102 protein-coding genes, 2 tRNA genes and 3 rRNA genes (2 of these 107 running past the window's edge) are annotated in these 114,022 nt (G+C 61.6%); 58 read left to right on the top strand and 49 right to left on the bottom strand.

The genetic code is table 11. The annotated features are described in order from the left end of the window. The 4 genes from ACWHVV_RS00255 to tkt all read right to left on the bottom strand — a co-directional run. A protein-coding gene (locus ACWHVV_RS00255; RefSeq protein ID WP_447927578.1) for a type I glyceraldehyde-3-phosphate dehydrogenase crosses the window boundary here: on the bottom strand, positions 1-299 show its start. It extends 748 nt beyond the left edge of the window; the window shows 299 of its 1,047 coding nt (coding positions 1-299); its start codon is at positions 297-299; its stop codon lies beyond the left edge, outside the window. Between the two features lie 67 nt (positions 300-366). Next, entirely contained in the window at positions 367-1,089 is a 723-nt protein-coding gene (locus ACWHVV_RS00260) for an LrgB family protein (protein ID WP_447927579.1), read from the bottom strand. After that, positions 1,079-1,432, bottom strand: coding sequence for a CidA/LrgA family protein (locus tag ACWHVV_RS00265; RefSeq protein ID WP_447927580.1), 354 nt, complete (start codon positions 1,430-1,432; stop codon positions 1,079-1,081). The genes ACWHVV_RS00260 and ACWHVV_RS00265 overlap by 11 nt, the downstream gene beginning before the upstream one ends. Before the next feature lie 27 nt (positions 1,433-1,459). Then, on the bottom strand, positions 1,460-3,448 hold the full coding sequence (gene tkt / locus ACWHVV_RS00270; RefSeq protein ID WP_447927581.1) for a transketolase: 1,989 nt from the start codon (positions 3,446-3,448) through the stop codon (positions 1,460-1,462). A gap of 221 nt (positions 3,449-3,669) precedes the next feature. Between tkt and metK the strand changes: the two genes are divergently transcribed. Both metK and ligB read left to right on the top strand, forming a co-directional pair. After that, positions 3,670-4,890, top strand: coding sequence for a methionine adenosyltransferase (gene metK / locus ACWHVV_RS00275; RefSeq protein ID WP_447894809.1), 1,221 nt, complete (start codon positions 3,670-3,672; stop codon positions 4,888-4,890). Positions 4,891-5,002: 112 nt separating this feature from the next. Then, positions 5,003-6,718, top strand: coding sequence for an NAD-dependent DNA ligase LigB (gene ligB, locus ACWHVV_RS00280; RefSeq protein WP_447927582.1), 1,716 nt, complete (start codon positions 5,003-5,005; stop codon positions 6,716-6,718). 7 nt (positions 6,719-6,725) lie between these two features. On the opposite strand, the gene ACWHVV_RS00285 is transcribed toward ligB, so the two are convergent. Beyond that, positions 6,726-7,661 carry an AEC family transporter gene (locus ACWHVV_RS00285; RefSeq protein WP_447927583.1) on the bottom strand — a complete coding sequence of 312 codons (936 nt, stop codon included), beginning with the start codon at positions 7,659-7,661 and terminating at the stop codon, positions 6,726-6,728. Between the two features lie 136 nt (positions 7,662-7,797). On the opposite strand from ACWHVV_RS00285, the gene metF reads away from it, so the two are divergent. Then, complete coding sequence (metF, locus tag ACWHVV_RS00290; RefSeq protein ID WP_447927584.1) at positions 7,798-8,640, top strand: methylenetetrahydrofolate reductase [NAD(P)H]; 843 nt, start codon at positions 7,798-7,800, stop codon at positions 8,638-8,640. Between the two features lie 244 nt (positions 8,641-8,884). Here the strand turns inward: metF and ACWHVV_RS00295 are convergent, their stop codons facing one another. The 4 genes from ACWHVV_RS00295 to prlC all read right to left on the bottom strand — a co-directional run bounded on the left by ACWHVV_RS00295 (position 8,885) and on the right by prlC (position 14,808). Continuing rightward, a complete protein-coding gene (locus ACWHVV_RS00295) occupies positions 8,885-11,083 on the bottom strand; it encodes a TRAP transporter permease (protein WP_447927585.1) in 2,199 nt (732 codons plus the stop codon). Between the two features lie 89 nt (positions 11,084-11,172). Further along, complete coding sequence (locus tag ACWHVV_RS00300; RefSeq protein WP_447927586.1) at positions 11,173-12,156, bottom strand: TAXI family TRAP transporter solute-binding subunit; 984 nt, start codon at positions 12,154-12,156, stop codon at positions 11,173-11,175. Positions 12,157-12,427: 271 nt separating this feature from the next. Then, on the bottom strand, positions 12,428-12,673 hold the full coding sequence (locus tag ACWHVV_RS00305) for a YheV family putative zinc ribbon protein (protein WP_447894814.1): 246 nt from the start codon (positions 12,671-12,673) through the stop codon (positions 12,428-12,430). Positions 12,674-12,759: 86 nt separating this feature from the next. Further along, positions 12,760-14,808 carry an oligopeptidase A gene (gene prlC / locus ACWHVV_RS00310; protein WP_447927587.1) on the bottom strand — a complete coding sequence of 683 codons (2,049 nt, stop codon included), beginning with the start codon at positions 14,806-14,808 and terminating at the stop codon, positions 12,760-12,762. Positions 14,809-15,042: 234 nt separating this feature from the next. On the opposite strand from prlC, the gene ACWHVV_RS00315 reads away from it, so the two are divergent. The 3 genes from ACWHVV_RS00315 (at position 15,043) to ACWHVV_RS00325 (ending at position 17,736) form a co-directional block, all read left to right on the top strand. Next, entirely contained in the window at positions 15,043-16,392 is a 1,350-nt protein-coding gene (locus ACWHVV_RS00315) for a sodium-dependent transporter (RefSeq protein WP_447927588.1), read from the top strand. Positions 16,393-16,419: 27 nt separating this feature from the next. Then, on the top strand, positions 16,420-16,968 hold the full coding sequence (locus ACWHVV_RS00320) for a gamma carbonic anhydrase family protein (protein WP_447927589.1): 549 nt from the start codon (positions 16,420-16,422) through the stop codon (positions 16,966-16,968). 96 nt (positions 16,969-17,064) lie between these two features. Continuing rightward, positions 17,065-17,736, top strand: a complete 672-nt coding sequence (locus ACWHVV_RS00325; RefSeq protein ID WP_447927590.1) for a metal-dependent hydrolase — start codon at positions 17,065-17,067, stop codon at positions 17,734-17,736. Here the strand turns inward: ACWHVV_RS00325 and ACWHVV_RS00330 are convergent. Together ACWHVV_RS00330 and ACWHVV_RS00335 are read right to left on the bottom strand one after the other, a co-directional pair. After that, positions 17,712-19,094: a sigma-54-dependent transcriptional regulator gene (locus tag ACWHVV_RS00330; RefSeq protein WP_447927591.1), complete on the bottom strand. Its 1,383-nt coding sequence runs from the start codon at positions 19,092-19,094 to the stop codon at positions 17,712-17,714. The two genes, ACWHVV_RS00325 and ACWHVV_RS00330, sit on opposite strands and share 25 nt — an antisense overlap. Beyond that, complete coding sequence (locus ACWHVV_RS00335) at positions 19,087-21,003, bottom strand: sensor histidine kinase (protein WP_447927592.1); 1,917 nt, start codon at positions 21,001-21,003, stop codon at positions 19,087-19,089. The genes ACWHVV_RS00330 and ACWHVV_RS00335 overlap by 8 nt, the downstream gene beginning before the upstream one ends. Before the next feature lie 697 nt (positions 21,004-21,700). On the opposite strand from ACWHVV_RS00335, the gene ACWHVV_RS00340 reads away from it, so the two are divergent. The 6 genes from ACWHVV_RS00340 (at position 21,701) to ACWHVV_RS00365 (ending at position 28,356) form a co-directional block, all read left to right on the top strand. Next, positions 21,701-23,233, top strand: a 16S ribosomal RNA gene (locus tag ACWHVV_RS00340). A gap of 86 nt (positions 23,234-23,319) precedes the next feature. Then, positions 23,320-23,396, top strand: a tRNA-Ile gene (locus ACWHVV_RS00345). A gap of 110 nt (positions 23,397-23,506) precedes the next feature. After that, positions 23,507-23,582, top strand: a tRNA-Ala gene (locus ACWHVV_RS00350). A 255-nt stretch (positions 23,583-23,837) separates the two neighbouring features. Beyond that, positions 23,838-26,729, top strand: a 23S ribosomal RNA gene (locus tag ACWHVV_RS00355). Between the two features lie 106 nt (positions 26,730-26,835). Continuing rightward, positions 26,836-26,951, top strand: a 5S ribosomal RNA gene (gene rrf / locus ACWHVV_RS00360). Together the 16S, 23S and 5S rRNA genes with 2 tRNA genes alongside form the textbook arrangement of a ribosomal RNA operon. A gap of 217 nt (positions 26,952-27,168) precedes the next feature. Then, positions 27,169-28,356 (top strand): IS110 family transposase, encoded by a 1,188-nt coding sequence (locus ACWHVV_RS00365; protein ID WP_447926971.1) that lies wholly within the window; start codon positions 27,169-27,171, stop codon positions 28,354-28,356. Positions 28,357-28,970: 614 nt separating this feature from the next. Here the strand turns inward: ACWHVV_RS00365 and ACWHVV_RS00370 are convergent. The 4 genes from ACWHVV_RS00370 to flgA form a co-directional block, all read right to left on the bottom strand. Beyond that, a complete protein-coding gene (locus ACWHVV_RS00370) occupies positions 28,971-29,711 on the bottom strand; it encodes an SDR family NAD(P)-dependent oxidoreductase (protein WP_447927593.1) in 741 nt (246 codons plus the stop codon). Positions 29,712-29,809: 98 nt separating this feature from the next. Next, positions 29,810-30,259 carry a flagella synthesis protein FlgN gene (locus ACWHVV_RS00375; protein WP_447894822.1) on the bottom strand — a complete coding sequence of 150 codons (450 nt, stop codon included), beginning with the start codon at positions 30,257-30,259 and terminating at the stop codon, positions 29,810-29,812. A 6-nt stretch (positions 30,260-30,265) separates the two neighbouring features. Next, positions 30,266-30,529 (bottom strand): flagellar biosynthesis anti-sigma factor FlgM, encoded by a 264-nt coding sequence (gene flgM, locus ACWHVV_RS00380; protein ID WP_447527327.1) that lies wholly within the window; start codon positions 30,527-30,529, stop codon positions 30,266-30,268. A gap of 100 nt (positions 30,530-30,629) precedes the next feature. Continuing rightward, the gene (gene flgA, locus ACWHVV_RS00385) at positions 30,630-31,346 is read right to left on the bottom strand and encodes a flagellar basal body P-ring formation chaperone FlgA (RefSeq protein WP_447927594.1); all 717 of its coding nucleotides are present in this window, start codon (positions 31,344-31,346) and stop codon (positions 30,630-30,632) included. Between the two features lie 203 nt (positions 31,347-31,549). Here flgA and flgB point away from each other — a divergent pair, with 203 nt between their 5' ends. The 11 genes from flgB to flgL all read left to right on the top strand — a co-directional run bounded on the left by flgB (position 31,550) and on the right by flgL (position 41,592). After that, positions 31,550-31,978 carry a flagellar basal body rod protein FlgB gene (gene flgB, locus ACWHVV_RS00390; protein WP_447527329.1) on the top strand — a complete coding sequence of 143 codons (429 nt, stop codon included), beginning with the start codon at positions 31,550-31,552 and terminating at the stop codon, positions 31,976-31,978. Between the two features lie 27 nt (positions 31,979-32,005). Further along, positions 32,006-32,416 (top strand): flagellar basal body rod protein FlgC, encoded by a 411-nt coding sequence (gene flgC / locus ACWHVV_RS00395; RefSeq protein ID WP_447927595.1) that lies wholly within the window; start codon positions 32,006-32,008, stop codon positions 32,414-32,416. A 2-nt stretch (positions 32,417-32,418) separates the two neighbouring features. After that, positions 32,419-33,111: a flagellar hook assembly protein FlgD gene (locus tag ACWHVV_RS00400; RefSeq protein WP_447927596.1), complete on the top strand. Its 693-nt coding sequence runs from the start codon at positions 32,419-32,421 to the stop codon at positions 33,109-33,111. 23 nt (positions 33,112-33,134) lie between these two features. Next, positions 33,135-34,397: a flagellar hook protein FlgE gene (flgE, locus tag ACWHVV_RS00405; protein ID WP_447927597.1), complete on the top strand. Its 1,263-nt coding sequence runs from the start codon at positions 33,135-33,137 to the stop codon at positions 34,395-34,397. 30 nt (positions 34,398-34,427) lie between these two features. Further along, complete coding sequence (locus tag ACWHVV_RS00410) at positions 34,428-35,186, top strand: flagellar basal body rod protein FlgF (protein ID WP_447927598.1); 759 nt, start codon at positions 34,428-34,430, stop codon at positions 35,184-35,186. A gap of 31 nt (positions 35,187-35,217) precedes the next feature. Further along, positions 35,218-36,000: a flagellar basal-body rod protein FlgG gene (flgG, locus tag ACWHVV_RS00415; RefSeq protein WP_447927599.1), complete on the top strand. Its 783-nt coding sequence runs from the start codon at positions 35,218-35,220 to the stop codon at positions 35,998-36,000. A gap of 89 nt (positions 36,001-36,089) precedes the next feature. Continuing rightward, the gene (locus ACWHVV_RS00420) at positions 36,090-36,731 is read left to right on the top strand and encodes a flagellar basal body L-ring protein FlgH (RefSeq protein ID WP_447894828.1); all 642 of its coding nucleotides are present in this window, start codon (positions 36,090-36,092) and stop codon (positions 36,729-36,731) included. Positions 36,732-36,791: 60 nt separating this feature from the next. Further along, a complete protein-coding gene (locus tag ACWHVV_RS00425) occupies positions 36,792-37,874 on the top strand; it encodes a flagellar basal body P-ring protein FlgI (protein WP_447530482.1) in 1,083 nt (360 codons plus the stop codon). Then, positions 37,874-38,923, top strand: a complete 1,050-nt coding sequence (flgJ, locus tag ACWHVV_RS00430; protein WP_447927600.1) for a flagellar assembly peptidoglycan hydrolase FlgJ — start codon at positions 37,874-37,876, stop codon at positions 38,921-38,923. Before ACWHVV_RS00425 ends, flgJ begins: the two co-directional genes overlap by 1 nt. 60 nt (positions 38,924-38,983) lie before the next feature. Further along, the gene (flgK, locus tag ACWHVV_RS00435; protein ID WP_447927601.1) at positions 38,984-40,645 is read left to right on the top strand and encodes a flagellar hook-associated protein FlgK; all 1,662 of its coding nucleotides are present in this window, start codon (positions 38,984-38,986) and stop codon (positions 40,643-40,645) included. 14 nt (positions 40,646-40,659) lie between these two features. After that, entirely contained in the window at positions 40,660-41,592 is a 933-nt protein-coding gene (gene flgL, locus ACWHVV_RS00440) for a flagellar hook-associated protein FlgL (RefSeq protein WP_447927602.1), read from the top strand. Positions 41,593-41,651: 59 nt separating this feature from the next. Here the strand turns inward: flgL and fliR are convergent, their stop codons facing one another. The 13 genes from fliR to fliF form a co-directional block, all read right to left on the bottom strand. Continuing rightward, entirely contained in the window at positions 41,652-42,440 is a 789-nt protein-coding gene (gene fliR / locus ACWHVV_RS00445) for a flagellar biosynthetic protein FliR (protein WP_447927603.1), read from the bottom strand. A 1-nt stretch (position 42,441) separates the two neighbouring features. After that, positions 42,442-42,711: a flagellar biosynthesis protein FliQ gene (gene fliQ, locus ACWHVV_RS00450; RefSeq protein WP_447527340.1), complete on the bottom strand. Its 270-nt coding sequence runs from the start codon at positions 42,709-42,711 to the stop codon at positions 42,442-42,444. Positions 42,712-42,744: 33 nt separating this feature from the next. After that, on the bottom strand, positions 42,745-43,542 hold the full coding sequence (gene fliP / locus ACWHVV_RS00455; protein ID WP_447927604.1) for a flagellar type III secretion system pore protein FliP: 798 nt from the start codon (positions 43,540-43,542) through the stop codon (positions 42,745-42,747). Positions 43,543-43,550: 8 nt separating this feature from the next. Continuing rightward, positions 43,551-43,985, bottom strand: coding sequence for a flagellar biosynthetic protein FliO (gene fliO / locus ACWHVV_RS00460; protein ID WP_447927605.1), 435 nt, complete (start codon positions 43,983-43,985; stop codon positions 43,551-43,553). Beyond that, positions 43,982-44,491 carry a flagellar motor switch protein FliN gene (gene fliN, locus ACWHVV_RS00465; protein WP_447927606.1) on the bottom strand — a complete coding sequence of 170 codons (510 nt, stop codon included), beginning with the start codon at positions 44,489-44,491 and terminating at the stop codon, positions 43,982-43,984. Before fliN ends, fliO begins: the two co-directional genes overlap by 4 nt. Continuing rightward, the gene (gene fliM, locus ACWHVV_RS00470; RefSeq protein WP_447927607.1) at positions 44,484-45,542 is read right to left on the bottom strand and encodes a flagellar motor switch protein FliM; all 1,059 of its coding nucleotides are present in this window, start codon (positions 45,540-45,542) and stop codon (positions 44,484-44,486) included. The genes fliN and fliM overlap by 8 nt, the downstream gene beginning before the upstream one ends. 21 nt (positions 45,543-45,563) lie before the next feature. Continuing rightward, on the bottom strand, positions 45,564-46,037 hold the full coding sequence (fliL, locus tag ACWHVV_RS00475) for a flagellar basal body-associated protein FliL (protein WP_447527345.1): 474 nt from the start codon (positions 46,035-46,037) through the stop codon (positions 45,564-45,566). A gap of 153 nt (positions 46,038-46,190) precedes the next feature. Next, positions 46,191-47,990 carry a flagellar hook-length control protein FliK gene (locus ACWHVV_RS00480; RefSeq protein WP_447927608.1) on the bottom strand — a complete coding sequence of 600 codons (1,800 nt, stop codon included), beginning with the start codon at positions 47,988-47,990 and terminating at the stop codon, positions 46,191-46,193. Positions 47,991-48,012: 22 nt separating this feature from the next. Beyond that, on the bottom strand, positions 48,013-48,465 hold the full coding sequence (gene fliJ / locus ACWHVV_RS00485; RefSeq protein WP_447927609.1) for a flagellar export protein FliJ: 453 nt from the start codon (positions 48,463-48,465) through the stop codon (positions 48,013-48,015). A gap of 1 nt (position 48,466) precedes the next feature. Next, a complete protein-coding gene (gene fliI, locus ACWHVV_RS00490) occupies positions 48,467-49,858 on the bottom strand; it encodes a flagellar protein export ATPase FliI (RefSeq protein WP_447927610.1) in 1,392 nt (463 codons plus the stop codon). Continuing rightward, positions 49,855-50,625, bottom strand: a complete 771-nt coding sequence (locus ACWHVV_RS00495) for a flagellar assembly protein FliH (protein WP_447927611.1) — start codon at positions 50,623-50,625, stop codon at positions 49,855-49,857. Before ACWHVV_RS00495 ends, fliI begins: the two co-directional genes overlap by 4 nt. Continuing rightward, positions 50,618-51,625, bottom strand: coding sequence for a flagellar motor switch protein FliG (gene fliG, locus ACWHVV_RS00500; RefSeq protein ID WP_447927612.1), 1,008 nt, complete (start codon positions 51,623-51,625; stop codon positions 50,618-50,620). Before fliG ends, ACWHVV_RS00495 begins: the two co-directional genes overlap by 8 nt. Further along, complete coding sequence (fliF, locus tag ACWHVV_RS00505) at positions 51,618-53,387, bottom strand: flagellar basal-body MS-ring/collar protein FliF (RefSeq protein WP_447927613.1); 1,770 nt, start codon at positions 53,385-53,387, stop codon at positions 51,618-51,620. Before fliF ends, fliG begins: the two co-directional genes overlap by 8 nt. Positions 53,388-53,660: 273 nt before the next feature. Between fliF and fliE the strand changes: the two genes are divergently transcribed. Continuing rightward, positions 53,661-53,981: a flagellar hook-basal body complex protein FliE gene (fliE, locus tag ACWHVV_RS00510; protein WP_447927614.1), complete on the top strand. Its 321-nt coding sequence runs from the start codon at positions 53,661-53,663 to the stop codon at positions 53,979-53,981. 81 nt (positions 53,982-54,062) lie between these two features. Here fliE and ACWHVV_RS00515 read toward each other — a convergent pair whose 3' ends face one another. Continuing rightward, positions 54,063-54,431 carry a flagellar protein FlaG gene (locus tag ACWHVV_RS00515; protein WP_447927615.1) on the bottom strand — a complete coding sequence of 123 codons (369 nt, stop codon included), beginning with the start codon at positions 54,429-54,431 and terminating at the stop codon, positions 54,063-54,065. Between the two features lie 270 nt (positions 54,432-54,701). On the opposite strand from ACWHVV_RS00515, the gene ACWHVV_RS00520 reads away from it, so the two are divergent. From ACWHVV_RS00520 to ACWHVV_RS00645, 26 genes are all read left to right on the top strand, one after another. Continuing rightward, complete coding sequence (locus tag ACWHVV_RS00520) at positions 54,702-56,396, top strand: HD domain-containing phosphohydrolase (protein ID WP_447929104.1); 1,695 nt, start codon at positions 54,702-54,704, stop codon at positions 56,394-56,396. A 159-nt stretch (positions 56,397-56,555) separates the two neighbouring features. After that, complete coding sequence (gene fliS / locus ACWHVV_RS00525; protein WP_447527355.1) at positions 56,556-56,972, top strand: flagellar export chaperone FliS; 417 nt, start codon at positions 56,556-56,558, stop codon at positions 56,970-56,972. Between the two features lie 8 nt (positions 56,973-56,980). Then, complete coding sequence (gene fliT / locus ACWHVV_RS00530; protein ID WP_447927616.1) at positions 56,981-57,367, top strand: flagellar protein FliT; 387 nt, start codon at positions 56,981-56,983, stop codon at positions 57,365-57,367. Continuing rightward, positions 57,364-58,956 (top strand): flagellar hook-length control protein FliK, encoded by a 1,593-nt coding sequence (locus tag ACWHVV_RS00535; RefSeq protein ID WP_447927617.1) that lies wholly within the window; start codon positions 57,364-57,366, stop codon positions 58,954-58,956. The genes fliT and ACWHVV_RS00535 overlap by 4 nt, the downstream gene beginning before the upstream one ends. Beyond that, the gene (locus ACWHVV_RS00540; RefSeq protein WP_447527358.1) at positions 58,956-59,249 is read left to right on the top strand and encodes an EscU/YscU/HrcU family type III secretion system export apparatus switch protein; all 294 of its coding nucleotides are present in this window, start codon (positions 58,956-58,958) and stop codon (positions 59,247-59,249) included. Before ACWHVV_RS00535 ends, ACWHVV_RS00540 begins: the two co-directional genes overlap by 1 nt. Before the next feature lie 99 nt (positions 59,250-59,348). Next, positions 59,349-59,681, top strand: a complete 333-nt coding sequence (gene flhD / locus ACWHVV_RS00545) for a flagellar transcriptional regulator FlhD (RefSeq protein WP_447927618.1) — start codon at positions 59,349-59,351, stop codon at positions 59,679-59,681. Further along, complete coding sequence (flhC, locus tag ACWHVV_RS00550; protein ID WP_447927619.1) at positions 59,678-60,202, top strand: flagellar transcriptional regulator FlhC; 525 nt, start codon at positions 59,678-59,680, stop codon at positions 60,200-60,202. Before flhD ends, flhC begins: the two co-directional genes overlap by 4 nt. 223 nt (positions 60,203-60,425) lie before the next feature. Then, positions 60,426-61,295, top strand: a complete 870-nt coding sequence (gene motA / locus ACWHVV_RS00555; protein WP_447927620.1) for a flagellar motor stator protein MotA — start codon at positions 60,426-60,428, stop codon at positions 61,293-61,295. Then, positions 61,292-62,209 carry a flagellar motor protein MotB gene (motB, locus tag ACWHVV_RS00560; RefSeq protein ID WP_447927621.1) on the top strand — a complete coding sequence of 306 codons (918 nt, stop codon included), beginning with the start codon at positions 61,292-61,294 and terminating at the stop codon, positions 62,207-62,209. Before motA ends, motB begins: the two co-directional genes overlap by 4 nt. Before the next feature lie 44 nt (positions 62,210-62,253). Then, positions 62,254-64,332 carry a chemotaxis protein CheA gene (gene cheA, locus ACWHVV_RS00565; protein WP_447927622.1) on the top strand — a complete coding sequence of 693 codons (2,079 nt, stop codon included), beginning with the start codon at positions 62,254-62,256 and terminating at the stop codon, positions 64,330-64,332. Next, positions 64,329-64,829: a chemotaxis protein CheW gene (gene cheW, locus ACWHVV_RS00570; RefSeq protein ID WP_447927623.1), complete on the top strand. Its 501-nt coding sequence runs from the start codon at positions 64,329-64,331 to the stop codon at positions 64,827-64,829. Before cheA ends, cheW begins: the two co-directional genes overlap by 4 nt. A gap of 130 nt (positions 64,830-64,959) precedes the next feature. After that, the gene (locus tag ACWHVV_RS00575) at positions 64,960-66,249 is read left to right on the top strand and encodes a methyl-accepting chemotaxis protein (protein ID WP_447927624.1); all 1,290 of its coding nucleotides are present in this window, start codon (positions 64,960-64,962) and stop codon (positions 66,247-66,249) included. A gap of 82 nt (positions 66,250-66,331) precedes the next feature. Continuing rightward, positions 66,332-68,524 carry a methyl-accepting chemotaxis protein gene (locus ACWHVV_RS00580; protein WP_447927625.1) on the top strand — a complete coding sequence of 731 codons (2,193 nt, stop codon included), beginning with the start codon at positions 66,332-66,334 and terminating at the stop codon, positions 68,522-68,524. Beyond that, positions 68,521-69,390: a CheR family methyltransferase gene (locus ACWHVV_RS00585; protein WP_447927626.1), complete on the top strand. Its 870-nt coding sequence runs from the start codon at positions 68,521-68,523 to the stop codon at positions 69,388-69,390. Before ACWHVV_RS00580 ends, ACWHVV_RS00585 begins: the two co-directional genes overlap by 4 nt. 64 nt (positions 69,391-69,454) lie before the next feature. Beyond that, positions 69,455-70,513, top strand: a complete 1,059-nt coding sequence (locus ACWHVV_RS00590) for a protein-glutamate methylesterase/protein-glutamine glutaminase (RefSeq protein ID WP_447927627.1) — start codon at positions 69,455-69,457, stop codon at positions 70,511-70,513. Between the two features lie 35 nt (positions 70,514-70,548). Then, positions 70,549-72,261, top strand: a complete 1,713-nt coding sequence (locus tag ACWHVV_RS00595; RefSeq protein ID WP_447927628.1) for a methyl-accepting chemotaxis protein — start codon at positions 70,549-70,551, stop codon at positions 72,259-72,261. Positions 72,262-72,321: 60 nt separating this feature from the next. Then, complete coding sequence (gene cheY, locus ACWHVV_RS00600; protein WP_447927629.1) at positions 72,322-72,711, top strand: chemotaxis response regulator CheY; 390 nt, start codon at positions 72,322-72,324, stop codon at positions 72,709-72,711. Positions 72,712-72,750: 39 nt separating this feature from the next. After that, entirely contained in the window at positions 72,751-73,446 is a 696-nt protein-coding gene (cheZ, locus tag ACWHVV_RS00605) for a protein phosphatase CheZ (protein WP_447927630.1), read from the top strand. Positions 73,447-73,561: 115 nt separating this feature from the next. After that, the gene (flhB, locus tag ACWHVV_RS00610) at positions 73,562-74,728 is read left to right on the top strand and encodes a flagellar biosynthesis protein FlhB (protein WP_447927631.1); all 1,167 of its coding nucleotides are present in this window, start codon (positions 73,562-73,564) and stop codon (positions 74,726-74,728) included. Next, complete coding sequence (gene flhA / locus ACWHVV_RS00615) at positions 74,725-76,803, top strand: flagellar biosynthesis protein FlhA (protein WP_447927632.1); 2,079 nt, start codon at positions 74,725-74,727, stop codon at positions 76,801-76,803. The genes flhB and flhA overlap by 4 nt, the downstream gene beginning before the upstream one ends. 58 nt (positions 76,804-76,861) lie before the next feature. After that, complete coding sequence (gene flhF / locus ACWHVV_RS00620; RefSeq protein ID WP_447927633.1) at positions 76,862-79,054, top strand: flagellar biosynthesis protein FlhF; 2,193 nt, start codon at positions 76,862-76,864, stop codon at positions 79,052-79,054. Beyond that, complete coding sequence (locus tag ACWHVV_RS00625) at positions 79,051-79,572, top strand: hypothetical protein (RefSeq protein ID WP_447927634.1); 522 nt, start codon at positions 79,051-79,053, stop codon at positions 79,570-79,572. Before flhF ends, ACWHVV_RS00625 begins: the two co-directional genes overlap by 4 nt. A 6-nt stretch (positions 79,573-79,578) precedes the next feature. Further along, entirely contained in the window at positions 79,579-80,001 is a 423-nt protein-coding gene (locus ACWHVV_RS00630; protein WP_447927635.1) for a flagellar protein FlhE, read from the top strand. Positions 80,002-80,027: 26 nt separating this feature from the next. Then, complete coding sequence (locus ACWHVV_RS00635) at positions 80,028-80,726, top strand: RNA polymerase sigma factor FliA (RefSeq protein ID WP_447927636.1); 699 nt, start codon at positions 80,028-80,030, stop codon at positions 80,724-80,726. 40 nt (positions 80,727-80,766) lie between these two features. After that, complete coding sequence (locus ACWHVV_RS00640; RefSeq protein ID WP_447527377.1) at positions 80,767-81,582, top strand: motility protein A; 816 nt, start codon at positions 80,767-80,769, stop codon at positions 81,580-81,582. Positions 81,583-81,586: 4 nt separating this feature from the next. Further along, a complete protein-coding gene (locus ACWHVV_RS00645; RefSeq protein WP_447927637.1) occupies positions 81,587-82,255 on the top strand; it encodes an OmpA/MotB family protein in 669 nt (222 codons plus the stop codon). On the opposite strand, the gene ACWHVV_RS00650 is transcribed toward ACWHVV_RS00645, so the two are convergent. From ACWHVV_RS00650 to uvrA, 3 genes are all read right to left on the bottom strand, one after another. Continuing rightward, a complete protein-coding gene (locus ACWHVV_RS00650; RefSeq protein ID WP_447927638.1) occupies positions 82,252-82,797 on the bottom strand; it encodes a hypothetical protein in 546 nt (181 codons plus the stop codon). The two genes, ACWHVV_RS00645 and ACWHVV_RS00650, sit on opposite strands and share 4 nt — an antisense overlap. Positions 82,798-82,843: 46 nt before the next feature. Next, positions 82,844-83,587, bottom strand: coding sequence for a Crp/Fnr family transcriptional regulator (locus ACWHVV_RS00655; protein WP_447927639.1), 744 nt, complete (start codon positions 83,585-83,587; stop codon positions 82,844-82,846). 114 nt (positions 83,588-83,701) lie between these two features. Further along, positions 83,702-86,530, bottom strand: coding sequence for an excinuclease ABC subunit UvrA (uvrA, locus tag ACWHVV_RS00660; RefSeq protein WP_447927640.1), 2,829 nt, complete (start codon positions 86,528-86,530; stop codon positions 83,702-83,704). 171 nt (positions 86,531-86,701) lie between these two features. Here uvrA and ACWHVV_RS00665 point away from each other — a divergent pair, with 171 nt between their 5' ends. From ACWHVV_RS00665 to ACWHVV_RS00680, 4 genes are all read left to right on the top strand, one after another. Then, positions 86,702-88,081 (top strand): MFS transporter, encoded by a 1,380-nt coding sequence (locus tag ACWHVV_RS00665; RefSeq protein WP_447927641.1) that lies wholly within the window; start codon positions 86,702-86,704, stop codon positions 88,079-88,081. 156 nt (positions 88,082-88,237) lie between these two features. After that, positions 88,238-88,864, top strand: coding sequence for a single-stranded DNA-binding protein (locus ACWHVV_RS00670; protein ID WP_447927642.1), 627 nt, complete (start codon positions 88,238-88,240; stop codon positions 88,862-88,864). A gap of 57 nt (positions 88,865-88,921) precedes the next feature. After that, positions 88,922-89,809: a sugar nucleotide-binding protein gene (locus tag ACWHVV_RS00675; RefSeq protein WP_447927643.1), complete on the top strand. Its 888-nt coding sequence runs from the start codon at positions 88,922-88,924 to the stop codon at positions 89,807-89,809. Further along, entirely contained in the window at positions 89,806-90,570 is a 765-nt protein-coding gene (locus tag ACWHVV_RS00680) for a lysophospholipid acyltransferase family protein (RefSeq protein WP_447927644.1), read from the top strand. The genes ACWHVV_RS00675 and ACWHVV_RS00680 overlap by 4 nt, the downstream gene beginning before the upstream one ends. An 85-nt stretch (positions 90,571-90,655) precedes the next feature. On the opposite strand, the gene fabB is transcribed toward ACWHVV_RS00680, so the two are convergent. From fabB to ACWHVV_RS00705, 5 genes are all read right to left on the bottom strand, one after another. Beyond that, on the bottom strand, positions 90,656-91,873 hold the full coding sequence (gene fabB / locus ACWHVV_RS00685; RefSeq protein WP_447927645.1) for a beta-ketoacyl-ACP synthase I: 1,218 nt from the start codon (positions 91,871-91,873) through the stop codon (positions 90,656-90,658). A gap of 12 nt (positions 91,874-91,885) precedes the next feature. Then, entirely contained in the window at positions 91,886-92,401 is a 516-nt protein-coding gene (fabA, locus tag ACWHVV_RS00690) for a 3-hydroxyacyl-[acyl-carrier-protein] dehydratase FabA (protein WP_447527387.1), read from the bottom strand. A 189-nt stretch (positions 92,402-92,590) separates the two neighbouring features. After that, entirely contained in the window at positions 92,591-93,997 is a 1,407-nt protein-coding gene (gene phrB, locus ACWHVV_RS00695) for a deoxyribodipyrimidine photo-lyase (protein ID WP_447927646.1), read from the bottom strand. A 78-nt stretch (positions 93,998-94,075) separates the two neighbouring features. Beyond that, a complete protein-coding gene (locus ACWHVV_RS00700; protein ID WP_447927647.1) occupies positions 94,076-94,996 on the bottom strand; it encodes a MerR family transcriptional regulator in 921 nt (306 codons plus the stop codon). A 173-nt stretch (positions 94,997-95,169) separates the two neighbouring features. Then, a complete protein-coding gene (locus tag ACWHVV_RS00705; protein ID WP_447927648.1) occupies positions 95,170-96,255 on the bottom strand; it encodes an NAD(P)/FAD-dependent oxidoreductase in 1,086 nt (361 codons plus the stop codon). A 114-nt stretch (positions 96,256-96,369) separates the two neighbouring features. On the opposite strand from ACWHVV_RS00705, the gene ACWHVV_RS00710 reads away from it, so the two are divergent. Then, positions 96,370-97,284: a TIGR01777 family oxidoreductase gene (locus ACWHVV_RS00710; protein ID WP_447927649.1), complete on the top strand. Its 915-nt coding sequence runs from the start codon at positions 96,370-96,372 to the stop codon at positions 97,282-97,284. Here ACWHVV_RS00710 and rapA read toward each other — a convergent pair. Both rapA and ACWHVV_RS00720 read right to left on the bottom strand, forming a co-directional pair. Further along, positions 97,281-100,220, bottom strand: a complete 2,940-nt coding sequence (rapA, locus tag ACWHVV_RS00715; protein WP_447927650.1) for an RNA polymerase-associated protein RapA — start codon at positions 100,218-100,220, stop codon at positions 97,281-97,283. The genes ACWHVV_RS00710 and rapA overlap by 4 nt on opposite strands. 106 nt (positions 100,221-100,326) lie before the next feature. Next, on the bottom strand, positions 100,327-101,130 hold the full coding sequence (locus tag ACWHVV_RS00720) for a prolipoprotein diacylglyceryl transferase family protein (protein ID WP_447927651.1): 804 nt from the start codon (positions 101,128-101,130) through the stop codon (positions 100,327-100,329). Positions 101,131-101,196: 66 nt separating this feature from the next. Between ACWHVV_RS00720 and ACWHVV_RS00725 the strand changes: the two genes are divergently transcribed. The 3 genes from ACWHVV_RS00725 to ACWHVV_RS00735 all read left to right on the top strand — a co-directional run bounded on the left by ACWHVV_RS00725 (position 101,197) and on the right by ACWHVV_RS00735 (position 104,327). Then, complete coding sequence (locus tag ACWHVV_RS00725; RefSeq protein ID WP_447927652.1) at positions 101,197-101,448, top strand: hypothetical protein; 252 nt, start codon at positions 101,197-101,199, stop codon at positions 101,446-101,448. After that, positions 101,441-102,994 (top strand): phospholipase D family protein, encoded by a 1,554-nt coding sequence (locus tag ACWHVV_RS00730; protein ID WP_447927653.1) that lies wholly within the window; start codon positions 101,441-101,443, stop codon positions 102,992-102,994. The genes ACWHVV_RS00725 and ACWHVV_RS00730 overlap by 8 nt, the downstream gene beginning before the upstream one ends. Positions 102,995-103,118: 124 nt before the next feature. Further along, positions 103,119-104,327 (top strand): ABC transporter substrate-binding protein, encoded by a 1,209-nt coding sequence (locus ACWHVV_RS00735; RefSeq protein ID WP_447927654.1) that lies wholly within the window; start codon positions 103,119-103,121, stop codon positions 104,325-104,327. A 45-nt stretch (positions 104,328-104,372) separates the two neighbouring features. On the opposite strand, the gene ACWHVV_RS00740 is transcribed toward ACWHVV_RS00735, so the two are convergent. The 10 genes from ACWHVV_RS00740 to typA form a co-directional block, all read right to left on the bottom strand. Then, a complete protein-coding gene (locus ACWHVV_RS00740; protein WP_447927655.1) occupies positions 104,373-105,131 on the bottom strand; it encodes an ATP-binding cassette domain-containing protein in 759 nt (252 codons plus the stop codon). Beyond that, complete coding sequence (locus tag ACWHVV_RS00745) at positions 105,131-106,156, bottom strand: FecCD family ABC transporter permease (RefSeq protein ID WP_447927656.1); 1,026 nt, start codon at positions 106,154-106,156, stop codon at positions 105,131-105,133. The genes ACWHVV_RS00740 and ACWHVV_RS00745 overlap by 1 nt, the downstream gene beginning before the upstream one ends. Then, positions 106,153-107,016 carry a heme/hemin ABC transporter substrate-binding protein gene (locus tag ACWHVV_RS00750; protein WP_447927657.1) on the bottom strand — a complete coding sequence of 288 codons (864 nt, stop codon included), beginning with the start codon at positions 107,014-107,016 and terminating at the stop codon, positions 106,153-106,155. Before ACWHVV_RS00750 ends, ACWHVV_RS00745 begins: the two co-directional genes overlap by 4 nt. Positions 107,017-107,113: 97 nt before the next feature. Next, a complete protein-coding gene (locus tag ACWHVV_RS00755) occupies positions 107,114-109,093 on the bottom strand; it encodes a TonB-dependent receptor domain-containing protein (protein ID WP_447927658.1) in 1,980 nt (659 codons plus the stop codon). An 85-nt stretch (positions 109,094-109,178) separates the two neighbouring features. Continuing rightward, positions 109,179-109,361, bottom strand: coding sequence for a hemin uptake protein HemP (gene hemP, locus ACWHVV_RS00760; protein WP_447927659.1), 183 nt, complete (start codon positions 109,359-109,361; stop codon positions 109,179-109,181). Positions 109,362-109,588: 227 nt separating this feature from the next. Further along, positions 109,589-110,899 (bottom strand): branched-chain amino acid ABC transporter permease, encoded by a 1,311-nt coding sequence (locus tag ACWHVV_RS00765; RefSeq protein WP_447927660.1) that lies wholly within the window; start codon positions 110,897-110,899, stop codon positions 109,589-109,591. Then, positions 110,899-111,903, bottom strand: coding sequence for a branched-chain amino acid ABC transporter permease (locus ACWHVV_RS00770; protein ID WP_447927661.1), 1,005 nt, complete (start codon positions 111,901-111,903; stop codon positions 110,899-110,901). Before ACWHVV_RS00770 ends, ACWHVV_RS00765 begins: the two co-directional genes overlap by 1 nt. A gap of 16 nt (positions 111,904-111,919) precedes the next feature. Next, a complete protein-coding gene (locus tag ACWHVV_RS00775) occupies positions 111,920-112,657 on the bottom strand; it encodes an ABC transporter ATP-binding protein (RefSeq protein WP_447927662.1) in 738 nt (245 codons plus the stop codon). A 47-nt stretch (positions 112,658-112,704) separates the two neighbouring features. After that, entirely contained in the window at positions 112,705-113,475 is a 771-nt protein-coding gene (locus ACWHVV_RS00780) for an ABC transporter ATP-binding protein (protein ID WP_447927663.1), read from the bottom strand. Positions 113,476-113,784: 309 nt separating this feature from the next. Further along, positions 113,785-114,022, bottom strand: partial view of a translational GTPase TypA gene (typA, locus tag ACWHVV_RS00785; RefSeq protein ID WP_447927664.1) — the 3' end only. Its footprint extends 1,589 nt past the window's final position; only the last 238 of its 1,827 coding nucleotides appear in the window; its start codon lies off the right edge, out of view — the gene reads right to left on this strand; its stop codon occupies positions 113,785-113,787.

Consider the following 114,022-nt stretch of genomic DNA (forward strand, 5'->3'; position numbering starts at 1 on the left):
AGCACCAGGTCGATGCCAAGCGAGCGCCAGGGCAGCTTCGCCGGGTCGGGCTCGTTGAGTATCTGGATGCGCTGGCCACCGACGATGAGCGCTTCGCCGTCGTTTTCCACCTCGCCTGGAAAGCGCCCGTGGGTGGTGTCGAACCGGGTGAGGTAGGTGATCGTTGCCAGGTCCGAGCGCTCGTTGATCGCCACGACCTCGAGCTCCGGGGGGCCGCGCTCGATCAGTGCACGCAAAACGCACTGACCGATACGGCCGTACCCGTTGATGGCGATGCGGTATGTCCTGGAATCGGCCATGGCGTGGCGGCTCTTCAAAAAACGGTGGGGCCGTAGCGGCCGTAAACGCTTGGGATAATAGCGTATTTTAAGCCCCGGCTCCTACCAGCTGCCAGGCAAACGGCAGTAAAAGCGCGGTAAAAATGCCCGTCAGGCTCATGCCTAGCGAGGCGAAGGCGCCGGCCGCCGGGCTTATGTCGAAGGCCCGTACGGTGCCGATGGCGTGACCGTTGAGCCCTAACGCAAAGCCGATCAGGCGGTCGTCGTCGATCTTCAAAAACCTTGCGGCGGCGGCGGTACAGGCCGCCGTGGTCACGCCGGTGACCAGCAGTGCCCCCAGCATCAGCGCGACCGACCCGCCGATCTCCTCGGTAATACCGATTGCGATGGGCGCGGTCACCGATTTGGCGGCCAACGACGACAAAAGCGCCGGCGGCACGCCCAGTAGCCAGGCGATCCCCAGCGCGTAGCAAACGGCCAGGCTAGCGGCCAGGGGTAAACAGACCAGAAGCGGGCGCCAAAGCGCGCGAATGTGGGGGAGCTGTTGGTGAAGCGGTAAGCCCAGCGCCACGGTGGCGGGGCCGAGCAAAAGCGTTAGCCACGTCGCCCCTTCCCGGTAAACCTCGTAGGGCAGGCCGATCAAGGCGAGGGTGGCCGCCAGTAAAAGCGCGGCGATCAGCACCGCCGGTAGCCAGGCGGGTCGCTTCAAGCGGATAAACAGGGCGTTGGCCAAAAGATACGCCGCCAGCGTCAACGCAACGGCAAAAAGCGGCGTGGCGGACAGCGTTTCGAGCAAACCGTTAGCGGGCACGGGGGGTGTCCATCAGGCGTTTGAGAAGCCAAAGTGTGGTGACGACGCTCAAAAGCGTGCCCACCACTAACGCAAACAAAATGGCCAGCCACTGACCGCCCAGCTCGTCGAGGATAAAAAACACCCCGACGACGCCGGGCATGATCAACATGGCCAACATCGCGATGAGCGGCTGGGCCGCGGCGGCAAGCGATGTGGGCACGCGGCGCAGCACGATCAGCGTGGCGGTCAGCGCAAGCATTCCCACCACGCCGGAAGAGACGGGGAGGCCGGTGAAATGAATCACCGCCTCCCCGATCAGGTAGTAGCCAATCAGCCACAAGAAACCGGTTAACGCAGGCATTGTGGCCTATGACCTATTCGTTTCGATTTAACCCAACAGCTCATTGGCTTGGGTGACGACGTTTTCGACGGTGAAGCCGAAGTGCTTGAACAGATCGCCTGCCGGCGCGGACTCACCGAAGGTGGTCATGCCGATTACCCGGCCATCCAGACCCACGTACTTGTACCAGTAATCGGCGTGGGCCGCCTCGATGGCGATACGCTTGGTTACCGCCTTGGGTAGCACGCTCTCCTTGTACTCGGCGTCCTGACCGTCGAAACGGTAGGTCGAAGGCATCGAGACCACGCGAACGGCGCGCCCCTGGCCTTCGAGCTCGGCGGCGGCGTCCATGGCCAGACCCACTTCCGAGCCGGTGGCGATCAAAATCAGCTCCGGGGTGGCCTCGGAGTCCTTCAGGACGTAGCCACCGCGCTGAATGGCGGCCAGCTGCGCTTTGGTGCGCGCCTGGTGGGGCAGGTTCTGGCGCGACAGCACCAGCGCCGTGGGCCCGGAGCGGCGTTTGAGCGCCGCATCCCAGGACGCCATGGTCTCGACGGCGTCACAGGGGCGCCAGGTCGAAAGGTTCGGCGTGGTGCGAAGGCTTGTGAGCTGCTCGACCGGCTGGTGGGTCGGGCCATCTTCGCCAAGGCCGATGGAGTCGTGGGTGAACACGTAGATCGCGTGATTACCGATGAGCGAGGCCATCCGCACGGCGTTGCGCATGTACTCCATGAAGATCAGGAAGGTCGCGCCGTAAGGCACGAAGCCGCCGTGCAGGGCAAGGCCGTTCATCACCGCGCCCATACCGAACTCGCGCACACCATAATGCAGGTAGCTGCCGTTCGGGTCTTCCGCGGTGATCGCTTTGGTGCCTTCCCAGAAGGTCAGGTTAGAAGGCGCCAGGTCGGCGCTGCCGCCCAGAAGCTCCGGCATCTGCGGGCCAATCGCGTTGAGCGCCAAAAGCGAGGCCTTGCGCGTCGGGATGCTTTCGCCTTTTTCCTGGGCCTTTTCGATCAGCGCCTCGGTGCCAAGCTCTGCAGGCAGCTCGCCCTTCATGCGACGCTTGAACTCGCGGGCGAGCTCCGGGTGGGCATCGGCGTAACGGGTAAAGCGCTCGTTCCAGGCCTCTTGCTGCTTTTTACCCTCTTGGCGGGCATCCCAGGCCGAGTAGATCGGCTCGGGCACATGAAACGGCGCGTGCGCCCAGTCAAGCTGTTTGCGCGCTGCGGCGATTTCTTCATCCCCCAGCGGGGCACCGTGGGCGTCTTCTTTACCCTGCTTGTTGGGCGCGCCGAAGCCGATAATGGTCTTGCAGATGATCAGGCTCGGCTTATCGCTTTGCTTGGCAAGCTCGATGGCCGCCTTGATCTCGTCTGGCTTGTGGCCGTCCACATTGGGCACCACGTGCCAGCCGTAGGCCTCGAAGCGCTTGGCGGTGTCGTCGGTGAACCAGCCCTCGACCTCGCCGTCGATGGAGATACCGTTGTCGTCATAAAGCGCGATCAGCTTGCCCAGCTGCTGGGTGCCGGCAAGCGATGCCGCCTCGTGGGAGATGCCTTCCATCAGACAGCCATCGCCCAAAAAGCACCAGGTGTGGTGATCGACCACGGTGTGGCCGGGGCGGTTGAACTGCGCGCCGAGCGTCTTTTCGGCAATCGCAAAGCCCACCGCGTTGGCAAAGCCCTGACCGAGCGGGCCGGTGGTGGTTTCGATACCCGGGGCGTAGCCGAACTCCGGATGGCCCGCGGTGGGCGAATGGAGCTGGCGAAACGCCTGCAGGTGCTCGAGGCTTACATCGTAGCCGGTGAGGTGTAAAAGCGAGTAGAGCAGCATCGAGCCGTGCCCGTTGGAGAGCACGAACCGGTCGCGGTCGGCCCATTTCGGGTCTTCGGGGTTGTGCTTGAGGTAGTCATTCCACAGCACCTCGGCGATGTCCGCCATTCCCATGGGGGCGCCAGGATGGCCGGACTTGGCCTTCTGGACGGCATCCATGGAAAGGGCGCGAATGGCGTTGGCCAGCTCAAAACGGGACGGCATGGGGGGCTCCTCGCCTAAACGAAAACGGTAAAAGCGTTATTGTCGCTGACTTCCCCGGCATCGGCAAATTAAAGGCGCGCGTTATGGGAAGACGGAGCCCTTGCGTGTAAACTTTACCGTTTAAGGCGGCACCGCCGCTTTATGACTCTGGCAGGGTGCCTCCTGCCATGATTTTCCTGATGCTGTCAGCTGGCAGCCGTCGTACGAGGGCCGAGCGCGTAATGAGCGAATATTCCCTGTTTACCTCCGAATCCGTTTCCGAGGGGCACCCCGATAAAATTGCCGACCAGATTTCCGACGCGGTGCTGGATGCGATCATCGCCCGGGACAAGCAGGCGCGCGTGGCCTGCGAAACCCTGGTGAAAACCGGCGTAGCGATCATCGCCGGCGAGATCACGACATCCGCCTGGGTCGATCTGGAAACCCTGGTGCGCGATGTGATCACCGAGATCGGCTATACCTCTTCACAAGTGGGCTTCGACGGTGCCACCTGCGGTGTGGTGAATCTGATCGGTAAGCAGAGTGTGGAGATCGCCCAAGGCGTGGATCGCACCAAGCCCGAAGATCAGGGCGCCGGCGACCAGGGCCTGATGTTTGGCTACGCCACCAACGAAACCGACTCCTACATGCCGGCGCCGATTCACTATTCGCACCGCCTTGTAGAGCGCCAGGCCGAGCTTCGTAAAAACGGCATGCTGCCCTGGCTTCGCCCGGACGCCAAAAGCCAGGTGACCTTCCGCTACGACGCCAAAGGCCAGCCCTGCGGCGTGGATGCCGTGGTGCTCTCGACCCAGCACGACCCGGAGATCGCCCAGGAAGACCTGCGCCGCATGGTTCAGCGCGAAATCATCGAAGAAGTGCTGCCCGCCGAATGGCTGGATGAGAACACTCAATACCACATCAACCCGACGGGCAAGTTCGTCATCGGTGGCCCGGTGGGCGACTGCGGCTTGACCGGGCGCAAGATCATCGTCGACACCTACGGCGGTATGGCCCGCCACGGCGGCGGCGCGTTCTCGGGCAAGGACCCGTCGAAAGTGGACCGCAGTGCCGCCTACGCCGGGCGCTACGTGGCCAAGAACGTGGTCGCCGCGGGCCTGGCGGACAAGTGTGAAATCCAGGTGTCCTACGCCATCGGTGTGGCCGAGCCGACCTCGGTCGCCATCGACACTTTCGGCACCGGTAAGCTCGACGACGCGCGCATCGTCGAGCTGGTGCGCGAGCACTTCGACCTGCGTCCCTACGCGATCACCAAAATGCTCGATCTGCTGCACCCGATGTATCAGCTCACCGCGGCCTACGGCCACTTCGGCCGCGCGCCCTTCGAGCACAGCTACCAGTGGGTCGACGACAAGGGCGAGACGCGCACTGAAACCTTCACGGCGTTCCCCTGGGAGAAGATCGACAAGGCCGACGCACTGCGCCGCGCCGCCGGGCTTTAAGTCGAACGCTTGCTAGACAACGCCCCCGGTTACCCCGGGGGCGTTTTTTTGTGGGCGAACGCGTCGTTTTAGCCTAGGCTTGGCTATGAATAGTTAGGCTCGGGGCAGAATAATGAACGTCAAACGACCCAGACACGCCCACGCGCGAACCGCGTATTATCTGATCGCCGCCCTCGGGATGGCGCTCTGGACGCTGCTTTGGCCGCTCGCGGCAAAAGCCGATGCCTGCCCCCCTTGGCCCGAGGCGCAGCTGGCGCTGGAAACCCAGGCGCTCGCCGAGCAAATCGCGCTGTGGGATTTGAGCTACCACGCCGAGGGCGTTGGCCTGGTGAGCGACACGCTTTACGACCAGGCCGTCGCGCGGTTGGGCGAGTGGCAGCGGTGTCTGGGGCAAACGCCGACGCATCGCCCGCTCGAAGGCGTAGTGCGCACCACCTCGACCCGGCATCACCCGGCGGCCCAGACCGGGCTTGAAAAAGCCGACGAAGACGGCGTGCGCCGGTTTACCACTCGGCGGGAAAACCTTTGGATTCAGCCCAAGGTGGACGGCGTGGCAGTGACGCTGCGCTACGCGCAGGGCACGCTGGTCGAGGCGGTGAGCCGCGGAGACGGCGAACGCGGCCAGGACTGGACCGCACGGGCGCAAAGAATCGACACCGTACCCAACGAACTCCCGCAAGCCATCGATGCCATCTTCCAGGGCGAGCTCTACTGGCGCCTGGAGGATCACGTTCAGTCCCAGGCGCCGGACAGCGGCGCGCGAGGCCTGGTGGCCGGCGCCATGGCCCAGCGCAGCCCAAACGTAGAGACGCTTACGCGCATTGGCCTGTTCGTCTGGGATTGGCCGGATGGGCCCACCGACATGGCCGCGCGGCTGGAAGCGCTTGCATCGCTTGGCTTCGATACCGGTGCCTACACCCATCATCTCGACGCCGAACACGACGCCGCCTACTGGCGCGATGTCTGGTTCAATGCGCCGCTGCCCTTTGCCACCGACGGCGTGGTGATCAAGCAGGCCGAGCGGCCCGGGGTGCAGAGCTGGTCCTCATCGCCCCCTGAGTGGGCCATTGCCTGGAAATACCCGCCGTCCCAGGCGTTGGCCATGGTGCGCGGGGTAGAGTTTCGCGTGGGCCGCACCGGGCGGGTCACGCCGCTTTTATGGCTCGACCCGGTCATGCTCGATGGCCGACGCATCAGCCGGGTGTCGCTTGGCTCGCTGGATCGCTGGGAACAATGGGACGTGCGCCCCGGCGATCAGGTGGCCGTCGAGCTTGCCGGGCTGACCATCCCCCAGGTGAGCGAGGTGGTCTGGCACACCCGCGAGCGCGGCGAGCTCACTCCACCCGCACCCGAGCAGTATCACCTTTTAAGCTGCTTTACGTTGACGCCGGATTGTCAGGATCAGTTGCTGGCGCGGCTGACCTATTTGGGCGAGCAACTGGGCATGAACGGCGTTGGCGAAGGTACCTGGCGCGCACTGCTGGACGCGGGCCAGGTGGACGGCCTTTTAGCCTGGCAGCGGCTAAGCCACGAGGAGTTAACCCGCGTTTCCGGCATTGGCACGGCCCGCGCCGAGGCGCTGATGGGAGCGTTCGGTCAGGCCCGGCGCGCCTCCTTCGAAGCCTGGCTGACCGCGTTGGGCATGCCGCCCGGCGGCGATGCGCGCCTGGGTGACTGGGAGGCGCTGCGCGCGCTAAGCGCGGATGAGTGGCAAGCACGGCCCGGGGTGGGCCCGGTGCGCGGCGAGGCGCTGGCCGCGTTTTTCAGCCACCCGGAGGTGACCCGCATGGCCACGCAGCTAAGAGCCTACCGGGTAGCGGGCTTCTAGGCTGACGCTAACCCAGGCCGGTGATCGAGAGCATCGCCCCCAGGTAAAGCGGGATCAAAAGCGGTGCCAGCAGCGTACTCACCAATACCGCCAATGCCCCTTTCTGGGGCTGAATCCCGAGCTCCATGGCGACCACCACGACGTTGGAGGCCATGGGGACTACGCTCAAGAGCAAAAGCGCCAAGCCAAGCTCCAAAGAAATCGGGGTGAGCGCGCCAAGCGCCAGCACGATGACGAGCATCAATACCGGCCAAAGCACATAGCGAAGCCCCAAACAGGCCAGGATGAAGCGCGTATCCCAGGCGGCAAGCTTTACCTGGCTTAGCGTCATGCCGATGATCATCATCCCTAGCAGCGTAAACGTGGCGGGAAACACCGCCAGTGACTCCATGACCGGCGCGGGGAGCGCCACCGACAGCGCGCTCAGCAAAAGCGCCGAGGCAAACGCGTAGAGTAGTGGCAGCCGGCTGATCTTGGTAAGGCTCTGGCGCACCGTGAACTGCCCCCGGGCGCTTAGATAAAAGCCCACGGTGAACTCGTAGAGATTGATTCCCAGCATGCAGAAAAGATAAAGCGTGACGCCTTCCGGGGGGAGCAGCACCAGGGCGATGGGCAGGCCGAAGTAGCCGGTGTTGCCGGTGCCCGAGGAGAACGCCAAAAGCGCGCCTTCGTGGGGGCCGAGGTAGCGCCGGCCGACGCGGTTGACCAGTAGCGCAATAGTGCTGGTCAGGATAAAAAGCGCAAGCGTCAGCCCCAGGTAATCGATAGTGGGCTCGCCGTTCATGAGCGCTCTAAAAATGGTCAGCGGCGCGATCACATAGACCAGCAGCGTGGCAATGGGCTGCGGGTTTACCTGCAAGCGCCGCGCGGCGATAAAGCCCAGCGCGACAAATCCCAACAGTGTGAGCAAGGGGCCCATCAGCGTGGCCGAGGATAAATCCATGGTGTCGTCCCAATGAAATCAGCGGTGAGTATGAATCAGATTAAAGTAAAACCGTGGAATCTTTCATTAGCCGCGGCCCGGCCAAGCGGCGACAATGGCTACACTATCACCTTTTAAGCCCACCGCGAGGCCCGCCATGAGCCGCCAGGAACATCCGTTAGGTATCAGTTTCGAGTTCTTTCCGCCCAGCACCGATGCCGGGCGCGAGAAGCTGATTCATGTGCGCGATGAGCTGGCCGCCATCAACCCACGCTTTTTCTCGGTGACCTACGGCGCCGGCGGTTCCACCCAGGCCCGCACCCGGGATATCGTTCGCCGAGTGAGCGAAACCGGCATCACCACCGCGCCGCACCTCTCATGTATCGGCAGCGAAAAGGCGCAGCTGCGCGATCTTCTCGCCCAGTACCAGGAAGAGGGCGTGAATAGCCTGGTGGCGCTGCGCGGCGATCTGCCCTCGGGCATGGCGAGCATCGGTGAGCTGCGCTACGCCAACGAGCTGGTCGAGTTCATCCGCGCGGAGACCGGCGATCATTTCGAAATCGCCGTGGCCGCCTATCCAGAATCTCATCCACAGGCCGTCAATCTGGAGCGGGATGTGGATAACTTTGCGCGCAAGATGCAGGCCGGCGCCAACATGGCGATCACCCAGTACTTCTTCACCGCGGACGCTTACTTCCACTTCGTCGAGCGCGTCCGGGCTCGCGACATCACGGCGCCGATCATTCCCGGCATCATGCCGATCACCAATTACACCAAGCTTGCGCGCTTTTCGGATGCCTGCGGCGCAGAGATCCCCCGCTGGATGCGCAAACAGCTCGAGTCTTACGGAGACGACAGCGACGCGATTGGCGAATTCGGTACCGAGGTGATCAGCCGGCTTTGCCAGCGCCTGCTCGAAGGCGGCGCCCCAGGCCTGCACTTCTACACGCTGAATCAGTCCGCGCCGGTATTGAAAGTCGTGGATAACCTGGTGGGCTGATGATGGCGGCTGGCGCTTTCACTCGACGCAGTCTCGCGTAACCCGTAGCGGGGGTCTTTCGCCAAGGCCGAAAATAGCTCCTGCATTTTCGGCATTCCCGCCATCCCTGGCGGTCAGATGGCGAAAGTAGCCTATAGGGAGGTATTCATGGCGCCCCCGCGTAGGGTTTCGAGGCTGCTTTCCAAAGCTAAAAAAACGCCCACTCAAGTGGTCTTGAGCGGGCGTTTTGGTTTCTAGCCAATCGCTAGGAAGTGCTGGGCGAGGGCGTGTTGGCGTACTGCTTGCGCTGCATCACAAACAGTGCCGCGCCGATGGCCAGGCCCGCCACGTCGGTGTAGATACCGCCGTAGATCATGAAGATCGCCCCCACCAGCATCACCACCCGCTGGAGGGTGTTCACCGGTCCGAAGAACCACTTCTGCACCATACCCGAAAGCAGCACGATGCCCAGCGTCGCGGTCACGCCCACGCGCAGAATCTGCATCGCGGAGCCTTCCATCAGCATTGCCGGGCTGTAGAAGAACATGAACGGCACGATGAACGCTGCAAGGCCGATCTTGAACGAGGCCACGGAGGTGCCCATCGGGTTATCCCCGGAGATCCCCGCCGCCGCATAAGAAGCCAAGGCCACCGGCGGGGTGATCGCCGAGACCACCGCGAAGTAGAACACGAAAAAGTGCGCCACCAGCGGCTGGATGCCGATGTTGATGAGCCCTGGGGCGACCACCGAGGCCGCGACCGCGTAGGCGGCGGTGGTCGGCATACCCATACCCAGCAAAATGCTGATCAGCATGGCGAACACCAGCGCCAGTAGCTGGCTCACACCGGCCAGGCCCAGCAGCAGCGAGGAGAAGCGTGCGCCGACGCCGGTCAGCGAGATCACGCCCACGATCAAACCGGCGCAGGCGCACACGGCGATGATCTGAATCGACATGGTGCCGGCCAGTTGAAGCGCTTTCAGAATGGCCCGGGGGCCCATCTTGTTCGGCGAGATCCAGCTCACCACCGCCGCCGAGGCGGTGGCCAGCGTGCCCGCGCGAATCACCGAGTAGCCCATGAAGAGTGCCACGATCAGGATAATGATCGGCGCAAAGAGATACACCTGCTTGACCAGCCGCGAGAACAGCGGAATCTCGTCCTTGCGCATACCGCGCATGCCCTTGCGCGCGGCCTCGAAGTCGACCATGAAGTAGATCGAGGCGAAGTAGAGCACCGCCGGAATGATCGCGGCAATGGCGATTTCGGTATAGGGAATACCGGTGACTTCCGCCATGATGAAGGCACCCGCGCCCATGATCGGCGGCATGATCTGCCCGCCAGTGGACGCCGCCGCCTCGATGGCGCCGGCGCTGCGCGCCGGGTAGCCGACCTTTTTCATCAGCGGAATGGTCAGCGAGCCCGTCGAGACCACGTTACCCGCCGACGTACCGTTGATCATGCCCATCAAGCCCGAGGCGAAGATCGACACCTTGGCGGGGCCGCCGCGGGCGCGCCCGGCGGCGGCGAAGGCGAAGTTCACGAAGTAGTCGCCGACCTTGGAAGCCTGCAAAAACGCCGCGAAGATGATGAACAAAATGATGTAGGTCGACGACACCGCGGTGGTCGGGCCAAGAATACCCGCGTCGGTATACACCTGGCTGAAAAAGCGCTGCACCGAGAGGCCCGGGTAGCCCAGAAAGCCCGGCAGATAAGGGCCGGCGAACACGTACCCCAAAAAGATCACCGAGATCACCACAAGCGCCAGCCCCGCCACGCGCCGGGTCAGCTCCAAAATCAACAGCGAGCCGGCAATCGCCGCCCAGGAAATACCGATGGGCGCGAAAGAGGTGCCGGTGGAGGCGCGCATGGGCGTGTTGTACATCAACAGCAGATAGCCCGCGCTTGCCAGCGCACACACCATCAATACCAGATCCGCTGGGCTAAAACGATGGCGGGCCTGACGGAAAAACCAGGAGAGCACGATGGCCGCAGCGGTGGTCGCCATGAGCGGGTAGCCGAAGTGCCAGTTCTCCACGGCTGGGTCGATGCGCATCGCGCCGCCGGCCAGGGTCTGTTGCATCAAAAACACCTGCACCAGGCTATAGGCCGCCGGGATCAATAGCGCAACGCTGACCGCTTTGAGCCAGGCGGGGGAGGCCTCGGCGTCGGTCTCGGCAAAGCGGGCGCCGGCAAACAGGGCGTAGCCCAAAATAAGAGCACCGGCGATGTGAATGATTCGAAACGACCAGGTTTCGATCGGGTACACGTTTAGCGAAAACAGATGAAAGCCCGAGTAGGCGATGGCGAGGCCGGCAAACAACAAAAACTGCCAGCCGGTGAATAGGCGCCGATTGGCTTCGACGGCCTCTTCATCCACGCCGTCGGCGATCGTGGCGGTCGAGGCAGACGTCGCATGACCTTCATCCGGGTCGTTTAGGGAAGTGGGGTCGGACTTGTGACTCATTAGAGGTCACCCTCACAGCAAGACAGAAAAGGGGAAAGAAAAACGGCCCCGCCCGGCGCAACCGGTCGGGGCCGTGGAGCCGTACTGGCTTACTTGATCATGTCTTCGTCGATCTCATGACCGTTCTCTTCGAACCAGCGCGCCGCACCCGGGTGGAAGGGCAACACGGTGTTGTGCACGATGTTTTCCGGGATGGTGGTTTCGGCGCTTCTATGGATCGAGCGCATGCGGTCATTGTTCTCCATGGTGACCTTGGTGACCTCATAGATGAAGTCTTCCGGCAGGTCGCAGGCCGCCATGGCGAAGTTCCACATCGACACTACGTGGGAGTCCTCGTCCAGGGTGGAGTAGGTGCTGGCGGGAATATCGAACTCCGCGACCGGGTAGTTTTCGAGCACGGTGGCGCGCTCTTCGTCGCTAAACGAGATGATGTTGACGTCGGTCTGCACCTCGAGCTGGCTCACCGCCGGAATCGGAATACCCGCGGCAAAGGCGATGACGTCCAAAAGGCCGTCCTGGAGCTGGCCGCCCAGGTCCGACCAGCCGCCGTTACGGCGATCAAAATTCACGCCCAGGGTTTCGAGCATCGCCGGAAAGTAGGTGTCCGAGGTCGAGGCGGCCGGGCCAAAGCCGATACGTGCGCCGTCGGGGATGTCCGAAATCGATTCGATACCGGAGCTTGAAAGCGCAGTGATGGAAAACGGCGTTTCATACATGGGGAACAGCGCGCAGACGTTGTCCATTTGTAGGCCCGGCGCCAGCGGGCTCTCGCCGTTCACCGCATCGGCGGCCGGCCCCATGGTGGTCAGGCCAAACGCCATGTCGCCGCTGTGTACCAGCGCCAGGTTCTGGGTCGGGCCGCCGGTCACCTCGCCCCCGCCGGAAAGCCCGAGCTCGTCGGCAATGAAGTTGGCCCAGCCGGAGCCGTAGACGAAGTAGGTGCCGCCCTGGCTTGCGGTGCCGACGGTAAAGTTCTCCGGCCATTCGCTGCGGTCAGCGTGGGCGCTACCGGCGGCCGCGACGAGGGCGCCGCTGGCGAGAAACAGGACGGTTTTAGGCATGAGTTGGCGCATGGCGATGTTTCCTAAGCTGTTATTGAAATGAGGAGCGGACAGCGGGGTCGCGCATCAGGTCAGACAGCTTATTTAGAGCGATTGCCGTGCCAATCCTGCTTTGCCGTATAACTATCAATTAGTTATGAAAAAGGCCTGCCACTTTGGTAGAAAACCGGCAGGCCTTATGTGGCTGGAAGTCCGCACACGGGTGCGGTTTTGGTGTGTGAAAAACCACACAGATTTCAGCGTCGAGCCGTCGAAAGCGCACGGCCATGGACGCGCGGGCCGGTCAGGGTTTGCCTTTGGGGTCGAGAATCCTCACTGGCTGTACGTCCTGGTTTTTCTGGTCGTCGCGCACCTGGTTGACCCGGGTGGTGAGCTCTGCGCCGTTCTCGTCCTCGATGGGTAGCTGTTCGAAAAAATCGCAGCTGACGCACTCCCGATAGCGAATGCCGTTCTGCTCCCAGGCGCGGATGCGATCCATGGCCGCGCAGCGCGGGCATATCACGCCGGCAATAAAGCGTTTTACACTCACTTGAAGGCTCCCGAGCGCAGCGGCCGCCGCGCTCTGTTCGTTGATAGGTGGCGCCGCCTGGTGACGCGGGCGGCGCTAAAAAAGGTTTAGGCGGCGCGGATGCCGCTATGGCGCAAAAGCGGCTCGACGCTTGGCTTGCGACCGCGAAACGCCTGGAACAGCTCGGCGGCATCCACCGCGCCGCCCTTCTCGAGAATCTCCTCGCGAAAGCGGGCGCCGGTGGCCGGGTCGAAAATACCCGCTTCCTCGAACGCGCTCCAGGCATCCGCCGAGAGTACTTCTGCCCACTTATAGCTGTAGTAGCCCGCCGCGTAGCCGCCGGCGAATATATGGCTAAAGCTATTCTGGAAGCGGTTGAAGTCCACCGTGGGCACCACCGAGGTTTGCTGACGCACCTCGTTTAGCAGCGCCTGAACGTCGCCGGCCCCGGGCGCTTCAAGCTCAAAGTGCAAGCGCAGATCAAAAAGCGAGAACTCGATCTGGCGCATCATGCCCATCGCGGACTGGAAATTTTTGGCCGCCAGCAGGCGCTCGAACAGCGCCTGGGGCAGGGGCTCGCCGGTGTCCACGTGGCGTGCGAGCAAATCGAGGCCTTCGCGCTCCCAGCAGTAGTTCTCCATGAACTGGCTGGGCAGCTCCACCGCGTCCCAGGCCACCCCATTGATGCCGGAGATATCGGCAATCGCTTGGCGCGTGAGCATGTGGTGAAGGCCGTGGCCGAACTCGTGAAACAGCGTGGTGACTTCGTCGTGGGTCAAAAGCGCGGGCTTGTCCCCCACCGGCGCCGTGAAGTTGCAGGTCAAAAACGCGATCGGCAGCTGCAGGCCGTTGACGGTTTCGCGACGAACGCTGCAGTCGGCCATCCAGGCACCGCCCCGTTTGCCTTCCCGGGCGTACAGGTCAAGATAGAAGCCGGCAATCGGCGCGCCGTTTTCCATCAGACGGTAAAACCGCACGTCCGGGTGGTAGCGGGGCGCATCCACGTCCTCTTCCACCTGAAGGTTATACAGGCGCTCCAGCACTTGAAACAGCCCGTTGACCACGTGGGGGGCGGGAAAATAGGGGCGCAACTGCTCCTGATTGATCGCGTAGCGCGCCTCGCGAAGTTTCTCGCTTGCGTAGGCCACATCCCAGGGCTTGAGCGTATCGATACCCAGCTCGTCGCGGGCGTAACGGCTCAGCTCGTCGAACTCTTCGTCGGCCTGGGGCTTGGCGCGGTTTGCCAGGTCGTTCAAAAACGCTTGCACCTGGCTGGGCGAGTCGGCCATTTTAGTGGCCAGCGACAAGTCGGCGTAGGTATCGAAGCCCAGCAGGTGGGCAAGTTCCTGGCGAAGGGCCAGAATCTCTTCGATCAGCGCGGCGTTGTCGAAGGTGCCCGCGTTGGGGCCCTGGTCGGAGGCGCGGGTCACGAAGGCGGTGTAGACCTCTTCTCTGAGCGCGCGGCTGTCGGCGTAGCTGATCACGGGGAAGAAGCTTGGAAAGTCGAGCGTGATCCGGTAACCCTCGACACCTTTCGCCTCGGCGGCGGCTTTTAGCGTTTCTCGAGCGCTTTCGGGCACACCGGCGAGCGCCTCAATGCTTTCGATGTCCTTATGCCAAGCCTGGGTGGCGTCCAGTACGTTGTTGGAGTACTGGTTGGAAAGGCTCGAGAGGCGCGCCTGGATCTCGCCGTAGCGGGCTTTTTGATCCGCGGGCAGGTCGACGCCGGCCAGGCGGAAATCGCGCAGGGCGTTATCCACGGTGCGCTGTTGCCCGCTATCGAGGTTCGACCAGACCGGCTCCTGTTTTAGCGCCTGCCAGGCGTGAAAAAGCCCTTCGTGCTGGCCGACCCAGGTACCGAAGGCAGAGAGTTTCTCGATACAGGCTTCATAGGCTTCGCGCAGTTCCGGCGAGTTCATGGTGGCGTTGAGCTGGCTCACCGGTGACCATGCTTTGGAGAGGCGGTCGTTGACCTCTTCGAGCGGTGCGGCAAAGTTGTCCCAGGTAGGCGCTTGAGTACCGGCCTGGGCGACGAGGCGGTCAATAGCTTCGCGGCTTTCGCTCAATAGCGCGTCGAGGGCCGGAACGACGTGCTCGGCACGGATATCGGCGAAAGGGGGAAGCTCGTGTGTCTCAAGCAGGGGATTGCGGGACATAGACACCTCGTTGAAGATTGAGTAGCGCGTGAGCGCAGCAATAAAAAACGCGCAGTAATAAAGACAGAGTGCGGGCGAAGCCCCGCGCTTTCAATGACAGCGGTGATATTTGGCCGGGCCGCCAATGGACGGCCAATGCATGCCACGGTCGAGCCAACGCCGGGATAATTGGTCTTTGGGTGGGCGCCTGCTAGGCTTGCCGGCTTTCAATACCGCCATGAGTAGGGAAAGGGAATGAACGAGACGTTAGAGCGCTGGGGGTCCAGGCGCGCCTTTATCCTCGCGATGACCGGGGCGGCCGTCGGGCTTGGCAATATATGGCGCTTTCCGTATATCGCCGGTGAAAACGGCGGCGCGGCGTTTTTACTGCTCTATATCGCCTTCGTGCTGCTTTTGGGCATTCCGGTGATGATGGCGGAAATTCTGATCGGCCGCGCCGGGCGGCAAAGCCCCATGCGCTCGCTGGGGGCGCTGGCCGCCGCCGCCGGGGCCAGCACGCGCTGGCGCTTTTTGGGGCTTTTCGGCGCGCTGACCGTGTTCTGCATCCTGTCGTTCTATTCGGTAGTCTCGGGGTGGTCCATCGAGTTTCTGGTCGCCTCGATCAACGGCAGCTTTTATCAGCAAAGCCCCCAGGCGATCGGGGAGAGATTCGACGCCTTTTTGGCCAATCCCGGGCTTTTGGTGTTCAACCATTCGCTGTTTTTGTTCATGACCATGACGGTTGCCGCCGCCGGGGTGGCCAAGGGGCTTGAGCGGCTCAATAACCTTTTGATGCCGATTCTCTACGTGCTGCTGCTGGTGCTGGCGGGCTACGGCGCGACCACCGATGGCTTCGATGAGGCGCTGGCGTGGCTCTTTTTGCCCTCTTTCGAGGCGCTCAACTGGACGGTGGTGTTTCACGCCATGGGCCACGCTTTCTTTACCCTGGCGGTGGGCGCCTGCGCGCTGATGGCCTACGGGGCCTACATGCCCGAGAAGCAGAGCCTGACGAAGGCGGCCTTTGCGGTGGCCGTGCTCGATATCAGCGTGGCGCTTTTGTCCGGTATCGCGATCTTCTCCGTCGTCTTCGCCCAGGGGCTCGACCCGGCCCAGGGTCCGGGGCTGATGTTCGTCACACTGCCCATCGCGTTCTCCGAGCTGCCCTTTGGCAGCATTTGGCTCAGCGGCTTTTTCCTGCTGCTGCTACTGGCGACCTGGACCTCGGCGATCAACCTGGCCGAGCCCATGATCGCCACGCTCACCGGTTTTGGCTGGCGGCGAAGCATAAGTACCGCCTTGGTCGCGGCAAGCGTGTGGCTTTTGGGCGTACTGGCGGCGCTGTCTTTCTCGACGCTTGGCGAATTCCGCCCGCTCTGGGGGCGCAACGTGTTCGAGCTTCTAAGCTCGATTCCACCGGATGTCTTTCTACCGTTGGGCGGTCTTTTGATCGCGACGTTTGCCGCTTGGGTGTTGCCCGAATCGCTGGGCAGCCAGGCGCTGGGCGCGGGCAGTCGTGGCTACCTGCTGTGGCGTGCTACGCTTCGCTTCGTATCGATTCCGTTAACGCTGGTGGTTTTGATCGGCGGCGTGCTGTCGTTGGCTTGAGCCCGCAGGACATGTAAAGGAGACAACATGAGCAAGGCGTTGAGAGCGTTCAAGGAGTATTTCCCAAAGCTTGGCGAGCGGGTGTTCATCGACCCGGCGAGTGTGGTGATCGGTGATGTCGTCCTGGGGGACGACTGTTCGGTCTGGCCGATGACGGTGATTCGCGGTGACATGCACCAGATTCGCCTTGGCGCCCGGGTCAGCGTTCAGGACGGAAGCGTCTTGCATATCACCCACTCAAGCGACTTCAACCCCGAGGGTTTTCCGCTCACCGTGGGCGACGACGTCACCATTGGCCACAAGGCGCTGCTGCACGGCGCAACGCTTGGCAATCGCATTCTGGTCGGTATGGGCGCGATCGTCATGGACGGCGTGGTGGTCGAAGATGAGGTGATCATCGCCGCGGGGGCTGTGGTCACGCCGGGCAAGGTGCTGAAAAGCGGCTACGTCTACGCGGGCAGCCCGGCGAGTGCGCTGCGTCCGCTCAAGGAGAAAGAGCGCGAGTTCTTTACCTATACCGCGGGCAACTACGTGAAGCTCAAGGATCAGTTTTTGGCCGAACCGAACCCTGATTAACGCTAAACGGTTGGCCTGACACTCTTTTTTCTATCCTGATCGTGTCGCGGCAGTCTATAATCTGTTAATTTATACAGTTTTATAGGGTGCCGCGTTATGGCTAATTTTCGCACGCACATCACCGTGGCAGCAGCGGGCGGCACGCTGTTGGCGTTTGCGGGCTATCACGCCCAGTGGTGGTCGCCCTCTCAGGCGCTTTTAATGGTCGTGCTGGTGGCCTTCGGCGGTATCTTGCCGGATATCGACGCCGACCGTTCGCACTCCATCCGTTTGATCTTCAACCTGCTTTCGGTGCCTTCGCTGGTGCTTGGCGTGCTGCTGCTGCAACCCTATCTGAGCCCTGGTGCGCTGCTCGTTGCCTGCGGCGGGATCTACTTCGGCGTGCGCTACCTGGCGAGTTTGCTGTTCTCCAGACTGACGGTGCATCGCGGTATCTGGCATTCGCTGATGGCGGCGGCGCTCTGCTCGTCAGCGACCGCGGCGCTGAGTTACCACGTACTGCTTCAGCCGCCCTGGAATGCCTGGTCCCACGGGGCGGGGGTGCTGCTCGGCTTTCTGATTCACCTGGGGCTCGACGAGCTTTTCAGCGTCGACCTGGAAGGCGCGCGGCTAAAGCGCTCCTTTGGTACGGCGTTGAAGCTGGGCGACAGCCGCCGCCCGGTGTCGAATCTGTTGATGCTGATTGCGCTCATGACGCTGATTCCCTGGGTGCCGCCCTGGAACGTGCTGGGCCAGCTTTTGCATCAGGGGTCGCTGCTGTGGCGATAGTCTTCGGCGCTCAGGCCGTGCTTTTTCAGCTTGTCGTAGAAGGTTTTGCGCGGCAGCCCCAGGTGGCTGCATACGTCGGTCACCCGGCCGTGGTGGCGGGCCAGCGACTGGCCGATCAGGCTTTTTTCGAAAAGCTCGACCTGACGGGAGAGCGTGGGCTCCTGGGGGCTGGCCGCTTCACCGGCAAGCAGTACGTCCAGCCGGTAGTCGAAGGCCGCCCCCAGCAGCACGTAGCGCTCGGCCAGGTTTCTAAGCTCGCGCACGTTGCCCGGCCAGTCGTGGGCCAGCAGCGTGGCCACGGCGTGATTGTCCAGCGTCGGCGCTTCCAGCCCGCTGCGGTTGGCGGCCACGACGGCAAAGTGCTGAAACAGTAGGGGAATGTCCTCGCGGCGCTCGCGCAAGGCGGGCAGCGGCAGGGTCACGACATTGAGCCGGTAGTAGAGGTCTTCGCGAAAGCGGCCTTCGTCGGCGGCGGCCTTGAGGTCCACCTTGGTCGCGGCGATCACGCGAATATCCAGCCCGACCGTCTCGTTGGCGCCCAGTCGCTCGACGCTGCGCTCCTGCAGCACGCGTAAAAGCTTCACCTGGAGCGCCGGCGGCATGGATTCGATCTCATCCAAAAACACCGTGCCGCCGTTGGCGTGCTCGAACTTGCCGATGCGCCGCTCTACCGCGCCGGTAAAGGCGCCTTTCTCGTGACCGAACAGTTCGGACTCGATGGTGTGCTCGGGCACCGCGCCGCAGTTGATCGCCATGAAGGGGTTGTTGCGCCGGGCGCTGCGCTCGTGGATCGCACGGGCGACCAGGTCCTTGCCCGTACCGGTTTCCCCGAACAGCAGTACGTCGGCTTCTACCTGGCTTATGCGCTGAATCATGGCGGCCAGGCGCGAAATCACCGGGGTGCGCCCGACGAGTCGCGGGCCGAGCGCGGCCTGCTGCGCCTCGAGCTCCGCCTTCAAGCGGGTGTTCTCGAGGCTGAGCTGGCGCTTTTCGGTCCCGCGGCGCACCACGTCGAGCAGCTGCTCGCCGGCAAAGGGTTTTTCCAGAAAGTCCCAGGCCCCGGCGCGCATCGCTTCCACGGCGGTCGAGATGTCCCCATGGCCGGTAATCAGAATGATCGGTAGCGTCGGGTCGCGCCGTTTGAGTTCGTGCAAAAGCGTCATGCCGTCCATGCCCGGCATGCGAATGTCGCTGACGATGACCCCGGGAAAGTGGTCGGGCAGGGTGGCCAGTGCCTGTTCGGCGGATTCGAAGCAGTGCGGCGTGTAGCCCGCCAGCTCCAGGGTTTGGCTGGCGGTAATGCGCAGGTGCGGCTCGTCGTCGATCACCATGACGGGCAGGGTTGTCGGCTCATGCATGATGGCTCTCCAGCGGCGGGGCGTCGTGGGAGGCGGGCGGCCCGCCAACGGCAAGTGTCACGGTAAATCGCGCGCCCTGGGGCGTGTTGGCCACGCCAAGCGTGCCGCCAAGATCCACCATGATGCGCGATGAAATCGAAAGCCCCAGGCCCAGGCCGTTGCCCGGCGCCTTGGTGGTGAAAAAGGGCTCGAAGATCTGAACCAGATGCGCCTCTTCGATGCCGGGGCCGTTATCTTCAACGTGGATATGCACGCGATCCTCTTCTCTCTGGGCACTCAGCGTTAACGTGGGCGCCGCATCGCTTCGTGAGGTGTGGGTCTTCATGGCTTGTAGGGCGTTACCGATCAGATTGACTAATACCTGCTCCAAACGCACCAGGTCGCCGGTCACCCATAGAGTGTCCTGGGGCATTCGCTCGATCACTTCGACGTTGCCTTCGCGCAGGCGGCTTTGAAACAGGCGCAAGGCGTAGTGAATACACGCCTGTACGGCAATGCTTTCGTGACGTTCGCTGCTCTTGCGTGAAAACTGGCGAAGCTGGGCGCTGATATCGGCCATGCGTTCGGTCAGCTCGACGATTTGGGCCAGGTTGGCGTCGGCCTGCTCGGTGCGGGCTAGTTCGATAAAGCGACGGGCGTTCTCGGCGTAGGCGCGAATCGCCGCCAGCGGCTGGTTGAGCTCGTGATTGATGCCCGCCGCCAGCTGGCCCAGCACGGCAAGCTTGGCGGCCTGCACCAGCTCGTCCTGAGTTTGGCGCAGGTTGGCTTCGGCGCGCAGGCGCTCGTCGATCTCGCTCGATAAACGCTGGTTGCTGGCGACCAGGTCGCGGGTTCGCCGGGCAACGCTGACTTCCAGCTCGTCACGTACTCGCGCCAGTGTCTGGCGCTCGCGCTCGGCAAACGCTTCCCGCTCCCGGCGCAGTCGGCGGCGCTGCCAGCCGATCCCGCCCCCTAGTATCAGCAGGCCATAAAGCCCGCCAGCCATTAAGGCGGCGACCCATTGGGCACTCACCACCGGCGTCAGCGGTTTGAGAATATGCATCTGCCAGCCAAACTCCACCACCGAGCGGGTCAGACTCAGGTAGCGCCCTTCGGCAAGCGGCCCGGACTCGAAGCTAACCAAACGGCTCTCGACGTCATCGCCGGCCTCCACCACGATGCCGGAATAACTCAAAGGCTCCATGGCGTAACGGCGGGTGCGCCTCAAGGTTTCGCGCTGTTCTGCGCTTAGCGGGTGCAGCGCGCTCATGCGAAGCTCGGGGCGGCTGGCCATGAAGATGATGTCGTCGCTGTCGGTTACCAGTAGTTCGGCGTCCTGCTCGGCCCAGCTCTGTTCGACTTCATCGAGCAGTACCTTGACGACCATCACGCCGTCCGGCGTGGCGTTTGGATCGGTCTCGTCCAGCCATACCGGGGCCGAGAAGAAGTAGCCACGCTCCTGGGACTGGGTGCCCAAACCGTAAAAGCGCCCCTGCTGGCCGGCAATGGCCTGGCGGTAGTAGCTTCTAAATGCGTAGTTGTGGCCAATAAACGTATTGGGGCGGTGCCAGTTGCTGGCCGCGATGGTCGTGCCTTCCCGGTCCAGCAGGTAGACATCCGAGACCCCGGTGGTGAAGCGAAACCGGTCCAGCAAAATATTGAGCGCCATGGCATTCTGGCTCTGCGGCGATGCCAGAAAGCGCCGCACGGCTTCGCGGGTGGCAAGCATCGGCGGCAGGTAGTCAAAGCGCAGTAAATAGCCGTTGAGGTTCGCCGCCGACAGGCGTAGCTCGTTTTCGGCATCCTCCGCGAGCTCGCCAAGCGCGCGTTCTCGAGCAAAACTGGCGGCCTGCCACATGCTGAAGGCAAGCCCCAGCGTAAGCGCAAGCCCCCATAGCAGGCGCCAGTAGCGTGGCCGCGGCGCACTCATGGCGAAACACTGCTTATATATAGCGCAGTGCTCGGGGCGCGATGCTCTACCGGCGGGATGCTCCCTTGAGCCATCATGGCTTCAAGGGGCGCGGGCGCACCGGCTAGACGCGGGTAATAAAGGGGCGGGTAGGTCATCGGGCTCGCCTGCGGTATCGATAGGCCAAGGGTATGGAGTTTGCCGGTGACGCTCAACAGTTTAACCCCGTCTACGGCTAAAGGGGGTGAAGGGCGCCCAACGCGGTCATGAGCGCGTTTTTGATACCATTTTAAAAAGCGCTTGCACTCGAGCCTTCGAGGCCGTAAAGTACGCATCCGCTGCCGGGGACGCAAGGCGTTGCCAGCGGTGAATGAGAGTGAAAACTCTCGGTTTGTCAGGAAGTTAGCGGTTTTTGTTCGCTCGCTTCACTCGCCAAAATCGGCGGTTGACAAATTCAAGGATGAGCGTAGAATACGCCTTCCTCGCTACGGCAACCGGCTCAGGTCATCGAGTCAAGTATTAGTCGAAGCGAAACCGCTCTTTAACAATTTGATCAGGTAATTCATGTGGGCGTTTGCCGATGAGGGTGACAAGTCACCTTATATCAAGGCAAGCGCACAAGAAGAATTTTCGAATTCTTCAAATTCGTTTGAACCTTGAGCCAGGATTGATTCGCCTCTGTTGCTTTCGAGCGGCAGGCAAGAATCACAATGATTTTAAACTGAAGAGTTTGATCATGGCTCAGATTGAACGCTGGCGGCAGGCTTAACACATGCAAGTCGAGCGGTAACAGGTCCAGCTTGCTGGACGCTGACGAGCGGCGGACGGGTGAGTAATGCATAGGAATCTACCCGGTAGTGGGGGATAACCTGGGGAAACCCAGGCTAATACCGCATACGTCCTACGGGAGAAAGGGGGCTTTGGCTCCCGCTATCGGATGAGCCTATGTCGGATTAGCTGGTTGGTGAGGTAACGGCTCACCAAGGCAACGATCCGTAGCTGGTCTGAGAGGATGATCAGCCACATCGGGACTGAGACACGGCCCGAACTCCTACGGGAGGCAGCAGTGGGGAATATTGGACAATGGGCGCAAGCCTGATCCAGCCATGCCGCGTGTGTGAAGAAGGCTTTCGGGTTGTAAAGCACTTTCAGCGAGGAAGAACGCCTGGCGGTTAATACCCGCCAGGAAAGACATCACTCGCAGAAGAAGCACCGGCTAACTCCGTGCCAGCAGCCGCGGTAATACGGAGGGTGCAAGCGTTAATCGGAATTACTGGGCGTAAAGCGCGCGTAGGTGGCATGACAAGCCGGTTGTGAAAGCCCCGGGCTCAACCTGGGAACGGCATCCGGAACTGTCACGCTAGAGTGCAGGAGAGGAAGGTGGAATTCCCGGTGTAGCGGTGAAATGCGTAGAGATCGGGAGGAATACCAGTGGCGAAGGCGGCCTTCTGGACTGACACTGACACTGAGGTGCGAAAGCGTGGGTAGCAAACAGGATTAGATACCCTGGTAGTCCACGCCGTAAACGATGTCGACCAGCCGTTGGGTGCCTTGTGCACTTTGTGGCGAAGTTAACGCGATAAGTCGACCGCCTGGGGAGTACGGCCGCAAGGTTAAAACTCAAATGAATTGACGGGGGCCCGCACAAGCGGTGGAGCATGTGGTTTAATTCGATGCAACGCGAAGAACCTTACCTACCCTTGACATCCTGCGAACCCGGAAGAGATTCCGGGGTGCCTTCGGGAACGCAGAGACAGGTGCTGCATGGCTGTCGTCAGCTCGTGTTGTGAAATGTTGGGTTAAGTCCCGTAACGAGCGCAACCCTTGTCCCTATTTGCCAGCACGTAATGGTGGGAACTCTAGGGAGACTGCCGGTGACAAACCGGAGGAAGGTGGGGACGACGTCAAGTCATCATGGCCCTTACGGGTAGGGCTACACACGTGCTACAATGGCCGGTACAAAGGGCTGCGAACTCGCGAGAGTAAGCGAATCCCAGAAAGCCGGTCTCAGTCCGGATCGGAGTCTGCAACTCGACTCCGTGAAGTCGGAATCGCTAGTAATCGTGGATCAGAATGCCACGGTGAATACGTTCCCGGGCCTTGTACACACCGCCCGTCACACCATGGGAGTGGACTGCACCAGAAGTGGTTAGCCTAACTTTGGAGGGCGATCACCACGGTGTGGTTCATGACTGGGGTGAAGTCGTAACAAGGTAGCCGTAGGGGAACCTGCGGCTGGATCACCTCCTTAAACGATGCGTCACTCTCCCGGCAAGCGCTCACAATGAATTACCTGATCAAGTGATAGAGCAAACGGTTGATGCACGATCCCCTCTTGGGTCTGTAGCTCAGTTGGTTAGAGCGCACCCCTGATAAGGGTGAGGTCGGCAGTTCGAGTCTGCCCAGACCCACCAAATTCCCGTGATACTGCGTTAAAATGCTCCTCGTATAGCAGGCTATACGTCGTCGCATTTTGCCTTGTCTCACAGAAATTTATAACAAGAGGTGAGGTTGTGAAAACGATGGGGCCATAGCTCAGCTGGGAGAGCGCCTGCCTTGCACGCAGGAGGTCAGCGGTTCGATCCCGCTTGGCTCCACCATTATCTCCGCTACCGTTTGTTTGTTTCGTGACCATTGATAAGTCGCACGTTGTACGTCGCCTTATCACTGTTCATTGAACAGTCGCTCTTTAACAATGTATATCATGCTGACAGTATCGAATGACGATACGAAGACAAGAGCCCCCGGGCTTGCGTGTTCGTGGCGTGATCTCGATACGCAATTGTTTTGTGATACGTTTCAAGCGTATCCGGCAATCGTTGTCATTGCGGGATCCAGACTCCTTCGGGTTATAGGGTCAAGCAATGAAGCGCACACGGTGGATGCCTAGGCAGTCAGAGGCGATGAAAGACGTTGTAGCCTGCGATAAGGTTCGGTGAGGTGGCAAACAACCTTCGACCCGGACATCTCTGAATGGGGAAACCCACTGACCACAAGGTCAGTATCGTATCCTGAATACATAGGGATACGAGGCGAACCGGGGGAACTGAAACATCTAAGTACCCCGAGGAAAAGAAATCAACCGAGATTCCCCCAGTAGCGGCGAGCGAACGGGGACCAGCCCTTAAGCATGTGAATGGCTAGACGAACGGATTGGGAAGTCCGGCCGTAGCGGGTGATAGCCCCGTAGTCGAAAGTCTGATCATGTGAAATCGAGTAGGTCGGGGCACGAGAAACCCTGATTGAAGACGGGGGGACCATCCTCCAAGGCTAAATACTCCTGACTGACCGATAGTGAACCAGTACCGTGAGGGAAAGGCGAAAAGAACCCCGGCGAGGGGAGTGAAATAGATCCTGAAACCGTGTGCGTACAAGCAGTAGGAGCCCACTTGTTGGGTGACTGCGTACCTTTTGTATAATGGGTCAGCGACTTATATTCAGTGGCGAGCTTAACCGATAGGGGAGGCGTAGCGAAAGCGAGTCTTAACTGGGCGACCAGTCGCTGGATATAGACCCGAAACCGGGCGATCTATCCATGAGCAGGGTGAAGGTTGAGTAACATCAACTGGAGGCCCGAACCAGGATCTGTTGAAAAAGATTTGGATGACTTGTGGATCGGAGTGAAAGGCTAATCAAGCCCGGAGATAGCTGGTTCTCCTCGAAAGCTATTTAGGTAGCGCCTCACGTATCACCACCGGGGGTAGAGCACTGTTTCGGCTAGGGGGCCATCCCGGCTTACCAACCCGAGGCAAACTCCGAATACCGGTGAGTGCAGCGTGGGAGACACACGGCGGGTGCTAACGTCCGTCGTGAAAAGGGCAACAACCCGGACCGTCAGCTAAGGTCCCCAAATCCTGGTTAAGTGGGAAACGATGTGGGAAGGCTCAGACAGCTAGGAGGTTGGCTTAGAAGCAGCCATCCTTTAAAGAAAGCGTAATAGCTCACTAGTCGAGTCGGCCTGCGCGGAAGATGTAACGGGGCTCAAACCAGGTACCGAAGCTACGGGTTCATCCTCTGGATGAGCGGTAGAGGAGCGTCGTGTAAGCCGATGAAGGTGGATCGAGAGGTCTGCTGGAGGTATCACGAGTGCGAATGCTGACATGAGTAACGATAAGGGGAGTGAAAAACTCCCCCGCCGGAAGACCAAGGTTTTCTGTTCGATGCTAATCAGAGCAGAGTGAGTCGGCCCCTAAGGCGAGGCCGAAAGGCGTAGTCGATGGGAAACGGGCTAATATTCCCGTACCGGATGTCATTGCGATGGGGGGACGGAGAAGGCTAGGTGAGCCAGGCGTTGGTTGTCCTGGTGAAAGCGAGTAGGCCTGGGTCTCAGGTAAATCCGGGACCCTTTAAAGCCGAGACGCGAGACGAACGGACCAAGGTCCGGAAGTCACTGATGCCACGCTTCCAGGAAAAGCCTCTAAGCTTCAGATGACATGCGACCGTACCCCAAACCGACACAGGTGGTCAGGGTGAGAATCCCAAGGCGCTTGAGAGAACTCGGGTGAAGGAACTAGGCAAAATGGTGCCGTAACTTCGGGAGAAGGCACGCCGGATTAGGGTGAGAGGACTTGCTCCTTTAGCCCGAACCGGTCGAAGATACCAGGTGGCTGCAACTGTTTAGTAAAAACACAGCACTCTGCTAACGCGCAAGCGGACGTATAGGGTGTGACGCCTGCCCGGTGCCGGAAGGTTAAGTGATGGTGTTAGCCCTCTGGGCGAAGCTCTTGATCGAAGCCCCGGTAAACGGCGGCCGTAACTATAACGGTCCTAAGGTAGCGAAATTCCTTGTCGGGTAAGTTCCGACCTGCACGAATGGCGTAATGATGGCCACGCTGTCTCCACCCGAGACTCAGTGAAATTGAAATCGCCGTGAAGATGCGGTGTACCCGCGGCTAGACGGAAAGACCCCGTGAACCTTTACTATAGCTTCACACTGGATACTGATGTTGCCTGTGTAGGATAGCTGGGAGGCTTTGAACTCCGGACGCCAGTTCGGAGGGAGCCAACCTTGAAATACCAGCCTGGCATCATTGGTGTTCTCACTCGGGTCCGTTATCCGGATCGAGGACAGTGTGTGGTGGGTAGTTTGACTGGGGCGGTCTCCTCCCAAAGAGTAACGGAGGAGCACGAAGGTACCCTCAGCACGGTCGGACATCGTGCAATGAGTGCAAGAGCATAAGGGTGCTTGACTGCGAGACAGACACGTCGAGCAGGTGCGAAAGCAGGTTCTAGTGATCCGGTGGTTCTGTATGGAAGGGCCATCGCTCAACGGATAAAAGGTACTCCGGGGATAACAGGCTGATACCGCCCAAGAGTTCACATCGACGGCGGTGTTTGGCACCTCGATGTCGGCTCATCACATCCTGGGGCTGAAGTCGGTCCCAAGGGTATGGCTGTTCGCCATTTAAAGTGGTACGCGAGCTGGGTTTAGAACGTCGTGAGACAGTTCGGTCCCTATCTGCCGTGGGCGTTGGATGTTTGAGAAGGGCTGCTCCTAGTACGAGAGGACCGGAGTGGACGCACCTCTGGTGTTCCGGTTGTCACGCCAGTGGCATTGCCGGGTAGCTATGTGCGGACGGGATAACCGCTGAAAGCATCTAAGCGGGAAGCCCCCTTCAAGATGAGACATCCCCGAGGCCTCGAGCCTCCTGAAGGGCCCAGCGAGACCAGCTGGTTGATAGGCACGGTGTGGACGCGCTGCAAGGCGTTGAGCTAACGTGTACTAATGGCCCGTGAGGCTTGACCCTATAACACCCAAGGGGTCTGGTCCTGCAGTGACAACGACGCTCGACAGAGCACCGGATACATTGAGACGATCACAAGACAGTCAGCCGATATACATTGAAAGTTACGCCTGACGACCATGGCTTGCGTGAACCACCCGATCCCTTGCCGAACTCGGAAGTGAAACCGCAACGCGCCGATGGTAGTGTGGGGTCTCCCCATGCGAGAGTAGGTTATCGTCAGGCACCTCTTCGAAAAAGCCCCGAGCACTCTGTGTTCGGGGCTTTTTTATGTGCGCAGGAAAAGGCCCGGGAGAAGACACGGGCACTTGGCAGGGGCGCAAAAAGTATCAGTGCCACTTAGCCCTTGTAGACATTATGGATTGACCTGCCCCTCATCAACGTCATGGGTTATGTTGAGGGCAAGACCACAACGCAGAGCCACTATTAATGGAGGCAGGTCATGACACAGTCTAGCGTAAATAAAACCACTTTTGAAAAGCACGCTGGCGGTGCCAGCGATCTCCACGCCGCGTATATAGGGCTGGACGTGCACAAGGCCACCATCGCGGTTTCCATCGCCGAAGCGGGGCGCCGCGAGCCCGAGTTTCGTGGCGAAATTCCCAACGAGCCCAGGGCCATTGACCGGATGATTCGTCAGCTCAGCCAGCGGTTTGAAGGCCAGCCGCTGTTGTTCAGTTACGAAGCCGGGCCGTGTGGCTACGGGGTCTATCACCAGGTGCAGGCCAGCGGCCATGATGGTGAGGTGGTCGCGCCGTCGCTGATTCCTCGTCGGGCGGGTGATCGTGTCAAGACAGACCGTCGCGACGCGCAGATGCTGGCTCGACTGTCGCGCTCGGGCGAGCTGACGCCCGTGTGGGTGCCCACTCCCGAGCAGGAAGCGATTCGTGATCTAACGCGCGCGCGTGAAGACATGAAAGCCATTGAGCTCAAGGCTCGTCAGCGTCTGAGCGCTTTTCTGCTACGCCACGGCAAGGTCTATTCGGGCAAGAGCAAGTGGGTACCCGGCCACTTCCGCTGGCTGGAAACGGTCCGTTTTGATCACCCCGTTCAGCACATCGTGCTGCAGGAATACATCGAGGCGGTACGAGAGGCCCAGCGGCGAGTGGCAGGTCTGGAGAAGCAGATGCAGGCGGCCCTGCCGGGCTGGTCACTGGCGCCGGTGGTCAAGGCGTTAATGGCGATGCGCGGCGTTAACCTGATTACCGCGATGACGGTGCTGGCGGAACTCGGTGATATTAGCCGCTTCGATTCACCGCGGCAGCTGATGGCCTACCTGGGGCTGGTGCCCAGCGAGCACTCCAGTGGCGGCAGCCGCCGCCAGGGCGGCATCACGAAAACGGGCAACGGACATGTGCGCCGCGTGCTGGTCGAGGCCGCCTGGAGTTACCGCTTCCCGGCACGCAAGACGCGCATTATCGAGCAGCGAGCCGAACAGACCACGCCCACAGTCCAGGCCATCGCCTGGGAAGCGCAGAAGCGCCTCTGCGGGCGATACCGCCGGCTGGCCGCTACCGGCAAGATCAAGCAACAGGTCGTCACGGCCGTGGCACGTGAGATGGCGGGCTTTTTATGGGCGGTTGCCTGTGAGGTGATGGGCAAACCGCACGGCAGTCGAGCGACGGCATGAGCCTGATCTCTCGGTGCCCATGGGTCAGGGAGTGTTGGGCCGGTGGGAGAACCCCTGAGGCTCCCATGAGGCCCCCACCCTCCGGGGTTGGGTGACCCTCGCTTGTAGAGCAGGGTAGCTCCGCGACGAAGTGATGACAGGTCGGTACCCAACCCACGAATACCAGAGAGATCCACCGTCGCTGATAGCCCTTCGCTCCCTGACCCATGGACACCGAGAGCAGCAGCATGAACGAAAGAAACAATCGAGCCCTTGACGGATCAATCCATACCAGGAGCCCAATTTCATTGGGCGATGGCGGCGACAGCCGCCCGGGGCTGGATTTGCCACCGTGCCGGCCATCCACCCCGGCGGCGCGTTGCGCCGCATCGCGGGCTGAAGCCTGCTCCTACAAAAACAGGGGCACAACAAGGCCCCGGTACCACCGCGCCCTGTAGGAGCCCAATTCATTGGTGGTCCGACACCTCGGCGATGGCGGCGTCAGCCGCCCGGGGCCGGATTCGCCAACGTGCCGGCCGCCCACCCCGGCGGCGCGTTGCGCCGCATCGCGGGCTAAAGCCTGCTCCTACCATTCACCATTCACCATTCACCATTCACCATTCACCATTCACCATTCACCACTCGATCGGCTCGCCCGCCCAATCCCAGAAACTGCCGGTGTCCGCGGGGGTGCGCTGATCGATGACCTCTAAAAGGCTCTTGGCCACAAACGCTGGCGAGAACAGTTTGTCCTCGGGTACGCGCGCTTGAAACGGCTCGGACAGCGAGGTGTCGGTAGTTCCCGGGTGCAGGCAGAGTACGATAGCCTGTTTATTGAGCCGGGCAAGCTCGATAGAGGCGGTTTTCATTAGCATGTTGTGGGCCGCTTTGCTGGCTCGGTAGGTGTACCAGCCGCCAAAGCCGTTATCACCGATCGAGCCGACCCGAGCCGATAGGCTGGCAATAATGCTCGGGTGATGGCCTTTTAGCGAGGCGTTGAGAGCGGACAACAGTCGTATCGGTGTCGCCGCGTTTACGTGCATCACATGGGCGAAGGCGTCGGCATCGAACTGCTCAAGACGTTTTTCCGGCTGCACGTTGTGTTGGTCGTCGTGTAGCGTGCCGATGGCATTGAACAGCAGGTGAAGAGGGCGGCCATCGAGCGTCTCCACCAGGGCGTCGATGCCTTCCTGGGTGGTGATATCGGCAGCGATGGAGATAATGCGAGCGTCTGCTAACGTCGTTTTGCGACGGCTAACGGCAATAATGGTGCCGACTTGGGTAGAGGCGAGTAGCGACTCGATGACGGCACGGCCAATACCGCCATTGGCGCCGGTGACGATCGCGGTAAACCCGTCGGGTAGGTAATCAAGCATTCAACGCTCCTTGTTTATAAAAACAAGCTTAGAACATACGTGTTCTTATTGAAGCGTTTCGCTATGAGATTCGACTATTTAATAGCAGAGTTGGCGGATCAAGCAGAGGTATTGAGACGGCTGGATTGCGCTTGGTTACGCCCGTTGGGCTGATAGAGCGTTTTTTCGGCGATCTGCTGAATGTAGCCCAGCATATCCTGATTGTGCTTCATACGTACCGACAGCATTTCGCCGGTCAGCGCGTTCATGCGTGCGGCGCGCTCGCTCTTATTCAAAAAGCTTTCCCAGCTGGATTGACAGCCTGCATCGACGGCGGCTTTAAAGGCACCGCTGGCATCATCGTCGTAACCCAGCCGCAGCTGCGTCGAACGGCGCAGCGTTTCCATCCGCTCGAGCGAACTCAAGAGGGTCTGCTTGGTTTCGGCCAGCGAGGCCAGTACTTCGCCGTCGATCGCACCCTGCATCAATTGAGCCTGCTCTTGGGTAAGCAGCTCGACGAGTTCGTCAAGGCGCTGATGCTGATCCAACAGCAACCGGGAAAGGCTCATAACAGGTTACTCCCCTAGCTGGGCAATCAAGCTGTCTGCGATACGGTCGGCGCGAACTTCGAGGCTGCCGTCACGAATGGCCTCGCGAAGCTCTTCCACTTTGGCCATATCGATATCCTGCGAATCGTCCATATGCATCTGACTAAGACGCGTGGATTCGCGAGTGGTACTGCCTTCGGGCGATGACTGAGCGCCGCCGACCTTTTGAGTGTCATCACGCTGCTGTGGCTGATTGGTGCGTAACAGCGGATTCAAATTATCAATTTTCACGTTGTGGGCCTCATCGTCAACGTTAAAGCGTTCTAAACGCGATGGCTCTGTGCCGTTATACAGAGTATCGGCACCGATACAGAGGACTTTAGACGTTAACTTAAAAATCTACCGTCAAAACACCCTGGCTGGAAACGCGGGCGGTCACCAGCTCGCGAGTGTCAAAACGTACGCGAATCCGTGCGCCCAAGGCACCGCTTTCGAGTGCTTCACCTTCCCGGGCCACACGAAAGCCCGAACCTTGTGCTATGACCGTCACGCGCTGCCCGCGTTCCACCAGATCCGGCGCCTGGAGCGAATGCGCCTGAAATACATCGCCGCTGCGAATGGGGCGCTGGGCAACCAACCCTATAATAGCATCTTCATCGGTCAAGGCATTGTTTGCAAGCTCGCCCAGGTTGCCCTGGCGCTGTGTCACCATCGACGCCGTGACGAGAGTGCCCCGCGCGATGTCCTGGGCGGCGACCAGGTAGCTTCCCATCACATCCACCTGGGCCTGGATGTAGCGCACCTGGCGGCGGCCCTCGCCGCAGCGCACCCCCACCGACACGCGCCCTAAAGGCGTTTGGTTGGCGTTAGGAAAAAAAGGTTCCGGCGCAATGCAGGCAGGCAAATGGGCCGATGGCGGCGAGACATCGATCACTACCTCCTCGCCCAGAGACTGGGTTTGCTGGTAAAGGAAGTTTTGTACGGTCTCGATGAGCGGCTGATCATCGGCGTAGGCCGGCAGGGTGGTCATCAGCCCTAGTGTGATCACCGCCAATAGTTTGATTACCAGTGATAGGTCGCGTAGCGCCTGAAAAGGCGAATGGGGCATGGGAGTCATCGCTTGATAGAAAGGAGGCCAAGCCAGCGAGCGCTAGCTGATAGGCAGAAGTTTAATGCAAACGTCGGCCCTACATCATGCGAAATACTGGGGTAAAAGGCATTTGTTCCATGCTTTAGTTTGAGTGCGCTTCCCTATTATGCACCCTCAGAAACGACCGAATTACCTTTGCCTCTCAGCAAACGAGGGACGGCATGATCGACCAACTCGAATCCGCATTCAATTTTCACCAGCGCGCCCTGAGCCTTCGCCAGTCGCGTCACGAAGTGCTGGCGGGCAACATCGCCAATGCCGATACGCCGAACTACAAGGCGCGCGATATCGACTTCGCCAGCGAGCTGAACAAGGCAGTAAAAGCCGGGCAGAGCGTTCAGCAAAACGGTGGCGTGGCGCTGGCCCGCACCTCGGAGCGTCATATCGAAGCCCAGGGCGCTACCTGGCGCGGGGCGGCCAGCACCGATCTGCTTTACCGGGTGCCCGACCAGCCAAGCCTGGACGGCAACACCGTGGATATGGACCGGGAGCGGTCGCAGTTTACCGATAACGCCCTTCGCTATCAGGCGGGCCTTACGATCATGAATCGCCGCATTCAAGGGCTGAAAAACGCGATGCAGCCGGAATAACCGATTCTCAGGAGAAGCGAATAAGCCATGTCGATGTTTTCAGCTTTTGATATTGCAGGCTCTGCCTTGAGCGCCCAGGCGCAGCGCATGAACGTAACCGCCAGCAATATGGCCAACGCCGATAGTATCGCCGGCCCCGACGGCGAGACCTACCGGGCGAAACAAGTGATGTTCGAAACCCAGGCGCAGAACAACCGCTATGGTGTAGGCGGCGTTCGGGTGACCGAGGTCGTGGAGGACGATTCGCCGCTGCGTCTTCAGTACATGCCCAGTCACCCGGCCGCCGATGAAGAAGGCTACGTTGCCAAACCCAACGTCGAGCCGGTGCACGAAATGGTCAACATGATTTCCGCCTCGCGCTCGTATCAGGCCAACGTGGAAGTCTTCAATACCACCAAACAGATGATGGTTCAGACACTCTCGCTCGGTGAGGGCTAAACATGAATATCGATTCAAGCGTGATTAACAGCATCAACGGCGGTGGCCGGGCGGCCAACCTGTCCGCCAGCCAGTCCCAGGAAATGCGCGACAGCTTCATGACGCTGCTGGTCACCCAGCTGCAAAACCAGGACCCGCTCAATCCGATGGAAAACGCGGAGATGACCTCGCAGCTGGCCCAAATCAACACCGTCAGCGGTATCGAAGAGCTGAACTCAACGCTCAAGGGCATTACCGCCCAGATGGATGCCAACCAGGCGCTACAAGCAAGTGGCCTGATTGGTAAGGGTGTCATGGTGCCTGGGCGGCAGGTTTTGTTAGAGCAAGCTAGCGACGGCAGCACCCATGCAACGCCCTTTGGTATCGAGCTGGACCGCCCGGCGTCGAATGTAAAAGCGACGATCGTTGGCGAAGGTGGCCAGGTGATCCGCCAATATGATCTGGGTGCGCTCAAGGCCGGTGTTCAATCATTTGATTGGAATGGTCTGAATGATCAAGGGGTCGCGGCAGCGAGTGGACGTTATACCGTGCAGTTAGAGGCGCTTGACTCACAAGGTGAGCCAATCGACTCCAGCACACTTAATTATGCGCTCGTCAATCGTGTTACACCGAACTCTGATAGTGGTGACGTTCGACTGGACCTTGGCGCCGTTTATGGCCAAGTAACGCTTGGGCAAGTTAAACAGATTCTTTAATCAAATTATTTTGAGGATTGACCATGTCATTCACGACAGCTGTCTCGGGTATCAACGCCCAATCAGAAAGGCTGAATTCTGCTGGTAACAACATCGCCAACTCACAAACCGTGGGCTACAAAAGCTCGAGCGTGCGTTTTGCCGATGTGTTCGCTAACTCTCAGGGAATAGGTGTCAGGGTATCTGATACACGCCAGAACTTTTCACAAGGCAGTATCGAAAGCACGAACCGTAATCTTGACTTGGCTATTTCCGGAAACGGCTTCTACCGCCTGCAACAGTCATCCGGTGAAGTGGGTTTTTCAAGAAATGGTGAGTTTAGCCTGGCGGCTAATGGCGATATCGTTAATGCCCAGGGCGCCCGACTGATGGGGTATGGTTTGGACCCCTCGGTGACAGAGGATACGGCCGAGCAATCAGCGTTTCCTTTTTCTGATGTCTTAGTGGGAAGTGATCCGATTCCATTAAACGTAACTCAAAATCGCATACCAGCGAGGGCTAGCACAGAAGCCAACATCCTTCTTAACTTAGATGCCACTAGTATCCAAGGTCAGGGTTTAAGCACTGTTGAACTAGATAATGGAACTGACTTGCCGTACCACTTTTCAAATAGTTTCACGGCTTATGATTCGTTAGGTAATGCGATAAATGTGTCGACTTATTTTGAGAGAAATGCCGGAAATCAGTGGACTGTTACAGCGGTTACCGATGGTGTGCAAAGAGATACCTTCACACTTAACTTTACTCCTAGCGGACGATTAGTAACAGATGCTAATGGTAACGTAACCGGAGTAAATGGAGGTGATAGCGCTACAATTACTTTCCCTGGCGGTACTGAGGCGAATGAGGTTTCATTTGATTTAAGTTTTGATGGAAGCACTCAGTTTGCAAGTGCCTCATCGAGGAGCCAGTTTAATCAGAATGGTTATACAGATGGCGCTTTAGTGGGTATCGAAGTGCTTGCGGATGGCACCGTAATGCGTAACTTTTCTAATGAGCAATCTCGTCCCGCAGGCCAGATCGCTTTAGATACTTTCACCAACGAAGAGGGGCTGAGACCTTTAGGTAACAACTTGTGGGCGGCTACGAATAGTTCGGGTGTCGCTAACACGGGAGCTCCGGGTTCTGGTCAGTATGGCCAAATTCAGGCAGGCGCTGTTGAAGCCTCTAACGTGGAACTCGCCCGTGAGCTGGTCGATATGATCGTCGCTCAACGCGCCTACCAGGCGAACTCCAATACCATCAGCACTCAGGATGAACTCCTGCAGACCATTATTAACCTTTAATAGCCGGTCACCTGTGTAAGGAGCAAGCACGTGGATAGAATGCTGTATACCGCCATGAGCGGAGCCAAGAACGCCATGGATCAGCAGTCGGTGGTGAGCCAGAACCTCTCCAACGTCTCCACGGCGGGGTTTCGTGCACAGTTGCAGGCGGCGCGCTCGGTGCCCGTCGAGGGCGCGGGTGCGCTGCACACGCGCGTCTCGGCAGTGACCACGACGCCGGGAACCGACTTTTCGCAAGGGCCGATCGAGCGTACCGGACGCGGTCTGGATGTCGCCATGCAGGACAACGCCTGGATGGCGGTACTGGCCGACGACGGCAGCGAAACCTATACCCGCCGCGGCGATTTGCAAATCGATAGCGACGGCGTGTTGCTTAGCGTCGGTCGTCCGGTGATGGGCGATGGCGGGCCGATTGCGCTTCCGCAAGGTGCGCAAATTTCGATCGGCGCCGACGGCACCATTAGCGCTATCCCCCAGGGCGAAGGGCCCGAAGCGCTCGTGGATGTCGGTCGTATCAAGCTGGTAACGCCGGATGAGCTCGCGCTTACCCGCGGCGAAGATGGCTTGTTTCGCGCGCCGCTCAATGAAGAAGGCGAGCCCGGTGTGCTGGCAGCCAACGAAGATGCGCGTTTGGTCAGCGGAGCGCTCGAAGGCAGCAACGTCAGTGCAGTCGACGCCATGGTGTCGATGATCGACGTTGCGCGCCGCTATGACATGCAGATGCGCATGCTCAGCAATGCCGACGAGAACGCCCAGCGCGCCAACAGCATGCTATCACTTCAAGGCTGATCCCAGCCGCCTGGTTTAGAGGGAAGACACCATGATTAAGTCGTTGTGGACGGCAAAAACGGGGCTCGAGTCGCAGCAGACCAAGCTCGACGTGATCTCCAACAACCTGGCCAACGTGAGCACCAACGGTTTCAAACGCTCGCGCCCGGTCTTTGAAGATCTTCTGTATCAAAACATGCGCCAGCCAGGCGCCCAGAACAACATTCAGGACCGTCTGCCTTCGGGCATGCAAGTGGGTACCGGTGTCCGTGCCGTGGCCACCGAGCGTCTGCATACTCAAGGCGGCCTGGAGCAAACCGGCAACTCCCGGGATCTTGCCATCAACGGCGATGGCTTTTTCCAGGTGCAGTTACCGGACGGCACAATTGGTTATACGCGTGACGGCGGCTTTCAGCTTAATGAGAACGGCCAGATGGTAACCGCAAACGGTTACCCTCTAGAGCCTGGTATTTTCATTGATGCGAACGCGCTTTCGGTATCGATCGGTGAAGATGGCGCGGTTAGCATTCGCCAACCAGGCCTTCCACAAGACACTCCTGCAGGGCAGATCAATATCGCGACCTTTATCAATCCTGCGGGTTTGGAAAGCATTGGCGGTAACCTCTATCTCGAAACCGGTGCATCGGGTGCTCCCCAGGATCTCACCCCCGGCAACAACGGTGCCGGGCGTCTGTTCCAGGGCTACGTGGAGACCTCCAACGTCAACGTGGTGGAAGAGATGGTCAACATGATCCAGACCCAGCGCGCCTATGAAATCAACAGCCGAGCGGTGTCTACCAGCGATGAGATGCTGGCCCGCCTGAGCCAGCTCTAATCCTGTATCAAGGAGCGCTTGATAGAGGCTTCCGAGGTCGTAAGATGCTTAAAAACACCGCTTTTCGCCGTTTAGCGCAGTTGGCTCTCATGCTATTGATTGTAACCGCCGCTGGGTGTGCACAGATTCCTCGTGCTTCGGTCGTCGGCGAGCAGGAACAGATCGATATTGTGGACCGGCCGCCGGCGGTGGCCAACGGTTCGATCTACCAGTCGCGCCGTGGCTATCAGCCGCTGTTCGAGGACCGCCGCCCTCGGGCGATCGGCGATATCCTGACCATCGTGCTCAACGAGCAGGTCAGCGCGAGTCAGACCTCGCAGTCGAGCGCTAACCGCAGCGGCTCGGCTTCGCTCGATTTGGCTCAGATTCCCGATATCATCGACTTTCTGGAAGATTACGGTTTCGATGTCGCCAGTGACAATATTTTCTCTGGCAGCGGCGCTACCCAAGCGAACAACACCATGACCGGCACGATCACCGTCTCGGTACTGGAAGTGCTCAATAACGGCAATTTGCGGGTGCGCGGTGAAAAGCAGATCGCGATCAATCAGGGGACCGAGTTCATCCGCTTCTCCGGGGTCGTCAACCCGCAAACGGTGACCGCGGCCAACACGGTGCCTTCCAACCAGGTGGCCGATGCGCGCATCGAGTACGTGGGCGATGGCTATATCAACGAGGCGCAGCACATGGGTTGGTTGCAGCGCTTCTTCCTTAACGTCTCGCCGTTCTAGGCGCTCGAGAAGAGAGTTGTGATGACTTCAAGGTTACACGTCAAGCGCTGGATTCAGGCGATGGCTCTGATAGCGCTATGTCTGGTCGCAAGCAACGCCTTTGCCGAACGCGTACGCGAGCTTGCCAATTTCGCCGGTGTGCGAGACAACCAGCTCGTCGGCTATGGCCTGGTCGTGGGTCTCGATAACACCGGTGACCAGACCACCCAGGCGCCGTTTACCAGCCAGAGTTTGACCAATATGCTCTCGCAGCTTGGCGTTAGCGTGCCACCGGGCACCAATTTGCAGCTGCGTAACGTAGCGGCGGTCATGGTCACCGCCGATCTGCCGCCGTTTGCTCGCCCGGGCCAGCGTTTGGACATCGTCGTCTCGTCGATTGCCAACGCCCGTAGCCTGCGCGGCGGCACGCTGTTGATGACGCCCCTGAAAGGCGCCGACGGCGATACCTACGCGATTGCCCAGGGCAATATGCTGGTCGGCGGGGCGGGCGCTCAGGCGGGCGGCAGCAGCGTGCAGATCAACCAGCAGGCGGCCGGGCGCATTCCCAATGGTGCCCTGGTCGAGCGCGAAGTAGCGCTCAATCTGGGCGGCAATGGCGGGCTTTTGGAGCTCCAGCTCAATGATTCCGACTTTGGCACCGTGCAGCGCATGGTGACGGCGATCAACAACGAATTCGGCCAGTCGGTGGCCTACGCGCGTAATGGACGCGTCATTGCTCTGGATGGCCCCATGGACGCCAACCTGCGGGTAAATTTCATGGCCCGGGTGGAAAACGTCGAGCTCACACCCATGGACGCCCCGGCGCGGGTGGTGCTTAACTCGCGTACCGGCTCGCTGGTCATGAACAGCGCCGTCACGCTGCGCCAGGCGGCGGTTGCCCACGGTAATCTCTCCATCATGATCGATTCGCAGTTCGGTGTTAGCCAGCCAGCGCCTTTTGGCCAGGGTGAAACCGTGGTGGTACCCAATGCGGATATCGATATCGAGCAGCAAGAGGCCTATCTGCAGATCGTCGAAGGCGCTCAGCTCAACGACGTGGTCAACGCCCTGAACGCGCTGGGCGCCACGCCCCAGGACTTGATGTCGATTCTGGAGGCGCTAAAAGCCTCCGGGTCGCTGCGCGCCGAGCTCGAGGTGATCTGATGAGTGTCAACAGCATGGCCAACCAGCTCGCCTTCGATATGAACGGCTTTCAGCGCATGCAGCACAACGCCCGGGTCGACCCGGAAGAGGGCGCCTACGGCGCTGCCCAGCAGTTCGAAGCGCTGTTCGTGCAGATGATGATGAAAAGCATGCGCGAAGCGATTCCCTCCTCCGGATTGATGAGCAGCAGTACGACCGACACCTATCAGCAAATGCTCGATCAACAGTGGTCCCAGGTCATTGCCGATAAAGGTATGGGCCTGGCCGACGTACTGTACGAGCAGCTCCAGCGCCAGGGCGCTATCAAGGGCAGTGCTCAAGGCGACGATGAGACTCAGGCGCTGATTGCCGGTATCCCGCGGGGTACGCCGCGCGTGCTGGATGACCCGCTACAGCCCCCAGGCCCGGGCGGCCAAGCGAGCGGGCGCTTCTTGAGCGAACTCGAAGCGATCCGCCAGGGCCAGGTTGCACCGCAAGCGAGCGCCGAGTCGCTTGGTAACGCGCCCGCCGCCGCGGCCAACGCGCCCATGACGGCACCGGTGATCAACCCCAACGCGCCGGATCACGTGAAGCGGTTCATGGCCACGCTTTCCGAGCCTGCCCAGGCCGCCAGCCGGGCGAGTGGCGTGCCCGCCGAGCTGATTCTGGCTCAGGCCGCGCTTGAGACCGGCTGGGGCCGACACGAAATCGCGACCCACGAAGGGCGCAACAGCCATAACCTGTTCGGCATCAAGGCAGGTAGCCACTGGAAAGGCAATACCACCGATATCACGACCCACGAATATCTCAACGGTCAGCGCACCCAGATGGTGGACACGTTTAGAGTCTATGACTCCTTCGAGCACGCCTTTACCGACTATGCCAACTTGATCGGTAAAAACCCGCGTTACGTTGGTGTCGTCGAGGCGCAAAATGCCGAGCAGGCCGCCCGTGAGCTACAGCGTGGCGGCTACGCCACCGACCCGCGCTACGCCGACAAACTCGTTGCCATCATGAACACCATGGGACCGCTGCCCACCGGGCCGGCGTTTTTGGCCGACGCACGTTAACGTCATTCAAGTTGTGCACCGCGCTGCCGATAAATGAGTATCAGCTTGAGGATTTGAACCATGAGCATGTTTTCAACGGGCTTAAGTGGCCTGAATACAGCGCAGAGAGCGCTCGGCGCGACCAGTAACAATATCAGCAACCTGTTCACGCCCGGCTATAATCGCGAGTTGCCCAAGCTCAGTGAAGGCAACGTGGGCGGCGGCGTGCGCGTGGACGCCATCGAGCGCCAGTTCAACACGTACGTGGCTAACCAGCTCAATAACGCCAAGACCCAGTCCAGCGCGCTTGAGACCTATGCGGGGCAAATATCGCAGATCGACAACCTGCTGGCCGACCGCGAAGCGGGCCTTTCGCCGCTGATACAGGATTTTTTCTCTTCCCTTGAAGATCTGGCCAGTGCGCCGTCAGACCCCGCTTCTCGTCAAGGCGTGATGGGGACGGCGGATACGTTGAGCGCCCAGTTCCGCTCCTTCGATGGCTATTTGCAGGATATGCAGGACAACATCAATAGCCAAATAAAGGATGAAGTTACCCAGATCAACAACACCGTCGAGCAAATTGCCAGTTTCAATAGGGAGATTTCCCTGGCGCGGGCACGCTCCGGTGAGGCTCCCAATAGTTTGCTCAACCAGCGTGACCAACTAATATCCGAGCTCAATGAGCGTATGGATCTGCGCCTGGATGTTCAAGACGGTAAAACCTATAACGTTAGCCTGCCCAATGGACAGCCGCTGGTGACCGGCACATCGAGCTTTAGGCTCGAAGCCGTTCAGGCCGACAATGATCCAGAACGTACGGTAGTGGGCTACCGTGACGGCGCGGGTAGCACCATTCAACTAAGTGAATCCTCCATCAAGGGGGGCTCGCTTGGTGGGCTGATGAGTTTCCGCGCCGAAACCCTGGACAAAACCCAAAATCAGATTGGTCAGCTGGCCGTATCGCTCTCGGTAGCATTCAATGAGCAGCACAAGGAGGGCGTAGATCTAAAGGGTGAACAGGGAGGCGACTTCTTCTCCCTACGCGAACCACAGGCCTATGCGAACCTGAAAAACAAGGGTGATGCTGAGGTGTCGTCGATAACGTTCGACGTTAGCAATATCGATCAGCTTAGGGCAACGGACTATACCGTGCGTTTCGACGATGGTCAGCCAAGTGTGACGCGTAAGGGTAGCGGTGTGAGGCTCGAAAACTCTCAAGCTGAAGTTGTCGGTGCCGGTGAGTTTACCTGGGATCCAGGTGAAAGCGGGGGCGTGCTTACGTTTGGTGGTGTGAAGCTCACCTTCGATTCCATCCCTAATGATGGTGATCGCTTCGAAATCCAGCCCGTACGCCGGGCGGGGGCGGGCATGGAGACAGCGTTTGATGACCCGAGTAAAATTGCGGCGGGCACCGAAGGCTCCGCTGGCGATAACCGCAATGCGCTGGCGCTGCAGGATCTGCAAAGTGACAGGAGTGTTGTAGGCGGTAGCGCCTCGCTCAGTGGCGCCTACGGTGCGATGGTATCTGATGTGGGTAATCGCACCAACATTACCCAGGTGAACCTGGATGCCCGCCAGGGGCTGACCGACCAGCTGCGCGCGGTGCAGCAGTCCGAATCCGGCGTCAACCTGAATGAAGAGGCGGCCAACTTGATTCGCTACCAGCAGTTCTACGCGGCTAACGCACGAGTGATCGATACCGCTGGCACCCTGTTGGATACCATTCTGAATCTGCGGAGCTAGGGGAGATACCTACTATGCGTATAAGCACCGTTACCATGTACGAACAAAGCTCGGCATCCATCAACCGCCAGCAAAGCGATTTTTTGAAGGTGAGCCAGCAGCTTGCCAGCGGTCGCCGGGTGGTCAACCCCTCCGACGACCCGCAGGCCGCCTCACGTTCGGTCGGCGTTGCCCAGTCCATGGCGATGACCGAGCAGTTCGCTGACTCGCGTGTATCGGCGCGCAACTCGCTGTCGCAAACCGAGAGTATCCTCAATAGCGTCAGCGATGCGATCACCAGCGCCAAAACGCTGGTGATCCAGGCCTCCAACGATACGCTGAGTGCTGCTGACCGCGAGTCCATTGCCAGTGAGCTGCGTGGCGTCTACGAAACCTTGATCGGTCAAGCCAACGCGACAGATGGCAACGGTCGCCATCTCTTTGGTGGCTACGCGGACGATAAGCCCCCCTTCGAGAAAAATGAAAATGGCGGCGTATCCTACGTCGGCGGTACTGAAAACCGTGAACAGCGCATCGATTCCTCGCGGCGTATGCCGGTCACCATGACCGGCGACGAGCTTTTTAAGCAAGTGTCTAACGGGGCAAAGGAGACGGGAGCACAACCTGATCTTTTTCGTACGATTGAGGACGTATTGAGCGTACTCGAGAGCCCGACATCCGGTGAGGAGTTGCATAATACGCTCAACACCTCGATGAATGAGCTCGACAATGCGCTGGATAATGTATTAACGAAGCGCGCCTCGGCCGGCGCTCGGCTAAACGAGCTGGACGTGGTCGATTCGGTTGCCAGTAACCGCATGTTGAACTACACGCAAGCGATGTCTGATTTGGTTGATCTGGATATGGTCGAGGCGATTTCCGAGTACAGCCTGCGCCAAGTCGGTATGCAGGCCGCCCAGCGTACCTTCGTGGATATGAGCAGCATGTCGCTATTCGACTACCTGTAAGCCGCAAACCGCTTTTTTGATGCAGGTTTTTAGCCGCCCTTTCCCTTGGGGCGGCTTTTTTACAGGCCCGCCATGGTCTCGATCAGCCCCTGCATGAAGTTGATGCCTTGGCTAAATAGCGGCTGCAAAAAGCGCCCGATATCGGTCATTAGCACCATCAATAGCACCAACCCCACCGTCAGCGAGGTAGGAAAGCCGATATTGAAGACGGTGAGCTGAGGGGCCGAGCGGTTGAGGATGCCCAGCGACAAGCTGATGATGAGCAGAGACGCCACCAATGGCAGCGCCAGCAGCATACCCGAGGCGAAAATCGTCCCGGCGTAGCGGGCCAGCAGCTCAAAAGCGTTGGGGTTTAGGCCACCCAGCCCGACGGGCAGGGTTTGAAAGCTCATGATCAGGGTTTCCAGCACCATGAGATGGGCGTTCAGCGCTAGAAACATGAGCAGCGTGATCATATAGAGAATGCGCGAAAGCACCATGATGTTGGTGCCGCTGGACGGGTCGAAAAAGCTGGCGAACGCCAGACCCATCTGCAAACCGATGAACTCTCCCGAGGCCTGTACCACGGCAAAGATGATGTGCATCACCAGCCCCATCGCCAGGCCCACCAGAAGCTGTTCGATCATGATCCCAAGGCTTGCCCAGGAAAAGATCGCCACCTCGGGCATGGGCGGAAGCACGGGGGCGATCACGATGGAGACCAGCGCGGCCAGGCCTACCTTGACCTGATTGGGAATACTCGAGTGCCCCCAGAGCGGGGCGATGGCCATAAAGCCGGTAATCCGCACGAAGGGCCAAAAAAAAGCCACAAGCCATGCTTGAAGCTGGGTAAAGGTGATGTCGACCACTCTACATCACCATATTGGGAATATTGGTAAATAGCCGGTGGGTGTAGTCGGTAATCAGGCCAATCAGCCAGGGGCCCGCCAGTACCAGCACGGTAAAGACCGCCAGAATTTTGGGGATGAACGTCAGGGTCATCTCGTTGATCTGGGTGGCGGCCTGAAAAAGGCTGATGATGAGGCCCGTAAACAGCGCCGCCAGCAGTACCGGTGCGCCCATGAACAGGGTAAGACGCATTCCCTGATAGGCCATGCTCATTACGATTTCGGGGGTCATGATCGCTCCTCTCGCTCGGGGGTCACCGAGGCGCTATAGCATGTAAAAGCTTTGCGCCAGTGAGCCAATCAACAGCTGCCAGCCGTCCACCAGCACGAACAGCATCAGTTTGAACGGCAGCGAAATCGTCACCGGCGGTACCATCATCATCCCGAGTGCCATCAGCGTGCTGGCCACGACCAGGTCGATGATCAAAAACGGGATGAAAATCGTAAAGCCGATTTGAAAGGCAGTTTTCAGTTCGCTGGTGACAAAGGCAGGCAGCAGCACCCGTATGGGCAGATCCTCGGGACCCTGCATGGGGCCGACATCGGCCAAACGCGCGAACAGCGCCAGGTCCGGTTCCCGGGTCTGCGCCAACATGAATTCGCGAAAGGGCACCTGAGCGCGCACCAAAAACTCTTCGAAATTGATCGTCTCGTTGCTGAGCGGCTGCCAGGCCGTATCGTACACCTCGGAGATCACCGGCGACATGATGAAAAAGGTCAAAAATAGCGCGATACCCAATAGTACCTGGTTGGGCGGCGTAGACTGAGTGCCCATCGCCGTTCGCAACAGACTCAAAACGATAATGATGCGCGTAAAGCTGGTCATCATTAACAGCATGGCGGGTAAAAACGCCAGCGAGCTCAAGAGTAGCAGCGTTTGTAACGAAAGTGACCACTGCTGGCCGCCATTCTCCAGCGGCTGTGAGATCAGCCCGGGCGGGAGCTGCTGGGCCTCGGCGGGCGAGACCAGGCTGGGGAGCAGCAAAATCAACAGCAAAAACGGCAGCGCACCGAACAGTGCATAAGCGAGCCGCTCGTGAAGAGGGTACCGATAACGGGGCATGACGTCTCTCATGGCGATGGAGGGGGGCTTGACTCGGAGGAGGCGGGATCAGAACGGCGGCCCGAAATCGCCTTCGCCAGACGCTGGGAGAACCCGGCGGACACCTCCGTTTCGGGCACCTGGCGGTCGGTGGGGGCAGGGCGCTCGTGCAACTTGGTGATTTGCCCACCCCCAACGCCCACGACCAGCCAGGTATCCTCCACCTCGACCACCACGATGCGCTCGCGGCTGCCCACCGCTGTCGTGCCGACCACGCGCAGCCGCGCACCGCTATCGAAACGCTTTTGCTGTATACGCTTCAAAAGTGCCGTACACAGCAAAATGATAACGACCACCAGCGCCAACGCTGCGGCGGTTTTACCCAGCGCTGCCATACCGACCAGCGCATCCGAGCCCAGCGCATCGACCGAGCCTGGCTGGCTTGTAGACGTCGCGACGCTCATCGGTTGAGTTTGTGAATACGCTCGGAGGGGGTAATGATTTCGGTGATGCGGATACCGTACTTGTCCTCCACCACCACGACCTCCCCCTGGGCGATTAGATAGCCATTGATCAGAATATCCATCGGCTCGCCGGCCAACCCCTCGAGCTCGATGACCGAGCCCTGGGCAAGCTCCAAAAGCTGCTTGATGGTCAGTTTGGTCCGGCCGAGCTCGACGGTGAGCTTAACCGGAATATCCATGATCATTTCCAGGTCCCGGGAGACACTGGAAGCGCCTTCGCCGCTTAGCGGGCGGAAAATGTCTTCGCTTGCCGCCCTGGCGGCGGGCTGCGGCTCGGCTTCCGGGGCTTGTTCAGCGCTTTCTTGCTCGGCGGATTCCTGTTCGGCCATGGCGGCCGCCCAGGGGTCTTCTTCGCCGGCGGCGTCCGACTCGGGGACTTGCTCAGACATGGCGTTCGCCCAATCATCGTCGGAAACAGGTTGATCGGGTTTGTTAGGATCAGTCATGCGTTTGTTCCTTGGATTGGCGTCGCGGGCTTTTAATGAAGTCCAGGGACGCGGCGTTATTCATGGCACCGTGGTCGATCACGCTGAGCACGCGCAGGGCGTGGTGCTGCTGCTGGCTTCCGTACTCGCACTCCATGACAGGCACGCCATCGACGCTGGCAGTAATGGTGCTGGGAATGTCCATGGGCAGTACATCGCCTTTTTTCAGCCCCATTACCTGGGAGATTCGGCTTGGGATCCGGGCAAACTCGGCAATCAGTTCGACTTCTGTCTGACGAAGTTCGCTGGCCATGCGCCGCGACCAGGTGCCGTCGTGGTCGTGGTTGCTGTCGTTGATCGGGTTGGCAAGAAGATCCCGCAGCGGTTCGATCATGGCGTAGGGCATACAGATCTGAAAACTGCTGGAGAGGTTGCCTACTTCGATATTGAACTTGGTATTCACCACGATCTCGTTAGGCGAGTTGGTGATGTTGGCGAATTTGGCCTGTACCTCGGAGCGTAAGAAGTTGACCTCCAGCGGATGGACGACCTTCCAGGCCTCCTGGTAGGCGTCGATGGCCAAATTGAGCAGGCGCTGAATGATGCGCTGCTCGGTATTGGTGAATTCGCGGCCGTCGGATTTGGTCACGAAGCGACCGTCACCGCCAAACAGGTTATCCACCACCATGAACACCAGGTTAGGCGGAAAGACGACCAGCGCCGAGCCGCGTAGCGGTTTCATGGAGACGATGTTGAGGTTGGTGGGCACCGGTACGTTGCGCGAAAAATCACTAAAACTTTGATAGCGAACCGATTCCACCGTGATATCGGCGCTTCTACGAATCAGATTGAACAGCCCGTTCCTAAAGTAGCGGGCAAAACGTTCGTTGATGAAATCCAGCGCGTGCAGACGCTCCCGGATGACCCGGTGCTGGGTCGCCGGATCGTAAGGACGAATGCGCTGATCATCTTTTGAAGGAGAGGAGGAGGTGCTTGCTGGCTCCTCATCTCCACTGACGCCTTTCAACAAGGCGTCGATTTCTTCCTGGGACAGTAGATCGTCCTGTGACATGAACGGCTCCCGCGCCCGAGGTTATTGCACGATAAAATCGGTAAACAGCACTTCCTGCAGATCAAGCGGCGGCTGGTTTTCCGTTAGTGGAACGGTGAGCCGGCTGATAATCGCTTGGGCAAGCGCCTCCTTACCTTCGATAGACGTTAATTCACTGGCCTGCTTGCCGGACAACAAAATCAGCAAGCGGCTGCGTACCTGGGGCATGTGCTCTTCGATGATCGCCTTGCTCTGCTCACCGCCGACGCGCAGCGTAATGCCGGTATACAGAAGGCGTGAACCGTAGTTGTCGTCCGCCAGGTTCACCGTAAAGGGCTCGATGCGTGTGAAAACCGGCGGTTCGGGTTCGGCGACCACTTCGGTCTGGCCCGCCTCATCGTCGCTTGAGCCGCCCAGCACCATGTAAACAGCGGCCGCGGCACCGAGCGCCGACAGGACGACCAGCACGATCATTATATAAAGCAGTTTCTTGGATCCACCGCTTGCTTCTGCCATTGACTGTTCCCATGATCCTTGCGTATGACGAATGCCATGCATTATGCCTAATGAGCCAGCCGCTTAGTAAATGAACAGACTCTCCAGGAGAGCCTATCTTTTGGCTTAGCTTTTTAAGGCGTTGAGATTGTGACTGCCCCGCCGGGGCCACCATCACGCGTAGAGGTCGACCCGCCCATCCAGCGTCAGCCGCACCGGTGTGGCCAGGCCGGCGTCGATGCCCTCCAGCCCACCCTCGGCGGCGTCGTCGCCGCCTCGAGCCGAAGCGCCATTCGCCTGGGCGAAGGCTTGCTCGTTAGGTTGACCGTGTTCACCGACCGAGGTCTCGCCCAGTGAGATTCCCTGGGCGGCCAGCGCTTCGCGCAGTTGAGGGATCGCCTGCTCGACGACCTGACGAACCTGGGCGTGCGCCGAGAAAAACTGTGCCTGGGTGCCGTGTTCGCTCACTTTCAGCGAGATCGAAAGCGGCCCCAATTCTGCCGGGTGTAGCTCGAGCTTGACGTGCTGCTCGCCGCCGCGCTGGGTTAGCTGAATCAGCTGTTGGCCCAGCTTTTCAGGAAACGCGGCACTTGTGACCGGTGCGTTGATGGCCGCGCTGGCACTGCCAGGTGTTGCGACCGGTGCGCCGCCAGGGGCCGCTCCCAGGCCTGCCTGCTCGGCGCCCGTCGAAGGGGCCGGCGCCGAAGCGGTTTGTAACAGGCTCGCCGTGGCTGCCGGCATCGCATCGCTGCGGGCTACCAATGGTGCCGGGGTAAGACCGGCATCAGGGGCGTCGGTCAGGGTCGTTGCGGCTGTGTAAAGCGAAGCCGGCCCCTGAGCGCTCCAGGTCGGCCGTGCTTCACCCGAGGCTGAGGTTGCCCATCTGGCGGTCGGATTGGCCTCGGCGCGCAAAGCGTTAACGGCGTTCAGCACCTGGCTTGCCGCCTCACTCAGTGCAAAGGTCGCCGGTGTTGCGCTATTGAGCTGCGCCGTTTCGGGCATGCCGGGCTCGGCGGCCTTCGCCGGTGTTTCGGCAAACGCCGCCATCAGCGCCAGGCGCGCCTGCACTTCATCCAGCGGGCCGTCGGCCCACTCCTGCTCTTCCACGCCGTCAGCCGGCCCGGACAAGGGCGTTGTCCCGGCCGTATTGAGGGTAAGCGGTGCCATCATCGGGTTTTCGTCAGCGGACGCGGAAGCGTTAAGTCTGGCGAACATGTTTTCCAGGGTCTCGAGACGCTGACCGCTGGGTACATCGGCCGCCAATGCTTGGCCGGTGGCGTTAAAAAGCGCGCTCAAGGAGGCGTCATCGAGCGTGCCGACGTCGATACCCAGTGCCGTCAGGGCTTCGCGAAAGGTGTCGAGCGCCGCCGGGTCCTGCGGCTGAGACTGGCCGGCTGAAGGCGTGGCTGCGAGCGTATCAAGCGCCTGACGTAGCGCCGTTTCATCGAGGGCCTCTGCGTCCATGCCCGGCGCGCTCAGCGCATCACGAAAGGCGTCGAGTGCCACTGTATCCTGGGGTTGAGACTGGGACTGAGCCTGGCCGGCTAAAGGCGCGGCTGCGCGCATGTCCAGCGCCTGGCGTAGCGCGGTTTCATCGAGTGCTTCCCCGTCCACGCCTAGCGCGCTCATCGCATCGCGAAAGTCCGCGAGCATGCCCTGTGGCAACGTTTTCGGCTGACCGGCCAGCGTGCTGATAGTGGTTTCATCCAGCGTATCGGGCTCGACGCCCAACGCTGCCAGCGCAGCGCGAAAGTGCTCCTGGGCTGGCGCTTGCGACGCTTGAAGCGGGTCGCTGGTTAGAGACGTACCCGCGCGGGTATCGAATGCCTGGCGCAGCGCCGTTTGAAAGCCTTCCGAGGCGCCGGGCGAGGGCGTCGCGCCGGACAAAGTAGTGAGCGCACCGCGCAGACCCTGGCTCGAGAGGCTCGAGCTAGAGAGGTCCTGGCTGGTGTATGGCAGTAGCGACATAGTCATAATGTTGAAATCCTCGCGCGCATTACTGCGAACTGTCCGGTGAACGGCGGGCGGTCTGGGACGTTACGAACTCGTCGTTGGCTTTCTGGTCGGCCCGCTCCTGGCGGCGGTGCTCTTCGAGAAGCCGCCGCGATGCCAGGGTGTCGTAGGAGGAGAGTTTACGCTGCTCCTGCTGCCAGTGCTGCTGACTTTGTTGAACGCGCTTTTGCTGGGCGGTCAGCGCTTGACGAGCGCGGCTGAGCGCGGCGTCGAGCGAGGCCAAAAACTGCTGATAGTTGAACATGGTCGCCGGGTCGATACCGTCGCGCATCGCCGTTTGCAGGCGCTCGGCGTACTCGGCGCGGTAGCGGCTGAGCGACTCGAGCTGCGCCTGGGTTTGGTGCTGGCTCTGGCGCTCTTCGGCCAACAGCTTACCCGCCTGGTCGCGCGCGTCCCGGGCCAGATTGGTTAAAATGTCGAGCTGTGAATGCTGCATATTAGCCTCCCACCACCTGCACTAGTGCCTGTCTTGACTCTTCAAGTGTGGCGCGCTCTTCGATACTTTGCTGCAAAAAGCGCTCGAGCTCTGGAAACAGGTTGACCGCCTCGTCCAGCCGAGGGTCGTGCCCGGGGCTGTACGCCCCCACGCTGATCAAATCGCGATTGCGCTGATAGCGTGAAAAAATCTGTTTAAAGGTCCGCGCCCGTTTGATCTGCTCGTCCGTCGCAACGGCGTTCATGGCCCGGCTGATCGACGCCTCGATATCGATGGCCGGGTAGTGCCCCGCCTCGGCCAGGCTGCGCGACAGCACGATATGGCCATCCAAAATCGCCCGGGCCGAGTCGGCGATGGGATCCTGCTGGTCATCGCCTTCGGTCAAAACGGTGTAGAACGCCGTGATCGAACCGCCGCCGCGTTCGGCGTTACCCGCGCGCTCGACCAGCCCCGGCAGTTTGGCGAACACCGAGGGTGGATAGCCCTTGGTCGCCGGCGGCTCGCCAATGGCCAGCGCGATCTCTCGCTGGGCCATGGCGTAACGGGTCAACGAGTCCATAATCAGCAACACGTTGCGCCCGCTGTCGCGAAAGCCTTCGGCAAGGCGTGTGGCGTAGGAGGCGCCCTGTAGGCGTTGAAGCGGCGAGGTGTCCGCCGGGGCGGCTACGACCACTGCGCGGCGGCGCCCCTCCGGGCCTAAAATATTGTCGATAAAATCCTGTACTTCGCGGCCACGCTCGCCGATCAGCCCGACCACGATAACATCGGCCTGGGTGTAGCGCGCCATCATGCCCAGCAGTACCGATTTACCCACGCCGGAGCCTGCGAAAAGGCCCATGCGCTGGCCCTTGCCAACGCTTAACAGCGCGTTGATGGCGCGAATGCCGACATCGATCGGGGTGTCGATCGGCGCGCGCGACAGCGGATTGAGCGGCGCGGTATGCAGCGTCGCCCGGGCGACCTCGTCGATGCCTTCGCGGTCATCCAGGGGGTTGCCGTTACCGTCGAGCACCCGGCCTAAAAGCTCATCGCCAATGGGAAAGCGCCGCGCGCTATGGCCGCTGCCATCGACCAGGGGTGAGACGCGGGCACCGGGCATGAGGCCGGAAATCTGCTCGAGCGGCATCAAAAAGAGCTTTTCGCCGGAAAACCCTACCACTTCGGCTTCCGCATGCGCCTCGCTGTCGTTGACCCGCCCGTCCATGCTGGGCAGTTCGATGCGGCACGCGCTGCCTACTGCCACGCGCAGACCCACGACCTCGATCACCATGCCGGTCGCGCGCACTACCCGGCCGCTACGCCGGTAGTGGGGCAACTGGCTTACCCGGCGCGAGGTCCGCGTGAGCGCCTTGCGCCAGTGCTGCGTGTGAGTATGGTGGGCGGCGCTGTTCATGCGTTGCCCCCGGCGGTATCCGCGGATTTATTGCGCCTGCGCATCTGGGAGGTGATGGCCTGCCAGCGACTCTCGAAGGTTGCATCGAGCTCCCCCTGGGCACTGGTCACCCGGCATCCGCCGCGGGCAAGCTGGTCGTCGGGCTGCAGCGCCCAGCCGGCGGCGCTTAGCTCGACGCCTAGCCGCTCTTCTACAAGCGCGTGGTCGTCCGGGTTGAGCCACAGGCGCTGCTGACCGGTGAGCGGCGGCTCGGTATGTAAAAGCTCGCGCACCAGTTGAAGAACCTGTTCGGGCTGTTCGGCCAGTGCGTCGAGGGCGAGCTGGCGCCCGGTCATCATGGCAAGCTCGACCAAATCGTCGGCGATGGTGTCGTCGATGCGCTCCAGGGCGTCAGCGAACTGTTTGGCCAGGATTTCGAGCGGCTTGATGGCATGATGAATCTGCTCGTCGAGGGTTTTTTGCGCCTCTTCGCGCCCCTCTTTCAGACCTTGCTCCAAACCCTCTTGATGGCCTTGGGCGAGACCGTCCTGATAGCCCTGCTGTTCGGCTTCGCGGCGCACGCGTTCGTAAACGGCTTCACGCTCTTGCTCCTCGCGAAGGCGTGCCTGCTCGGCGGCTTTTTGCGCGGCGGCGACTCGGCGCTGATAAGCGCTTGGCGAGGCGGCATGGTCATCACCGGCCTCGAACGCGTGGCTCTGGAGCTCGTCCATCTGCCAGCGTTGCCACTGGCCGTGGCGGTCGAACTCGCTCGTGCGGCCACTAGACATACTCGTCGTCTCCGCCGGCCAGCACTATCTCGCCGGAGTCGGCCAGGCGGCGGACCACCTGCAGAATGGCTTTCTGCTCGGTCTCGACCTGAGAGACACGAATGGGGCCACGGGCCTCCATGTCTTCGCGCACCAAATCCGCGGCGCGTTGCGACATGTTGCGCAAAAACTTGTCCACCAAAGCCTCCTGAGCGCCCTTGAGCGCGATAACCAGCGAGTTGGTTTCGACTTCCTGGAGTACCATCTGAACCGCCCGGCTGTCCAGGTCGAGAAGATTCTCGAACAGGAACATCTCGTCGATGATTTTCTGCGCCAGGTCTTCGTTGTGGGCACGCACGGTATCGATCGCGCCCTCTTCCTGGGACGAGTTCATCAGGTTGAGAATTTCCGCTGCGGTTCTTACGCCGCCCATCTTGCTGCGCTTGAGGTTCTGACCGTCCAGCATGCTGGTCAGCACTTCGGTCAACTCCTGGAGGGCGGCAGGCTGAACGCCGCTGAAGGTAGCAATCCGCAGCACGACGTCGTTACGCAGCTTTTCCTCGAAGAGCTCGAGAATGTCGGCGGCCTGATTGCGCTCCAGATGAATCAAGATCGTGGCGATGATTTGCGGATGCTCATCGCGGATCAGCTCGGACACCATCGAGGCTTCCATCAGGTTGAGCGCATCGATACCCGAATTGTTGCCGGTGCTCTCGAGAATGTCCTCGATCAGGCTCGAGGCGCGTTCGCTGCCCAGCGCCTTGGTCAATACCGAGCGAATATGATCGCTCGAGTTGAGATTCAGCGCCACGAACTCGTCGGTCTCGCGGTGGAAAGCCTCCAGCACGGCCTTCATGTCCTCGTGAGAAATCTGATCGAGTTTGGCCATCTCGAGGCTGATCGCCTGTACCTCAGAGGCGTTTAGAAACTTGAACACCTCTGCCGCGCTGTCTTCGTCCAGCGTGAGCAGGAGAATGGCGCTTTTACGGGCGCCGCCCATTTGTTCGATGGCGCTACTCATTGGCATTCATCCAGCTGCGAATAATCATGGCGACCATACGTGGGTCGTCCTTGGCCATATCCTGCAGGTCTTTAAGATTGTGCTCGTAAAGAGACGTTTTACGCCGGCGCTTGGGACGCGCCGCGTAGGTGTCGTCTTCTTCCGACTCCGAGCGCTCACCCTCTTCGCCAAGCTCGCCTTCACCTTCTTCTTCATCGCCAACGCTTGCGCGGAAAGTGCTACCCGGCGTCGCCGGTGCTGCAGCGGGAGGCGTCTGGGTATAGCGCTTGATCAACGGGCGCAGAATGAGCAGATAAAGCAGCAGCGCGACAAGGGCGACCATCAGGTAGCGTCCAAGGGTCGTGGCAAGCGAAAGCGTTGCCGGGCGCTGCCACCAGACGGTGTCGTCTTCGATGTCGCTGGCGCGGACGAAGGGCGTATTGACCACTTCGATTTGATCGCCGCGGACCTCGGAGAAGCCCATTGCCTGCTGTACCAGCCGCTCCAGCTGCCCCACCTCTTCCGGCGTCAGGGCGACCTGCTCGGCTTCACCTTCGCCGTTGATCACGGTTCTGAAATTGACGACCACCGCGGCGGACAAGCGTTGAACCTGGCCGAGGCGCTGCTGAACGTGCTCGATGCTACGATCCACTTCGTAATTGACGACATCGTCCTGGCGCAGGTTCGAAAGCGCATTTTCCGGCGCCTCTTCGCCATCCTCGCCTTCGCCCTCCTGGTTGATGAACGAAGGGGCCGTACCCGGGGGCGTATTGCTTAGCGCGCCAGGAATACCGGTCGCCAGCGGATCTTCGCCATCGAAGGAGAGGCTTAACTGACGGCTTCTCACCGCCGCTTCGTTCGGCGGCTGGTTGGGTCCGTAGCGCTCGGAGGTTTGTTCGCGCCGCGAGAAGTCGATCTGAGCGGCGACCTGAGCGCGCACGTTATCGCTTCCCAAAATCGGCGTCAGAATGTTTTCGATACGCTGCTGATAGGAGCGCTCCACCTCGGCAATGTACTCGAGCTGAGTGCCGTCCAGGTCGTTACCCTGGGAGGCCTTTGCCGAGAGCAGGCGACCGTTTTGATCCACGACGGTCACGTCTTCGGCGGCAAGCTCGGGTACGCTGCTCGATACCATGTGCACAATCGCGCTGACCTGGCCTTCCCCGAGTACGCGTCCGGACAAAAGCGTGAGTACGACAGACGCCTTGGCCGGCTCACGGTCGCGAATAAAGACCGAGGGCTTGGCCAAAGAGAGGTGAACACGCACTCGCTCTACCGGGCCCAGGGACTCGATCGAGCGGGCAAGCTCACCTTCGAGCCCGCGCTGAAAGTTGACCTGCTCGGCAAACTGGCTGATACCGAACGCCTGGTTGTCCATCAGCTCGAGGCCTTGATTGCCGCCCCGGGGAAGCCCCTGTTCGGCAAGCTGGAGCCTTAGCATATGGACCTGATCGCTGGGCACCATAAGCGCTTGTCCGCTATCGCTGAAACGATAGGGAATAGCGCGGCTATCGAGCTCGGTGATGATCCGGCCGCCGTCCGCTTCGTCCAGGTTGCTGTAAAGCACTCGGTATTCGGGACTGCCCGCCCACATGAAAAGCGCAGCCACCAACGCGATAGAGGCCGCGGCTGCCACGATTAAGACAACCAACGGGCTCGCGCGCATTTGCTGTTTCAAGCGCGTAAGCGTGGCGTTGTTTTTTAAACTCTCTGCCGTGTCGCCTCTGGAAGCGTTAGGGGTCGAGCTGGTTTGACGGCCTGCCGTAGCACCAGTCTCGCTCATGTATTCCTCCTGGAGGTTGAGCAAAGCTGGTCACGGCCCAAGCACATCATCAATGAAAGCATAGGCTATACTCGTCAATCCCGGTAAGTCGTGAACACAGACGTTTAATCGATAATTGATGCGGAACTTTGATGTGCGCCATTATGCTTAGGCGGGTCGAGCATGAACGAAGGAAAAGCTCAGCTTTTATGACTTATTTGTTCGTATGAGAGGAGTGCTGCCAGTGGTAGGGTAGCGACATTACTTCAACCGTATCGACGATGAGGCATACGTATGAGTTCACCCGCCATTCAGTCCGCGCTACAGCAGATGCAGGGTATGGCTTCTCAAGCAGGAGCGCCCCTGAAAAGCGAGCCGGCCGCCCTGGGGCAAAGTGGGTTTGGCGGCGAGCTGCAGGCCTCCATCCGGCGTATCAACCAGCTACAACAAACCGCTGACACCAAGGCGATGGAGTTCCAGGCCGGTGCGCCTAACGTGGAGCTCGGCGACGTCATGGTCGACATGCAAAAGGCCAGTGTGGCCTTTCAAATGGGCCTGCAGGTGCGTAACCGTTTGGTCAGCGCCTACCGCGACGTGATGAACATGCAGGTTTAAAACCTACGCTACGCTAAAAAGGCGTGGCGCAGCCGCAGCGTGTCCCTCTACCGGGTTGCTCGGCGGCAGGCTGCGCGGTTTTTAAGCCTCGAGTGAAATAATTCCCCCCTTCATCTCCTCTATCCGCTTGGCCACCTCGAGTACCTCTTCGCTTGGGATCTGACGAATGACGTCCCCCGTCTCCCGGTCGATCACACGGGCGATTATCCTGGAAGCCTCTTCGCTGACCTCGAACTCCACGCCACGATCACGCAGCGCTTCGTTGAGGCGGGCAATGGGCTCCTCAAGCTCCTCCCTGGAGACCTCGGTTGCCGGGGGCTGGCTTTGCGTTGGTGCTTGAAGCAGGCTTGCCATGCTTTCCTGGCGCAGGGGCTGCATCTGCCAGGCGGGTGGGGAGGAGGCGCTCGTGGAAGATGAAATGACGGAACTATCCAGCGGTAAAGAGTCCATACGTGTATTCCTTTTGAAATTTGCCAAGCGGCGGAAATCACTCATCGTGCCTTCGAAGCCCCGGCAAAAAACGTATGGGCCTCACGAAGAATCATCGGCTGCTATCGAGCGAACTTTACTGTGAGGGAAAATTAATCGTCGGTATTTCTTAAATGCCTAAAATAGCTGTCCACGTAGCGCCATATAGGCCAATAGCTTGCCTCGCGCTTTGGTATGCTCATGTAATAACAAGGACGCTAACGACTAGCGTCGATCGCGGAGAAGAAGGTGATGGAAGTGGAGCAGGACGGGTTTGAAAGCGTCAGTAACCCTTCAGTAATCGGCTCTTTGCTCGATACGATGATCGAAACGGGCGGGGTGTCGATTTGTCTGATGACGCCAGATGCAAGCCCCGAGCCCATCGTTCTCATGGAGCGACAGGAAGGTGAGGCGCTGGTAATGGATCTGTCATCGGTGAGCTATCTGCTTCCCCGGCTGCAAGCGGCAGAGCCTTTCTTCCTGCGTGGCCAGTCCCAGGGCAAGGTCATTCGCACGGCTCCGCTTTCGCTGATCGACGCAAGTCACTCCGGCGGGCGGCTTTTGTGCCGCAGCGATTACCCCGACGCGCTTTATGTGCTCCAGCGGCGCGAAACGTTTCGCACCCAGCTGCGCATGGGCATGACGGTGGCGGTATCGGTGACCGACGAGCAGGGCGAGAGTGTTGAGGGCGAGTTGCGCGACTTGTCTCAAAGTGGCTGTCAGGTGGAACTCCCGCTCAAGGCCAGCGGTTTACTTGCCAACGCCGGTTCGCCGCTAAGGCTTGGCTTTACCTTTCCCGACGGCACGCAGTTCGCGGTAGATGGCGAAGCGCGCCATCAATTGACCGATGCCGAGCACCACCTACTGCGCGTTGGGTTCGAGCTGGTGGATCATACCGCCGAGCAGTCGCGCAAGATCTGGTATTTCGTATGTGAAATCGAACGCGAAGCGACGCGCTACGACAAGGAAGCAAACCAAGGGGGGCGCCAGTCGTCGCCGCTATTCGCCGCTCAGGGAGCCGAAAAAGGCGAGCAGTACCAGGTCGGCCGTCGCGATCTCCAATACTACGCTACTCCGGCCGCGCGGCGTTTGGTAAAAGTGGCCGCCTACCTGGACGCCCAGCTTCTATTGTTGCAAGAGGGCAGCGATATCGACTCGCGCCAGCTCTCACTCAACGCCGACCGCATCATCAGTTTGCATGAGGAAGATCGCCAGGCGCTGCTCTTCGCTTCCCGCTGCCTGTCATTGGAGCCGCTGCTGGTACGCCATGGCATCGCGGTGGCGATTCACCTTCTGGACTGGCTCGGCCGCGACACGCCGGACGATGTCCGCAAGGCCATGGTGGCAAGCTCCCTCGTCCACGATTTGGGCAAGGCATTGATCCCCCAGGTCGTATTCACCGCGCCTCATCTGGACGCTAGCCATCTAAAAGCGATTGGCGAGCACCCGGGGCTTTTGCTCGATCGGTTGAAGAGCTGTCAGTGGCTTTCGAAAAACGTCGCTCAAGCGGTCATCAAGGGGATTAACGAGCGCATGGATGGCAGCGGCTATCCCGACCAGCTCGGCGGTGATGAGCTAAGCGAGCTCTCCAAGGCCTGCGCGATTATCGACGTGGTCGAGGCCATGCGCCGCGACCGCCCCGACCGCCCGGCCAAGACGACTCAGGAAATCTACCGCTACCTGCTGAGTCATCCGCAGCAGTTCGACCCGCGCTGGGTCAAGCGTTATATCGACCACTTCAAGTCGCTCCCCGTAGGGGCGCTGGCGCTTTTTTCGAGCGAACAGTTGGCCTGGGTGGTGCGTGTCGATGAGCAAGGGACGCCAACGGAGGTCATTTTGACCGAGGAGGCCGCGGCGCCGTTACGCAGTACGCTGAAATATAGCGTTGCCGGCGATGTCGCCGAGCGGTTGGGCACGCCGAAACGCGAGGTGGCGGTCTCCACCTAAACCGCTGCAATGACCGATCAAAAAGCCCGCGACTCGTTAAAGTCGCCCTGGGCTACGCCGATAAACCATACAGGCCGGTCCGTTTGAGCGAGATCGTTCGAGCAGCCCATCAGGCATTGCGACATCGGCGGCTATTTTATTCATTTAAGGAGTACCCTTATGACTTATTCTCGCAGCGGCGGCGCCTATGGACGGGGGGCTAATGCCTACGCCCGCGTCGGCGTGGAGAGTGGCGTCATGTCCGCAGACCCGCATCAACTGATCGTTATGCTGTTCGACGGTGCCAAGGCGTCGATTCGCGCGGCACGCATCCACATGCAGGCGGGTAATGTCAGCGAAAAGGGTCGCGCTATCTCCAAGGCGCTGGATATCGTCAATAACGGCCTAAACGCCGCGCTCGATCAGGAAAAAGGGGGCGCGGTTGCCGAGCGGCTCGGTTCACTTTACGACTACATCGCACGGCTTTTATTGGCCGCGAACCTGCGTAACGACGAAGAAAGCCTCGATCAGGCAGAACGCCTTTTAGAGGATATTGCCTCGGCCTGGCGTGAAATAGGCCATCCACAAAGTGCGTGAGGCTCATCATGTCTGCTTTTGACACGGCACATGCCGATACCCAGCAAGCCCTGCTCGATACCTACAGCGAGCTGTTATCGCGCGCAGCGCACATGCAGTCGTTGGCGAGCAACGAGCAGTGGGCGGAGCTTATCGAACAGCGTACCCACTACGTTGTGCTAGTCGATAAGCTTCGCGGGCTTGATGAGCGTGTCGCGCTCGATGCCTCGGGTCGGACGCTCAAAGCCGAGCTTTTAGAGCGCATCCTGGAGCACGATGTCGATATTCGCCGCCGCTTGGTCACCCGTCGCGATGAATTGGGCAAGCTGATCGGCGCTTCTCAAAAGCAGCGCGACCTGCACCGCGCCTACGCGCCTCAGCAGGGCGTAACCGGCCAGGATGACACCACGCTGTGAGCGGCATCACGCCGTTGATCGATACGCTGATGCACCAGGTGCTGGGGCGTCAGTCGGATTCGCTACAGCGCTCGATCAACGCCCCCGTCCAGCCGGTTACGCCCGGCGACGGCCCCCGCGCATTATCCCGCGACTCGAGCCTCGATGGTCGCCCCACAACCAATCTTCCTCTTGACGACTTGCGCCGCCTCCCTGCTTCGCCGGACCAGGGCGGGCGGGGCTTGCCCGCGTCCAAAGGCGAGGGAGCGCCGGGCTCGACGCAAACCCACTTTAGCCCTGCGGCGCGTAGTATCGCCGATGTTCTGCTGCGCTTTCCCGCGCCCCCCACGGCAGTGCGACTCGACGCCCCGCTGATGGGCCCCGACGAGCCCGCCAGTGCCGAGACGCTCTCCAACCGACTCAACGCCAGTATTCGCGATAGCGGCCTGTTTTACGAAGCCCACTTGAAGCGCTGGTTTCAAGGCGAGGTCCCCCGCCAGCAGCTGATGCGCGAGCCCCAGATGCAGCTTGCCAGGCCCCAGGTATCCGGCCCCTTGCCGGCTGGCCCGCAAACGCAACCCGGTACACTTCAGCCGTCCGGTCCCTTGTCGGCTGGGCAGCAAGTCCAACCCGGCGCCCTCCAGTCGCCTGGTCCTCTGCCCGCTGGCCCATCCATGCAGTCTGGCGCGCTTCAGCCGTCCGGCCCCCTGCCGGCTGGCCCGCAAATACAGCCTGGCGTGTATCAGTCGACAGGTCAGTTGTCCGCTGGACCACAGGCCCAGCCGGGGGCGTATCCGTCATCGGCTCAAACGTCTGCAGACCCCCAAACGTCGTTTGTCAGGCCCCTGGTCGCCAGCCAGGCGCCGAGCTGGGGGGCGTTTCCAGGCTCGGGCACGCCCGGCCCCATTTTGCCCAACACGGCGCTGGTATTCGTACAAGGCGCGGCGGGTGGCGTGGGCGTGCCGGGGCCGAGCACCGCTCCGGCGGCCCAGGCGGCGGCTAATCTTCCCGGGGCCAGCGCAGGGGCGGGTGGCGCGAACACCAGCGCGGGTGTTGCGCCGGGGCTTGCAAGCGAGCGCGCTGGGGTCGAGCGCTCCGTAGGTAGCCTGGCTACAACGCCTTCGCCACTGACCGAAAAGCCGGAGGCGCGCGCGCTCGCAGCGCGGGAAACCGCCGCGCTTCGTGAGTTCGAAGCTTTATCGTCTACCAAGCGCGAGGTCGTTCACGAAAGCCTACAGGGGCTGGTGCGCCAGCAGCTTGAAATGCTGGCTACCCCGGTGCTGCGTTGGGAAGGTGACGTCTGGGCGGGTATCTTCATGGCGCTAGTCATCAATCTACCCACCGGTCGGCAGCAGGGTGACGAGGGAGGCGAAGGCGCAGAGGCCGAGCAGGAGTGGCGCTCACAGATGCAGCTCGAAGTGCCCAACGTGGGCGCATTCAGCGTGACGCTTTCTCTTTTCCGGTCCGTGCTCGATGTGTCGGTGGATACTTTCGATGAAGAGACTTACGCGCACCTGGCACCCTCGATTGGTCGGCTGGAGGAGCGCCTTGGTGCGCTGGACTTTCAAAAAGTGCGCGTCAATCTAAAGCAACCCCAGGGTGAGACCTGATGGATTCCTCGACCGAGCGCCGCCGCCAGGCAGTGGCCCTTGCCTATCACGAAGGGGAGCAGGCGCCCCGGGTCGTGGCCAAGGGTTATGGCGAGCTTGCCGAGCGTATCATGGCGGAGGCGGAGCGCCAGGGTATCTATGTTCACGATGCGCCGGAACTCGTGGCACTTTTGATGCAGCTCAACCTGGATACGGAAATTCCTGCTAGCCTATACCAGGTAGTAGCGGAGCTTCTCGTATGGGTGTTCGAGCTCTCTGGAGAAGAAGAAACTCATGTTGAAAGGCGCAAGTAGCCAATACTGACGTTGTGTGCAACCATGATGGTAGGGAACAACAATCATTTTGGCGTCAGTGTAGTGGTTGATTAACGCCGCGACGTTCGATGGAACATTATGAGTCAAACAAGCTTCTTCGATGAAATCCAGGAAATTAACCTCGCGTATTTGCTGCTGGCCCAGCGTCTTTTAAGCGAAGACCGCAATGCGGCGATGCTGCGTTTGAAAGTGGACGGCGAGCTCGCTGACCTGCTGGTGTCCCTGAACGCCCGTCAGCTTTCCAGGCTGGCCCGCACCAATCAATTGGTGTGCCGGTTTAGCGACATAAGCGCCAAACAACTGCGTCAGGTGATGGAAAACCCCCGAGATCAGGGGCTTTCAGGGTTGCACGCTTCTCTGCTGATGGCCGGCGAACCGTTTGATTCGCTGCCCAAAGGGGAGGCCGAGTGACTCAAAAAAGCTTGGTCGATGAAATGCACCAGGTTCAGCTGGCGATTGAACTCATCGAGCTGGGTGCCCGATTGCAGGTATTGGAGACCGAAACCGAGCTTAGCCGTACCCGGCTCATCAAGCTCTATAAGGAGGTCCGCGGTGTTTCCCCGCCCAAGGGGATGTTGCCCTTTTCGACTGACTGGTTCGTGACCTGGTTACCCAACGTTCACTCGTCACTTTTTTATAATATCTATGGCAGCCTCAGAAAAAACACGCCCTGCGAGCGTATCGACGCCTTCGTCAAGGCGTACCGACTCTATGAAGAGCAGGTCACGCTTGAAAACGTCGACCCGGTGCTGGGCTTGACCCGCGCCTGGACGCTGGTGCGTTTTTTCGAGAGCGATCTTTTACAGCTTACCTCCTGCACCCGCTGCCTGGGCCGTTTCGTCGCGCACGCGCACAGCCCTACCCGCGACTACGTATGCGGCATCTGCCAGCCCCCTTCCCGCGCGGGTAAGACCCGCAAACCTCAGGCATAACATAGCCTCCCCTCGAAGCCTTTTATTACCTCCTAACTCACATTAAGTTCGTGTTTAATCCTGAGATAGGGGGGAAAGGTAGCGGTACTTTATCATTAAGAATTGCAAGTGCCCTGGTATGATAGGCCTAAGCGTCAAATAGGCGGGGAGTGTCCACGTTCATCACCACAACCGATGAAGCAGACTCCTCTGATGTCTCACTGTCATCGCAAGGAACGTACGTGTGCTGATTCTCTTAGGTTATTTGGTAGTACTGCTGTCGGTGTTTGGTGGGTATGTCTTGGCGGGGGGAAGCCTTGGACCAATTTATCAGCCCCTCGAGTTATTAATTATCGGGGGGGCTGGCGTGGGCGCGTTCATTGCGTCCAATAACGGTAAGGCCATCAAGGCGACTTTCAAGGTACTCCCTAAGCTTAAGCGTTCCAAAAAGTACAATAAAGCGCTCTATATGGAACTGATGGCGCTGCAGTTCAAAATCCTTTCCAAGGTTCGTCGTGAGGGCATGCTGGGTATCGAACGTGATATCGACAACCCCCAGGAGAGCGAGCTTTTCCAGGAGCACCCCACGGTGCTTTCCGACCCGCATATCATGAACTTCTTGACCGACTACCTGCGCCTGATGGTCAGCGGGGGCATGGAGCCCATGGAAATCGATGAGCTGATGCTCCACGAAATCGAGGTCTTTGAGCAGGAGCTTCATATACCGATCGATGCGATCAGCAAGGTGGGGGATGCCATGCCGGCGTTCGGTATCGTGGCGGCGGTCATGGGCGTAGTGAAAGCGCTGACCTATGCCGATGCCAGCCCCGACGAGATGGGTGAAATGATCGCCCACGCCCTGGTCGGCACCTTCCTGGGTATTTTGATGGGCTACGGCTTTATCAGCCCGATATCCAGCTACGCCGACCGCCAAGCAAAAGAGGCCGAGAAAATGCTTCAGTGCATTCGCGTGACGCTTTTGGCAAGCCTGCATGGGTACGCCCCGCAGCTGGCGGTGGAGTTTGGTCGTAAAGCGCTGCACACCGAGGAGCGGCCAACGTTTAGCGAACTCGAGGAGTACGTGCGCGATGCGAAAAAGGGCGGTAATGCATGAGTAAGGGGGCCGACAAGCGCCCGATCGTCATCCGGCGCAAAAAAGTGGTCCACGCCCATCATGGCGGCGCGTGGAAAATCGCGTTGGCAGACTTCATGACCGCGCTGATGGCACTTTTTCTCGTGCTTTGGATTTTGAGCGTGGCAAGTGACGAGCAGCGCCAGGGCGTGGCCGAGTACTTCAGTGCCCCGCTGGTCACTGCGGTGACCGGCGGTGACCGCTCGGGCAGCACTCGGGTGATTCCCGGCGGCGGCCCCGACCCGACGCATACCGACGGCGAGCGTGCGCGTATCGACGTCATGCAGCATACCCGGCCAAGCCTGGAGGAGCGGCGCTTTTTCAACGACCTTCAGGAGCGCATCGAGCGCGCGATCAATCAGGACCCGGAGCTTCGTCAGTTGCGCTCCCAAATGCGCTTTGACCTGACCCGGGAAGGCTTGCGCATTCAGCTTCTGGATACCGATCAGCGTCCGATGTTCGAGCTGGGTAGCGACCAGGTCGCCTCCTACATGCGCAGCCTTCTACGTACGATGGCGCCGCTTTTAAACGAGCTGCCCAACGACCTGAGCATTAGTGGGCATACCGATAGCGTGCCCTATGCCGGCGGCTACCGCGGCTACAGCAACTGGGAGCTTTCCAACGACCGGGCCAACGCCTCGCGCCGCGAGCTGGTGGCCGGCGGCCTCGACCCGGACCAGCTGCTTCGCGTGTCGGGCTTTGCCGACCGGGTGCTGCTACCCGAGACAACGGCGATAGATCCACGCAACCGGCGCATCGAGCTTGTCGTACTGCTTCCGGAGATCGCCGAAGCCATCCGCAACCCCGGTATTTTGGGCCCGGGAGATACGGTGTCGGATGAAAATAGTATGGAAGAAACTTTAGAAAACCTTCCGCAAGCCGATATAGCGCAGTAAGCGAGGCTTGTCATAACGACTATGACACTAATGTGGAGCAGTGCATGGATATAGCGGATTTTTTTGACACCTTTTTTGAAGAAGCCGAAGAACTGCTTGCGGATATGGAGCAGCACTTGCTGGAGCTGGATGTCGATAATCCGGATAGCGAGCAGCTGAACGCCATTTTTCGTGCCGCCCACTCCATCAAAGGCGGCGCGGGAACATTTGGGTTTAGCGTGTTGCAAAAAACCACGCATATCCTGGAAAACCTGTTGGATCACGCGCGAAAGGGAGAACTCGTTCTACGCCCCGACCTCGTTGATACGTTTTTAGAGGCCAAAGACATCATGCACGAACAGCTCGATGCTTATCGCAGCGAGGAAGAACCCGACCAGCAGGCGTTTGAGCGCATCTGCCATGTGCTTCAGCAAATCGCGCTGGAAGAGATGGGCGAGCCACTGGAAGTGGCCATAACGCCCAGCGAAACCGCGCCCAAGGAGCCGGCGCCGGCGTCCAGCGAAAGCGAAGCGGTGCCAGCGCAAGAAAGTCAGCTGATCGTGGCCCTTTTGAACGTAAGTGATAAAGACCGTGCGCTGCTGGTAGAGGAACTTGGACAGCTGGGCGACATCGTGCAGCAGTCCGGCGACGAAAAGCGCTTTGAAGTCGTGATGAGTGCAAGCACGAGTGCCGACGATATCGAAGCGGTGATGTGTTTTATCATCGAGCCCGACCAGATCGAAATAAGCGCCGTGGCGGCGCCCAGCGCGCCCGCCCAAGCCTCGCCCCCGGCCTCTGCTGCGCCAGCGCCCCAGGCAGAAAAACCTGCGCCGCCGCAAAAAAGTGCGAGCGCACCGGCCGCGGCCCCAAAAGCCGACAAGGCAGCGGCCAAGAAAGCCGTGCCGGAATCGAGCTCGATTCGCGTCTCCGTGGACAAGGTCGACCAAATCATCAACCTGGTGGGCGAGCTGATCATCACCCAGTCGATGCTCGATCAGACGGTGAGCGATTTAAACGATCAGTCGATAGGCAACGGGTCGCTACAAAACGGCATGAGCCTTCTTCAGCGCAACGCCCGGGATCTGCAGGAATCGGTCATGTCGATCCGCATGATTCCCATGGAGTTCGTGTTCAGCCGCTTCCCCCGCGTGGTGCGCGATACCGCCGGCAAGCTGGGTAAAGAGATCGAGCTGATTACCGAAGGCAAGTCCACCGAGCTCGACAAGAGCCTGGTGGAGAGGATCACCGATCCGCTGACCCACCTGGTGCGTAACAGTCTCGACCACGGCATCGAAATGCCCGAGGTGCGCGAGGCGCTGGGCAAGCCCCGCCAAGGCAAGCTAACCCTGGCCGCCCGCCATCAGGGCGGTAATATTCTCATCGAGGTCAAGGACGACGGCGCCGGCATGGACCGGGATCGCTTGCTCGCCAAGGCTCGCGAGAACGGGCTGAACGTCTCGGACACCATGACCGACGAAGAGGTCTTTCAGCTCATTTTCGCCCCCGGCTTCTCCACCGCCGCCGAGGTCACCGACGTCTCCGGGCGTGGTGTCGGCATGGACGTGGTCAAGCGGAACATCCAGAAAATGGGTGGGCGCGTCGAGATTCAATCCAAACTCGGCGAAGGCACCAACACGCGTATCGTGCTGCCGCTGACGCTGGCCATACTGGACGGTATGTCCATCAAGGTGGGTAGCGAAACCTTCATTCTACCGCTATCCACGGTGCTCGAATCGCTCCAGCCTTCCAGCGACGACATGTACGCCATGGCCGGCGACGACGTCGTGCTCAAGGTGCGCGACGAGTATCTGCCGGTGATCGCGATCCATGAAGCGCTGGACGTGACGGATGCCATTACCGACCCGACCAAGAGTATCGCTGTGATCGTACAGGGCGAAGGCCGGCGCTATGCGCTGCTGGTCGACGAGCTGGTGGGACAGCAGCAGGTGGTTGTCAAGAATCTGGAAGACAACTACCGCAAGGTGCCCGGTGTCTCCGCCGCCACGATCCTGGGCGATGGCAGCGTGGCGCTGATTCTGGATATTACCGGCCTACACCGCTTAAGCCGCCATAAAAAAGAAGCGGGCAAAAACGTTCACCACCACCCCCATTTCTCGTATGACAAGGAGACCGAGCTGTCATGAGTCATTCCAATAGTGACGCGGTGCTGGCCGCCGCGGAAGCGGACAACAGCGAATTTCTGGTGTTCTCACTGGGCGAAGAAGAGTACGCCATCGATATCCTCAAGGTTCAGGAAATTCGCGGCTACGAAAACGTGACCCGTATTGCCAACGCCCCTGAGTTCATCAAAGGGGTCACCAACCTGCGCGGCGTGATCGTGCCGATCGTCGATCTGCGCATCAAGTTCCATTTGGATAACGTCGAGTACGGCGGCCAGACCGTGGTGATCGTGGTCAACGTCGCCGAGCGCGTCGTCGGTATCGTGGTGGACGGCGTCTCGGACGTCATGACTCTGACGCCGGACCAGATCAAACCCGCGCCGGAGTTCGGCGTCACGCTCTCTTCGGATTTCTTGAGCGGACTGGGCAGCCTCGAGGACCGCATGCTGGTTCTGGTGGATATCGACAAGCTTTTAACCAGCGAAGAGATGGCGCTCGTGGACAGTACGCAGCAAGCGTAACCCCGAGCAGGCGTAACGCTTTTAAGAGGCCGGGCGCGAAGAGACCTTTTTAAAAGATCGAGTTAAAAGACTTTGGCATAAAGAGCACTGGCAGGACCAGAGCCGCAGGCGTAGAAAAGGGATATCGCTAATGCATCAGTTGATGAACAACATGACCGTCCGGCTTAGCTGGGCACTGGTTTTGGTTACCTTCTCCTTGCTTGTCGTCGCCGCCTGCGCGACGGGGCTTTACGCGCTTCAGGAGAGCGGTGCCATCCTAAGGTCAACGAGCGATATCGCGGTTCAACAGCAGCTCTTCGCTGACTTTGCCGGTATTGTCCGCTGGACGCTGATCGCGGTGCTGGTCGTGACCGCGCTCACCGTGGCGGTCGTGGTATGGGGCGTCACCGTCAACGTACTGCGCCCGCTCAGCCGTCTGGTGGGCTATTTCGAGCGCATGGCCGAAGGTGACTTGAACCAGCAGATCAGCGCGCCGGGAAATAACGAAATCGGCCGGCTCTATATTGCCATGGCGGACATGCAAACCTCGCTATCGGAAACCGTCGGGGTGGTTCGCCAAAGCGGCACGTCCATCTTCGAGCGCGCCCAGAGTATCGCTAGCAGCAATAACGACTTGTCATCGCGTACCGAGCAGCAGGCCTCGTCGCTCGAAGAGACCGCCTCCAGCATGGAGGAGCTCGCCTCGACGGTGAACCACAATGCAGACAACGCGCGTCAGGCAAGCACGCTGGCCGGCGACGCTACGCTCACCGCGCGCCAAAGCGGTGACGAAGTCAGTCGTATCGTCGAGACCATGCAGGAGATCAGCTCCAGCTCACACAAGGTGGCCGACATCATCACGGTAATCGACACCATCGCCTTTCAGACCAATATTCTGGCGCTCAACGCCTCGGTGGAAGCCGCGCGGGCCGGCGAGCACGGCCGTGGCTTTGCGGTGGTCGCGCAAGAGGTGCGTAATCTGGCCAGCCGCAGCGCCAACGCCTCTAAAGAGATCCGCGCGCTCATCGATGCCTCGCTCACCAAGGTGGACAGCGGCACCGACCGGGTCAATCAGGCCGGCGAGACCATGCAAGGCCTGGTCAGCGCGGTTCAGCGAGTCAGCGACATCATGGATGAAATCGCCTCGGCTTCGGAAGAACAGAGCAACGGTATCAGCCAGGTGAATCAGGCCGTTACCCAGATGGACGACGTCGTACAGCAGAACGCCCGATTGGTGCAACAGGCCGCCGGCCGTGCCAACGAACTCGAAAGCGACGCCGCGCGCTTGAGGGAGGCGGTCGAGCGTTTCAGGGTCGCCGAGCGGGCGCAACAAGCGCCGGCCCCGGCGCCCGCACCACTGGCGCGTCCGGCCCCGGCAAGCCTTGCAAGCCCGGCGCCCGCCCCGCGCGGTCAGGCCGTTGAAGAGTGGGAAGCCTTTTAGGCCTCCTGTCCCGGATAAGCAGGCTCTTGGCCCAGGCTTGAAAGAGCAACGACGTTATTAATACCAAAAATAAGGCAATGCCATGCGCAATAATCAGCCAGTTACCCAGCGGGAAGTAGAGCTCAAAGGGGACGACTTTCTTGTCTCGCGGACGGATCTTGACGGACGTATCACGTACGCCAACCCGGCCTTCATCGAGATTAGCGGCTTCAGCCGCGAAGAGCTGATCGGCGCGGCGCACAATATCATTCGCCACCCGGATATGCCGCCGGCGGCCTTCGAAAACCTGTGGCAGACCGCCCGCGCCTTGGAGACCTGGCGCGGGCTGGTTAAAAACCGCTGCAAAAGCGGCGATCACTACTGGGTAGAGGCGAGCGTTACGCCGATCATCGAAAATGATGAAGTGGTGGGCTATACCTCGGTACGCGTGCAAGCAAGTCGCGAGGCCATCGCCTACGCGGAAGGCGTTTACGCGGGCATACGCGAAGGGCGGGCCAAGGGCGTGTACCTCGATAAAGGGCGTATCCGCCGCCGGGGCGTGGTGGCACGTATCAAGCGGCTGCGCCCGGATACCATTCGCGCCAAGCTGGTGGGAATGATCGTGGTCGGCGGGGCGCTGCTGCTCGCCAGCGGCGGGATCGGGCTTTACGGCATCGACGCCTCCGGCGAGCGCCTCCAGCGGCTCAATCAGGATGGCTTGCGCGATGTCATTCGCCTTCAGCAGATCGACCAGGGCCTTGCCCAGGCCCGGCAGCAGTTGGTCGAACGTGGGCGTATGGAGCTCATCGACCAGCGTTTCGAGATCGGCGCGGAGATCGAGCAGGAGATCGAAGAAATCGGCGCCACCTGGCAGGCGTTTTACGCAAGCGAGACCAATGCCACCGAGCTTGCCGACGCCTTTGACGAGCGTCTTCAAGTGTTTTTTGCCGACAGCATGGGCGGCGCTGCCCGGCTGCTCCAGGCCGAAGATGCGTTGGACGTGCTGACCGGAATCGGCGATGTCACCAGCGCCATGAATAGCGACGGCCGCGCGCTATCGCTGATGGTCAACGAGCTGATCGCCCAGGAACAGCATGCCGCCGAGGCGATGGCCGCTGACGCGGAGCAGGCGCAAACGGCCATGCTGGCTACCCAGGCCGGCGTGCTCGGGGTTGGCCTGCTGGCGCTGATTCTGCTCGGCACGGTGCTTCTGCGCTCCATTTTGAGACCGCTAAAAGACGCCTCGCGGTTTACGCTGCAAATTGCCGGCGGCAACCTGGCGGCGCGGGTTCCCGAACGCCGCCAGGACGAGATCGGGCACCTAATGGGCTCGCTCAATACCATGCGTAAGAGCCTTGGCAGCATCATTGGCGATGTCAAAGAGGGGATCGGTGTCGTGACACCGGCGGCTCAGAACATTGCCAGCGGCAACGAAGAGCTCTCCGCGCGTACCGACCAGCAGGCGGCGTCGCTTCAGCAAACCGCCTCCAGCATGGAAGAGATGACCACGACCGTTCGCCAAAATAGTGAAAACGCTCAACAGGCGCGCCGTTTGGCCGATAACAATGCTGAGCGGGTGAGTGAAACCGGTGAATTGATGACCCAGCTGGTCAGCAACATGCAGCGGATTACGCAAAGTTCTCAGCAAATGGCCGATATCATCAACGCCATCGACTCGATTGCGTTTCAGACCAACATACTGGCGCTGAATGCATCGGTCGAGGCGGCGCGGGCCGGCGAGCATGGCCGCGGCTTTGCCGTCGTCGCCGAAGAAGTGCGCAACCTGGCCGGGCGTTCGGCCTCCGCCGCCCAGGAAATTCGCACGCTGATCGATGGTTCGCGTCAGGATGTCGCCGCCGGGGCCGGGCTTGTCGAGCGCGCCGAGACAGCGATCGGCGACGTGGCGGAAACCGCGCGCAGCGTCACGAACATCATGCACGAAATCTCTTCGGCGTCCGAAGAGCAGAGTGCCGGTATTAGCGAAGTGAACCAGTCGGTGGCCGAAATGGATCAGGCGACACAGCAAAACGCCGCGCGTGTGCAGGAAACGGCCCAGGCCGCGGTATCGCTCGAGCGTCAAACGACGCTGCTGGCGCTGTCGGTCGAGGCGTTCAGGCTGGAGAGTGAGGCGCCCAGGGCGGCCACCGCCAGCGGGTTTTCGCCACCCAGAACACCCCATAATGCCCTAAAAGATGCATCCGCGATGTCTTCAAGCGATACATCAACAACTACCCCGTCGGCTTCTGTGCCTATCAAACGGCAGACCGCGGTTGCAGAGGAGTGGCAAGCATTTTGAACGAACCACGTGATGGGTCGGCAGATACCGGTCAATGGACGACGGGAGGTCAGATCGAGCGCGATCTTGTACTGACCGACGCTGACTTCTTGCGTATCCGCGAGCTGATTTATCAGCGCGCCGGGATCGTGCTGGCCGAACACAAGCGAGAGATGGTCTATAGCCGTCTGGCAAGGCGGCTACGTCATCACGGCATGACCCGCTTTACCGACTATCTTTCGCGGCTAGAGCGCCAGCCCGATGCCAAAGAGTGGGAGGCGTTTACCAATGCGCTGACCACCAACCTGACCGCGTTTTTTCGCGAAGCACACCACTTTCCGCTGCTTGCCGAGCATATCAAGGACAAGGCCGGGCCGATCACGATCTGGTGTTCCGCGGCCTCGACGGGCGAAGAGCCCTATTCGCTTGCGATGACGCTTTTGGAAGTGCTGGGCGCCAAGGCGTCCAACGCCAAGGTCGTCGCCACGGATATCGATACCGATGCCTTGGCCCGGGCCCGAGCGGGGATCTACCCCCAGGAGCAGGTGCGCAAGCTCGACGAGGCGCGGGTCAAACGTTTCTTCCAGAAGGGCACGGGCAACCATATCGGTCTTGCCCGGATACGGCCGGAAGTATCGGCGCTGGTGGAGTTTTTGCCCCTGAATTTGCTGGCGCCCAAGTGGCCGGTGCAGGGCCCCTTTGATGCCATTTTCTGTCGCAACGTCATGATCTATTTCAACAAAGAAACCCAGGCAACCATTTTGCAACGCTTTGCCCCTTTGCTTAAAGAAGACGGGCTGCTGTTTGCCGGGCATTCGGAGAATTTTTCCTATATCAGCGACGCCTTCAAGCTGCGCGGGCAGACGGTCTACACCCGCGCAAAGTGACAGCGGCCGCGTGGCCACCCTTCAGGAGGTTTCTACCGGTGAGTTCAATAACAGGAGGCGGGCTTTGAGTACTGCCAAAATCAAAGTGCTATGCGTGGACGACTCGGCGCTGATTCGCGATTTGCTGACCACGATCATCAACGAGCAGCCGGATATGGAAGTGGTCGCCACCGCGCCCGACCCGCTGGTGGCCCGGGATTTGATCAAACAGTACAACCCGGATGTGCTGACGCTGGACGTCGAGATGCCGCGTATGGACGGTCTGGATTTTTTGGACCGGCTCATGCGCCTGCGTCCGATGCCGGTGCTGATGGTGTCGTCGCTGACCCAAAGCGGCTCGGAGATCACGCTGCGCGCGCTGGAACTCGGGGCGCTGGATTTCGTCGCCAAGCCAAGCCTTGGGGTACGCAGCGGCATGATGGAGTACGCCAACGAAATCGCCGAGAAAATTCGCGCCGCGGCCCGCTCACGCCCGCGCCAGGCGCGTAAGCCGGCGGCGGCGCCCACGGCGCTGAAAGCGCCACTGGTCACCAGCGAAAAGCTGATCATCATCGGCGCCTCGACCGGCGGTACCGAAGCGATTCGCAGCGTGCTCGAGCCGCTACCGGCCAATGCCCCCGCCATTTTGATTACCCAGCACATGCCCGGCGGCTTTACCCACTCCTTCGCCGAGCGCCTCGACCGGCTTTGCCGGATCACCGTCAAGGAGGCGTCGGAAGGCGAGCGGGTACTGCCCGGTCACGCTTATATCGCGCCTGGCGGTCAGCACCTGGAACTGGCGCGAAGCGGCGCCAACTACGTGGTTCGCCTGCACGACGGCGACCCGGTCAACCGCCACCGGCCGTCGGTGGACGTACTGTTTCACTCCGCGTCCAAACACGCCGGGAAAAACGCCATCGGCGTCATCCTGACGGGCATGGGCAAGGACGGCGCCGCCGGGCTCTTGGAGATGCGCCAGGCCGGCGCGCCGACGATTGCCCAAAACGAACAGACGTGCGTGGTCTTCGGTATGCCGCGGGAAGCCATTGCGGTAGGCGGCGCCGGGGAGACCCTGGCGCTAGACGATATTCCCGCGCGCTTGATGGCGCTCGTCGCCGCTTCGGGCCGCGCGCAGCGGGTTTAAACCAGAAAAAACGTTACATACCAAGGATCATTTAAATGGCGCGGTTCACACGAAACCTGAGTATTCACACGGCGGTCATTGCGGCACTGGGCTTTTTCAGCGTACTGATCTTGGCGCTGATCGCGCTCAACATAATGACGGATCGCTCCACCGAGAGAAACGTCAATCTATTGACGATGATCAGCCGCGACCAGCTCAACGAGCTCAATCGAGGCGATTCGCTGCTCAACCAGTCGATGCGGGTACTGGAGATGAGCTTGAGTTATTCCGTGGCCGGCCAGGACGAAAGAGTCGGCTCGGCGATGGCGGCAGCGGCGAGGCACATCGAGGGTACGGAGATGCGCTTCAACAATTTCATCGCCTCTCCCAAAACGCCTCTTGGCGAAGAGCTCGCACGCCCCGTGATCGAGAGCTATCAGCGGCTCATGCCCCTGGTCAAGGAGCAGTACGCAAGCCTTCAGGCGGGTAATATCGAACGATTCAACGAGCTGCGTCTGGAGCTAAGGGCTCCGCTTCTCGCGCTCGTGGACGGTATTAGCGAATTTTCCGATGGCGGGTTCGCGCGCGTGGACAAAATCCATGAGGATATTCAGGACCAGCGCCATCTGTTCAACGTGCTCTATATCGTTGCGGTACTCGTGACGCTGCTGATCGTCGTCGCGATCTATATCGGTTTGCGCCGTACCGTGACGACGCCGCTCAACGACGCCGTGCGCCGTCTCAACAAGATTGCCGACGCCGATTTGACCGAACCACTACCCAAGGCGGGTAATAACGAAATCGGCCAGCTGTTCGCGGCGATGGGAACCATGCAGGAGAGCCTCATCCGGCTGGTCGGCCGGGTACGCGAAGGCAGCGGCTCGATTCACCACGGCACGCGGGAAATCGCCCAGGGTAATACCGAGCTCTCCTCGCGGACCGAGCAGCAGGCTGCGTCCATCGAGGAAACAGCGGCGAGCATGGAGCAGATGACCGCGACCGTAAAACAGAACGCGGATAACGCCCGTCAGGCAAGTGGGCTCGCCGGTGAGGCATCGTCCACCGCCGAGCAAGGCGGCCAGGTCGTCGAGCAGGTCGTGCAAACCATGCACGGGATTTCGCAAAGCTCGCAAAAAGTGGCGGACATCACCAGCGTCATCGACTCGATCGCCTTTCAAACCAACATATTGGCGCTGAACGCCTCGGTCGAGGCCGCCAGGGCCGGTGAGCAGGGCCGCGGTTTCGCCGTCGTGGCCGGCGAGGTGCGCAACCTCGCCAGCCGTAGCGCCGATGCGGCCAAAGAGATCAAAACCCTGATCGATGACTCGGTCAAGCAGATCGCCAGCGGCTCGTCCCTGGTCGAACAGGCCGGCACCACCATGACCGACGTGGTCAGCGCCGTTCGCCGGGTCGCCGACATCATGGACGAAATCTCCGCGGCCTCCCAGGAGCAGAGCGACGGCATCGAACAGGTCAGCCACGCCGTGGGTCAGATGGACGAAGTCACCCAGCAAAACGCGGCCCTGGTCCAGCAGGCAGCGGCAGCGGCGGCATCGCTCGAGGACCAGGCCAGCCGGCTCGAGCAGGCGGTCGCGGTCTTTAAAGTGCTGGAAGGCCAGCAGAGTCGCGCGTCGGCTTCCGGCGCTCACACCGCGGGCCAGCAGGCCGCTCGTAAACCCGCTTTGGCGTCCCCGGCGAAGCAGAGTGCGCCGCGTTCGGAAAAGCCCGGCAAGCGTGAAAGCGCGGTCGAAGAGTGGGAATCCTTTTAATTCAACGCCCCTGCCACAGCGCAGGGGTACTTAACGCCATATACGTGGAGAGAAAGAGCAATGGCCGATAAAAACATGAGCTTTTTGGTCGTGGACGATTTTCCGACCATGCGCCGCATCGTACGCAGCCTGTTAAAAGAGCTTGGCTTTACCAACGTCGATGAGGCCGAGGACGGCCAGGACGCGCTCAACAAGCTTCGGGCAGGCAATTTCGAGTTTGTCGTGTCCGACTGGAACATGCCCAACCTGGACGGTCTCGAGATGCTCAAGGAGATTCGCCAGGACGATGCCCTGAAAGAGCTGCCGGTCCTGATGGTGACCGCCGAGGCGAAAAAGGAAAATATCATCGCCGCGGCTCAAGCCGGTGCTAATGGCTATGTGGTCAAGCCGTTTACCGCCGCCACCCTCGAAGAAAAGCTCAATAAAATCTTTGATAAAATGGGTAAATAAAGTGAGCCAGGCCCGCGCCTGGCTCGCGAGGAGAGCACCATGAGTCAGAATGAGGAGTCAGGCACTAACCAATTGCCCGACGAAGCCGCAGAAGAGTTGATACACCGGATCGGCAAGCTAACCCGCATGCTGCGCGACAACATGCGCGAGCTGGGTCTCGACAAGGAGATCGAAAAAGCGGCGGAAGCGATTCCCGATGCGCGCGACCGGCTGCACTACGTCGCCACCATGACCGAGCAGGCCGCGGATAAGGCGCTCAACGCGATCGACCGTGCGCAGCCGCTGCAGGATGATCTGGCCGACCGCGCCACCGCGCTCGACAAGCGCTGGGACGCCTGGTTCGAAGCGCCCCAGGAGCTTGATGAGGCGAAAGACCTGGTCAAAGAGACGCGCGCCTATCTTCACAACGTGCCCGAGGTCACCGCCGCGACCAATAAAGAGCTGATGGACATCATGATGGCGCAGGATTTCCAGGATCTCACCGGCCAGGTCATCAAGAAGATGATGGACGTGATCCGCGAAATCGAACACCAATTGGTGCAGGTGCTGATCGATAGCGTGCCCGGCGCCGAGGCGCGGGAAACCATGCAGCGCAAGGCTCAGGATCAGTGGGAAAACGACACTGCCCGGCGCAAGGAGGAGCTTCTCAACGGCCCGCAGATCAACGAATCCGCCCCGGATATCGTCACCGGCCAGGATCAGGTGGACGACTTATTGGACGAATTAGGCTTTTAATGCCGCGTTATTAAGACATTGTCCCGCGTCTCATCTGGCACACTAGGCATCTTGTTCAGCCGCCCTTCGGGGCGGCTGACTTTTGGTGCGCGGTTTTTGATGAGCCGGATGGTCGATGGCAGACAACGATAGCGATCAGGAAAAGACCGAAGAGGCCACGCCTCGACGAAAAGAGAAAGCCCGGGAGGAGGGCCAGGTCCCCCGCTCGCGCGAGCTCACGACCTTCCTGTTGCTCCTGGCCGGTGTCATAGGGCTCTGGAGCATGGGACAGATGCTTTACGATCAGCTCGGCATGGTCATGGAGCGGGCGTTTTTGTTCGACCGCCGACAGGCTTTCGATACCATGCCCATGCTGACCACCGCGCTCGATCTGGGCCGGCGGACGCTGATTTCGCTGATACCGCTTTTCGTACTGCTCGGCGTCGTCGCGATGGTCGCGCCGGCGCTGCTGGGCGGCTGGCTGGTATCCGCCAAAGCCATGAAGCCGAAATTCTCGAAACTCAATCCGATCAGCGGCGTCAAGCGCATCTTTTCGAGCCAGGCGCTCATCGAACTTGCCAAGGCGATCGCCAAATCGGTCCTGGTCGGCAGCATCTCCGGCGCGTTCATCTACGTCAATATCGACCGATTTTTGGGCCTGCCCGACCAGCCGATTCAACAGGCGCTGGCGGATGCCCTGAACATGGCGGCATTGGCGGCGGCGCTGGCGATCTTCTCGCTGGTCGTGGTGATTTTGATCGACGTGCCCTTTCAGCTCTGGAGTAACGCCAAAAAGCTGCGCATGAGCCAGGAAGAGATCAAGCGCGAGCACAAGGAATCCGAGGGCGACCCGCACGTCAAAGGGCGTATCCGTCAGCAGCAGCAGGCCATGGCCCGAGGGCGCATGATGAGTAAAGTGCCCGAGGCCGACGTGATCATCACCAACCCGACGCACTACGCGGTGGCGCTTTCTTACCAGGAAGGCAAGATGGGCGCGCCGCGCGTCGTGGCGAAAGGCGCCGACGCGGTGGCCGCGCGCATTCGCGAGCTGGCGTTTGAAGCGAAGGTGCCACGTCTTGAAGCCGCGCCGCTGGCCCGGGCGCTTTATCATCACGTGGATCTGGATGGCGAAGTACCGGCAGAACTCTACACCGCCGTGGCCGAGGTCATGGCCTGGGCGTACCGTTTGAAAAGCGTGGCGCAAGAAGGGGGCGAAACGCCCCCGACCCCTGAACATTTACCGGTTCCCGACGAAATGACGCATCCCAACCGTGGCCCCGGGGCTAGCGAGGCACGTTCATGAACATTGGCCAATTAATCAGCCAGCGCAACCCGTTTGGCAGTGTGCCCATGAAGCTGCTGGCCGGCCCGCTTCTGATCCTCATGATCCTTGGCATGATGATCCTGCCGCTGCCGCCGTTCGCGCTGGATATGCTGTTCACCTTCAACATCGCGCTGGCCATCATGGTGCTGCTGGTCAGCATGTTTGCCTCGAAGCCGCTGGACTTCGCCGCTTTCCCGGCGGTGCTTCTGTTCACCACGCTGTTGCGCCTGTCACTCAACGTCGCCTCGACCCGGGTGGTGCTCATGGAGGGCCACCAGGGCGGGGCCTCGGCGGGTAAGGTCATCGAAGCGTTCGGTACCTTTTTGGTCGGCGGTAATTTCGCGGTCGGTATGGTGGTGTTCTTGATTCTGGTCATCATCAACTTCATGGTCATCACCAAGGGTGCCGGGCGCATCGCCGAGGTCGGCGCGCGCTTCACCCTGGACGCCATGCCCGGCAAGCAGATGGCGATCGACGCCGATTTGAACGCCGGTTTGATCGGTGAAGAGGATGCCAAGAAACGCCGCTCGGAAGTCGCTCAGGAAGCCGACTTCTACGGCTCCATGGACGGCGCCAGCAAGTTCGTGCGCGGCGACGCCATGGCGGGGCTGGTCATCATGGTGGTCAACGTAATCGGCGGGCTGTTGATCGGTATGATGCAGCATGACATGGGCTTTGGCGACGCCGCGCGCACCTACACCTTGCTTACCATCGGCGACGGCCTGGTCGCCCAGATTCCGGCGCTGGTGATCTCCACCGCCGCCGGTGTCACCGTGTCTCGCGTCAACACCGATCAGGACGTGGGCCAGCAGATGATCAGCCAGCTTTTCGTCAACCCCCAGGTGATGATTCTGGCCGCGGCGGTGATGGGGCTTTTAGGCATGGTGCCGGGCATGCCCAACCTGGTCTTTCTGATCTTTACCGGGGTGCTCGGCGGTCTGGCCTGGCTTTTGACGCGCATGCAGGAGAAAGCGCTGGTCACCGAGGATCTCAAGGAAGCCCCGGCGGCGGTGCAGGAAACCCCGGAGGCGAGCTGGGAAGACGTCCAGCTGGTGGATACCCTGGGGCTCGAGGTGGGTCACCGGCTGATTCCGCTGGTGGACTCGCGCCAGAAAGGCGAGCTTTTGGCGCGTATTAAAAGCGTGCGCAAGAAGTTTGCCCAGGACGTCGGCTTTCTGCCGCCGGTGGTGCATATCCGCGACAACCTGGAGCTTTCATCGAACACCTACGTGCTCTCGCTAAAGGGCGCGGAGATCGGTCGGGCCGACGCCCAGCCGGGCAAATGGCTGGCGATCGACCCGGGTCAGGTCACCGGCGAGCTTTCCGGCACGCCCACCCAGGACCCGGCATTCGGCCTACCGGCGGTGTGGATCGATGCCAACCAGCGCGAGCACGCCCAGGTCTTTGGCTACACTGTAGTGGACGCCAGTACCGTGATCGCCACCCACTTAAACCACCTGCTGCACCGCCATTCGCCGGAGATGCTGGGCCGCCAGGAAGTGCAGAAGCTGCTCGACAAGGTGGGCGACGATCAGAAATCCCTGGTAGAAGAGGTCGTGCCCAAGGCGATTACGCTGACCGTGCTTCAGCGGATTTTACAAAATCTGCTCGAAGAGGACGTCTCGATTCGCGATATACGTACCATTTTGGATACGCTGGCCGAGCACGCCGGCCAGCAGAAAGACCCGGGCGAGTTGACGGCGCTGGTGCGCATCGGCCTTGGCCGGGCGATTACCCAGCAGTGGTTTGCAGGCCAGGAGACGCTGAACGTGATCGGCCTCGATGCCCAGCTCGAACAGGTCCTGATTCAAGCGATGAACGGCAACGGCGCGATGGAGCCCGGGCTTGCCGACACGCTGATGAACCAGGCGCAGCAGGCACTGGAGCGCCAAGAGGCCAGCGGCGAGCCGCCGGTACTGGTGGTGCAGCACTCGCTTCGCGCTATTGTGGCGCGCTTCTTGCGCCGCCGGCTGCGCCATTTGGTCGTCATGTCCCAAGCGGAAATTCCCGACGACCGTACGCTTAAAATCACCACGCTGGTAGGTGGCCGGTGATGCGTGGTGCGTTGGGCGCTTTGCAGACCCCCGCTTTGGAAAACCTGGAGGTTAACCCATGAGCGTAAAACGCTTTGTCGGCGCTAACAGCCGGGATGTCATGCGCCAGGTGCGCCAGGCGCTGGGCGACGAAGCGCTGATCGTCGCCAATCGGCGCACGGACACCGGCGTCGAGATTTTGGCCATGGCCGAAGAGGCCGCGCTCGAGCAGGCCACGCCGCTCGAAGCGGTGGGCATGGATGAAAGCGCGCCAACACTGCTGGCCGCCCAGCCCGCGCCGGCCCAGGCGAGCCCCGCGCACCCGTTCGAGGAAGTCAGCGAGCGGCTGCTGCGCGAAATGCAGGACATGCGTGCCCTGTTGGCTCGATCGCAAACCGGCGACGCCAAGGGTACGCCGCCCACCGGCGGTGCCACGGTGACCACGCTTTTGACCCGCGCGGGCTTTGGCAGTGAGCTTGCCGAAGAGATCGGCGCGGCACTGCCCGACTCCCTTGGCGCGCTGGAACTTCAGGACGAGCGGTTGCTCGGCTGGCTGCACCGCCAACTGATAGCGCGGCTTTCCGTGCTCCAGAGCGAGGCGGACTTTTTCGACCAAACCGGTATCGTGGCGCTGGTGGGGCCCACCGGGGTTGGCAAGACCACCACCACCGCCAAGCTTGCCGCGCGCTTTGTCATGCGCCACGGCACCCGCCCCGTCGCGCTGGTCACCACCGATAGCTTCCGCATCGGCGCCCACGAGCAGCTACGCATTTATGCGCGCCTGCTCGATACGCCGATGTACGCCCTCGATCACGAACAGCCCATCGATAACCTGCTGGGGCGGTTAGGCGGCAAGCAGTGGGTGATCATCGATACCGTGGGCATGAGCCAGCGCGATCAGCGTGTCATCGAGCAGATCGGCCAGCTCCAGGGCGGCGAATCCCGGGTGCGCCTGGTGCTGGTGCTCAACGCCGCCAGCCAACCCGAAACCCTGGAAGAGGTGGTGCTTCGCTACCGCCAGGCTGCGCGGGCGGCGGGCGCCGAGCTCGACGAGTGTATTATTACCAAACAGGACGAAGCGGGGCGTTTGGCGCCGCTTCTGGATATCGTCATGCGCTTTGGGCTGCGCGTGCTGTTCTCCTCCAACGGCCAGCAGGTGCCCGAGGATATGGCGCTGGCCGACCCGGCTGCGCTGGTCGAGCAGGCGCTGGCAGGCCATACCGACGCCGCGCCGGACCGCCCGCCGTGGCCGAACGCGCCGCTGGCACCGCGCTGGTCCCAGGACGTGCTGGGCCAGGGGCGTCGGTTGAGCCTGCTGCTCGCGCAGCTGCGTGAGCGGGTGGCCGGGTTCGCGCTGCTCGAAGCGGTATGGGATATCGGCGCGCTGCCGGGCGTACTGCACGACCAGCGCCTGGCGGCACTGGCCGACCAGGCGGGCGAGCAGAATGCGCTGGGCATCGTCTGGTCACCGCGGCGCAACGAGCGTGGCATGGAGTGGTCGATGCCGGATCTGAGCCTCGACGCCGACGGCCAGCTTTGTGCGCTAACGCTTTTACAGCACCGCCAGCCCGCCGGCTGGCAGGCTCGTATCGATGCCCAGCGCCAGGCGGCGGTCCATCTGCTGCCGACCCTTGCCGAGGGCGAGACCCTGGACGCGCTGGAAAGCGAGCGTTTGACCTGGGTCAGCCAGGCGACCGGCGCTCAGCGGATATACTGGCAGGGCGAGCGCTACGCGTTGACGACCCTGTTTGGCGAAAGCGAACTCTCGCATCGGGTCGACGTGCGCTTTCGCGGCCAGCCGCTACAGCTATGGAACGCCCACGCCGAGGTCACCGACCAGGCAGGGCGGCATTTTCTCGCCTGGTACGGCGAGCTGCGCGACCCGGAAAGCGCCAAGCGCGTGGCCAAACGCTACTGGCTCACCCCGGCGCGGCTGGGGGCCGAAGTGCTATCGCTGCTGGTCACTCAGCTGCAAAGCGAAGGCGCGGCTATATTGACCAAGCGAGCCTGGCGCGCGCTCAAGGAAGCCGATGGCGGCGAGGTCAGCGCCCAACTGCGCCTTTTGATGGCCAGCGGCGCCGCTGCGGCCGCCACGCACCTGGACAACGCCCAGGACGAGGCCGCGCAAACGCTGCGCCAGGACGTGATGCGCCTTTCCAAAACATCTCGCAAGCGCCGCGATACCGCGCTACTCGACGCGCTGATGCATATGTTGATGACCCGGGACGCCATCCGCCAACTGGGTAGCGTCAGCCGCGAGGCCCTGGCATGAGCGGCGGCGACCAGGCATCGGGGCTGCGCCAGTGGGCGAGCCTGCGCAACGAAGAGCGCGCGCAGCAGGCTGTGAGCGAGCCCGCCGAGCCCGAGGTGGACACCCAGGCAACCCCGCCGGCAAGCGACGCCGCCACGCCGGTGGTCAAGACGCCGCTGGCAGTGGTGGGGCTACCGACGAAAAGCGTCGCCCCGGTCAAAGAGCGCCTGGGCGAGTGGGCCGAACTTGGCCGGCGCTGGGCGGCGACCCCGGAAAGCTGGGAGGTCGTCCCGGTGGATGCCAGCGAGCCGATGGAGGCGCTTTGCGAGCGCTATTCACGCTGGGCGCTTTGGGTGCGCAGCGACGCGGACGCCTTCGCGAGCATGTATCGCACGCTGCGCCAGCTCAACGACAACCAGGGGCCCCGCCAGCTACTGGCGCTACACGAGCCCGGCTTGCCCCGCGAAGGGCTTTTAGACAATTTGCAGAAGGCGGCGGCGAATTATCTGAATATCGAACTGCTGCTACTAGCGCGGTAGGCCACAATGAAAAAGCGTTTTCTGAAAAAGAGTCTTCAAGGCGTCGCGCTACTAATGGCGATGGGGGCGAGCCTGACAGTGACCGCTCAGGCGGGCACAGGCAGCTGGAGTAAGGAGGTCACCGGTATGATGGTGGCCATGAGCGACCGGGCGGTCAGCAGCCAGGTTTTGGCGCCGCCGCCGGTAGCGGAGATCGCCCAGGGGCGCATCGAAGGCGTTCACTGGCGGTATGAGGCACCGTTCGACGCCGCGCTGCGGGCCTGGCTTTGCCACCCCGAGCGCTGCGTCGAGCTCAGCGGCCAGCGCGGAAGCGAAACCGGGTTTGCCGGGCTTTCCGCCGATGCGCCGCTGGCGTTTCGCTTCGCATTGGGGCGCGGGCAGCGGCCGATGCGGGTAAAAGGGCTTCACGTGATTGTGAACTACCAGTGACGAGTGTATAGCCACGAGGCACGAGGATGTATACAGCACAAGGCAGAATTCAACACAGCGAAATGGTCACTCAGCACATGCCGCTGGTGCGCCGCCAGGCGCTGGCGCTGCAGGTCCGCCTGCCGGCGAGCATCGAACTCGATGATCTGATTCAGGCCGGCATGGTCGGCCTATTGGAGGCGCTCGGGCGCTTTGACGCCTCCCAGGGGGCGAGCTTTGCCACCTTTGCCAGCCAGCGGATTCGCGGGGCAATGGTCGATGAGCTGCGCACCCGGGATTGGCTGCCGCGCAGCGTGCGGCGTTCGGCCCGGGCCATGGACGAGGCGGTCCGCCATCTCGAACAGAGCCTGGGCCGGGCGCCGGAGGAGGGCGAGATCGCCCGGCATCTGGACATGCCGCTCGGCGAGTATCACCAACTGCTCAACGACGCCAACAGCGGCCACCTGCTGCCCTTCGAGGAGCTTCTGGAAGAGGGCGGGGAACCCGCTCAGGAGGCGCTGAATGCGCCTTTTGAGGAGCTTTTGGGTGGTCAGCAGCGCGAAACCCTGATCGCGGCGATCGAAGCGCTGCCCGAGCGGGAAAAGCTTTTGATGGCGCTTTACTACCAGGAGGAGCTCAACCTGAAAGAGGTGGGCGCAGTACTGGGGGTGACCGAATCGCGTGTTTCACAGCTGCATAGCCAAGCCATTAGCCGTCTGCGCGCGCGGCTGCACGAGCCAGATTGACGCATTTTAACCGTTAAACCCAACCGGCGAGGAGCCGTCGATGAACCCCTCTACCTTGATCGGTATATTTGCCAGTATTTTGCTACTGGTTAGCGTGCTGTTTTTCACCGCGGAATCCCCGGAGAGCTTTCTCAACTTGCCCGGGCTTGCCATCGTGGTGACCGGCACCCTGGCGGCGACCTTCATTAGCTACCCGCTCAAGGAGGTACTGCGGGTGGTACGCCTGGTGGGGCTGGTATTTCGCCGCGAGAACACCTACGTGCGCGACGATATCAACGAGCTGGTGTCCATGTCGCGGCTCTGGTTCAAGGGCGACGTGCGGGCGGTGGAGCGCGAGCTCGAACACACGCGCAACCCTTTTCTGCGCACCGGCATTCAGCTGGTGATCGCCAACACCAAGGAAGATGAAATCTTCGACATGCTGCGCTGGCGTATCGCCCGGCTCAAGGCGCGCGAGCACGCCGAGGCGCAAATCTTTCGCACCATGGCGACCTACGCCCCGGCCTTCGGCATGATCGGCACCCTCGTGGGGCTGGTTAACATGCTGGAGGTCATGGACGCCGGTGACCTGGAGGTGATCGGCCCACGCATGGCGGTGGCGCTGCTCACGACCTTCTACGGTATCTTGCTTGCCAACCTGGTCTTCAAACCGGTGGCGGTGAAACTCGAGCGGCGCACCGAGGAGCGCTTGATCACCATGAACATGGTGCTCGAGGGCATCTCGCTGATCACCAAGCGCCGCTTGCCGTCGTTCATCGAAGAGACGTTGAACTCCTTCGTGGCCAACTACAACGACGAGATTCGTGATGCCAACGTGAAGCCGCGCGCCGAGAACGACGCGCCTGCCAAGGGGTAGGGCGATGAACCGCGAAGCCCGCCACGCACTGGAATCGCCATTCACCGGGGATGGCGACAGTGAAGATGGGTGGCTGACCAGCTACCTGGACGTGTTGACGTTGTTGATCACGCTGTTCGTGCTGCTGTTGGCGCTCACCCCGGCGGGCACCGGCGACGAAGCCGCCGGCACACCCACGACCTCGGGTATTCAGCCGCTCTCTTCGGGACTTCAACCGCTCCACAGTGGGCTGAGCCCGGCGATGGACGGCCTCGATATTCAAGGCGTGAGCGTATCCGAGGGCCGCGAAGGCATTACCCTGCGCATCGACGATAGCCTGCTGTTCGATAGCGGCGCGGCGCGGCTGACCGCTCAAGGCGAAGAGGTGCTGGAAAGCCTTGGCGAGGTCATCGACACCTTCGATGGAGAGATATCAGTGGAAGGGCACACAGACAACGTGCCGATCGCCACCGCCTCGTTTGCCTCCAACTGGGAGCTTTCGACGGGGCGGGCAATTGCCGTGGTGCGCCACCTGGAAGAGGAAGGCGTGGCGCGGGAACGCCTGCGCGCCGTTGGCTACGCCGATACGCGCCCGCTCGAGGCGAACGACTCCGTAAGCGGGCGCGCCGCCAACCGGCGCGTCGAGTTCGTGCTGCGCCGGCCGCCGAACGGCCAGGCGCCGGCCTCGCGTTAGGCGCTGGCGCAGCGGCGCTGCGTCTCGCGAATCGCCTCGCCGGCGCCCGCCAAACTGAACGTCATGGTCCAGGACGGTTCGTCGCCCTGCTCGAAACCGATATAAAGCTGCTCGCCGTCGCTCATCTGACCGAGCAGCGCATCGAGCTCGCCCAGGTAGAAGTGGCTATAGAAGCCGTCATCCCCCTCCTCGACGATAAACTCCGCCATGGTGTCGATCAGCGGCGCCTGGTCGACGCGCAGCCGGGCCGGTACCAGGTTCACCGCGCGGCTTTCGGTTTGCGTCTGTTCCAGGGTGACGCGCATCTCGAGCCAGGGCAGGTGGCAGATGCCTTCGGTGGCGTTCACGCTCAGCGTGGCGTCCGAGTAGCTTTGCGTCTCGACGGCGCGGAAATGGCGCTTGTCCTGGGCCTCGAGGGTCACGGCTTGCCAGGCGTCAAAAGCGGCGTCCTGGCTCACCGGGTAGCGCTCGGCCAGCGCCGCACTAAAAAACGAAAGCCCGGCCGCGCCCAGCGCGAAAGAAGCAAGTAAGCGAGTGGTCATGATGTAAAAGGCCAACCGTTGAGCAGGTTAAAAAGGCGTAGCCGGATCAATCGGACTGGCCGAGCAGGGGCCTTACGCTGTCGTTTAAGTAGCAATCGTCGAACTCGCCTTCCGCGGCCAGCGCCGCCATGTCGGGAATATTGACGTGGTGACGGTCACGATACACCAGGCCATCCTCGCTGAGCGCCGTGAAGGTTCGGCTGACGTGCACCGGGCTAAGGCCGAGTACGTCGGCCAACTGCTCCTGGGAGAGCGGCAGACGGAACTGGCCGGTAAGACCTGTGTTGGTCTGGCTCAGGCGAACGTACATTTCATGTAGAAAGTGAGCCATTTTCTGGCGCGCAGTGCGCCGTGCCAAATTGACCAGCCGCTCGGTCAAAAGCGCTTGCTGGCGGCTGCTGATGGCGAACATCACCGAGGTCAGTGGCAGCGAATCATTGAAAAGATCGATCATCCGCTTGTGGGGAAAGCGGCACACCACGCTGTCGGTGATAAAGCGCACGTTTTCCAGGCGCTTCGAGAAGGCGAACTCGCGCAGGCCGATGATATCGCCGGGCAGGAACACTTCCAAAATATGCCGGTCGCCGTTTTCCAGGTGGCGATAGGAGTACGCCCAGCCGCTACGCAGCGTGCAGAATTCGTTCGCCGGGTCTTTCATTTCCCATAGAAGCGAGCCCGCCTTTTGATCGACCGGGCTCTCTTCCAGCGAGTCGAGCAGCTTCTCTTCCTCTTCTGACAGCGAATAGAAGTGATTGAAATGGCGGACAATACAGCTTTTTTCCTGCCCCATGATCGGTTTCTCCTCTTTTGAGTAGCATACGCTCGACTAGCTGGTGGCCATGGGTTTAACCGACCCTCAAAGGCCAGCTTAACGCCGGCCTTTGACGTGCGAGTAGTACTCTGACTATTTCTTTTTTAAAAGCGGTCCCAAAAACTCGCCGGTATGGGAGCCTTTTTTCTTCACAAGCTGTTCCGGCGTGCCTTCGCCAATGATGCGCCCGCCGCCGGAGCCGCCTTCCGGGCCGAGATCGACGACCCAGTCCGCGGTTTTGATCACATCCAGGTTGTGCTCGATGACCACGATGGTATTGCCGTGGTCGCGCAGGCGATGAAGCACCGTCAGAAGCTGGCGAATATCCTCGAAGTGTAGCCCGGTGGTGGGCTCATCGAGAATATAGAGCGTCTGGCCGGTGTCGCGCTTGGCAAGCTCGCGGGCGAGCTTGACCCGCTGGGCCTCGCCGCCGGAGAGCGTGGTCGCGCTTTGCCCCAGGCGAATATAGGAGAGGCCGACGTCCAAAAGCGTCTGCAGGCGCCGCGCAATGGCCGGTACGGGGCTGAAAAACTCGAGCCCTTCTTCGACGGTCATCTCCAGCACGTCGTGAATGTTCTTGCCCTTGTAGTGAATATCCAGGGTTTCGCGATTGTAGCGCTTCCCCTTGCACACGTCGCAGGGTACGTAGATATCCGGCAGAAAGTGCATTTCTACCTTGATCATGCCCTCGCCCTGGCACGCCTCGCAGCGCCCGCCCTTGACGTTGAAGCTGAATCGGCCGGGCTTGTAGCCCCGCGAGCGCGCCTCCTGGGTGCCGGCGAACAATTCGCGAATCGGCGTAAAGATCCCGGTGTAGGTAGCCGGGTTGGAGCGCGGCGTGCGCCCGATCGGGCTCTGGTCGATATCGATGACCTTGTCGAGCTGATCGAGCCCTTCGATGGCTGCATAGGGCGCTGGGGTCAGCGTCGAGGCGCGGTTCAAATCCCGGGCGGCGATCGGCATCAGCGTGCCGTTGATCAACGTCGACTTGCCCGATCCGGACACCCCGGTAATGGCGATGAAAAGCCCCAGCGGCAGTGTCAGCGTCACGTTTTGCAGGTTGTTGCCGGTTGCCCCGCGTAGCACCAGCTGCTTTTCCGGGTTGCCGGGAATGCGGTAGGGCGGTATCGCGATTTCGCGGGTGCCGCACAGGTACTGGCCGGTCAGCGAGTCCTTGTTGTCCATGACGTCTTGCGGCGTGCCCTGGGCGACGATTTCGCCGCCGTGGACCCCGGCGCCGGGGCCGATGTCCAGCACGTGATCGGCGGCGCGAATGGCATCCTCGTCGTGCTCGACCACGATCACCGTGTTGCCTAAATCGCGCAGCCGCTCGAGGGTTTTCAGCAGCCGGTCGTTGTCGCGCTGATGAAGGCCGATGGAGGGTTCATCGAGAATGTACATCACGCCGACAAGCCCCGCGCCGATTTGGCTCGCCAGGCGAATCCGCTGGGCTTCACCGCCGGAAAGCGTGTCGGCGCTGCGCTCGAGATTCAGGTAATCGAGGCCGACGTTGACCAAAAACTCGAGCCGCGAGTGGATCTCGTTGACGATCTTCTCGGCGATTTCGCCCTTGCGCCCGGGCAGCGCCAGGTTGGCAAAATAATCCCAGGCCTCGCCGATCGGCGTGCGCACGATGTCGGCGATATTGTGATCATCGACGAAGACGTGGCGTGACTCGCGGCGCAGGCGCGTACCGTTGCACGAGGTACAGGGCTTCATGGCGATGTACTTGGCCAGGTCGTCGCGCACCATGTTGGACTCGGTTTCGCGGTAGCGGCGCTGCATGTTGGGCAGCACGCCCTCGAAGGCGTGTTCGCGAGTCACCTTGCGGCCGCGGTCGCTGACGTAGCTAAACGGCACGGACTCGTTGCCGCTACCGTTTAAAATCACGTCGCGCTGGCGCTTCGAGAGCGCGTTCCAAGGCGTTTCGAGCTCGAAATCATAGTGCTTGGCCAGCGCCTGGAGCTGGGTGAAGTAGTAGATGTTGCGACGGTCCCAGCCCTTGATCACCCCTTCGGCCAGGGACAGCTCGTCGTGGCTGATCAGTTTTTCCGGGTCGAAGTACTGCTGGATCCCCAGGCCGTCGCAGGTGGGGCAGGCGCCGGCGGGGTTGTTGAACGAGAACATCCGCGGCTCGAGCTCGGCGAGCGAGTAGCCGCACACCGGGCACGCAAAGCGCGAGGAGAACGCCATGTCCTCACGCTCGCTATCCATGAAATGGATCATTGCCGTGCCGTCGGCCAAATTCAGCGCCGTCTCAAAGGACTCCGCCAGCCGCTGGGCGATATCGTCGCGCACCTTGAAGCGGTCCACCACGACGCTGATGTCGTGCTTCTTGCGTTTGTCGAGTGGCGCTATGTCGTCAAGCTCCAGCACCTGGCCGTCGATCAACACGCGCACGAAGCCCTGGGCGCGAAGCTCGGCCAGAAGCTGCAGGTGCTCGCCCTTGCGGCCCTTGACCACCGGGGCGAGCAGCATCAGCCGGGTGCCTTCCTCCAGATTCATGGCCTGGTCGACCATCTGCGAGATGGTCTGGGCTTCCAAGTCTTCGCCGTGTTCCGGGCAGCGCGGCGTACCGGCGCGGGCGAACAGCAGGCGCAGGTAATCGTAGATCTCGGTAATCGTGCCGACCGTCGAGCGAGGGTTGTGGGAGGTCGATTTCTGCTCGATGGAGATCGCCGGCGAAAGCCCTTCGATATGATCCACATCGGGCTTTTCCATCATGGAAAGAAACTGACGCGCGTAGGTAGAGAGCGACTCCACGTAGCGACGCTGGCCTTCGGCGTACAGCGTGTCGAACGCCAGCGACGATTTGCCCGACCCCGAAAGGCCTGTAATCACAATCAGCTTATTGCGCGGCAGCTCCACATCGATCTGCTTGAGGTTGTGAGTGCGTGCACCTCTGACCAGAATGCTGTCCATCAACACCTCGAATCGCGTGGCAAAAGCGTGATTATACGTTTGCCGGTCCCATTACGGCAAAGCGGCAGAGACGCTTTGTCGCAAGGCGAGCGTTTCCAGCGCCTGGACAAAGCGCTAGAATGGACGGCTTTTCTGGGCTTTCACCCGCCTCCGACCGTTTAAAAGGGCACTATGCGCAACCTTTCCACACTGCTGCTGGCCTCTGAGCGCCGCGCAATCAGTGGGCTGGCGGGGCTTTATGCGTCCCGTATGCTGGGACTTTTCATGGTGCTGCCCGTGCTTGCGCTCTACGCCGACACGCTAAGCGGCGCCACGCCGCTATTGATCGGTGTCGCGCTGGGCGTTTACGGGCTGACCCAGGCCACGCTGCAGATTCCTTTCGGTTTGCTCTCGGACCGCTTCGGGCGCAAGCGTATCATCGCCCTGGGGCTTTTGATATTTGCCCTGGGCAGCGTCGTGGCGGCCATGGCCGACTCCATCGGTGGGATCATTGCCGGTCGCGCGCTGCAGGGCGCCGGCGCGGTGGCCGCCGCGATCATGGCGCTGCTGGCCGATCAAACCCGCGAGCAGGTACGTACCGCCGCCATGGCCACCATCGGGCTTTCCATTGGCGTCTCTTTCGCCGTCGCCATGGTGCTCGGCCCCTGGCTTGCCGGCTGGGCGGGGCTTTCGGGCATTTTCTGGGTCACTGCGCTGCTCACTTTCGTCGGGCTATTCGTTTTGTGGCGCTGGGTGCCGCCGGCCCCGCGCCGGGTGCGCCACAAGGATGTGGGCATGGACCGGGCGCAGTTCAAAAGCGTGGCGGCGCGGGCGGACCTGTGGCGTTTGAACGCCTCGATCTTCTCGCTGCACCTGATTTTGATGGCGATTTTCGTGGCGGTACCCTTTCGGCTGATCGGTGCCGGGGTGGCCATGGAGTACCACGGGGTGGTGTATCTTTCGATCATGGCGCTGTCTTTCGTGGCCATGGTGCCGCTGATGATCCTGGCGGAGAAGCGCCAGCGCATCAAAACGGTGTGTCTGCTTGCGATCACGGCCATCGCGCTGAGCCTGGCTGCGCTTGCCTTGCCGGCGTCTCACGGCAAGGGGCTTTTCGTCGGGCTGTTCGTCTTCTTTACCGGCTTCAACCTGTTGGAGGCCACGCTGCCCTCGATGTTGAGCAAGCTGGCCCCGGCGGGTGCCAAGGGCACCGCCATGGGCGTGTACTCCACCAGCCAGTTTTTGGGCGCTTTTTTGGGCGGCACCCTGGGCGGGGTGTTGTCGAGCGCCTGGGGGCTGGACGCGGTGTTCGTTGGCTGTGCGCTGCTCGGCCTTGGCTGGTGGCTGGTCATGTGGGGGCTGCCGACACCGCCGCCGCTTTCGAGCGAAATCGTCGCCCTCGACGACACGCATCCGGACACGCTGGATCTTTTGATGCAGCGCCTGGCGGAAGTGGTCGGTGTGGAAGACGTGATGGTGGTGCCCGAAGAGCGTTTGTTGTATTTGAAAGTGAACCGCAATGCGCTCGACCGGAGCGCATTGGAGAAGCTGATTCCGCCGGACAACCCCTGATCCGGCTGCTACAAACAGTGAATTCGTGTCGGCGCAATCGGTGATACCCTAACCGCTGGCGGCGACACAACCCTGACCGATTCGACAGTACGATTGAGCGGCCCTTATTTGAGAACGGCCTCTATTTGAACGGATCTTATTTAAAAGGAGCGAGCTATGGCGCGCGGTATTAACAAAGTCATCCTGATCGGCAACCTGGGTCAGGACCCGGAAGTCCGTTTTACCCCTTCGGGTACGGCGGTGGCGAACCTGAACCTGGCCACCTCGGACACCTGGACCGACCGCCAGAGCGGCCAGCGCCAGGAGCGCACCGAGTGGCACCGTATCGTGCTGTTCAACAAGACCGCCGAGATCGCCCAGCAGTACCTGAAAAAGGGCTCCAAGGTGTACATCGAAGGCCGCCTGCAGACGCGTAAATGGCAGGACCAGAACGGCCAGGACCGCTTCAGCACCGAAGTGGTCGCCAACGACATGCAGATGCTGGATAGCCGTGGCGGCGACTTCCAGGGCGGTGGCGGCGCGCCGCAGAGTTATCAAAACAACGCCCCGCAAAACGGCGCTCCGCAAAATAACGCGCCCCAGAACGCCCCGGCGCAAAATGCCGGTTATCAAAACAACCCGCCGCCGCAGAACAACCAGGCCCCGGGCAACCAGTACGGTAATGGCCAGAACAACCCGCCCAACCAGGGTGGCCAGGGCGCGCCCAATAACGACCAAAACAGCCGTTACGGCGCCCCGGACCCGGGCGATTTCGACGATTTCGACGACGAAATTCCGTTTTAATCACGCTTTTCGCCGGGGGTGTGTGAACCGGCATCGCGAGACAGGAGGTCGTCGGCCTTGAAGCTTTTGATACTGGATGCCGGGCACTGTTTGAGCCTGGCGCTGGCCCGGGAGGCCAGCCGCCGTGCAGACACCGAGCTGGTCATCGAGCAGGAAATGCGCATCGACGCGGCCGAGCTCGAAGCCATTGCGCCGCACGCGGTGATCATTCCGCCCCTGGCGCACCCTCAGGTCATGCCCCCCGCGGATGTGAAGGCCCACGCCGATGCGGTCGAGGCCTGCATGGAGGCGTGCAAGGCCAACGATATCGCGCTCGTATGGTGCGTGTCGGACCAGCTCTACGAAGAAGGCTTCGAGATTCCCATCGACGAGCACGTGGTGCCCGCCCCGCGGGATGAGAGCCTGCGCCGGCTGGTGGCCACCGGGGATCGGATTCGCGGCGAGTATCATCGTCATTTGATCGTGCGTCTGGGGCCGCTGTTCGCGCTCGACGGGGGCGATGCCTGGCTGAGCGATATCATCGAGCGCCTGGTGGCGGGTCAGAGCGTGCGCGCCGCCGAGGATGTGATTTGCTGTCCGACCTCGGCGGATGCGGCCGCCATGGCGCTGATCGGCATGCTCGCCCAGCAGAAGTGCGGCGCCGATGCCTGGGGCGCCTATCACCTGGCGGGGATCGAGCCGGTCAGCACCTTTACGTTTATCTCCACGGTGCGCACGCAGTTGGCGACCCACCTGGAAGGGCGCGGCGAAACGGTTGCGCTGGGCGCGGTCGAGGCGCTGAACCATCACCACGATGCCAAGCTTCGACGGGTGCTCAACTGCCGCCGCGTGCTGGACGTGTTTGGCGTTCATCAAAAGCCCTGGCGTCTGGAAGTAGGGCGTATGCTGGACGCATGGTGTTTGACCCGCGACCAGAACCGCCCGGAACAAGGAGAGTCGGCTTGATCAATGCCCTGCGCAGCCTGGTGTTCTACCTGGGCTATTTTTCGGCCATGCTGCTGTGCGGCGTACTGTTTCTGCCGCTGGCGCCTTTTCTGCCGCTGGCCGGGCGCTACCGGTTGTTGAATCTGTATAACTACTTTTTGATTTTCTGGTTCCGGCTGGCCTGCAACGTGCGCTACGACATTCAAGGCCGCGAGCAAATCCCCGACGGGCCCTGCGTGATTCAGGCCAACCACCAGTGCGAGTGGGAGACGGTTTTTTTGCAGGTGATGAAGCCGCCGGTTTGCACCGTGCTCAAGCAGGAGCTTCTGCGCATTCCGATTTTTGGCTGGGGACTTCGCCTTCTGCGCCCGATCGGCCTCGATCGCTCCCGGCCCGCCCGGGCGATGAAGCAAGTGCTGACCCAGGGCGTGGCGCGGCTGCAAACCGGGCTTTCGGTGCTGATCTTTCCCGAAGGCACCCGGGTCGACCCGGGAAGCCGCAAGCGCTACAACAAAAGCGGTACGGTCATTGCGTGCCGCGCTGGCGTACCGGTGCTGCCGGTGGCGCACAACGCCGGCGAGCGTTGGCCCGGGCGCCATTGGGTCAAGCAGCCCGGCGTATTGCGGGTGCGCATCGGCGCGCCGATCCCGACCGAGGGGCGCACGCCGGATGAAGTACTGGCCGAGGTCGAGCGCTGGATCGAAGCCACGCTCGTCGAGATTTCCGACGTGCCCCGAGGGGACGAGCCGGTGGTCATGAGCTCCGCGCCCCCGGCCAGGTAAGTAACGCTGCTAGGTAAGTAACGCTTTATACAGACAAAAACGGCGCCCTTGGGCGCCGTTTTTGTGATTGCCTGTCGTAGCCTGTCTAGTCAGCGTAGCGCTGGAAGACCAGGCAGGCGTTGGTGCCGCCAAAGCCGAAGCTATTGGAGAGCGCCCGCTCTATGGCGACGTCGTCGCGGCGGCTCGTCACGATGTCGAAGCCGTCGGCCTGCTCGTCGAGCTGGCTGACGTTGGCCGAGGCGGCCACGAAGCCGTGCTGCATCATCAACAGCGAGTAGATCGCTTCCTGCACGCCGGTGGCGCCCAGGGAGTGCCCGGTCAGCGACTTGGTCGAGCTCATCGCCGGGGTGGTATCGCCGAACACTTCGCGGATCGCTTTCAGCTCCGCGACATCGCCCACCGGCGTCGAGGTGCCGTGGGTGTTGATGTAGTCGATATCGCCCTCCACGGTCGCCATGGCCTGACGCATGCAGCGCGTGGCACCCTCGCCGGAGGGGGCGACCATGTCGTGGCCATCGGAGGTCGCGCCGTAACCCACGACTTCGCCGTAGATTTTCGCGCCGCGGGCCTTGGCGTGCTCGAGCTCTTCGAGCACGACCATACCGCCGCCGCCGGCGATGACGAAGCCGTCGCGGGTCTGGTCATAAGGCCGCGAGGCGGTTTCCGGCGAATCGTTGTAGTGGGTCGAGAGCGCGCCCATCGCGTCGAACAGACACGAAAGCGTCCAGTGCTCCTCTTCACCGCCGCCGGCGAAGACCACGTCCTGCTTACCCAGCTGGATCTGCTCCATGGCGCTGCCGATGCAGTGTGCCGAGGTCGCACAGGCCGAGGAGATCGAGTAGTTCACGCCCTTGATTTGAAAGGGCGTCGCCAGGCAGGCCGAGACGGTGCTGCCCATGGTCCGGGTCACCCGGTAGGGGCCCACACGGCGCAGGCCTTTTTCGCGCAGGACATCGGCGGCTTCGACCTGGTTGGCGCTGGAGGCGCCGCCGGAGCCGGCGATCAGGCCGGTACGCTCGTTGGACACCTGCGCCGGGGTTAGCCCCGCATCCTCGATGGCCTGGGCCATAGAGACGTAGGCGTAGGCCGCCGCATCGCCCATGAAGCGCAGAAGCTTACGATCGACCAGTGCTTCGAGGTCGATATGGATACTGCCGGCCACGTGGCTTCTAAAACCGCGCTCGGCATACTCCTCTTTAAAGCGAATGCCGCTACGCCCGTTTTTCAGCGCGTCCAGGACCTGGTGCTGGTCATTGCCCAGGCAAGATACGATGCCAAGGCCGGTGACTACCACTCGTCGCATGGAAGCCTCCTGTTAAAAATTCGCAGTGGAGGTAAATAGGCCAACGCGTAAGTCATTAGCCTGATAGATGTCGCGTCCGTCGACGGCCACCGTGCCATCGGCAATGCCGAGAATCAGCCGGCGCGTGATGACCCGCTTGATATTGATGCGGTAGGTGACCGTTTTGGCATCGGGCAGGATTTGGCCGCTGAATTTCACTTCGCCGCAGCCCAAAGCGCGCCCGCGCCCGGGGTGGCCAAGCCAGCCCAGGTGAAAGCCCACCAACTGCCACATGGCGTCCAGCCCCAGACAGCCCGGCATCACCGGGTCGCCCGGGAAGTGGCAGTCGAAAAACCACAAATCCGGCGTGATATCGAGCTCGGCGATCAGTTCGCCCTTGCCATGCTCACCGCCTTCTTCGTGGATGTGCGTGATGCGGTCCAGCATCAGCATGTTGGGCGCCGGAAGCTGGGCGTTACCGGGGCCGAAAAGCTCGCCGCGGGAGCAGGCCAGCAGTTCTTCGCGATCAAAGGAGTGTTGCTTGGTCACTGAATCGTTCCGAATATCAAGGTGGACGTTGGCCGCCTGTGGCGTTCGACCCCCGGCTAACGCTTGGGTCAAGTACGACAAACGGCTGGCAAGGCCACGCCTAGTCTACTTCCGGAAACCGCTGAATGCACGCCATCGTCGATCTATCGTTGATTTGGCTCACCTCAAGCGGCGCTTTTTTAAGCGCTTTCAAAGCGCCTTGAATGCCTCGAGCGCTCGTTGACGGGCTGCCTTATGGTCGACGATGGGTTCGGGATAATCGAGTTTCGTCAGCATGTCGCGGGGCGGGGCATGGCGCGCCTTGGCGGGCAGTTCGGCAAGCGCTGGCAGCCAGTGGGCGATGAAGTCGCCCTCGGGGTCGAAGCGCTCCGACTGGGTGGTGGGGTTGAAGATACGAAAGTAGGGCGCGGCGTCGGTGCCGGTGGACGCCGCCCACTGCCAGCCGCCGTTGTTGGAGCAGAATTCGCCGTCGATCAGGTGGGTGAGGAAAAAGTCCTCACCGCAGCGCCAATCGATCAGCAGGTGCTTGCTCAAAAACATGGCGGTGACCATACGCAGCCGGTTGTGCATCCAGCCGGTCGTCACCAGTTGGCGCATGGCGGCGTCCACCAGCGGGTAGCCGGTGCGCCCTTCACACCACGCCTGGAAGCCGTCGTCGTCACTGCGCCACTCAAGCTTTTTGGTGTGCTGCTGGAACGGCTCACGGCGGGCAACGTAGGGAAAGCCCACCACCACGTGCTGATAAAACTCGCGCCACACCAGCTCGTTGACCCAGGTCGTCAGGCCCTTGTCGCCGTCGCTTAGGTGGCCGCCGTTGTGGCTCATCACCGCCTGCATACACTGGCGGTACGACAGCACGCCTAGCGCGAGATAAGGGGAAAGTTCGCTGGTGCCCGCTACGGCGGGGAAGTCGCGCTGGTCGTTGTAGCGTTTGGCGCGCTTTTGCAGAAAGTGGGCCAAACGGTCGCCGGCGGCGTCTTCCCCGGCGGGCCAGGCGTCTTGATTGACCGGCGCTTGGGCAAGTTCGGGCAGCGCCGGGATGGCGCTATTGCCGATAGAGAGCGCCTGCTGCTTGGGGGGCGCGTCGAGAACGTGAAGCTGCGAATCCTTGAGGTTCTTGTGCCAGGCCTTGGCGAAGGGCGTGAATACGCTGTAGTACTCGTGCTTGCCGGTCAAAAGCGTGCCCGGCGCGAAGGCCACGGCGTCGTGATAGCCGTGAGCGGCAATGCCTGCGTCCTTGAACGCTTGGAGCACGTTTTCGTCGCGCTGGTACTCGTTGACCGGGTATTGATAGTTGAAGTGCAGCTGCTTTATATCGTGCTCGCGGGCGATCTCCAAAAGCGTGTCGGCGGCGGCCCCATAATGGCCGATATCCCGGTGCAGAAGGGGGATGTTGAGCTCGTTGAGCGACGCCTTCAGCGCCCGAACCGTGCGGTGCCAGAAATCGATCTTGTTGGCGCCGTGGCCATGGGATTGCCACTGCTCGACGCTGCGTAGAAACACCGCGACCACGGGGCCTTTCTCGGCGGCGGCGGCCAAAGCGGCGTGATCGAAGGTGCGAAGGTCGGTACGAAACCAGACAAGCTGAAGCGCCATGACGCCCTCCCTGGCGTATCAAAAGCGCCAAGGTAGCAACCCCTCGACGCTATGGATGACGGTGTGAAACGTGAGCTGTTAGAGGATGCCGGATTCGCGCAGCAGCGGGCGCAGCCGGGCAATGGCCTGGGGTAGATCATCACCGAGTACGTGGACATCGCTGTCGCGCAGGTCGGCGTCGCGCTGGCGGGCGACCTCCCCGCAGACGCCCAGGGGCACATTGAGCGCGGTGGCGGCTTCGGGCAGCGCCCGGCGGATGAAGTCGTCGCTTTCGCGCTGGCCGCTGGTCAGCAGCACCATGGAGCAGTGCAGTCGCGACACCGCCTGGGGCAGGTCGGCCAGCGCCAGAGAATGGTCGAGCAGCTGTACGCGGTAGCCCTGCTCGCTTGCCATCAGCGCGGTCAACAGCACCCAGAGCGGGCCCGGATCGTCAGGCATGGCGTTGAGCAAAATCAGCGGGCCGCGGGTCGCCTGATTGGCGTAGTGCAGGCGAATACCCACCTGGCTTCTCAAGAAGGCTTCCAGCGAGCGGCGCACCAGGTCGTCGGGCTCGATCGCCCACTTGGCTTCGAGGGTGGAGATCGCCGGCTGCCACAGCTCGTTGACCGCCGTGCTCAAAGGGTAAAGCGCCAGGCTCTGCTGGTAGAGCGACTCGAGCTTGGGCAAGTCGATCGCTTCGATGGTCGCCAAAAGCTGCTGGCGCTGACTGGCCCAGTCGCCCGCGTCCGGAACCGGCGCTTCGACGGTTTCCGGCTGATCGAGCAGATCCGCCACCTGGCTGACCGGTACGCCGCGGTTGAGCCACTGCAAAATCCGCTCGATGCGGATGATGTCGTCCTGGGCATACAGGCGATGACCCTTGGGCGTGCGCTGAGGGCAGATAAGACCGTAACGACGCTCCCAGGCGCGCAGGGTGACCGAGTTGACACCCGTTAACCGGGAAACCTCCCGAATGGGGTAGAGCGGGGTATCGGGTGGATGGGTCGCCTTGGTGTTCATGGGCGCCTTGCCTCTTGGTTGCCTGCCGCGCTTGCCACAGGGATCTTTCGTAAATGGCGGCGGCGCACAGCGCAATAGCGTCTGTTGGCCGTCTGGTGAAACTCTAAAGCCTTTTTAGGTAGCTTAATTTGTACAACTTTTTGGCGCCGGGTACAACCTTGGCGATCTTTTTCTTACACAGTCGTTTGATTTGGGTAACTGTTTGGTAGCGCTAACAAAGCGTTTGCAAGCTCAAATCCGGACAGCCAGGCATCCTCGACGCGGCTGCCACGAAAGCTTTCGCCGCACAGGGCAAGACCCTGGCGGCTGTATAAGTATGAAACGTTCGAGGGCGCTGCTGCCTGAGCGTAGCGCCAGCGGTGCGCGCAAAGCTCCCGAATCGGCGGCAGCGTCATGTCCTGGGGCAGCAGCGAGCGAAACGCGGCGTATAGCGCGCAGGCGGCTTGCCTGGGTGAAAGCTCGAGGTTGTCATCGCTCCAGTCGAGCTGGGCGAGCAGGCTAAGGCTTTCGGGCTGGCTTTCTCGACCGGGCCTGGTGTGATGACGCGAGGCCAGGCGTAGCACCGGGTGGCGGGCGTGAAGGCTGTCCCAGTCATCGATGCCTTCCAGGGCGGGCAGCGTGGTTTCGAACACCACGTAACCCGCCCAGCAGCCGCGCTGGGGGCGCGCCTGGCAAGCGCTGGTAAGCGCTGCATCCCACTCGCCGAGCAGCGCCGCAGCCTGGGGAGGAGGGGCGGTGATGACCACCGTGTCGAAGGGACCCAACAGGTTGTCATCATGATCGCGTAGCTGCCAGCCAGCGGTGGCGCCCGGGCCCTTCTCCAGCGCGGTAATGCGCGTCTCGAAGTGGGTGTGAACGTGAGCGAACGCCGCCAGCCGGTGGTGAAGCTCGCGGGTCATCGCGCTCATGCGTGGCGCGCCGATATAACGCGGCTGATCATCGACGAGCGCCTGCCAGCCGCTTTCATCCACGCGGTAGTGGGCGGCCGGCCACGGGGCAACGGCGCCGTTTTCGACGAGGTTATTGATGAGCCGTGAAAAGCGCGGGTCGCGCACGGTGAAGCTTTGCGCGCCCAGGTCGAGGGTGGCGGTGGGGCGGCGTGTGCTGGCCATGCGCCCGCCGGGGCCGCGGGCCTTATCGAACAGGGTGGCGCCAATACCCTGCTCCGCCAGTGCCTGGGCACAGGCAAGTCCGGCGATACCGGCACCGATAACGGCGACACTCTCGGGGCGTGAGCCCGCAAGAGGGTTTTCAGGCATAAATCCTCGCGAGAATACGTTAAAGTTAATATACTTATCGTAGCACTATCGTATAGCATTTGTGTAATTATAGCGCGGTGCCACGCCACGTTTACAACGTAGAGGAGGTTCTCGATGCGGATTCTTGTTACCGGCGGTACCGGCTTTGTCGGCAAGCGGCTTTGTGAAAAGCTGATCGGCGGCGGTCATCAGGTCGATGTGGTATCGCGCTCACCCTCCAAGGCGGCTCGCGTACTGCCGCGGGAATGCACGACCGGCGAAAGCGCCATGGCGTTCATCGATACGCCGCCGGAAGCGATCGTGAACCTGGCCGGCGAATCCATTGCCGGTAAGCGCTGGAGCGATACCCAGAAAAAGCGCCTGATTAGCTCCCGGGTCGAGACCACCACGGCGCTGGTCGAGTTCTGCAAGGCACTGGAGAAGGCGGGTAAACCCCTGCCCGCGGTCATGGTCAGCGGCTCGGCCATGGGCTATTACGGCGACCAGGGCCAGAAGAAAGTGGATGAGCAAACCCCGCCCCACGAAGAGTTTGCCCACCGGCTTTGCGTGCAGTGGGAAGCCGCCGCCGAACCGGTCAAGGCGCTCGGCGTGCGTCTGGCCATCGTACGCATCGGGCTGGTGCTGGAAGCCGGCGGCGGTACCCTGGCCAAGATGCTTCCCCCCTTTAAAATGGGCCTGGGCGGGCGCTTTGGCGACGGCCAGCAGTTCATGCCCTGGGTGCACCGCGAGGATCTGGTCGAGGCGATCATCTACCTGATCAACAAGCCCGGCCTCGAAGGCCCGTTCAATGGTGGCGCGCCGCACCCGGTGACCAACGAAGCCTTTACCAAGACCCTGGCGCGCCACCTCCATCGTCCGGCGATGTTCCCGGTACCCGCTTTCGTCTTGAAAGCGGGGCTGGGGGAGATGTCGCGGCTACTGTTGACCGGCGCGGATATGCGCCCCGAGCGTCTGCACGAGGCCGGGTTCAATTTCGGCTACCCGACCCTCGATAAAGCCCTGGACGATATCCTGGCCAAAACGCGTTAGGCGTTAGGGTCGACGGTGATCACCACTCGCACGGCGTCCAGGCGCAGGCGGGTGGCGTCGATCGCCTCTTCCAGCGCCTGACGCTCAGCCTTGATAGCCTCGAGTTCCTCATCGCGCACCGCCGGATTATTGCTGGCCAGCGCGCTCAAGCGGTTCAGCTCGCCGTCGAGCTGTTCGCGCATGCGCTCCCGCGCCGTCTCCAAAAGCGCCGGCAGCGACTTCTCGGCTTCGCTTTCCCCTTGAGTGACCAGCGCGCGCAGTTCGTCGTGGCGGCTTTTGATCAAATCCCGCGCCATCGACTTGTTCACTTTCTGAACGTTTTTGGAAAGGCCGGTAAACGAGATGCTGGCAGTCAGGTTGGCGCCGGACTCGTCCATCAGCACGCGCACCGCCGTGGGGGGTAAAAAGCGGTTCAGGTGCAGCGACCTGGGCGCCGGGCAGTGGGTGCAGAACACCAGCTCCGCCATCAGCCGACCGCTGGGAATCGCCGGGTGGCGCAGAAGCGCCAGCGCCGTGTTGCCCATGGTGCCATCCAGCACCCGGCCCATCATCTCGCGCACCAACGGGTGCTCCCAGGAGAGGCGATGCACGTCGTCCCGGGCCAGCGCCAGGTCCCGCCGGTAGGTGGCCGAAAAGCCCTCTTCGCCCTTCACCAGCCCCGGCAGGCCGTCGATCATGTGCGAGCCGGGTTTCAAGTAGAGCAGGCCCTTGCCGATTTCCTGACTGTCGACGCCGAACACGTCCAGCGCCCGCTCGACGTAGCGGGGCAGGGCGGTGTCGTCATCCAGCTCGCGCACCGCTTCGATGACTTGCTCGGCCCGGGCGGGGCGGCAGGCGTTGAGCTCCAGCAGCCGGTTGCGCCCGGCTTCGCGCTCGGCCAGTTTCTCGTTAAACAGCGTGCGGGTCTCGCCGATGATCTCCGTCAGCGCCTCGTCGTCGAGTAGCGCATCCGCCAGGGCGTCGCCAAAGGCGTCGAAGAGCTCGCTGCCCACCCCGTGGGGCGCGCTAAAGGCGCTCATGCCCTCGTGGTACCAGCGTACCAGCCGCTCACCGGGCGAGGTGCTAAAGGTCGGCACGTGCAGCTCGATGGCGTGCTGCTGGCCGATCCGGTCGAGGCGGCCGATACGCTGCTCCAGCTGGTCCGGATGCTGGGGCATGTCGAACATGACGAGATGCCGGCAGAACTGGAAATTGCGCCCTTCCGAGCCGATCTCCGAACAGACCAGCACCTGGCAGCCTTCCTCTTCGTCGGCAAACGCCGCCGCGGCGCGGTCGCGCTCGATCAACGAAAGGTCTTCGTGGAACACCGGCGCCTGGTAGCCGCCCAGCACGCGCAGCGCCTCGGAAAGGCCTTCTGCGGTTTCCCGGTGGTGGGCGATCACCAGTACCTTGTCGCCGGCCAGGCCTTCTTCGTCGGTATCGGCGAGCTTTTCCAGCAGCCAGTTCACCCGCGGGTCGATCTGCCACCAGGGTTCGCTGTTCAGCGGGTCCTCGGAGAGCGCGCGGTACGTGGCGTCCGGGTAGATCACCACGTCCGGATGATCCATGCCGGTTTCGATCAGTAGCTCGTCGAAGTAGTCTTCGTCGCGCTCGATGCGGCGCAGCGTACGCCGATACGCCGAGGGCAGCTCCAGCGTGCTCTGGTGCAGGCGGCGCTCGGGGAAGCCCCCCACGTGGCGGCGGCTGTTGCGAAACATCACCCGGCCGGTGCCGTGGCGGTCGAGCAGGGCATTGGTCAACTGCGCTTTGGCGCTCGCCTTCGCTTCATCGCTTGCGCCCGCTTCACAAAGGGTTGCCAGCAGCGCCTGGCTGTCCGGGTCGCTTGCCACGCGGGCCACCTGTTCGCGGCTTTCGGGCAGGTTGTCGAGGGCTTCGATGGCGCCTGCCACCTCAGCGTAGTGGCCCTCTTCCTCCTTGAAGCGCTCGATCTCCTGGTAGCGCTCCGGGTCCAAAAGGCGCAGGCGGGCGAAGTGGCTTTCCAGCCCCATCTGCTCCGGCGTGGCGGTCAGCAGCAACAGTCCGGCGATTTGACCGGCGAGCTGCTCGACGCACTGGTAGCCCGGGCCGCTTTCACCGTCGGCGTGCCACTCCAGGTGGTGGGCCTCGTCGACGATGAGCAGGTCGAACTGGCTCGCCAATGCCTGGGTCTGGCGCTCGCGGTTGGCGAACAGCCACCCCTGGCTTGCCAGAATCAGCTGAGCGCTATCGAAGGGGTTTTCGTCGCCGTGGGCCAGGCTTTGGCCCTCGTCGAGCAGCGAAACGTTTAACGAGAAGCGGCGCAGCAGTTCGACCAGCCACTGGTGGGTGAGGCTGTCGGGCACCAGGATCAGCGCGCGCGCCACCCGGCCGTTCATCAACAGGCGGTGCAGAATCAGCCCGGCCTCGATGGTTTTCCCCAGGCCTACTTCGTCGGCGAGCATGACGCGCGGGGCGTGACGCCGCGCCACTTCATCGGCAATAAACAGCTGGTGAGGGATCAAGTCGATGCGCGGGCCGCTAAAGCCCAGGGCCTCGTGCTGCTCGATACGCTGGTAGTGGTGCAGCGTGCGAAAGCGCAGATCGAACCAGTCGTTGCGGTCCACCTGGCCGGTCAGCAGACGATCCCGGGCCTGGTTGAACTGCATGGTGTCGGCAAGCTTGGTCTCGGGAAGCGACTGGGGCGTACCGTCCTTGTCCAGGCCGTGGTAGGTGATCAGACCCTGGTGGAGGGTGCTTTCATCCACCGTGATCTGCCAGCCGTCGGCGGCGATCACGCTGTCGCCGCTGCCGAACACCACGCGGGTCAAGGGGGCCTGGCGGGTGTTGTAGGTGCGGGTTTCCTGACTGGCACTGAACAAAATGGTAACGCTGCGGGCGTCGCAGTTTAGTACGGTGCCTAGCCCAAGCTCGGCTTCTCCGTCGCTAATAAAGCGCTGGCCGGGTGTAAAATCGCTCATGGTGCCTCAAGAAGTTCATAAAACGGGGCGTGCCGCCTGGCGGGCAGGCGGCGACAGGGCGAGGGATTCTAACGCAAAGGCCGGGAAGGATTAAGCGGTGCGTCGTTTAATTATCCAGCCACTGCTCGAGCTGGGCGCGGGTCAGTTCGCCGACGTGGATATCCTCGGTGCGCCCGTTCGAGTCGAACAGTAAGGTGGTCGGAAGTCCTGGGGCTTCAAAGCGCGCCATCAGCGTCTGGCTCGGGTCGCGCAGCGCATGGCGAAACGTCAGGTCCTGCTCGTCGAGGTAGCGCACCACGGGCAGCAGGTCTTCGCCCTGGTTGACGATCACCACGCTGATCCCTTCCCGCGCATCGGCTTGTTGCAAAAGCGGCATTTCACGCAGGCACGGCGGGCACCAGGTCGCCCAGAGGTTGACGATGATTCGGTCGCCGCTATCAATAAGGTCGGGCAGGTAGCGCGGGTTGCCGTCGATATCCTCGAGAGTCACCTCGGGCAGTTCAGCGACGGCGAAGCTACCTTGCGGGGCGGATACCATTATCACCACCAGCCAGATGGCCGAGGCCAGGGCGAACAAAATCATGGTCTTGGCCATTGCCTTGAGATTGTCGCGCAGATACCAGCCGCACCACAAAAGCCCGGCCATGAAGCCGCCCAGCGGATGATAGCCTGGCTGCCAGACCTTGAGGGCTTCCAGCGGCTCGCCGGCGAAGCTCGAAAAGTTGAGCGCCACGTAGCTCAGGCGCGCGCCCACCAGCCAGGCAAGCACCAGGCCGTTGAACCAGCGGCTTTTATCGCGGGCCGGCAGTGACAGCAAAAAGCGGCTGGCCAGCAGCAGCGCCAGCGCGCAGCCCAGCGCGTAAAGCCGCGGCAGCGAAATTAGTAGCGGTCCAAGGGCAATCGCGTTCATCGTTTTCTCGTTAAGCAGTTACACTGGTCCACCATATCATGCACGTTGGTTTTTACGGAGATGTCTATGTACCAGTCCCGCGTTGATGTGCTTCGCGCGCTGGCGATTGGGTCCCAGGCGCTGGGCCTTACCCTGATCATTGGTTTGGAAACCGTGATGGGAAACGCCGCCCGCCCCTGGCAGGGCGTGGTGCTGGGCGTGATGCTGGCCGCGGCTTTGTCGATTGCGCTGGCCAGGCTCTACCGAGGTAATCGTCAGCGTAAACAGGCGGATGCGCGCCGGGCGCAGCTGAGTGAGGCCGGATTCGACGATGAATAGCCCTCGGCGGGGGCTCGCCGCGCTTTTTTTCGTGGCCCTGGTCGCGCTTGCCGGCTGTGTCGATAGCGACGTACCGCGGGAGACGCGCACCGCCTTGGCGCTGGACCAGGCGCGTGGGACCTGGCTTGGCGAGCAAGCCGCCGAGGCCCTGGCGGGCCAGGGCGAGCCGGACGGCTTTTCGCTGCTTGCCAACGGCCAGGAGGCGTTTGAAGTGCGCGTGGAACTCATCCACCAGGCCGAGCGCTCGCTCGATATACAGACCTATCTGTTCGGCGATGGCCAGACGACGCGACTGGTGATGGATGAGCTGCTGGCCGCCGCCGAGCGCGGTGTCCGCGTGCGTTTGATCCTCGATGATATGGGGGCGATTGGCCAAGGCGACCGGCTCTCGGCGCTTTCGAGCCATCCCAATATCGAGGTGCGCGTGTTCAACCCGGTGGCGTTTGGCCGCGGCCACCTGGCCACCCGGGTGCTGGCCTCGTTCACCAACCCGACCCAACAGCACCGGCGCATGCACAACAAGCTCTGGATCGCCGATAACAGCGTGGCGATCGCGGGCGGGCGCAACCTGGGCGACGAGTATTTCGATGCCAACGATGCGCTCAACTTTGCCGATCTGGACCTGGTCACCATCGGCCAGGTCGTACCGGCACTCTCGCAAAGTTTCGACGATTACTGGAACTACGCACTCACCCAGCCGATCGCGCGCTACCACTCGGCAAAGGAGGGCGCCTGGCAGGCGCTGGCCCAGCAGCTCAAGGCCTGGCTGGATGAAAACGCCGATGCCGACTACATCGCCGACCTGCGCGCCCTGCCAGGCGAATCGCCGCCCTGGCAGACCCTCTACTGGGGCGTGGGGCGGGCGATGTGGGATGCGCCGGCCAAAGTCGAGCACGACGGCGCGCCGCCCTGGCGCCAAACGCTTTTGGGCGAGCTTTTACAGCACACCCAGGCCCGCGAACGGCTGGTGCTGGTGTCGGCCTACTTCGTTCCCACCGAGGCGAGCGTCGAGCGGCTCGTGGCGCTGGCCGGCGAGGGCGTGGAGGTCGATATCATCACCAATTCCCTGGAGTCCACCGATGCGGCGGTGGTCCACGGCGCCTATACGCCCTGGCGGCCGGCCCTGCTGGAAAGCGGCATTCGCCTATACGAGCTGCGCCCGGAGCAAGAGACCAGCGCCGACGAGGAGGTCGAGGACATGCGCGTGCCCGGCGCCTCGGCCTCGGCGCTGCATATCAAGGCGCTGCGTTTTGACGACCAGGTGTTTATCGGCTCGTTCAACGTCGACCCGCGTTCGGTGCTTTGGAATACCGAGGTAGGCGTTTTGGCGCAGAGCGAGGCGCTTTTGACCGCCTTCGAAGAGCTGATCGACGTCGGCCGCGAGCCCGCCATTAGCTACCGCGTCACCCTCGACGACCAGGGCGCGCCGGGCTGGGAGTACGAGCACGAAAGCGAGATGCGCCGCGTAGACGAAGAGCCCGGCAGCCACTGGCGCCACCTGAACGCCTGGTTTAGCCAGACCTTCAACCTGGCCCCTTTGCTATAAGTCGGCCCCGGCTGCGTTAAGGAGCGTTGGATAAAGCCACTTGTGTTTTCCCGGCTTCGGTTTCAGATTAAGAGAAGCGCTGGCGTAAGCCGGGGCGTCTCACACACCGGGAGCGACGAATAATATGATCAATAAACGCACACTCGTGGCCGCTATCGCGGCGTCTTCTTTGGCCCTGACCGCCACGGCCCAGGCCGAGGTCAAAATTGGCTTTCTGGGGGGCTTTACCGGCGGCATCGAAAGTCTGACACCGCCCATCTTCGAAGGCGCAAAGCTGGCCGTGGCCCAGGTCAACGAGCAGGGCGGCATCCTGGGCGGTGAAACCCTTTCCATGCCGTCCGGCGATACCACCTGTTCTGACGCCTCGGCGGCCTCCAACGCCGCCGACCGTATGGTGAACTCCGAAAACGTCACCGCTATCGTCGGCGCGCTGTGTACCGGCGCCACCATCGCCGCGGCCAACAACGCCGCCATTCCCGGGGGTGTGGTGATGGTCTCCCCGGCCTCGACCGCCCCGGCGGTCACCGAGCTCGACGACAATGGCCTGGTGTTTCGCACCGTGCCCTCGGACGCCTTCCAGGGCGAAATGCTCGCCAAGCTGCTTTTGGACAAGGGCCTCGACTACGTGGCCGTCACCTTCGTGAACAACGACTACGGCCAGGGGCTGGCGGATGCCTTCACCACGGCCTTCGAAGACGGCGGCGGCGAAATCGCCGAAAGCCTGGCCCACGAAGACAACCGCGCCGACTACCGCTCGGAGCTTGGTTCGCTCTCTGCCGGCGGCGCCGACACCCTGGTGGTGCTCGCCTACGCTGACACCTCGGGCCAGACCGTGCTGCGCCAGGCTTATGAGAGCGGCATGTTCACCCAGTACGTGGGCGCCGACGGCATGGTGGGCGATAGCCTGGTCAACGCCATTGGCGCCGACGTGCTCGACGGCATGATCGCCACCCGCCCGGGCAGCCCGGATCTGCCCGGTACCGAGCTTTTCAATAGCGCCGCTGATGAGGCCGGTTTCGACCCCAGCGCCGTGTTCGCAGCCCAAGCGTATGACGCCGCCTTCCTGCTGGCGCTGGCCATCGAGCAAAACGGCAGCGCCGAGCGCGAAGGCCTGGCGGATGCACTGCGCAGCGTGGCAAGCGAACCCGGCGAGGTCATTCTGCCCGGCGAGTGGGAGAAGGCGGTCGAGCTGATCGCCGCCGGTACCGAGATCAACTACGAAGGCGCCTCCGGCTCCCACGAGTTCGATGACAATGGCGACGTACCCGGCGTGGTGGTCGAAATGGCCGTCGAAGACGGCCGCTTCGTCACCAAGGGCCAGCTCGATTTGTAAACCGCTGAACCGCGTATCCAAAAACCTGCCTGGCGTGCTTTTTCACTAGCGCGCCAGGCTCCAGGAAGGCGCCGCCCCCGGGCGGCGCTCGACGTTTAAATCCGCTTCGTACACCCTCGCGACCGTTTCGGGGTCGAGCACGTCCTGCGGGCTTCCCGAGGCGATCCGCCTTCCTTCGTGCATGAGCCATACCCGGTCGGCAAAGATCGTGGCCAGCTTCAGATCGTGGAGCACGCACACCACCGCCAAATGATAGTCCGCTGCCCAGCTACGTAGCCTGCGCATCAGCCGCTGTTGATGGCCGATATCCAGCGCGCTGGTGGGTTCGTCCAGCAGTAAAACCGCCCCGGTCGAGGCGTCCGTGGGGGGCTTTGATAGCAGTTGGCATGCGCCCCGGGCGATCATCACCCGCTGGCGCTCGCCGCCGGAAAGCGACAGCACGCTGCGCCTGGCAAGTGGTGATAGATCCATATCCTCCAGCAGGGTGGCTAAAAGCGCCGAAGAGGGGGTGCTGCCCAGGGCGACGAGCTCCGCCACGGGCCAGTCGAACGCCGGGTGTTCTTGTTGTGCCACCAGGGCGCGTCGACGGGCCAACCGGGTGATCGACCAGCGCTCGAGCGCGATACCGTCCAGCGTGACCGACCCTTGCTCGCAGAGGCGAAACCCGGACAAAAGCTTCAAAAGCGTACTCTTGCCCGCGCCGTTCGGGCCGACCACGGCCACCAGTTCACCGGGGACGAGGGTATCGGTGAGCGGCGCAAGGGCCGGGGTCGTGGTCAACCCGGCCTGATGGAGCGTGAGCATCAGTGGCCTCGGCGCAGCAGCAGAAAGAGAAAGTAGGGCCCGCCCAAAAGGCTCGTTAAAAGCCCGACGGGGATCTCCGCCGGCGGGGCCAGCGTTCGCGCCAGCGTATCGGCCACGACCAGCAGCAGCGCGCCGCCCAGCATCGAGGCGGGCAGCAGCAGGCGGTGGTTGGGGCCAAGCCCCAGGCGCAGGCAGTGGGGCACCAGTAGCCCCAAAAAGCCGATCACGCCGGTTAGCGCCACGCAGAGCCCGACGCCGAGCGAGGTAGCCACGATAATGTGGCGTTTCAAGCGCGCCCCGTCGAGGCCGGCGGCGTGAGCGGTGGTTTCGCCGAGCTGAAGAAGATCCAGCGCCGGCGCGCTTCGCAGCAGCATGAAAAGGGCCATGCTCACCACGACCAGGGCCAGCACGGTGGTGCGCCAAAGCGCGTTGGTCAGCGTCCCCATGCCCCAAAGGCTTAGCTGGCGAAGCTGCTCGTCGCTTGCGATAAACGCCAGAATGCCGCCGCCGGCCCCGGCCAGGGTGTTGATCGCAAGCCCCGCCAGCAGCAGGGTCATGACCGCGGCGCTGCCCCCGCCCTGGCGTTTGGCGATCGCGAAGACCAGCAGGCAGACGCAGAGCGCCCCGAGAAAGCCGGCCAGAAACTGGCCATACAGGCTAACGCCGCCGCTGCCCTGGAACAGCACGATCCAAAGCGCCACGAAAAGCCCCGCGCCGCTGGCAAGCCCCAAAAGCGTCGGGTCGGCCAAAGGGTTGCGAAAAAGCCCCTGCATGGCGGCGCCGCTGCCGGCGAGCATGGCCCCGACCGCTACGCCCAATAAAAGGCGCGGCAAGCGAAGCTGCCACCATACGTGGGTATCGAAGGCGTCCGCCTGGCCGGTTAAAAGCCGCCAAGGCGAAATGCCCAGCGCCCCGGAGGCCCCCGCCCAGCCAAGCGCGACTAAAAGCGCCAGGCCAAGGCCCCAAAGCACCCGCCCGCGGCGCTCGAGCAGCGGGCGGTGAAACGAGCGTAAAGAGTGGATCATGGCGCTGCTTGCGCGGCCTCGCGGTTCATGGCCTCGGCAACGGCCTGGTGAAGCGCCAGCAGATGGGCCGGCGTGCGCGGGCCAAAGCCAAGTAGCGCCTGGTCGTCGATCACCACCAGCCGCTCGGCCTCGCCTGCCGGGGTCAGCGCCATGCCGGGAAGCTGCCAAAGCGCGGCTTCGCCGCCCAGCGCTTCGAGGCCGCGGGCGGACATGACGACGATATCCGGTGCTTCACGCACCAGCGCCTCGGCCCCGACACTTTGATAGCCCTGCATGGTGGCAAACGCGTTGTCGGCGCCAATGGCTTCAAGGGCGGTATGCGCGGCGGTGGCGTTGCCTGCCGCTCGGGGTGTCATGCCGCTGTGGTGCAAAATGAACATCGCCCGGGTAGCGGGCAGGGCGGGTTGCTCGGCCAGCCGGTTAAGCTCTTCATCGATTTGGTCGGCAAGCGCTTGCCCGGCCTCCACCTGGCCTGTGTGGCGGGCTATGTCGCGCACCTTGTTTTCGATCGAGGCCAGGGTGTCCGGGGCGTCGATCAGCATGATCTCGACCCCGGCCTGAGTGAGCTGCTCGAGCGTCTGTTGGGGCCCGGCATGTTCGTTGGCGATCACGTGGGTCGGTTTGACCGAAAGCAGACTCTCGGCGGAGAGCCTACGCAGATAACCCACCGAGGGAAGGGCTGCCATCGACGCCGGGTAGACGACGGTGTCGTCCCGGGCCACCACGTCGAGGGCGGGCGCTACCTGTGCCAGGGTTTCGGCAACGTCGCCCCCGAGTACTACCCAGCGCTCATCCGCGGCGGCGGTCAGGCTAAACAGCGCCGTCAACGCACCCAGCATCCATGTGGCCACTCTCTTCATAACACTACCTTCATTCAAAGGCTCCTTGTGGGTCGGTAAGCGCCGTGAAAAGCTCACGCCACTCGAGGCGCTCGCGTGCGCGGGTCGTCTTTAAACGTTACCACTGCCAGTTGAGGGTAGCCAGTAAGCTGCGGCCATCGCCGAGGCTTCCGTCCGGGCGGTACCACACCTTGTCGCCCAGATTCGCCAGGCGAAGCGATGTGTCCACCTTCGGGGTGAGCTGCCAGGCCAGGTGCGCATCGAAAAGGGCGTAGCCGGGCAGGCGCGCAGCGGCGTCCTGTTTATCGAAGGCGCGGGCGAAGCGGCCCTGAGCGCCCAGACGCAGGGCCGGGTCGAAAAGTGCCACTTCGCCGCCCAGGCTCGCCTCCAGCGGTGTCTGGCTGCCGAGGGCTTCGCCGCTATCGCGATCCTTACCAGAGACTTCGGAAAGCCCGGCAAAGCCGGTAACGCCGGGCAGGGCGCTGGGCTGCCAGGCAATGCGCGTATCGAAGCCCCAAAGCGCTGCACGCTGCACGTTCACCGCCTGGGTGGTGCCGGCCATGATGTCGACCTGGGTGTCGATAAAGTCGTCGGCGCGGGTGTCGAAGTAGCTGGCGCGAAGCTGCCAGTCGCCCCGGTGCCAGACGAGCCCGCTCTCCCAGGTGTGGCTGGTTTCCGGTGACAGCGACGGGTTGGGCATCCAGTAGTTGTCCGGGGTGCAAAAGGCCGGCCCGGCGCAGAAGCCGGCGAAGTGGCGCTCGTCGGCGTAAAGCTCGGAAAGGCTGGGCGCCCTAAACGCCTCGGCGTAGCCCGAGAAGAACATCAGGCCATCCACCGGGCGCCAGGCCACTCTAAGTCGCGGTGAAACCCGGTCGTGAACGCTATCCTCTCCGTTTTGCCCGCTGGCATCATAGCGGTCGAAACGTGCCCCAAGGCCCAAATCGAACGCGCCGGCACCCCCTTCGTCGACGTACGCCCCCGCGCTCAGCGTGGTATCGAGATAGGCGGCCTGGGTTTCGATATCCGCGCGGGGAAAGCCGTTGGCGTGCTGGGAGGGGCGTTGGCGCGTCTTCTCCAGTTCCCCACCGAAGGCGAGGGTTTGCGAAAGCCAGCCGGGCTCCATTTGATGGTAGCCATCGCTTTGCAGCCCGACCCGGTCGAGCCGGCGAGTGGCCCGGTCGTCCTCGATATCCTGCTGACTGAACGTGAGCCGGGACGTAACGTCGGTCCCCGGTCCTGGCTGCCAGCGGTGGCCAAGCTGCACGTTATCGCTTGTTACGTCGCGCTCGCGAAGCGCGTTGCTTGGGCTCACCGCCCGCTGCTGCGGGTTGGCCGGCTGGGTGGCGCGCTCGTCGTAGTGCTGCCAGCTAACGAAGAGACGCTGTTCGCGGCTCGGCTCCCAGCCGCCCTTGAGCAGCAGGCTGTTGAGCGCGGCGTCGTCTGGGGCCTCGTCCCCGCCGGCGCGGCGGATATCGCCGGATTCGCTGCGACCAAAGGAGATGAGCCCGTCGAGGGCGCCTCGGTCGGTGTCGCGCCGGCCAAAGGCGGCCACGTTGGTACGCCACTCGTTGCTGGCGCTGGCGCCACCCACGGAGAGGCGCGCGCCGCTATTTTCGCCGGGGCGCAGCAGGTCGTCGGCATCGACGCTATCAAAGCTTACGACGCCGCCCATGGCGTTGCTGCCGTAAAGACTCGACAGCGCGCCGCGGGCGATCTGCACTTCTTTGATCAGCGCCGGGTCGAGAAAGAAATTGCCCACGTGGCCGGTCGCGATATCCTGGCGCACGCCGTCCAGGCGCACCAGCACGCCCTGGCGGTCGAACCCTCGCATGCTCAGGGTTTGGCCGTTACGCCGCCCCTGCCCGCCCACGTGAAGGCCCGGCTGACGGCTCAATACGTCCTCCACCCGGGCTGCCGTGGCAAGCACCGCATCGTCGCGGTCGATGATGTTGACGATCAGCGGCGCGCGGGAAAGATCGACCGGCGTGCGAGTGCCGGTCACGGTCATCGGTTCGAGGACCTCGTTGGCCAACGCGGCAGGGGCGAGCAGTGGTAGCAGGGCAAGACAAAATGGACGAAGAGAGACGTGATGAGTCATGAGCCGGGTAGTTCCAACCAGTTAAGAGAAGAGGTGGGCTGGCTGGGTACGCCGCGGCGTTACCTGGCTTGCGTTTAAAAAGCGGTCAGGCGGTGAGAATGAGCTTGCCGCTTTTGGTGCGCCGGAGCACGTAGCGACGATTCTCATGCACGATCACGAGCTCACCGGCGCTGCCCAATAACGTGCGGCTATCCACCTGGCGAGAGGCGTTGTCTTGGAAAACGTTGTCCTGGGAGTCGGTAACGGTCGACGACGGCAGAGAAGACATGAGAGCTTATTACCTGTGCTAATGATAACTATTAGCATTAAATTAACAAAACCCTATTCAGGACTCAAGCTTGGCCGGACGCAACGCCGCGTTGTGGCCGCCGCACCGGGTGAAAAAGTAGCGCAGTGAAAAGTAACGGGGTGGAAATATCCTGGGGGCAAGCACTAGGCGGCGGGTATAAAAAAACGCCCCGGGCCAGGCCCAGGGGCGTTTTCCAAAAGCGCAGGCTAGCCGTGGGTCTTGATGCTCTCCGGCAACAGCCCCTTGGGCGCGAAGCGCAGGACCAGGGTGATCAACATACCGATCACTAGCACCCTGGCTTGTAGCGCGCGGCTATCCATATTGCTGGGTAGCTCCCAGCCTGCGCCTTCGCCAAGGCTTACCACCAGCTGCATGATGAAAAGCGCCAGCGGCTCGGACATGATCCAGATGATGTATACCGCCACGGCGCCGAAGATCGTGCCCAGGTTGTTGCCCGGCCCGCCGAGGATCACCATCACCAGCACCAAAAAGGTGTGATTGAGCGGCAGATACCCCTGGGGGTCGAAGAGGCTGTTGAAGGTGCCCAGCACGCCGCCGCCCAGGCCCATCAGGATGCAACCCAGTACGAAAATCTCCAGCCGGCGCTTGTTAATATCCTTGCCCATCGCCGCCGAGGAGACTTCGTTGTCGCGAATCGCGCGGATCATTCGCCCCCAGGGGGCGTGGTAGGCGCGGTGCAGCAAAAAGAAGATCGCCGCGATGATCACCGCGGTCAGCGACAGATAGATCGCCCGGGATAAGGTAAAGCCGAGCTCTGCCGGGCCCGGGGTGGGCCAGGGCAGCGGCGACACCGTGGCGGTGCCGCGGGTCAGCCAGTCGGAGTTTTTCAAAAACGCCTTGATGATCTCGGCGATGCCAAGTGTGGCGATCGCCAGGTAGTCGCTTCTAAGCCCCAGGCAGATATGGCCGATGAAGTAGCCCACGCCACCCGCAAGTAAGCCGCCGACGATCCAGCCGACCCAGGGCGGCAGACCAAAGCCGCCGACGAAGCCCGCGCGATTTTGAATCTCGCCGGTCACCTCGCGTAGTAGACTGATCACCGCCAGGTAGAGCACCACCGCCAGCACCACGGTGATAATCGTACGCAAGAGCTTGGGCACGCCGACGCGGTCGAGTTTGCTCGCGCCGACCACCACCAGCACCGCAGCCACCCCGTAAAGCAGCACCCGGCCCAGTTCCCCGGGCAGCTCGGTGCCCCAAAAGGCGTCGTTGACCGGCACGCTGAAGAGCATCGCGCAGAAGCCGCCGAGGGCCACGAAGCCCATGACGCCGGCGTTGAACTGCCCGGCGTAGCCCCACTGGATGGTCAGGCCCAGCGCCAGAATGGCGTAGCAGGCCGCCTCGACCAGCATGCGCGTGCTGTAGGCCGCGCCCATCATGGCGTAAACGCCCAGCACGGCAACGAGCAGCCCGGCGAAGAGCACCAGCTCGCGCACCGGGAAGCGGCGCGTCACGGTGGCGTCTTTGGGCGTGTAGGATGCGTTTCGTTCGTTCATCAGATCACCTTACCCTTGAACAGCCCCGTTGGGCGCCATACCAGAATGGCCAGCAGAATGAAAAACGGCACCACGATCTTGTACTCGGTGCCCACGAACGCCAGGTTCGAGGGAAGCTCGAGCCAGTCCGGCAAACTGTCCCGGAACGGGCGCAGCAGCACGTTCCAGTTGAACACCGCCAGGGTTTCGGCAAAGCCGACCACGAAGCCGCCGGCGATCGCCCCGTAGGGGTGACCCACCCCGCCCACGATCGCCGCGGCGAAAATCGGCAGCAGCAAAAAGAAGCTCAAGTCCGGTTTGAAGGTGACGTCCAGCGATAAAAGCGTACCGGCAATCGCCGCCAGGCCCCCGGCAATCACCCAGGTGACCGCCACGATGGTATTGGTGTTGATGCCCGAGGCCTGGGCGAGCTCCGGGTTATCCGACATGGCGCGCATCGCCTTGCCAAGGCGCGAGCGGTTCAGAAACACCGCCAGCGCGACTACCGCGACGATCGTAATCACGAACAGATAGAGCTGTGGCTCGGTGACCACGATCGGCGCGCGGGCGCCCTCGAAGGGCAGGGCGAGGCGGAAGATCTCCTTGCGGTCGTCGACGTAAAGGCTCTGGCCGCTGGTGCCGGCAAACAGGCGAATCAAACCCTGCAGCATCAGGGTGACGCCTAATGATCCGATCACCATGACGATGGGTTTCACACCAAAGGCGCGCAGCGGCTTGTAGAACGCCTTGTCGATACCCACGGCGAGCAGCGCGGTCAGTATCATCGCCAGCGGCAGCATGATCAGCGCCGTGGGTACGCCGATGCTCGGCCCGAGGGTCGGAAAGGCGGTGGTCAGCAGCAGTACCATGAAAGCGCCGAAGGTCATCATGTCCGCGTGGGCGAAATGGGCAAAGCGCATGATGCTGAAAATCAGCGTCACGCCGATCGCACCGATGGCGTAGATCGAGCCGGTGACGCTGCCGGCGATCACCACGTTGTTGATAAAAAAGACCAGTTCGTTCACAGCGTTCTCCCCCGGGCTAGCCGCCCAAAAAGCTTTTGGCGACATCCGGGTCAGCGAGCAGCGCCGCCCCCGTATCGGTAAAACGGTTCTGGCCGGCGGCCAGCACGAAACCCTTGTCGGCAATCGCCAGCGCTTGCCTGGCGTTCTGCTCGACCATCAAAATACCCACGCCCGCGGCGTTGATCTTTTTCACCCGATCGAAGATCTCGTTCATGTAGAGCGGCGAGAGCCCGGCGGTGGGCTCGTCGAGCAACAAGAGCGTGGGTTCGGCCATCAGCGCCCGGCCCATGGCGACCATTTGGCGCTGCCCGCCGGAGAGCTCGCCGGCGGGCTGGCGGCGCTTGTCCTTGAGCGGCGGAAAGAACTCATACACCTGTTCGAGCATGCGCTTGACGTTGTGTGGCTTCAAATACGCGCCCATCTCCAGATTCTCTTTCACCGACAGACTCGGGAAGACGTTTTTCTCCTGGGGGACGAAGCCCATGCCGCGCTTGACCAGCTGGTTGGGGGGCAGGTTCTGGATCGGCTCGCCGTTGAGCAAAATGTCGCCCTGGTTGACGTTCAAAAGGCCGAATACTGCTTTGAGCATGGTGGACTTGCCGGCGCCGTTGGGGCCGACGATCACGCCGATTTCATCGGCGTAAAGGGTCATTTCGACCCCGTTCAGAATGTTCATGCTGCCGTAGCCGCCGTGCACGTCGCGGGCGCGCAGTAGCGGCGTCGGCGCAGCGTTGGGTGACGCATCAATCGACATGGTCAACGTGTCTCGACGTAGTAGTGGTTGTTGTACGAGGCGTGTTTTTACGCGGCGTCGGTGCCGAAATAGGCCTCGATCACCTCGGGGTTGTTCTGAATTTCTTCGATGGAACCTTCCACCATGACGCTGCCCTGGGCGAGCACGATGACCGGGTCGCAGAGTCTTGCGATCATGTCCATGTCGTGCTCGATGACCAAAAAGGTGTAGCCCATTTCCCGGTTCAGCCGCTCGATGTTGCCGATCAGCTCGCCCAGCAGCGTGCGGTTGACGCCGGCGGCGATCTCGTCGAGCAGCACCACTTTGGCGTCGGTCATCATGGTGCGACCCAGCTCCAAAAGCTTTTTCTGCCCGCCGGAAAGATTGCCCGCCAGTTCGTTGCGCACGTGGTGCAGGCCAACGAAATCGATCACCTCCAGCGCCCGGCGGCGAACCTCGGCCTCTTGCTCGCGCACGAGCGAAGGCTTGAACCAGGTGTTGAAAAGGCTTTCTCCGGCCTGATTCGGTGGCACCATCATCAGGTTTTCCAGCGCGCTCATCTGGCTGAATTCGTGAGCGATCTGAAAGGTACGCAAAAGTCCCTTGTGAAAGCGCGCGTCGGCGGAAAGCCGGGTGATCTCCTCGCCTTCGAGCAGAATACGACCGCTATCCGGAATCAGCGAGCCCGCGATCAGGTTGAAAAGCGTCGATTTACCCGCCCCGTTGGGGCCGATCATGCCGGTAACCGAGCCTTTCTCGACGTGAATCGAGCAATCGTTGATGACGTGGAGCCCACCGAAGGCTTTATTGACGTTTTGTACTTCGATAATGGGGGTCATGGTGTCCTCATGCCTGGCAAGGCAAGCGCCCCCGATACACTTTGACAACGGCTCATGTGAAGGAGGGTCCCTGTCCGGGCGCCGGGTCGCATCGCGATCCAAACGGCTGTATGAATTGTAGTGTGCACGCGTTCTCGTGGCGCGCTTCGAGGTCTACTCTGCGATAGATTCGCCCCGCTTTCCAGCCCCTTTGCGTTTAGGCTGCGTTAACCCGATCAAGCGAAGCCGCCCGGCAGACATGCTAGCGCGCGAACCTGCGCGCACAAAAAAGCCCGCGCGATGGCGGGCTTTCGATGGCGGGCGGCGGGCTTATTTCTTGCCGGCGCGCTTACGCTCGTTCTCGGTCAGGTGCTTCTTGCGCAGACGGATGTGCGAAGGCGTCACTTCTACCAGCTCGTCGGAGTCGAGGAATTCGATCGCCTGCTCCAGGGTGAACTTGATCGGCGGCGTCAGCACGATGTTCTCGTCGTTACCGGTGGAGCGCATGTTGTCGAGCTTCTTGCCCTTGGTCGGGTTGACGACCATATCGTTGGCCCGGTTGTTGATG

It is taken from the genome of Vreelandella sp. EE27 (genome assembly GCF_968206495.1).

What these genes read in the sequence shown, in the direction of transcription:
- ACWHVV_RS00540 (WP_447527358.1), top strand. Translation starts at nt 58,956, where the DNA reads ATGGATTCCTCGACCGAGCGCCGCCGCCAGGCAGTGGCCCTTGCCTAT.
- motB (WP_447927621.1), top strand. Translation starts at nt 61,292, where the DNA reads ATGAGTAAGGGGGCCGACAAGCGCCCGATCGTCATCCGGCGCAAAAAA.
- flgB (WP_447527329.1), top strand. Translation starts at nt 31,550, where the DNA reads ATGATCGACCAACTCGAATCCGCATTCAATTTTCACCAGCGCGCCCTG.
- ACWHVV_RS00650 (WP_447927638.1), bottom strand. Translation starts at nt 82,797, where the DNA reads ATGACCACTCGCTTACTTGCTTCTTTCGCGCTGGGCGCGGCCGGGCTT.
- ACWHVV_RS00520 (WP_447929104.1), top strand. Translation starts at nt 54,702, where the DNA reads ATGGAAGTGGAGCAGGACGGGTTTGAAAGCGTCAGTAACCCTTCAGTA.
- ACWHVV_RS00735 (WP_447927654.1), top strand. Translation starts at nt 103,119, where the DNA reads ATGATCAATAAACGCACACTCGTGGCCGCTATCGCGGCGTCTTCTTTG.
- fliS (WP_447527355.1), top strand. Translation starts at nt 56,556, where the DNA reads ATGACTTATTCTCGCAGCGGCGGCGCCTATGGACGGGGGGCTAATGCC.
- hemP (WP_447927659.1), bottom strand. Translation starts at nt 109,361, where the DNA reads ATGTCTTCTCTGCCGTCGTCGACCGTTACCGACTCCCAGGACAACGTT.
- ACWHVV_RS00295 (WP_447927585.1), bottom strand. Translation starts at nt 11,083, where the DNA reads ATGAGTCACAAGTCCGACCCCACTTCCCTAAACGACCCGGATGAAGGT.
- ACWHVV_RS00320 (WP_447927589.1), top strand. Translation starts at nt 16,420, where the DNA reads ATGAGCAAGGCGTTGAGAGCGTTCAAGGAGTATTTCCCAAAGCTTGGC.
- ACWHVV_RS00640 (WP_447527377.1), top strand. Translation starts at nt 80,767, where the DNA reads ATGAACCCCTCTACCTTGATCGGTATATTTGCCAGTATTTTGCTACTG.
- flgA (WP_447927594.1), bottom strand. Translation starts at nt 31,346, where the DNA reads ATGCCCCATTCGCCTTTTCAGGCGCTACGCGACCTATCACTGGTAATC.
- ACWHVV_RS00580 (WP_447927625.1), top strand. Translation starts at nt 66,332, where the DNA reads ATGCGCAATAATCAGCCAGTTACCCAGCGGGAAGTAGAGCTCAAAGGG.
- ACWHVV_RS00625 (WP_447927634.1), top strand. Translation starts at nt 79,051, where the DNA reads ATGAGCGGCGGCGACCAGGCATCGGGGCTGCGCCAGTGGGCGAGCCTG.
- ACWHVV_RS00705 (WP_447927648.1), bottom strand. Translation starts at nt 96,255, where the DNA reads ATGCCTGAAAACCCTCTTGCGGGCTCACGCCCCGAGAGTGTCGCCGTT.
- fliG (WP_447927612.1), bottom strand. Translation starts at nt 51,625, where the DNA reads ATGAGTAGCGCCATCGAACAAATGGGCGGCGCCCGTAAAAGCGCCATT.
- ACWHVV_RS00425 (WP_447530482.1), top strand. Translation starts at nt 36,792, where the DNA reads ATGGCTCTGATAGCGCTATGTCTGGTCGCAAGCAACGCCTTTGCCGAA.
- flgG (WP_447927599.1), top strand. Translation starts at nt 35,218, where the DNA reads ATGATTAAGTCGTTGTGGACGGCAAAAACGGGGCTCGAGTCGCAGCAG.
- ACWHVV_RS00265 (WP_447927580.1), bottom strand. Translation starts at nt 1,432, where the DNA reads ATGCCTGCGTTAACCGGTTTCTTGTGGCTGATTGGCTACTACCTGATC.
- ACWHVV_RS00285 (WP_447927583.1), bottom strand. Translation starts at nt 7,661, where the DNA reads ATGGATTTATCCTCGGCCACGCTGATGGGCCCCTTGCTCACACTGTTG.
- metF (WP_447927584.1), top strand. Translation starts at nt 7,798, where the DNA reads ATGAGCCGCCAGGAACATCCGTTAGGTATCAGTTTCGAGTTCTTTCCG.
- ACWHVV_RS00700 (WP_447927647.1), bottom strand. Translation starts at nt 94,996, where the DNA reads ATGAACACCAAGGCGACCCATCCACCCGATACCCCGCTCTACCCCATT.
- ACWHVV_RS00655 (WP_447927639.1), bottom strand. Translation starts at nt 83,587, where the DNA reads ATGGGGCAGGAAAAAAGCTGTATTGTCCGCCATTTCAATCACTTCTAT.
- ACWHVV_RS00400 (WP_447927596.1), top strand. Translation starts at nt 32,419, where the DNA reads ATGAATATCGATTCAAGCGTGATTAACAGCATCAACGGCGGTGGCCGG.
- ACWHVV_RS00780 (WP_447927663.1), bottom strand. Translation starts at nt 113,475, where the DNA reads ATGACCCCCATTATCGAAGTACAAAACGTCAATAAAGCCTTCGGTGGG.
- flgE (WP_447927597.1), top strand. Translation starts at nt 33,135, where the DNA reads ATGTCATTCACGACAGCTGTCTCGGGTATCAACGCCCAATCAGAAAGG.
- metK (WP_447894809.1), top strand. Translation starts at nt 3,670, where the DNA reads ATGAGCGAATATTCCCTGTTTACCTCCGAATCCGTTTCCGAGGGGCAC.
- ACWHVV_RS00515 (WP_447927615.1), bottom strand. Translation starts at nt 54,431, where the DNA reads ATGGACTCTTTACCGCTGGATAGTTCCGTCATTTCATCTTCCACGAGC.
- uvrA (WP_447927640.1), bottom strand. Translation starts at nt 86,530, where the DNA reads ATGGACAGCATTCTGGTCAGAGGTGCACGCACTCACAACCTCAAGCAG.
- cheZ (WP_447927630.1), top strand. Translation starts at nt 72,751, where the DNA reads ATGAGTCAGAATGAGGAGTCAGGCACTAACCAATTGCCCGACGAAGCC.
- flhB (WP_447927631.1), top strand. Translation starts at nt 73,562, where the DNA reads ATGGCAGACAACGATAGCGATCAGGAAAAGACCGAAGAGGCCACGCCT.
- ACWHVV_RS00575 (WP_447927624.1), top strand. Translation starts at nt 64,960, where the DNA reads ATGCATCAGTTGATGAACAACATGACCGTCCGGCTTAGCTGGGCACTG.
- ACWHVV_RS00325 (WP_447927590.1), top strand. Translation starts at nt 17,065, where the DNA reads ATGGCTAATTTTCGCACGCACATCACCGTGGCAGCAGCGGGCGGCACG.
- ACWHVV_RS00480 (WP_447927608.1), bottom strand. Translation starts at nt 47,990, where the DNA reads ATGACTATGTCGCTACTGCCATACACCAGCCAGGACCTCTCTAGCTCG.
- rapA (WP_447927650.1), bottom strand. Translation starts at nt 100,220, where the DNA reads ATGAGCGATTTTACACCCGGCCAGCGCTTTATTAGCGACGGAGAAGCC.
- fliE (WP_447927614.1), top strand. Translation starts at nt 53,661, where the DNA reads ATGAGTTCACCCGCCATTCAGTCCGCGCTACAGCAGATGCAGGGTATG.
- fliQ (WP_447527340.1), bottom strand. Translation starts at nt 42,711, where the DNA reads ATGACCCCCGAAATCGTAATGAGCATGGCCTATCAGGGAATGCGTCTT.
- ACWHVV_RS00300 (WP_447927586.1), bottom strand. Translation starts at nt 12,156, where the DNA reads ATGCGCCAACTCATGCCTAAAACCGTCCTGTTTCTCGCCAGCGGCGCC.
- ACWHVV_RS00755 (WP_447927658.1), bottom strand. Translation starts at nt 109,093, where the DNA reads ATGACTCATCACGTCTCTCTTCGTCCATTTTGTCTTGCCCTGCTACCA.
- cheA (WP_447927622.1), top strand. Translation starts at nt 62,254, where the DNA reads ATGGATATAGCGGATTTTTTTGACACCTTTTTTGAAGAAGCCGAAGAA.
- ACWHVV_RS00765 (WP_447927660.1), bottom strand. Translation starts at nt 110,899, where the DNA reads ATGAACGAACGAAACGCATCCTACACGCCCAAAGACGCCACCGTGACG.
- fliM (WP_447927607.1), bottom strand. Translation starts at nt 45,542, where the DNA reads ATGTCACAGGACGATCTACTGTCCCAGGAAGAAATCGACGCCTTGTTG.
- ligB (WP_447927582.1), top strand. Translation starts at nt 5,003, where the DNA reads ATGAACGTCAAACGACCCAGACACGCCCACGCGCGAACCGCGTATTAT.
- ACWHVV_RS00420 (WP_447894828.1), top strand. Translation starts at nt 36,090, where the DNA reads ATGCTATTGATTGTAACCGCCGCTGGGTGTGCACAGATTCCTCGTGCT.
- ACWHVV_RS00635 (WP_447927636.1), top strand. Translation starts at nt 80,028, where the DNA reads ATGTATACAGCACAAGGCAGAATTCAACACAGCGAAATGGTCACTCAG.
- fabB (WP_447927645.1), bottom strand. Translation starts at nt 91,873, where the DNA reads ATGCGACGAGTGGTAGTCACCGGCCTTGGCATCGTATCTTGCCTGGGC.
- ACWHVV_RS00710 (WP_447927649.1), top strand. Translation starts at nt 96,370, where the DNA reads ATGCGGATTCTTGTTACCGGCGGTACCGGCTTTGTCGGCAAGCGGCTT.
- ACWHVV_RS00740 (WP_447927655.1), bottom strand. Translation starts at nt 105,131, where the DNA reads ATGCTCACGCTCCATCAGGCCGGGTTGACCACGACCCCGGCCCTTGCG.
- fliP (WP_447927604.1), bottom strand. Translation starts at nt 43,542, where the DNA reads ATGCCCCGTTATCGGTACCCTCTTCACGAGCGGCTCGCTTATGCACTG.
- ACWHVV_RS00745 (WP_447927656.1), bottom strand. Translation starts at nt 106,156, where the DNA reads ATGATCCACTCTTTACGCTCGTTTCACCGCCCGCTGCTCGAGCGCCGC.
- fliO (WP_447927605.1), bottom strand. Translation starts at nt 43,985, where the DNA reads ATGAGCGTCGCGACGTCTACAAGCCAGCCAGGCTCGGTCGATGCGCTG.
- ACWHVV_RS00495 (WP_447927611.1), bottom strand. Translation starts at nt 50,625, where the DNA reads ATGTCTAGTGGCCGCACGAGCGAGTTCGACCGCCACGGCCAGTGGCAA.
- ACWHVV_RS00750 (WP_447927657.1), bottom strand. Translation starts at nt 107,016, where the DNA reads ATGAAGAGAGTGGCCACATGGATGCTGGGTGCGTTGACGGCGCTGTTT.
- fliF (WP_447927613.1), bottom strand. Translation starts at nt 53,387, where the DNA reads ATGAGCGAGACTGGTGCTACGGCAGGCCGTCAAACCAGCTCGACCCCT.
- flhF (WP_447927633.1), top strand. Translation starts at nt 76,862, where the DNA reads ATGAGCGTAAAACGCTTTGTCGGCGCTAACAGCCGGGATGTCATGCGC.
- ACWHVV_RS00375 (WP_447894822.1), bottom strand. Translation starts at nt 30,259, where the DNA reads ATGAGCCTTTCCCGGTTGCTGTTGGATCAGCATCAGCGCCTTGACGAA.
- ACWHVV_RS00335 (WP_447927592.1), bottom strand. Translation starts at nt 21,003, where the DNA reads ATGAGTGCGCCGCGGCCACGCTACTGGCGCCTGCTATGGGGGCTTGCG.
- cheW (WP_447927623.1), top strand. Translation starts at nt 64,329, where the DNA reads ATGAGTCATTCCAATAGTGACGCGGTGCTGGCCGCCGCGGAAGCGGAC.
- ACWHVV_RS00630 (WP_447927635.1), top strand. Translation starts at nt 79,579, where the DNA reads ATGAAAAAGCGTTTTCTGAAAAAGAGTCTTCAAGGCGTCGCGCTACTA.
- fliJ (WP_447927609.1), bottom strand. Translation starts at nt 48,465, where the DNA reads ATGCAGCATTCACAGCTCGACATTTTAACCAATCTGGCCCGGGACGCG.
- flhD (WP_447927618.1), top strand. Translation starts at nt 59,349, where the DNA reads ATGAGTCAAACAAGCTTCTTCGATGAAATCCAGGAAATTAACCTCGCG.
- prlC (WP_447927587.1), bottom strand. Translation starts at nt 14,808, where the DNA reads ATGTCCCGCAATCCCCTGCTTGAGACACACGAGCTTCCCCCTTTCGCC.
- flgC (WP_447927595.1), top strand. Translation starts at nt 32,006, where the DNA reads ATGTCGATGTTTTCAGCTTTTGATATTGCAGGCTCTGCCTTGAGCGCC.
- phrB (WP_447927646.1), bottom strand. Translation starts at nt 93,997, where the DNA reads ATGGCGCTTCAGCTTGTCTGGTTTCGTACCGACCTTCGCACCTTCGAT.
- ACWHVV_RS00730 (WP_447927653.1), top strand. Translation starts at nt 101,441, where the DNA reads ATGAATAGCCCTCGGCGGGGGCTCGCCGCGCTTTTTTTCGTGGCCCTG.
- flhA (WP_447927632.1), top strand. Translation starts at nt 74,725, where the DNA reads ATGAACATTGGCCAATTAATCAGCCAGCGCAACCCGTTTGGCAGTGTG.
- ACWHVV_RS00725 (WP_447927652.1), top strand. Translation starts at nt 101,197, where the DNA reads ATGTACCAGTCCCGCGTTGATGTGCTTCGCGCGCTGGCGATTGGGTCC.
- fliT (WP_447927616.1), top strand. Translation starts at nt 56,981, where the DNA reads ATGTCTGCTTTTGACACGGCACATGCCGATACCCAGCAAGCCCTGCTC.
- tkt (WP_447927581.1), bottom strand. Translation starts at nt 3,448, where the DNA reads ATGCCGTCCCGTTTTGAGCTGGCCAACGCCATTCGCGCCCTTTCCATG.
- flgJ (WP_447927600.1), top strand. Translation starts at nt 37,874, where the DNA reads ATGAGTGTCAACAGCATGGCCAACCAGCTCGCCTTCGATATGAACGGC.
- ACWHVV_RS00645 (WP_447927637.1), top strand. Translation starts at nt 81,587, where the DNA reads ATGAACCGCGAAGCCCGCCACGCACTGGAATCGCCATTCACCGGGGAT.
- ACWHVV_RS00670 (WP_447927642.1), top strand. Translation starts at nt 88,238, where the DNA reads ATGGCGCGCGGTATTAACAAAGTCATCCTGATCGGCAACCTGGGTCAG.
- ACWHVV_RS00315 (WP_447927588.1), top strand. Translation starts at nt 15,043, where the DNA reads ATGAACGAGACGTTAGAGCGCTGGGGGTCCAGGCGCGCCTTTATCCTC.
- flgL (WP_447927602.1), top strand. Translation starts at nt 40,660, where the DNA reads ATGCGTATAAGCACCGTTACCATGTACGAACAAAGCTCGGCATCCATC.
- ACWHVV_RS00365 (WP_447926971.1), top strand. Translation starts at nt 27,169, where the DNA reads ATGACACAGTCTAGCGTAAATAAAACCACTTTTGAAAAGCACGCTGGC.
- cheY (WP_447927629.1), top strand. Translation starts at nt 72,322, where the DNA reads ATGGCCGATAAAAACATGAGCTTTTTGGTCGTGGACGATTTTCCGACC.
- ACWHVV_RS00720 (WP_447927651.1), bottom strand. Translation starts at nt 101,130, where the DNA reads ATGAACGCGATTGCCCTTGGACCGCTACTAATTTCGCTGCCGCGGCTT.
- ACWHVV_RS00665 (WP_447927641.1), top strand. Translation starts at nt 86,702, where the DNA reads ATGCGCAACCTTTCCACACTGCTGCTGGCCTCTGAGCGCCGCGCAATC.
- ACWHVV_RS00370 (WP_447927593.1), bottom strand. Translation starts at nt 29,711, where the DNA reads ATGCTTGATTACCTACCCGACGGGTTTACCGCGATCGTCACCGGCGCC.
- ACWHVV_RS00595 (WP_447927628.1), top strand. Translation starts at nt 70,549, where the DNA reads ATGGCGCGGTTCACACGAAACCTGAGTATTCACACGGCGGTCATTGCG.
- flgK (WP_447927601.1), top strand. Translation starts at nt 38,984, where the DNA reads ATGAGCATGTTTTCAACGGGCTTAAGTGGCCTGAATACAGCGCAGAGA.
- fliL (WP_447527345.1), bottom strand. Translation starts at nt 46,037, where the DNA reads ATGGCAGAAGCAAGCGGTGGATCCAAGAAACTGCTTTATATAATGATC.
- fliN (WP_447927606.1), bottom strand. Translation starts at nt 44,491, where the DNA reads ATGACTGATCCTAACAAACCCGATCAACCTGTTTCCGACGATGATTGG.
- ACWHVV_RS00330 (WP_447927591.1), bottom strand. Translation starts at nt 19,094, where the DNA reads ATGCATGAGCCGACAACCCTGCCCGTCATGGTGATCGACGACGAGCCG.
- ACWHVV_RS00775 (WP_447927662.1), bottom strand. Translation starts at nt 112,657, where the DNA reads ATGTCGATTGATGCGTCACCCAACGCTGCGCCGACGCCGCTACTGCGC.
- fliI (WP_447927610.1), bottom strand. Translation starts at nt 49,858, where the DNA reads ATGAACAGCGCCGCCCACCATACTCACACGCAGCACTGGCGCAAGGCG.